Source organism: Candidatus Thiodiazotropha endolucinida (assembly GCF_001715975.1).
GTDB lineage: Bacteria > Pseudomonadota > Gammaproteobacteria > Chromatiales > Chromatiaceae > Thiodiazotropha > Thiodiazotropha endolucinida.
The window spans coordinates 57,672-173,014 of the sequence record NZ_MARB01000004.1 but is presented as its reverse complement, the minus strand read 5'-3'; the positions used below and the strand labels follow the sequence as shown (position 1 = coordinate 173,014).

Annotated in this window: 100 protein-coding genes, 2 other RNA genes and 2 pseudogenes (2 of these 104 cut by a window edge); 73 read left to right on the top strand and 31 right to left on the bottom strand. The window is 50.6% G+C overall.

Going from position 1 to position 115,343, the window contains the following annotated elements:
• Both CODIS_RS04600 and CODIS_RS04595 read right to left on the bottom strand, forming a co-directional pair.
• Positions 1–1,458: the 5' portion of a DUF1631 domain-containing protein gene (locus CODIS_RS04600; RefSeq protein ID WP_069121783.1), read on the bottom strand. Its footprint begins 894 nt before the window's first position; 1,458 of the gene's 2,352 nt are visible here — the first part of the coding sequence; the start codon lies at positions 1,456–1,458; its stop codon lies off the left edge, out of view.
• Between the two features lie 226 nt (positions 1,459–1,684).
• Positions 1,685–1,906 carry a decarboxylase gene (locus tag CODIS_RS04595; protein WP_069121704.1) on the bottom strand — a complete coding sequence of 74 codons (222 nt, stop codon included), beginning with the start codon at positions 1,904–1,906 and terminating at the stop codon, positions 1,685–1,687.
• Between the two features lie 207 nt (positions 1,907–2,113).
• Here CODIS_RS04595 and CODIS_RS04590 point away from each other — a divergent pair, with 207 nt between their 5' ends.
• From CODIS_RS04590 to sat, 5 genes are all read left to right on the top strand, one after another.
• Positions 2,114–2,986, top strand: coding sequence for an HDOD domain-containing protein (locus CODIS_RS04590; RefSeq protein WP_069121703.1), 873 nt, complete (start codon positions 2,114–2,116; stop codon positions 2,984–2,986).
• A 119-nt stretch (positions 2,987–3,105) separates the two neighbouring features.
• Positions 3,106–6,276, top strand: a complete 3,171-nt coding sequence (gene recC, locus CODIS_RS04585; protein WP_069121702.1) for an exodeoxyribonuclease V subunit gamma — start codon at positions 3,106–3,108, stop codon at positions 6,274–6,276.
• A complete protein-coding gene (gene recB / locus CODIS_RS04580; protein WP_069121701.1) occupies positions 6,273–9,842 on the top strand; it encodes an exodeoxyribonuclease V subunit beta in 3,570 nt (1,189 codons plus the stop codon). Before recC ends, recB begins: the two co-directional genes overlap by 4 nt.
• The gene (gene recD / locus CODIS_RS04575; RefSeq protein ID WP_069121700.1) at positions 9,829–11,661 is read left to right on the top strand and encodes an exodeoxyribonuclease V subunit alpha; all 1,833 of its coding nucleotides are present in this window, start codon (positions 9,829–9,831) and stop codon (positions 11,659–11,661) included. Before recB ends, recD begins: the two co-directional genes overlap by 14 nt.
• Positions 11,662–11,963: 302 nt before the next feature.
• Positions 11,964–13,151 (top strand): sulfate adenylyltransferase, encoded by a 1,188-nt coding sequence (sat, locus tag CODIS_RS04570; protein WP_069121699.1) that lies wholly within the window; start codon positions 11,964–11,966, stop codon positions 13,149–13,151.
• 137 nt (positions 13,152–13,288) lie between these two features.
• Here sat and CODIS_RS04565 read toward each other — a convergent pair whose 3' ends face one another.
• The 5 genes from CODIS_RS04565 to CODIS_RS04545 all read right to left on the bottom strand — a co-directional run bounded on the left by CODIS_RS04565 (position 13,289) and on the right by CODIS_RS04545 (position 21,050).
• Entirely contained in the window at positions 13,289–14,314 is a 1,026-nt protein-coding gene (locus CODIS_RS04565) for an NAD(P)H-dependent flavin oxidoreductase (RefSeq protein ID WP_069121698.1), read from the bottom strand.
• Complete coding sequence (locus CODIS_RS04560; protein ID WP_069121697.1) at positions 14,311–14,817, bottom strand: hotdog fold domain-containing protein; 507 nt, start codon at positions 14,815–14,817, stop codon at positions 14,311–14,313. The genes CODIS_RS04565 and CODIS_RS04560 overlap by 4 nt, the downstream gene beginning before the upstream one ends.
• Before the next feature lie 99 nt (positions 14,818–14,916).
• Positions 14,917–16,101, bottom strand: coding sequence for an acetyl-CoA C-acyltransferase (locus tag CODIS_RS04555; protein WP_069121696.1), 1,185 nt, complete (start codon positions 16,099–16,101; stop codon positions 14,917–14,919).
• Positions 16,102–16,115: 14 nt separating this feature from the next.
• Positions 16,116–18,533, bottom strand: coding sequence for a 3-hydroxyacyl-CoA dehydrogenase/enoyl-CoA hydratase family protein (locus tag CODIS_RS04550; protein WP_083220551.1), 2,418 nt, complete (start codon positions 18,531–18,533; stop codon positions 16,116–16,118).
• A gap of 42 nt (positions 18,534–18,575) precedes the next feature.
• Positions 18,576–21,050, bottom strand: coding sequence for an acyl-CoA dehydrogenase (locus CODIS_RS04545; RefSeq protein ID WP_083220550.1), 2,475 nt, complete (start codon positions 21,048–21,050; stop codon positions 18,576–18,578).
• Between the two features lie 364 nt (positions 21,051–21,414).
• Here CODIS_RS04545 and CODIS_RS04540 point away from each other — a divergent pair, with 364 nt between their 5' ends.
• The 10 genes from CODIS_RS04540 (at position 21,415) to CODIS_RS04495 (ending at position 30,446) form a co-directional block, all read left to right on the top strand.
• Positions 21,415–21,912 carry a TetR/AcrR family transcriptional regulator gene (locus tag CODIS_RS04540; RefSeq protein WP_154723006.1) on the top strand — a complete coding sequence of 166 codons (498 nt, stop codon included), beginning with the start codon at positions 21,415–21,417 and terminating at the stop codon, positions 21,910–21,912.
• A 339-nt stretch (positions 21,913–22,251) separates the two neighbouring features.
• Positions 22,252–22,950: a spondin domain-containing protein gene (locus tag CODIS_RS04535; RefSeq protein ID WP_069121694.1), complete on the top strand. Its 699-nt coding sequence runs from the start codon at positions 22,252–22,254 to the stop codon at positions 22,948–22,950.
• A gap of 10 nt (positions 22,951–22,960) precedes the next feature.
• Positions 22,961–23,668, top strand: a complete 708-nt coding sequence (locus tag CODIS_RS04530) for a spondin domain-containing protein (protein ID WP_201259007.1) — start codon at positions 22,961–22,963, stop codon at positions 23,666–23,668.
• Between the two features lie 157 nt (positions 23,669–23,825).
• Positions 23,826–24,626, top strand: a complete 801-nt coding sequence (locus CODIS_RS04525; protein ID WP_069121693.1) for a DUF547 domain-containing protein — start codon at positions 23,826–23,828, stop codon at positions 24,624–24,626.
• Between the two features lie 242 nt (positions 24,627–24,868).
• Positions 24,869–25,255: a hypothetical protein gene (locus CODIS_RS04520; protein ID WP_069121692.1), complete on the top strand. Its 387-nt coding sequence runs from the start codon at positions 24,869–24,871 to the stop codon at positions 25,253–25,255.
• A 23-nt stretch (positions 25,256–25,278) separates the two neighbouring features.
• Positions 25,279–25,803, top strand: a complete 525-nt coding sequence (locus tag CODIS_RS04515; protein WP_083220549.1) for a protein disulfide oxidoreductase — start codon at positions 25,279–25,281, stop codon at positions 25,801–25,803.
• Between the two features lie 223 nt (positions 25,804–26,026).
• The gene (locus CODIS_RS04510) at positions 26,027–27,286 is read left to right on the top strand and encodes an OmpA family protein (RefSeq protein WP_162420135.1); all 1,260 of its coding nucleotides are present in this window, start codon (positions 26,027–26,029) and stop codon (positions 27,284–27,286) included.
• Positions 27,279–29,012, top strand: coding sequence for a 2-oxoacid:acceptor oxidoreductase subunit alpha (locus tag CODIS_RS04505; protein ID WP_069121690.1), 1,734 nt, complete (start codon positions 27,279–27,281; stop codon positions 29,010–29,012). The genes CODIS_RS04510 and CODIS_RS04505 overlap by 8 nt, the downstream gene beginning before the upstream one ends.
• An 88-nt stretch (positions 29,013–29,100) precedes the next feature.
• Positions 29,101–29,928 carry a 2-oxoacid:ferredoxin oxidoreductase subunit beta gene (locus CODIS_RS04500; protein WP_069121689.1) on the top strand — a complete coding sequence of 276 codons (828 nt, stop codon included), beginning with the start codon at positions 29,101–29,103 and terminating at the stop codon, positions 29,926–29,928.
• Positions 29,925–30,446 (top strand): ferritin-like domain-containing protein, encoded by a 522-nt coding sequence (locus tag CODIS_RS04495; RefSeq protein ID WP_083220548.1) that lies wholly within the window; start codon positions 29,925–29,927, stop codon positions 30,444–30,446. The genes CODIS_RS04500 and CODIS_RS04495 overlap by 4 nt, the downstream gene beginning before the upstream one ends.
• Before the next feature lie 172 nt (positions 30,447–30,618).
• Here the strand turns inward: CODIS_RS04495 and CODIS_RS04490 are convergent, their stop codons facing one another.
• Positions 30,619–30,939, bottom strand: a complete 321-nt coding sequence (locus CODIS_RS04490) for a hypothetical protein (RefSeq protein WP_069121688.1) — start codon at positions 30,937–30,939, stop codon at positions 30,619–30,621.
• A gap of 296 nt (positions 30,940–31,235) precedes the next feature.
• On the opposite strand from CODIS_RS04490, the gene CODIS_RS04485 reads away from it, so the two are divergent.
• A complete protein-coding gene (locus tag CODIS_RS04485; RefSeq protein ID WP_069121687.1) occupies positions 31,236–31,706 on the top strand; it encodes a hypothetical protein in 471 nt (156 codons plus the stop codon).
• Positions 31,707–31,741: 35 nt separating this feature from the next.
• Here the strand turns inward: CODIS_RS04485 and CODIS_RS04480 are convergent, their stop codons facing one another.
• The gene (locus CODIS_RS04480; protein ID WP_069121686.1) at positions 31,742–34,231 is read right to left on the bottom strand and encodes an ABC transporter permease; all 2,490 of its coding nucleotides are present in this window, start codon (positions 34,229–34,231) and stop codon (positions 31,742–31,744) included.
• Positions 34,228–34,920 (bottom strand): ABC transporter ATP-binding protein, encoded by a 693-nt coding sequence (locus CODIS_RS04475; protein WP_069121685.1) that lies wholly within the window; start codon positions 34,918–34,920, stop codon positions 34,228–34,230. The genes CODIS_RS04480 and CODIS_RS04475 overlap by 4 nt, the downstream gene beginning before the upstream one ends.
• Between CODIS_RS04475 and CODIS_RS04470 the strand changes: the two genes are divergently transcribed.
• Positions 34,919–35,560, top strand: a complete 642-nt coding sequence (locus tag CODIS_RS04470) for an arylesterase (protein WP_069121684.1) — start codon at positions 34,919–34,921, stop codon at positions 35,558–35,560. The two genes, CODIS_RS04475 and CODIS_RS04470, sit on opposite strands and share 2 nt — an antisense overlap.
• A gap of 69 nt (positions 35,561–35,629) precedes the next feature.
• Positions 35,630–35,726, top strand: an RNA gene (ffs, locus tag CODIS_RS04465) — signal recognition particle sRNA small type.
• A 47-nt stretch (positions 35,727–35,773) separates the two neighbouring features.
• Here ffs and CODIS_RS04460 read toward each other — a convergent pair.
• Positions 35,774–36,481, bottom strand: coding sequence for a DUF3581 family protein (locus CODIS_RS04460; RefSeq protein ID WP_069121683.1), 708 nt, complete (start codon positions 36,479–36,481; stop codon positions 35,774–35,776).
• Positions 36,482–36,683: 202 nt separating this feature from the next.
• On the opposite strand from CODIS_RS04460, the gene hspQ reads away from it, so the two are divergent.
• From hspQ to CODIS_RS04390, 13 genes are all read left to right on the top strand, one after another.
• Positions 36,684–37,013 carry a heat shock protein HspQ gene (gene hspQ / locus CODIS_RS04455; protein WP_069121682.1) on the top strand — a complete coding sequence of 110 codons (330 nt, stop codon included), beginning with the start codon at positions 36,684–36,686 and terminating at the stop codon, positions 37,011–37,013.
• 20 nt (positions 37,014–37,033) lie between these two features.
• The gene (locus tag CODIS_RS04450) at positions 37,034–37,483 is read left to right on the top strand and encodes a DUF3465 domain-containing protein (protein WP_235615124.1); all 450 of its coding nucleotides are present in this window, start codon (positions 37,034–37,036) and stop codon (positions 37,481–37,483) included.
• A 216-nt stretch (positions 37,484–37,699) separates the two neighbouring features.
• Positions 37,700–38,206, top strand: a complete 507-nt coding sequence (locus CODIS_RS04440; protein ID WP_069121680.1) for a paraquat-inducible protein A — start codon at positions 37,700–37,702, stop codon at positions 38,204–38,206.
• Positions 38,203–38,670, top strand: coding sequence for a Cys-tRNA(Pro) deacylase (gene ybaK, locus CODIS_RS04435; protein ID WP_069121679.1), 468 nt, complete (start codon positions 38,203–38,205; stop codon positions 38,668–38,670). Before CODIS_RS04440 ends, ybaK begins: the two co-directional genes overlap by 4 nt.
• Before the next feature lie 184 nt (positions 38,671–38,854).
• Positions 38,855–39,928, top strand: a complete 1,074-nt coding sequence (locus CODIS_RS04430; protein ID WP_069121678.1) for a 3-deoxy-7-phosphoheptulonate synthase — start codon at positions 38,855–38,857, stop codon at positions 39,926–39,928.
• 95 nt (positions 39,929–40,023) lie between these two features.
• Positions 40,024–40,782: a hypothetical protein gene (locus CODIS_RS04425; RefSeq protein ID WP_069121677.1), complete on the top strand. Its 759-nt coding sequence runs from the start codon at positions 40,024–40,026 to the stop codon at positions 40,780–40,782.
• Positions 40,783–41,114: 332 nt separating this feature from the next.
• Positions 41,115–42,008: a hypothetical protein gene (locus CODIS_RS04420; RefSeq protein WP_069121676.1), complete on the top strand. Its 894-nt coding sequence runs from the start codon at positions 41,115–41,117 to the stop codon at positions 42,006–42,008.
• A 182-nt stretch (positions 42,009–42,190) separates the two neighbouring features.
• A complete protein-coding gene (locus CODIS_RS04415; protein ID WP_069121675.1) occupies positions 42,191–44,470 on the top strand; it encodes an NADP-dependent malic enzyme in 2,280 nt (759 codons plus the stop codon).
• Positions 44,471–44,593: 123 nt separating this feature from the next.
• Positions 44,594–44,974: a succinate dehydrogenase, cytochrome b556 subunit gene (sdhC, locus tag CODIS_RS04410; protein ID WP_069121674.1), complete on the top strand. Its 381-nt coding sequence runs from the start codon at positions 44,594–44,596 to the stop codon at positions 44,972–44,974.
• Positions 44,971–45,312 carry a succinate dehydrogenase, hydrophobic membrane anchor protein gene (sdhD, locus tag CODIS_RS04405; RefSeq protein WP_069121673.1) on the top strand — a complete coding sequence of 114 codons (342 nt, stop codon included), beginning with the start codon at positions 44,971–44,973 and terminating at the stop codon, positions 45,310–45,312. Before sdhC ends, sdhD begins: the two co-directional genes overlap by 4 nt.
• Before the next feature lie 19 nt (positions 45,313–45,331).
• Entirely contained in the window at positions 45,332–47,092 is a 1,761-nt protein-coding gene (gene sdhA, locus CODIS_RS04400) for a succinate dehydrogenase flavoprotein subunit (RefSeq protein WP_069121672.1), read from the top strand.
• 143 nt (positions 47,093–47,235) lie between these two features.
• Entirely contained in the window at positions 47,236–47,928 is a 693-nt protein-coding gene (locus tag CODIS_RS04395; RefSeq protein WP_069121671.1) for a succinate dehydrogenase iron-sulfur subunit, read from the top strand.
• Positions 47,929–47,952: 24 nt separating this feature from the next.
• Positions 47,953–48,216: an FAD assembly factor SdhE gene (locus tag CODIS_RS04390; protein ID WP_069121670.1), complete on the top strand. Its 264-nt coding sequence runs from the start codon at positions 47,953–47,955 to the stop codon at positions 48,214–48,216.
• A gap of 36 nt (positions 48,217–48,252) precedes the next feature.
• On the opposite strand, the gene CODIS_RS04385 is transcribed toward CODIS_RS04390, so the two are convergent.
• The 6 genes from CODIS_RS04385 to CODIS_RS04360 form a co-directional block, all read right to left on the bottom strand.
• Positions 48,253–48,612: a CZB domain-containing protein gene (locus CODIS_RS04385; protein ID WP_069121669.1), complete on the bottom strand. Its 360-nt coding sequence runs from the start codon at positions 48,610–48,612 to the stop codon at positions 48,253–48,255.
• 117 nt (positions 48,613–48,729) lie between these two features.
• Entirely contained in the window at positions 48,730–49,092 is a 363-nt protein-coding gene (locus tag CODIS_RS04380; protein ID WP_069121668.1) for a roadblock/LC7 domain-containing protein, read from the bottom strand.
• Positions 49,093–49,256: 164 nt separating this feature from the next.
• Entirely contained in the window at positions 49,257–49,907 is a 651-nt protein-coding gene (locus CODIS_RS04375) for a hypothetical protein (RefSeq protein WP_069121667.1), read from the bottom strand.
• Position 49,908: 1 nt separating this feature from the next.
• Positions 49,909–50,445: a GTP-binding protein gene (locus CODIS_RS04370; RefSeq protein ID WP_069121666.1), complete on the bottom strand. Its 537-nt coding sequence runs from the start codon at positions 50,443–50,445 to the stop codon at positions 49,909–49,911.
• Positions 50,438–51,631 carry a hypothetical protein gene (locus CODIS_RS04365; RefSeq protein ID WP_154723005.1) on the bottom strand — a complete coding sequence of 398 codons (1,194 nt, stop codon included), beginning with the start codon at positions 51,629–51,631 and terminating at the stop codon, positions 50,438–50,440. The genes CODIS_RS04370 and CODIS_RS04365 overlap by 8 nt, the downstream gene beginning before the upstream one ends.
• Complete coding sequence (locus CODIS_RS04360) at positions 51,597–52,358, bottom strand: type IV pilus assembly protein FimV (RefSeq protein WP_069121664.1); 762 nt, start codon at positions 52,356–52,358, stop codon at positions 51,597–51,599. Before CODIS_RS04360 ends, CODIS_RS04365 begins: the two co-directional genes overlap by 35 nt.
• Before the next feature lie 288 nt (positions 52,359–52,646).
• On the opposite strand from CODIS_RS04360, the gene dnaX reads away from it, so the two are divergent.
• The 6 genes from dnaX to CODIS_RS04330 all read left to right on the top strand — a co-directional run bounded on the left by dnaX (position 52,647) and on the right by CODIS_RS04330 (position 59,118).
• Positions 52,647–54,257 carry a DNA polymerase III subunit gamma/tau gene (dnaX, locus tag CODIS_RS04355; protein ID WP_069121663.1) on the top strand — a complete coding sequence of 537 codons (1,611 nt, stop codon included), beginning with the start codon at positions 52,647–52,649 and terminating at the stop codon, positions 54,255–54,257.
• A gap of 177 nt (positions 54,258–54,434) precedes the next feature.
• Positions 54,435–54,758 (top strand): YbaB/EbfC family nucleoid-associated protein, encoded by a 324-nt coding sequence (locus tag CODIS_RS04350; protein ID WP_069121662.1) that lies wholly within the window; start codon positions 54,435–54,437, stop codon positions 54,756–54,758.
• A 31-nt stretch (positions 54,759–54,789) separates the two neighbouring features.
• The gene (gene recR / locus CODIS_RS04345; RefSeq protein WP_069121661.1) at positions 54,790–55,386 is read left to right on the top strand and encodes a recombination mediator RecR; all 597 of its coding nucleotides are present in this window, start codon (positions 54,790–54,792) and stop codon (positions 55,384–55,386) included.
• Between the two features lie 9 nt (positions 55,387–55,395).
• The gene (locus CODIS_RS04340; RefSeq protein ID WP_069121660.1) at positions 55,396–55,740 is read left to right on the top strand and encodes a histidine triad nucleotide-binding protein; all 345 of its coding nucleotides are present in this window, start codon (positions 55,396–55,398) and stop codon (positions 55,738–55,740) included.
• A gap of 105 nt (positions 55,741–55,845) precedes the next feature.
• Entirely contained in the window at positions 55,846–58,773 is a 2,928-nt protein-coding gene (locus tag CODIS_RS04335; protein WP_162420133.1) for a heavy metal translocating P-type ATPase, read from the top strand.
• A 33-nt stretch (positions 58,774–58,806) separates the two neighbouring features.
• Positions 58,807–59,118, top strand: a complete 312-nt coding sequence (locus CODIS_RS04330; RefSeq protein WP_069121659.1) for a hypothetical protein — start codon at positions 58,807–58,809, stop codon at positions 59,116–59,118.
• A gap of 60 nt (positions 59,119–59,178) precedes the next feature.
• Here CODIS_RS04330 and CODIS_RS04325 read toward each other — a convergent pair whose 3' ends face one another.
• The 4 genes from CODIS_RS04325 to CODIS_RS04310 all read right to left on the bottom strand — a co-directional run bounded on the left by CODIS_RS04325 (position 59,179) and on the right by CODIS_RS04310 (position 63,227).
• On the bottom strand, positions 59,179–59,958 hold the full coding sequence (locus CODIS_RS04325; RefSeq protein ID WP_069121658.1) for a hypothetical protein: 780 nt from the start codon (positions 59,956–59,958) through the stop codon (positions 59,179–59,181).
• Positions 59,959–60,310: 352 nt separating this feature from the next.
• Positions 60,311–61,567: a diaminopimelate decarboxylase gene (gene lysA, locus CODIS_RS04320; protein WP_069121657.1), complete on the bottom strand. Its 1,257-nt coding sequence runs from the start codon at positions 61,565–61,567 to the stop codon at positions 60,311–60,313.
• Positions 61,567–62,787, bottom strand: a complete 1,221-nt coding sequence (locus CODIS_RS04315; protein ID WP_069121656.1) for an LL-diaminopimelate aminotransferase — start codon at positions 62,785–62,787, stop codon at positions 61,567–61,569. Before CODIS_RS04315 ends, lysA begins: the two co-directional genes overlap by 1 nt.
• A gap of 92 nt (positions 62,788–62,879) precedes the next feature.
• Positions 62,880–63,227: an ArsC family reductase gene (locus CODIS_RS04310; protein ID WP_320410397.1), complete on the bottom strand. Its 348-nt coding sequence runs from the start codon at positions 63,225–63,227 to the stop codon at positions 62,880–62,882.
• Positions 63,228–63,514: 287 nt separating this feature from the next.
• Here CODIS_RS04310 and CODIS_RS04305 point away from each other — a divergent pair, with 287 nt between their 5' ends.
• Complete coding sequence (locus CODIS_RS04305) at positions 63,515–63,748, top strand: hypothetical protein (RefSeq protein WP_069121655.1); 234 nt, start codon at positions 63,515–63,517, stop codon at positions 63,746–63,748.
• A 23-nt stretch (positions 63,749–63,771) separates the two neighbouring features.
• On the opposite strand, the gene CODIS_RS04300 is transcribed toward CODIS_RS04305, so the two are convergent.
• Positions 63,772–65,241, bottom strand: coding sequence for a lipase maturation factor family protein (locus CODIS_RS04300; RefSeq protein ID WP_069121654.1), 1,470 nt, complete (start codon positions 65,239–65,241; stop codon positions 63,772–63,774).
• A gap of 234 nt (positions 65,242–65,475) precedes the next feature.
• Between CODIS_RS04300 and CODIS_RS04295 the strand changes: the two genes are divergently transcribed.
• Positions 65,476–66,150 carry a YceH family protein gene (locus CODIS_RS04295; RefSeq protein WP_069121653.1) on the top strand — a complete coding sequence of 225 codons (675 nt, stop codon included), beginning with the start codon at positions 65,476–65,478 and terminating at the stop codon, positions 66,148–66,150.
• 181 nt (positions 66,151–66,331) lie between these two features.
• Here CODIS_RS04295 and CODIS_RS04290 read toward each other — a convergent pair whose 3' ends face one another.
• Entirely contained in the window at positions 66,332–66,898 is a 567-nt protein-coding gene (locus CODIS_RS04290) for an SDR family NAD(P)-dependent oxidoreductase (protein WP_320410396.1), read from the bottom strand.
• A 170-nt stretch (positions 66,899–67,068) separates the two neighbouring features.
• Between CODIS_RS04290 and CODIS_RS04285 the strand changes: the two genes are divergently transcribed.
• The 3 genes from CODIS_RS04285 to CODIS_RS04275 all read left to right on the top strand — a co-directional run bounded on the left by CODIS_RS04285 (position 67,069) and on the right by CODIS_RS04275 (position 71,525).
• A complete protein-coding gene (locus CODIS_RS04285; protein WP_069121652.1) occupies positions 67,069–67,404 on the top strand; it encodes a hypothetical protein in 336 nt (111 codons plus the stop codon).
• Between the two features lie 475 nt (positions 67,405–67,879).
• Complete coding sequence (locus CODIS_RS04280) at positions 67,880–68,824, top strand: hypothetical protein (RefSeq protein WP_069121651.1); 945 nt, start codon at positions 67,880–67,882, stop codon at positions 68,822–68,824.
• A 283-nt stretch (positions 68,825–69,107) separates the two neighbouring features.
• Entirely contained in the window at positions 69,108–71,525 is a 2,418-nt protein-coding gene (locus tag CODIS_RS04275) for an AAA family ATPase (RefSeq protein ID WP_069121650.1), read from the top strand.
• 81 nt (positions 71,526–71,606) lie between these two features.
• Here the strand turns inward: CODIS_RS04275 and cysC are convergent, their stop codons facing one another.
• Complete coding sequence (gene cysC / locus CODIS_RS04270) at positions 71,607–72,215, bottom strand: adenylyl-sulfate kinase (protein ID WP_069121649.1); 609 nt, start codon at positions 72,213–72,215, stop codon at positions 71,607–71,609.
• 60 nt (positions 72,216–72,275) lie between these two features.
• On the bottom strand, positions 72,276–73,691 hold the full coding sequence (locus CODIS_RS04265; RefSeq protein ID WP_069121648.1) for an undecaprenyl-phosphate glucose phosphotransferase: 1,416 nt from the start codon (positions 73,689–73,691) through the stop codon (positions 72,276–72,278).
• A gap of 1,158 nt (positions 73,692–74,849) precedes the next feature.
• On the opposite strand from CODIS_RS04265, the gene CODIS_RS04255 reads away from it, so the two are divergent.
• The 23 genes and pseudogenes from CODIS_RS04255 (at position 74,850) to CODIS_RS20845 (ending at position 102,723) form a co-directional block, all read left to right on the top strand.
• Positions 74,850–76,460, top strand: coding sequence for a hypothetical protein (locus tag CODIS_RS04255; protein ID WP_069121646.1), 1,611 nt, complete (start codon positions 74,850–74,852; stop codon positions 76,458–76,460).
• A gap of 87 nt (positions 76,461–76,547) precedes the next feature.
• Positions 76,548–77,366, top strand: coding sequence for a CpsD/CapB family tyrosine-protein kinase (locus CODIS_RS04250; protein WP_069121645.1), 819 nt, complete (start codon positions 76,548–76,550; stop codon positions 77,364–77,366).
• Between the two features lie 352 nt (positions 77,367–77,718).
• Positions 77,719–78,444 (top strand): glycosyltransferase family 2 protein, encoded by a 726-nt coding sequence (locus tag CODIS_RS04245; RefSeq protein ID WP_069121644.1) that lies wholly within the window; start codon positions 77,719–77,721, stop codon positions 78,442–78,444.
• Positions 78,445–78,520: 76 nt separating this feature from the next.
• Positions 78,521–79,864: an oligosaccharide flippase family protein gene (locus tag CODIS_RS04240; protein WP_083220547.1), complete on the top strand. Its 1,344-nt coding sequence runs from the start codon at positions 78,521–78,523 to the stop codon at positions 79,862–79,864.
• 88 nt (positions 79,865–79,952) lie between these two features.
• Entirely contained in the window at positions 79,953–80,927 is a 975-nt protein-coding gene (locus tag CODIS_RS04235; RefSeq protein WP_162420130.1) for a sulfotransferase family protein, read from the top strand.
• A gap of 133 nt (positions 80,928–81,060) precedes the next feature.
• Positions 81,061–82,092 carry a polysaccharide pyruvyl transferase family protein gene (locus tag CODIS_RS04230; RefSeq protein WP_083220545.1) on the top strand — a complete coding sequence of 344 codons (1,032 nt, stop codon included), beginning with the start codon at positions 81,061–81,063 and terminating at the stop codon, positions 82,090–82,092.
• Between the two features lie 26 nt (positions 82,093–82,118).
• The gene (locus CODIS_RS04225) at positions 82,119–83,702 is read left to right on the top strand and encodes a hypothetical protein (protein ID WP_069121640.1); all 1,584 of its coding nucleotides are present in this window, start codon (positions 82,119–82,121) and stop codon (positions 83,700–83,702) included.
• Between the two features lie 2 nt (positions 83,703–83,704).
• On the top strand, positions 83,705–84,550 hold the full coding sequence (locus CODIS_RS04220; protein WP_069121639.1) for a sulfotransferase domain-containing protein: 846 nt from the start codon (positions 83,705–83,707) through the stop codon (positions 84,548–84,550).
• 12 nt (positions 84,551–84,562) lie between these two features.
• On the top strand, positions 84,563–85,762 hold the full coding sequence (locus tag CODIS_RS04215) for an O-antigen ligase family protein (RefSeq protein ID WP_154723004.1): 1,200 nt from the start codon (positions 84,563–84,565) through the stop codon (positions 85,760–85,762).
• A 299-nt stretch (positions 85,763–86,061) separates the two neighbouring features.
• Positions 86,062–87,051, top strand: a complete 990-nt coding sequence (locus tag CODIS_RS04210) for a glycosyltransferase (RefSeq protein WP_320410399.1) — start codon at positions 86,062–86,064, stop codon at positions 87,049–87,051.
• Between the two features lie 227 nt (positions 87,052–87,278).
• Positions 87,279–87,899 (top strand): annotated as a pseudogene (locus CODIS_RS21295) (WecB/TagA/CpsF family glycosyltransferase).
• A 7-nt stretch (positions 87,900–87,906) separates the two neighbouring features.
• The gene (gene gmd / locus CODIS_RS04200) at positions 87,907–89,016 is read left to right on the top strand and encodes a GDP-mannose 4,6-dehydratase (RefSeq protein WP_069121637.1); all 1,110 of its coding nucleotides are present in this window, start codon (positions 87,907–87,909) and stop codon (positions 89,014–89,016) included.
• A 12-nt stretch (positions 89,017–89,028) separates the two neighbouring features.
• Positions 89,029–89,970, top strand: a complete 942-nt coding sequence (gene fcl / locus CODIS_RS04195) for a GDP-L-fucose synthase (protein ID WP_069121636.1) — start codon at positions 89,029–89,031, stop codon at positions 89,968–89,970.
• 261 nt (positions 89,971–90,231) lie between these two features.
• Positions 90,232–91,755 (top strand): VPLPA-CTERM-specific exosortase XrtD, encoded by a 1,524-nt coding sequence (xrtD, locus tag CODIS_RS04190; RefSeq protein WP_069121635.1) that lies wholly within the window; start codon positions 90,232–90,234, stop codon positions 91,753–91,755.
• 218 nt (positions 91,756–91,973) lie between these two features.
• Complete coding sequence (locus CODIS_RS04185) at positions 91,974–94,382, top strand: tetratricopeptide repeat protein (protein ID WP_069121634.1); 2,409 nt, start codon at positions 91,974–91,976, stop codon at positions 94,380–94,382.
• A gap of 154 nt (positions 94,383–94,536) precedes the next feature.
• Positions 94,537–95,592: pseudogene (rfbB, locus tag CODIS_RS04180) on the top strand (dTDP-glucose 4,6-dehydratase).
• Complete coding sequence (gene rfbA, locus CODIS_RS04175) at positions 95,592–96,482, top strand: glucose-1-phosphate thymidylyltransferase RfbA (RefSeq protein ID WP_069121633.1); 891 nt, start codon at positions 95,592–95,594, stop codon at positions 96,480–96,482. The pseudogene rfbB and the gene rfbA overlap by 1 nt, the downstream one beginning before the upstream one ends.
• Before the next feature lie 2 nt (positions 96,483–96,484).
• The gene (gene rfbC / locus CODIS_RS04170) at positions 96,485–97,063 is read left to right on the top strand and encodes a dTDP-4-dehydrorhamnose 3,5-epimerase (RefSeq protein WP_069121632.1); all 579 of its coding nucleotides are present in this window, start codon (positions 96,485–96,487) and stop codon (positions 97,061–97,063) included.
• Positions 97,060–97,959: a dTDP-4-dehydrorhamnose reductase gene (gene rfbD, locus CODIS_RS04165; protein WP_069121630.1), complete on the top strand. Its 900-nt coding sequence runs from the start codon at positions 97,060–97,062 to the stop codon at positions 97,957–97,959. Before rfbC ends, rfbD begins: the two co-directional genes overlap by 4 nt.
• A gap of 232 nt (positions 97,960–98,191) precedes the next feature.
• Positions 98,192–99,166, top strand: coding sequence for an ExeA family protein (locus CODIS_RS04160; protein ID WP_069121628.1), 975 nt, complete (start codon positions 98,192–98,194; stop codon positions 99,164–99,166).
• A 134-nt stretch (positions 99,167–99,300) separates the two neighbouring features.
• Positions 99,301–100,797 carry a phosphomannomutase gene (locus CODIS_RS04155; protein ID WP_069121626.1) on the top strand — a complete coding sequence of 499 codons (1,497 nt, stop codon included), beginning with the start codon at positions 99,301–99,303 and terminating at the stop codon, positions 100,795–100,797.
• Positions 100,794–102,215 (top strand): mannose-1-phosphate guanylyltransferase/mannose-6-phosphate isomerase, encoded by a 1,422-nt coding sequence (locus CODIS_RS04150; RefSeq protein ID WP_069121623.1) that lies wholly within the window; start codon positions 100,794–100,796, stop codon positions 102,213–102,215. The genes CODIS_RS04155 and CODIS_RS04150 overlap by 4 nt, the downstream gene beginning before the upstream one ends.
• A 334-nt stretch (positions 102,216–102,549) precedes the next feature.
• The gene (locus tag CODIS_RS20845; RefSeq protein WP_154723002.1) at positions 102,550–102,723 is read left to right on the top strand and encodes a hypothetical protein; all 174 of its coding nucleotides are present in this window, start codon (positions 102,550–102,552) and stop codon (positions 102,721–102,723) included.
• A 261-nt stretch (positions 102,724–102,984) separates the two neighbouring features.
• On the opposite strand, the gene CODIS_RS04145 is transcribed toward CODIS_RS20845, so the two are convergent.
• The 3 genes from CODIS_RS04145 to smpB form a co-directional block, all read right to left on the bottom strand.
• Positions 102,985–103,395: a YybH family protein gene (locus tag CODIS_RS04145; RefSeq protein ID WP_069121622.1), complete on the bottom strand. Its 411-nt coding sequence runs from the start codon at positions 103,393–103,395 to the stop codon at positions 102,985–102,987.
• Between the two features lie 434 nt (positions 103,396–103,829).
• Positions 103,830–104,195, bottom strand: a transfer-messenger RNA (tmRNA) gene (gene ssrA / locus CODIS_RS04140).
• A gap of 65 nt (positions 104,196–104,260) precedes the next feature.
• Positions 104,261–104,740: an SsrA-binding protein SmpB gene (gene smpB, locus CODIS_RS04135; protein WP_069121621.1), complete on the bottom strand. Its 480-nt coding sequence runs from the start codon at positions 104,738–104,740 to the stop codon at positions 104,261–104,263.
• Between the two features lie 138 nt (positions 104,741–104,878).
• Between smpB and CODIS_RS04130 the strand changes: the two genes are divergently transcribed.
• From CODIS_RS04130 to CODIS_RS04120, 3 genes are read left to right on the top strand one after another with little or no spacing between them, the layout of a single operon-like run.
• Positions 104,879–106,279 carry a sodium-dependent transporter gene (locus CODIS_RS04130; protein WP_069121619.1) on the top strand — a complete coding sequence of 467 codons (1,401 nt, stop codon included), beginning with the start codon at positions 104,879–104,881 and terminating at the stop codon, positions 106,277–106,279.
• A gap of 2 nt (positions 106,280–106,281) precedes the next feature.
• Positions 106,282–106,725: a type II toxin-antitoxin system RatA family toxin gene (locus CODIS_RS04125; RefSeq protein WP_069121616.1), complete on the top strand. Its 444-nt coding sequence runs from the start codon at positions 106,282–106,284 to the stop codon at positions 106,723–106,725.
• Positions 106,722–107,024, top strand: a complete 303-nt coding sequence (locus CODIS_RS04120; RefSeq protein WP_069121613.1) for an RnfH family protein — start codon at positions 106,722–106,724, stop codon at positions 107,022–107,024. The genes CODIS_RS04125 and CODIS_RS04120 overlap by 4 nt, the downstream gene beginning before the upstream one ends.
• Positions 107,025–107,142: 118 nt before the next feature.
• On the opposite strand, the gene CODIS_RS04115 is transcribed toward CODIS_RS04120, so the two are convergent.
• Positions 107,143–107,592 carry an outer membrane protein assembly factor BamE gene (locus CODIS_RS04115; protein WP_069121610.1) on the bottom strand — a complete coding sequence of 150 codons (450 nt, stop codon included), beginning with the start codon at positions 107,590–107,592 and terminating at the stop codon, positions 107,143–107,145.
• Between the two features lie 82 nt (positions 107,593–107,674).
• Between CODIS_RS04115 and fur the strand changes: the two genes are divergently transcribed.
• Entirely contained in the window at positions 107,675–108,094 is a 420-nt protein-coding gene (gene fur / locus CODIS_RS04110) for a ferric iron uptake transcriptional regulator (protein WP_069121607.1), read from the top strand.
• A 17-nt stretch (positions 108,095–108,111) separates the two neighbouring features.
• Here fur and recN read toward each other — a convergent pair whose 3' ends face one another.
• Positions 108,112–109,788, bottom strand: coding sequence for a DNA repair protein RecN (recN, locus tag CODIS_RS04105; protein WP_069121604.1), 1,677 nt, complete (start codon positions 109,786–109,788; stop codon positions 108,112–108,114).
• On the bottom strand, positions 109,782–110,687 hold the full coding sequence (locus CODIS_RS04100; RefSeq protein WP_069121598.1) for an NAD(+) kinase: 906 nt from the start codon (positions 110,685–110,687) through the stop codon (positions 109,782–109,784). The genes recN and CODIS_RS04100 overlap by 7 nt, the downstream gene beginning before the upstream one ends.
• Before the next feature lie 198 nt (positions 110,688–110,885).
• Here CODIS_RS04100 and hrcA point away from each other — a divergent pair, with 198 nt between their 5' ends.
• From hrcA to dnaJ, 4 genes are all read left to right on the top strand, one after another.
• Complete coding sequence (hrcA, locus tag CODIS_RS04095) at positions 110,886–111,941, top strand: heat-inducible transcriptional repressor HrcA (protein ID WP_069121595.1); 1,056 nt, start codon at positions 110,886–110,888, stop codon at positions 111,939–111,941.
• Positions 111,942–112,015: 74 nt separating this feature from the next.
• Complete coding sequence (grpE, locus tag CODIS_RS04090) at positions 112,016–112,630, top strand: nucleotide exchange factor GrpE (RefSeq protein ID WP_417903653.1); 615 nt, start codon at positions 112,016–112,018, stop codon at positions 112,628–112,630.
• Between the two features lie 83 nt (positions 112,631–112,713).
• The gene (gene dnaK, locus CODIS_RS04085) at positions 112,714–114,651 is read left to right on the top strand and encodes a molecular chaperone DnaK (protein ID WP_069121589.1); all 1,938 of its coding nucleotides are present in this window, start codon (positions 112,714–112,716) and stop codon (positions 114,649–114,651) included.
• A 170-nt stretch (positions 114,652–114,821) separates the two neighbouring features.
• Positions 114,822–115,343, top strand: the beginning of a protein-coding gene (dnaJ, locus tag CODIS_RS04080; protein WP_069121587.1) for a molecular chaperone DnaJ. 618 nt of this gene lie beyond the right edge of the window; only the first 522 of its 1,140 coding nucleotides appear in the window; its start codon is at positions 114,822–114,824; the stop codon falls past the right edge of the window.

Below are 115,343 nucleotides of genomic sequence, written 5' to 3'. Positions count from 1 at the left end.
TGCACGTTTTTCTAGAATGTCAGACTTGCGCCTGAACTCATCCATACGCTTCTTGAATGTCTCCAGCAGTGTGCCGAACAGACTGACATTATCGGAAAACTCTTTCAGCACCCGGTCTATGACATTCTGCATATCGGGGTAGATACCCCTTTTCAGATTGCGTTCGTCGATCCAGTGGCTGCCGGCTTCAACCAAGGAATCGAGCAGTTGTCGTGCTTCATGATTGCTGTCGGTCAGCAGTTTGCGATCAATGATCGCAACTTTCAGGTAGGGGGTGTGCAGATGACTGATCAAGGCCTTGGCTACGGCAGGGAGAACAGGATCATTCAACATATATTCGAACAGCATACCCACCAGGTCGATAGTATCCTCATCCGCGGCCTCGAGGCGGTCCGCACCAACCTCGTTATAGAGTTTATGGCGCTCTTCGGCCAGTGTGTGTTTCACCCGAATCAGGAACTGTTCATCGATCTCGATATTCGAGATCCCCGCACCGGGCGCGTTGACATCCGGTATCATATCGGAACGCTGAGCCGGTTGGATGTTGCTCAGAGCGGCGACCAGATTCTCTTGCGTGGCGGGTGGTGCGCTTCCGGGCTGCCGGCCGGCGGCCTTTGCAGACGCTTCCTTAGCGGCAAGTTTCTCCGGGGAGGTGCGGCGTCGGTTGGCCATCATATCCAGAATCGATCCGAACAGCTCCTCGCCCAACTCTTCCTGGGTTTGTTCCTGTTGCTGTTCAGGATGTTCCTTATCATCAGCCGACGGACCTCCCTTAGCATCCGGCGACTTCTGGATTGCCGGCCTTAAGTGAGGTAGAACGCCAGCCTCTTTCAGGCTGTTGTTAAAGTCATCGTAGATCGATCCCAGCTGTTTGAGTACGTATTTATCGAACAGGGCGAGGATTATGACCTTGATACGTGCTTCCAAACCCAATGCATCGATGGCTTCGCTGAAAGCATGGGCCAGATGATGGGGGCCGGAAGGGATCTGTTTGTGTTTAACGCTTCGCCCACCACTCACAACACTCAGTCTCTGACCGAGCGCATACAGCTGGGAACGATGGTGTCCCACCGTGCGGCTGATCATGTTTTCCAGTGCGGTGGAGACATCCATCGATTCATGATCGACGAGTTCCAGTTCCGTATCTTCATTTGAATCGGAAAAGCCGTCGATCTCGGGTTGGTCATGCCAGAACTTATCGAATCCCTCACTCAGCAGTTCCCGAAACTCGTGTTCGACCAGGCCATGTCTGTTACGGATCATTGCCATGGCCTCGAAAAAGCGATTTTGAATCTCGTTGGTCTCAGCCTTTTGCGCAAAACTGGTAAGTGCTTTATCGGAGTTGTTGAAAAGCTCTGTCAGGAGTGCGTTTATGTAGACAATTACCGTGTCCTTACAGCGATTCAGCACTGGCTGAAACTGACTCTGGTATTTGTTTCTTCTATCCTGTATTGACACGGCTAAAGGATCCTTAAGTGAATCAGCGGCGATACCCAAAAAGAGGTGGTATTGCTAAAACTTGATTTTTCTAAAGTTTGCTTCATTTACAATAGCTAAAGAGTAGCACGAAGAGTGCCTAAGATGAACAATCTGATGTCCCTCATAACACTGTGCCCCATGGTTTTATTACAAATCCTCACATTCCCGATACAGCCACCATCGGATCGCTACGTCCAGCAACATCTCAATCATCTCCAATGATTCGCTCACTCGATTCCGTCGGTGAGAGCAACAGTTCCCCCTGGCCAACGCTGTTGGCGAACACCATGCGGTAGCTGGTATCGTCACTCCGGACAAGTGCAGCACGTAGTTTATTCACCTTTTCCTTGGCGGCTTTGTACTTTTCCTCTTCGTCGAGGTATTCCAGGCTGTTGTCAGCTGAAACTTTGAAAATGTAGAAAGGCATGTTTACAGCTCCGTCCACGTCCGGTGGAGGTCAAGATTCCAATATAAATGTCGATAACAATGGATGTATACCATAGCCGACACTGTATACATGCCAGCATCATAGCTGAGTTCGACGTGGAAAAGTACAACAATACCCCTTGTATATCAGTGAATTATTACCTGACAGATAGGGATATTGAATGTGGCGCCCTGAGGTGAAAAAAACATGACTCCTCAACAACTTGTGATCGAGATAGAAAGCTTGGTTTCGCTGCCTGACGTTTGTGTCAAGGTGAATCGGTTGATCGATGCGCCGAACTACTCGGTTGCAACCCTGGGTGAAATTATTTCCCAAGACACGGATCTGTCTGCCCGCCTGTTGCGGCTTGTGAACAGTGCATTTTTTAATCTAAAGGTTCCGGTGGAGACTATCTCCAGGGCGATCACGATCATTGGTACGAACGAACTGCGAAATCTTGTCATGGCCACTACGGCAGCCCGGATTTTCACCGGTATCCCGGGCGATCTCGTAGACATGACCGAATATTGGCGTTACTCGATAACAGCCGGTGTAGTTGCGGGTGAGCTGGCCAAACGCTGTAACGTGCTGCACAGCGAACGCCTATTCGTGATGGGGGTGTTGCACGATATTGGCCGATTGGCGATCTATCTGAAAATGCCCCAAGAGTCGAGAGATATTCTTTTGATAACCGGCGGTGACGATACCCTGTTGCCGGATGCGGAGAATGATGTCCTCGGTTTTACTCATATGGATGTCGGAGAAGCCTTGCTGAGGAAGTGGAAATTGCCCGAGAGCATCGTTTCCGTTGTCGCACACCACCATCGACCGGCATCCACACAGGTTTTTCAGCTGGAGACCTCCTTGCTTTCCCTCGCTGCATTATTGGCATATGCCGAAATCAGCGGTGTCGAGTGGTACGAAACGGTCGAACTGGTGGACCCAGTGGTGTGGAAACAAACCGGTCTCGAGCCCGAGCATCTGGAGGCAGTAATGGAACAGATGCCACACAAGGTTGGTGAGATCATGGATGTGGTGTTAGGACCGAAAGTCAGACCGTTGAAAAGCCAACCCCATTAGCGACTCCGCATAATCCGCAGTTAACAGGCACCAGGCAATAAGGCGGTTTGCCTGTCGCGGTGATTTATTCAGGACACGGACTCAGTGATTGAGTCTCAATCAGGTTAGAATACGGCCTCATGTTGAGGCTCTACCAATCAAACCATCTTGAATCGCTTGCAACGCGCCTGTCTGGGCTGCTTGCTGAGCCGGCGGGTGAGGCTCTGCAGCAGGAGCAGGTGATCGTTCAACACCCGGGCATGGCCCGCTGGCTCTCATTGCGAATAGCCGGTCATCTGGGGATTTGCGCCAATCTCTCTTTTCCGCTGCCGGCGGCATTTATATGGCAGCTTTTCCACACCCTGTTGCCGGATGTGCCTGACTACGATCGTTATCAGCCAAAACGTCTGACGTGGCGTATCTACAGACTGCTCCGGGATGTCGATGAGAAATTGACGGATCCTTCGGTCACCGGCTATCTGGCTGGAGCGGACGATATTAAGCGCTTCCAGTTGGCGCAACAGCTGGCCATGCTGTTCGATCGATATCTGATCTATCGGCCAGACTGGATTCTCAAATGGCAGCAGGGAGAGGCGGCTACCGAAGGTGATGAATGGCAGGCCGGTCTTTGGCGCCATCTCACGGAGGAAGATGCGGTTCATTGGGTGAGCCTGCAACTTCAGTTGAGCGGGATGTCGACAACTTCTTTTCAGAAGATCCTGCCCCCGAGGGTGTTTATATTTGGTGTTCCCACCCTCTCCCCAGGCTACCTGGAGATCATTCGACACGTCGCATCGCTGATTGATGTTCATCTTTTTCTGCTAAATCCCTGTGAGGCCCACTGGGCTGACATCGTCTCACCCAGTGAGCAGGCACAGTTGGCCCTGCAGTCGCGGGAACAGGCGCTCTACCTGGAAGTGGGCAATCCTTTGCTTGCCACAATGGGTCGGCAGGGGCGGGACTTTTTCGCTGCCATCAACGAGATGGATCCGGGTGGGGAGGAGCTTTACCAAAGGCAACGTGACGATCTGTTGTTGCATCAAATACAGAATCAAATACTGACCTTGAGTGAACCGCAATCCGGGTGCTCAACGGATGGTTCCGTTACGCTCCATCGCTGCCACAGCCCAATGCGCGAGGTTGAGGTGCTCTACGATCAACTCCTGGCGCTGTTTGAGGATCTGCCGGATCTGACCGCGTCGGATATCTTGGTGATGACACCGGATATTGACCGCTATGGGCCTCTGATCAAGGCTCATTTCTCATCGCCGGGCAGCCGTCCGAAGATACCCTTCAGGATCAGCGGTGGCGGTCTGTTACAGGACAATCCACTGGCCACGGCTCTGCTGGAAATCGTTCAGCTCCCCGGATCCCGCTACCCGGTCGGCAGCGTGCTCAATCTGCTGGAATATCCGGCCATACGTCGTCGCTTCGGATTGGATGAAGAGGGAGTCGAACGGGTGACTCAATGGCTGAATCAGGCTGCTGTCCATTGGGGGCGTGATGGCGAGAGCAAGCATTCCCTTGGATTGCCGGCGGAACAGAGTAATACCTGGCGGTCAGGGTTGTGGCAACTCCTGCTGGGTTATGCAATGCAGGGAGATGCGGGAGAGCTTTGGCACCACCACTATCCATTGGATGCGGTGGAGGGGTCGGAGGGTCAATGGCTCGGTGGACTGCTGGCGTTTTGTGATGCCCTTTTCGCCCTGGAGGATCACCTCATGATCGATCGGTCATCACAGGCGTGGGTAAACTTCCTGATCGGGCTCACGGAACAGTTCTTTTCTTCCGATGAAGAGAGTGAAGCGCAACTCGAGTCGGTCAGGGAGGCGATTCATGCATTGGCCCAGGAGATGCAACAAGCGGGAATCGAGGAGCAGATCCCGATCGCACCGATCCGATATCGCCTACAGGAGCTGTTGAATATTTCAGTGGATCGGGGCTTTATGGGCGGTGGCGTTAATTTCTGTGCCCTCGCACCCATGCGAAGCCTGCCTTTTCGTGTGATCGCGTTAATCGGTATGAACGATGGAGCCTTTCCCCGTCAGCAGCCGGAGTTGGGGTTCGATCTGATGTCGAGTGCCTTCCGTCGAGGAGATCGGTCACGAAGAGCGGATGATCGCTACCTTTTCCTGGAGACGCTGATCTCTGCACGGGATCGTCTTTTAATCAGTTACGTCGGACGCAGTCAGCATGACAATACCCTGCTTCCACCCTCCGTAGTGGTGGATGAGCTGTGCGATTCTCTGCAGCTGATGGTGGCTGAGTCCGGTATGAAGGAGATCATTTTCGACCACCCTTTACAGCCCTTCTCGCGGGCCTATTTTCTTGCTGACAGTACCCTCTTCAGCTATTCAGCGGAGATGTACGAGGCGGCAATGCGGGTCGGCAATGGTGATCGCAATGAGCTTCCTCTGGTAGAAACACCCCTGGCCGAAACAGAGGGGGATGGGCTGATCGATTTGCAGCAGTTTCTCCACTTCTTCACCAATCCGCTGAAAGGATTTGCCGATATCCGCTTGAATCTCGACCTCGGGCAGGCGGAACAGCTTCCCGAGGAGCGGGAGCCATTCACCCTGGCGCATTTCGATAGGTTGGCGCTGGAACATGAACTGGTGGAGTCTATGCTGGCGGACCAGAGTCCCGAAGCATTGTATGAACAATTACGCGCTCGGGGACGCCTGCCGCACGGTATGGCCGGTGAACAGACGTTTGGGCAGATGCAGAGCCGTGCGGCGGCAATGGTTCAACGCATTCAGGCGCTCGATGGCGGTGATTTGCTGCAGCCCTTGGGGGTTGATCTTAAGTTCGATGAACACCATCTGGTCGGCCACCTTCACGGTGTCACAACAGGGGGACTGCTTATCTATAGTACGGATCGCCTCTACCCCTACCAGATGGTCAGGCATTGGATTAGACATCTGTTGTTGAATGCCCTCAATCCACCTGGGGTGACCCCAACGACATGTCTGCTGGAGGGGGACAGAACAGGTCACTACAGGTCCGTGGAGACGGCGAAGGTTCATCTTGAGACGCTGATCCGGCGCTATCGCCAGGGTCTGCGGTTGCCGTTGTCGTTCATCCCCGCAACCGCCTGGATCTATCAGGAAAAACTTGAGCAGGGTGGAGAGGAGGTGGCCCGCAAGGCGGCGCGACAGCGTTGGTTTGGCAACCGGTTTCAACCAGGTGACGTGGATAAACCCTATCATCGCCTGTTGCGGCCGGACCGGCCCGCCCTCGATCAGACATTCTTCGACACCAGCAGGGAGCTCCTGCAACCATTGATGGATCATCTGGAGTGGCAGGGATGAGTATGCGGATCGAATCGGTGGCCTTGCAGGGTTTCAATCTGGTGGAGGCAAGCGCCGGCACCGGGAAGACCCATACCTTGACCGGCCTCTATCTGCGGCTGCTGCTGGAACAGGACCATGGTCCGGAGAGGATACTGGTGGTGACCTATACCAAAGCGGCAACGGCAGAACTGAAGACACGGATTCGCCAGCGTCTGATCGATGCGCGGTCGCTGTCGGATGGCGGTGCAAGTGACGATCCCCTGCTGCATGCCATCCTCGACAACATAGCGGACAAAGCGCGGGCCCGCAGGCGTCTCGATCTGGCGATTGCCGGCTTCGACAGGGCTGCGATCCATACCATCCACGGCCTTTGCCAGCGCGTACTGACTGAGCAGGCATTCGAGACCGGGCAGGGATTTAATACCGATCTGGTAACAGATCAGGCTGATCGACTGCTGCAGATTGCTGACGATTACTGGCGACGTGAAATCAATCAGCTCCCCGGTCAGCTGCTTCAGGCCCTGCGTGACCGGATAGATACCCCCGAGGCATTACTCCAGCGCATGCGTCCCGCTCTGGGCAAGCCTTACCTGCAGGTCAGGGCTTGTGATTGGCCGGAAGGCATCGAGTCGCTGGAGCTGCAGGCCAATCAGCTCCAGTCCGAAGTCAGGTCGTTGTGGCAGGAGCAGCGCGATAGCATCCTCGCGCTACTCAGCGACACACAGGTGATGAAGGGTAATCTCTACCGCCGGGCATGGCTTGAGGGTTGGGGTGCGAAAATGGACCAATGGCTGCAGGCCACGGTCTATCAACGACCCTTCGACAAGGCCGAACGGTTTACGCCGGAGATTATCGAGGCTGCGATCAAACCTGGACAAGTGGCTCCTCGGCACCCCTTCTTCAACCAGTTTTCCCGTTATCTGGCCTGTGTCGAAGCATGCGCCGATGCCTTCGACAGGGCATTCGTGGCTATGCAAAAGTCTTTCTATGACTATCTTCTGGATGAGTTGCCGAGACGCCAGGCCGAGGCCAGGGAATGGTCTTACGACGACCTGTTGCTGCAGTTGCACGCCGCCTTGCTGGCGGACCGCGGTGGTCGTTTGGGTGGACTGTTGCGCCGGCGCTATCCTGCTGCATTGGTGGATGAGTTTCAGGATACCGATCCGGTGCAGTACAGGATTCTGAGTCAGATCTACCTCAACAGCCGTCAACCGGTATTTCTGGTAGGGGATCCAAAACAGGCGATCTACAGTTTTCGCGGTGCCGATCTGTTCGCCTATCTGCGCGCCAGAGACGAGACAGGTGCCAATCACCATACGCTGGATATCAACTGGCGTTCGACACCTGGGCTGTTGCAGGCTGTCAACACCCTGTTCGGCAGTTCCCATCGGCCATTCTTCGAGCCACGCATCGGTTTTGAAACGGTCGCGGCCGGTGACAGGGAGATGGCTTCCCTCACGATAGCGGGTGGCAGTGAGGCGCCATTTCAGATCTGGCATCTTACCTTTGGTGAGCAGACAGGGATCGAAGAGATCCGCCAGACTGTGGCCGATGCCACCGCCGGGGAGATTGCCCGTCTGTTGACACTCGCTTCGCAAGACAAGGCGCGCATAGGGGATAGGTCGCTATGCGGCGGCGATATTGCCGTACTGGTGCGGACCCATGAACAGGCCTCCCGTATTGCGCAGGCCTTGAGGGCGTATGGTATATCCAGTGTTCATAGTAATCAGCAGAGTGTCTACTGGAGTCAGGAGGCCGAGCAGTTGCAACGTCTGCTGCTCGCCCTGTTGGAGCCCTACAGGGGGCGTCTGGTGCGTGCCGCGCTGGCAACGCCGATGCTGGGCTGGGATGGCGCCGCCATTGATGAGATGAATCGTAAAGATGATTTGCAAAACGGATTGTTCAATCGTTTCTTTCATCATCATCGTGCTTGGCGGGACAACGGTTTCATCGTCATGATCAAGGCATTGGCCAATGAAATGGGGATAGAGAATCGATTGCTTGAGTTCTGCGACGGAGAGCGAAGGCTGACCAACTTTTACCATCTTCTGGAACTGCTGCAGCAATATGACGACACGGCACGCCCCGGTATGGAGGGATTGGTTAAATGGTTTGCCCGCCAGCGTCAGACCCTATCCCAGGATGATGAGCATCTGTTGCGCTTGGAGAGTGACGGCAAGTTGGTGCGGATCGATACCCTGCACCATAGCAAGGGGTTGGAGTACAATATCGTATTCTGTCCCTTTTTGTGGGACCAAAGTGAAGCCAGGAGCGACGACAAACCCTTTCTGTTTCACGATCCGCATGAAGACTATGCGGCGGTGCTCGAACTTGGCTCAGAAGATTTTGACGACAACCGGGCCTATTTCCATGAGGAGGTTTTTGCGGAAAATCTTCGCTTGCTGTATGTGGCTTTGACGCGGCCCCGTTATCGCTGTTACCTCCCATGGGGCTGGTTGAAGCAGAGCAGGCATTCAGCACTTGGCTGGGTATTGCATACGACGAATAGAGCCGATTGTCCGCAGACCCTGGCGCAGTGGCGACAACAGCTCAAGACCTTGAATCCCGAAAGAGATGAGCAGGTGTTGAGGACTTTGGCCACAGCCGCCCGGGGTAGCATCGATATCACACCTTTACCCCATGCTGCGGAGATGGCGCAGCTCACCCTGCCACTGCCGCAGGAACTGCAACCGCCAAGACGCTTTTCAGCATCCATTTCAGCAGTTGGCGGTGTGGCCAGTTTCTCCTCGCTGGTTGCGGGACAGCATGAGGATAGACCGGATTACGACATCCAGACGACAATTCTGAACCAGTCTCAGGATCCCCACCGGGGTTTCAGCGTGCATGGCTTTCCACGCGGCTCAAGACCCGGCAGTTGTCTGCATGCGATTCTGGAGGAGCTCGATTTCATGCAGCCCCATGGGCAGGCGGTCGAGCTGATGGTGGAGGAGAAACTCATGTTTCATGCCATCGACACCCGCTGGAAGGGTGTTGTTGTCCAGTGGATGAGAGAGGTTGTAGAGACGCCGCTCAATATCGATGGTTTAACCCTGAGTCGAATCGGGCCGGGGCAGCGGCTGAATGAGATGGAATTTTATTTCCCCGCGAAATCACTGCAGCCCAAGGCGATCATGGCGCTTGCACGGCATCACCGTTTCTCAGACGTTGATCGGCTGATTGACGGTCTGGCGAATCTCCATGCCAGTGTGGAGGATGGCTATGTGAAGGGTTATATCGATCTGGTCTTCGAGGTGGACGGATGTTTCTATCTGGCCGACTACAAGTCCAATTGGCTTGGCAACAGTTACAGTGACTACCACCCCCGGGCTCTGACGAATGCGATGATCGAGCACCACTATACCCTACAGTATCTGCTCTACTCGCTGGCCTTGCATCGTTATCTCAAGCTGCGCCTGCCCGACTATGTGTATGAGCATCATTTCGGTGGTGTCTACTATCTGTTTCTGCGCGGCATGCAGCCCCAGACCGGTGCTCGCCTGGGGGTGTTCGCAGAAAGACCCTCACAAGGCTTCATCGAGGCCCTGGACCGACTGATCGAGGCGCGTAGCGATGAGTCGTCCTGATAGCCTGTTACGCTCGCTCAACCGGCAGAATCTGCTCAACGATCTTGATCTGCATCTTGCCGAGTATCTGATGGCAGAGGCCGATACCCCCTCGCCATCCCTCGCCCTGGCGATTGCACTCACCAGTCGTGCCACCAGCGATGGACATGTCTGCCTCGATCTTGGCGAGGTTGCGGGAAGAGCGCTATTCGACGAAGCGGAGATGGTGGTTCAGGCCCCCGGCCTGGAAGAATGGAGAGTCGAATTACGACATAGCGGGATTATCGGTGGTCCCGGTGACTGGCAACCCTTGATTCTGGACGGCCGGAACCGGCTCTACCTGCATCGTTATTGGGCCTATGAGCGACGCTTGGGAGATGCGTTGTTGCAGCGTGCCAGAAGTGTCGATCAGGTGATTGACCGGGAGGGGGCGAAGAAGGCATTGGCAACACTGTTCCCGGTGCATGGCGCCGATGCTACCGATTGGCAGAAGGTTGCCGTTGCCACTGCGATCCTGCGGCCCCTCACCATCATCTCCGGTGGACCCGGCACCGGCAAGACGACAACCGTCCTTCGGTTGCTGGCACTGTTGCGACTGCAGCCGGGGGGAGATGCGTTGCGGATTGCCCTGACAGCACCCACAGGCATGGCTGCCGCACGTCTGCAACAGGCGATCCAGCAGGCCAAGGCATCGACGGCCCTCCCGAAAGAACAGCTGGCGACGATACCGGAGCAGGCATCGACCCTGCATCGTCTGCTCGGTATGAACCGCTCGGGTACAGGCTTTCGCCACCATCGAGACAATCCCCTGCTGTTTGATGTGGTGATAGTGGATGAGGCATCGATGGTCGATGTGGCATTGATGGCCAAGCTTCTGGATGCCTTGCCTCATGCCGCGCGACTGGTGTTGTTGGGTGATCGCGATCAACTGGCCTCGGTGGAGGCCGGTTCGGTCATGGGTGATTTGTGTATCGGATGCGATGGGCCGGATGATGAATTCGCACGGCAATTGAGCGAGATCACGATGCAACCGGTGGCCGCAGGGGAGGATTCCGCCAGTGAGCTGAAAAACAGTGTTATCGAACTGAGACAGAGCTACCGTTTCGATCCCGAGAGTCCGCTTGGACAGCTGGCCAAGGCTGTCAACAGGGGTGATGCGCAACAGGCGCGACAGCTGCTGCACAATGGAGGGGAAGTGCTGGGCCGTTTGGCTCCGGGCGGTGATGTGGCAAGACTGGTTGCAAGTCGTTTTGGAAAGCTGTTCAAGGCGGTCGGATCAGGGGCGCCGGTGGCGTCGCTGTTCGCGCTGTTGTACGAGTTTCGCTTGCTATGTGTGGTTCGCGAGGGGCCTTTTGGTGTCAATGCATTGAACGGTGCGATAACCCGGGAGCTGATTCGGGCGGGACAGATTGAGAATCACGACGATTGGTATCCGGGACGCCCGGTGATGCTGTCGCGCAATGACTATCAACTCGATCTCTACAACGGTGAAACCGGCATCGTGCTGCCACATCCTGAACGGAAGCATGAACTGGCGGTAGCCTTCCAGGGGAGTGACGGTCAGGTGCGTTGGATTTCACCATCGAGACTGCCTTATTGCGAAACGGTATATGCGGTGACGGTACACAAGAGCCAGGGTTCCGAATTTCAGGAGGTGATATTACAACTGCCGGATCAAAAGAGTGCCGTCTTGTGCCGTGAGCTGGTCTATACCGCGATTACCCGATCGAGGCAGAGATTCACCCTGATCGGGGATGATGCGATCTTCGATGCAGCTGTCACACACCCCATGCGACGCAGCAGCGGGCTCCCCGATCTCCTCACCGCTAATCCGGGGTAGGGCGCTGAGGTAACAATGCATTCGGGGAAGCAGATATTTTGCTGAGCACATAAAAAATTACTGGGGTTGGATAACTCCTCGTTGTGGTAGTGTATTGCCTGTTTGAAATATGCATTACATGAAATATCTCAAATATTATTAATAAAAACAGTTGGTTATTAATTTTCCTTTGAAACCTGCTTGAGGTTTTTCCGCCAAGGCGGATGAGATAACCGACTTAAAATGAAGGCTTAGGGCAGGCTTGGCAATTGCTGACTGGGCCGGTCAATTCATTAAGCGATCAACGAAGGAGACGAAAAGTCATGATCAACCCAGTCGGTTCCTCAGAACTACAACCTTTGTTTGTCTACGATCCCGAAACCCATCACAAGCTCTCACACGAGGCTGAATCCCTGCCGTCGGTAGTGATCAGTTCTCAGGCCGCCGGTAACGCGGTGATGATGGGAGCGGGGTATTTCAATCCGTTGAAAGGTTACATGACAGTGGCCGACGCCATGGGCGCAGCCGAAAAGATGACCCTCACCGACGGCAGTTTCTTTCCGGTGCCTGTGCTCTGCCTGCTGGAGAACACGGATGCGATCGGGGATGCCAAACGGATCGCTTTGAGAGATCCGAATATGGAGGGTAATCCGGTACTGGCCGTCATGGATATCGAGAATATTGAGGAAGTCAGTGACGAACAGATGGCGATTATGACCGACAAGGTCTATCGCACCGACGACAGTGACCATCCTGGTGTGGCGGCATTCAACGGCCAGGGCAGAGTGGCGATCTCCGGCCCTATCCAGGTCCTCAGCTTCTCCTATTTCCAGGCCGATTTCCCGGATACATTCCGTACTGCCGTCGAGATCCGCAACGAGATTCAGGAACGTGGCTGGAGCAAGATCGTTGCCTTCCAGACCCGCAATCCGATGCATCTGGCCCATGAGGAACTCTGTCACATGGCCATGGATCGTCTCGGCTGCGACGGCCTGGTGATTCACATGCTGCTGGGTAAGCTGAAACCTGGCGATATTCCTGCGCCGGTGCGCGATGCCGCGATCCGCAAGATGGTTGAGCTCTATTTCCCACCCAACAGCGCTATGGTGACCGGTTACGGTTTCGATATGCTCTACGCAGGGCCTCGTGAGGCGGTGCTGCACGCCTACTTCCGGCAAAACATGGGGGCCACCCATTTCATCATCGGCCGCGATCATGCCGGTGTGGGTGACTACTACGGTGCATTCGACGCCCAGACCATCTTCGAGGATGAGGTGCCTGCAGGCGCATTGGAAATCGAAATCTTCAAGGCCGACCACACCGCCTGGTCGAAGAAGCTGGACAAGGTGGTGATGATGTGCGAAGCCCCGGATCACGAGAAAGAGGACTTCGTACTCCTCTCCGGCACCAAGGTACGCGAGATGCTGGGCCAGGGTATCGCTCCGCCAAAGGAGTTCTCCCGTCCCGAGGTGGCGCAGATCCTGATCGACTACTATCAGTCAATCAATTAATCGACTGGCAAATGAAAAAAAAGCCCGCCATCGGCGGGTTTTTTTTCACCCTTCTTAAAGCAATTAATGTGCGGAAACGCTTAGGGTGTTTTCCTCGTTCCCTGCTCCTGCGTGGGAGGGCATACAACCCTATTGACTCACACAGATTTACGAGCTGTTGCCTCGTTGTTGATGCCTCCTCGCAAGATGGCTTCATATCTGCCGATAATTGCGGCTACAGGCTCGATTTGATGAATGCCCGCTACGCTTTTACCCGCCTGCCAGAACTCCGTTTCACCTTTCTCGTCGAGGGATGATTGACGCAGCTGGAAGGCGGAGCGCAGGGTATAGAACATGCGCATCCAGTGTTTGGTTCTGTTGCCTTTCATCATCCAGCGGGCGAAAGCCCCCGCCTTTGTGCCGATTTTTTCAATGTAGGGCGTCTTGATGATCGATACAGGAACCCCGGTGATTCGATTGCTGAGCACGATATCGCGTTCGTCGGCATCGAGTATGGCCTGCTTATAGGGCATTGCCGCATTGCACTCCTCAGTGGCGATAAAGCGTGTGCCCAATTGGCAACCTGCATAACCTTGACTGATCGCTTCGGCGAACTGTTGTTCGTTACCGATACCTCCAGCGCAGATGAGCGGCACACCCAGGTCACCCAGTTCATCCAACAGCTGCAAGTGGGAGAGGGCGCCGGCATGCCCGCCGGCCCGGTTGTTGACGGCTATCAGGCCGTCAACTCCGCCATCGAGTCCCTTCAAGGCCCACTTACGCTCAGTGACATCATGGTAGACGATGCCGTCATAGGCCTTCACCCGTTCGACCACCCAGCGCGGATTGCCCAGTGAGGTGATGAAGAAGCGCACGCCTTCGTCCAACGCAATCGAGACCCACTCCACCATCCTGTCGTGATACTTCCTGGAGGACTTCTCAATTAGTGCGTTCATGCCGATGGGTCTGTCGGTGAGGCGTTTAATCAGCCTGATCCCCTCGCGGAAATCGTGACCATGGACAAAGGTCATGGCGACCGGCTGGATGATACCGATACCGCCGGCCTCGGATGCGGCGGCAACGAGTTCGGGATTGGAACAGGGGTACATGGGGCCACAGATGATCGGTACCCGGATATCGGTATGTCGTGTAAATGGTGTCTCCTGAGGCGGACTGTCGCTCATGGCATGTCCCTGGGACGTAACTGCCAATGGGTGGTGAGGTTCGCAACGCTGTCTCCTTCCCGGTCCCAGATGGTTGCATGGGCCTGAAGAGTGGTGGATTCGCCTATTGTCTTCGGCACCTGTGCTTCACCGATAGCGGTGAGGTCGCCGCGGGCCTTCTTCAGATAATCGATCTCGAGCCGGGTAACGATACCTTTGGTCGATTCGGGCATGGACGCAATCAGAGCAAGACCGCTTGCCAGCTCGCCGACATTTGCCAGTGCAATGGCATGTATCGAATTGAGATGGTTGCGCAAAACTCGTCTGTCCCGCAGGGTAACCCTTGCTCGACCGGGTGATATCTCTTCGATAACGGGACGGATGGTGCCGGTATAGGGCACCAACCGTCCGAATAGCAGACTGTAGATACGTCGGCCCAAGGCATTGTTTCCAAAACGTCTCCAGAGCGACACGACACGCGCTTCCGGAGTTATGCCAGGTCTGCTTTGTGTCTCACCACTCATACAGCATTCTCCTGAAATAGGGATGCCTGATCACTGTCCATGGCAGCTGTTGTCGCATGATGACAGTCCCATCATTGCCAGCCGGACATGTGCTGTTTATCAACAGCGTTCGAACAGGCCGGCCGCTCCCATCCCCGTGCCGATACACATGGTTACCATGCCGTAGCGCATATTGGTACGCTGCATCCCGTGCAGCAGGGTAGCCGTGCGTATGGCGCCGGTCGCACCCAGTGGATGTCCAAGGGCGATGGCGCCGCCGAGTGGGTTGACCTTATCCGGATCCATATCCATCTCCCGCATCACGGCCAGGGCTTGCGCGGCAAAGGCTTCGTTGAGCTCGATCCAGTCGATCTGGTCGAGGCTGACGCCGGTCAGTTTCTCGAGCTTGGGTATCGCCTCCTTGGGGCCTATGCCCATGATCTCCGCGGGCACCCCGGCAACGCTGTAGCCCACAAAGCGCGCCAGCGGTTCGAGATTCAAGGTGCGCATTTTCCGTTCGCTCATCACCACCACGGCGCCTGCGCCGTCGCTCATCTGCGAGCTGTTACCGGCGGTGACGCTGCCTTTGGCGGCGAACACCGGGCGCAGTTTGGCCAGGCCTTCAAGGCTGGAGTCGGGACGGGGGCCCTCATCACTCTTTACAGGGCGCTCAAGGATTCTGATTGTGTTTCCCTCGTCCGGCAGGTGTTGTTTGGCCAGATAGGGGAGAATCTCCCGCTCGAAATGACCGGCATTGATAGCCGCCAGCGCACGCTGGTGACTCTGCAGGGCAAAGCTATCCTGATCTTCGCGGCTGACCTTCCAACGTTCGGCGACGTTTTCCGCGGTGACACCCATGCCGTAGGCGATAGCTACATTGTCATCCTCGAAAACCGCCGGATTTATGGCGACCTTGTTGCCCATCATCGGTACCATGCTCATGCTCTCGACACCGCCGGCGACGATGATGTCTGCCTCGCCGAGGCGAATTCTGTCCGCAGCCATAGCGATACTCTGCAGACCGGATGAGCAGAAACGGTTGATGGTGACGCCCGGTACGCTGTCCGGTAATCCGGCCAGCAGGCTGGATACACGGGCGACGTTCAGGCCCTGCTCAGCCTCCGGCATGGCGCAACCGATAATCACGTCCTCGATCAGCTCTGGCTGCAGGCCGGGGCAATCGCCAAGCACACCCTGAATCGCATGGGTGAGCAGATCGTCAGGGCGGGTTTGGCGGAATACGCCTCGTGGGGCCTTGCCGACGGGTGTACGTCTGGCTGCCACTATGTAGGCCTGTTCACTCATAGCACTCTCCTCGCTCAGTTCCGCAGGGGCTTGCCGGTATCCAGCATATGCTTGACCCGTGCATGTGTTTTGGGGCTTTTCAGCAGAGAGCGAAAACCCTCGCGCTCATATCGCAGATACCAGCTTTCTGGCAGTTCGGTACCGGCATCCACCGGGCCGCCACAGAGTGCATGGGCGACGAGCGTCCCGATCTTCATATCGTAGTCAGAGATGAAACCGCCGGCGTGCATATTGGTCATCGCCGCCTTGAAGTTTGCAATGGCGGCCCGACCCCCGGCCCTAATCGGTGATTCGATGGCCGGGCGGTAGTTGGCGGCACTCAGGGCACGAACCTGGGCAATGGCGGTATGCAGCACTTCATGACGATTCATGACCACAATATCGCTTTCACGCAGAAAGCCGAATGCCTTGGCCTGCTCGGCACTGGTGGCGACCTTGCCCATGGCGACGGTTTCAAAAATGTCCTTGAGTGCCTCGAATCTATCACCCCCCGCCGCCTTGATGGAGGCGCGCCTGGCCAGTTCCATGCAGCCGCTGCCGGCGGGTATGAGTCCGACACCCACTTCGACCAGACCGATGTAGCTCTCCAGTGCGGCGACCACCCGGTCACACTGCATCATCAGTTCGCAACCGCCGCCAAGCGCCAGTCCCTGGACCCCGGCAACCACCGGGATATTGGATTTACGCATGCGAATACAGCTGTGCTGGAACTTCTGCAGCAGGTTGTCCAGGGCATTGCTGCCCGGCAGTATGCTCTTCATGGCAACCGGCATGAATGACTTCAGGTCTGCGCCTGCGCTGAACGGCTCATCCGGTTGCCAAATCACCATGCCAGTTAGCTGTTGTTCCGCCAGATCTGCGGCCTGATTCAGGCTGTCCAGTACGCCGTCGTCGATGGTATGCATTTTGGTCTTGAAGCTGAGTACACCGATATCACCATCGATTAACCAGAAACGCGCCGAGTCGTTATCGAATAATACCTCATGCTGCGCAGCCTGTTCGCCAACCAGTCGTTCAGGCCGGCGCTGACGCTGGTAGACCGGAAGCCTGGAGCGGGGATGATAACTGTTGTCGGTAGGTGACCATGAGCCCTTTGACGTATGGACCGCCTCGATGTTATTGACCCATGCCGGCAGGGGTTCGCCGGTAAGGGTCTTGCCTGCATCGATATCCTGTTGGATTAAATCGGCGATACGCTGCCAACCGGCGTGCTGCCAGATCTCGAACGGACCCTGCTTCCAGCCGAAGCCCCAGCGAATCGCCATGTCAACCTCCCTGGCATTATCGGCGATCGTGTCCAGTAGATAGGCGGCATAGTGAAATACATCGCGCTGAGTCGACCAGAGGAATTCGGCATGGGGATCGTTGATGGCGCTTAGCTTTGCCAGGCGTTCGGGGTTCTTGTAATCCTTCAGTACCTTCTCCACCTTGCCGGGTATCTTTACCTTGCGCTTCCGGTAACTGTTGTCTGTAGGTTCGTATACCAGGATTTCACCGTCCTGTTTTTTATACACGCCTGCCTTGGTCTTGGTGCCGAGGGCACCGTTTTCAATCAGGGTGTCGAGCCAGTCCGGGATCCTGTAGATCGATACCCATGGATCATCACCAAGATGTTCGGCAGCGTTGCGTAAAACGTGCCGCATGGTATCGAGCCCCACCAGGTCGGCGGTGCGCAGGGTTGCGCTCTTTGGTCGTCCGATCGATTTTCCGGTCAGTGCGTCGACGGTTTCAAAATTCAATGAGAGCCTTTGCGCATGGTGAAAGGTCGACATCATGGAGAAAAGTCCGAGCCGGTTGGCGATGAAGTTAACCGTATCCCTGGCCCTCACCACCCCCTTACCAAGGGTGGCTACGCAAAAGCTCTCAACGGTATCGACAACTTCGGGTGACGTCTGTGGTTGCGCTATCAACTCAACCAGCGGCATATAGCGCGGTGGATTGAAGAAATGGATGCCGAGAAAACGGTTACGCAGATTGTCCGGCAGGCTTTCCGCCAGCTCTGTGATGGAGAGGCCCGAGGTGTTGCTGGCGAGTATCGCGTTATCACCGAGATAGGGTGAGATCTTGTGGTAAAGGTCGGACTTCCATTCCATTTTTTCCGCTATCGCTTCGATCACCAGATCGCAATCGGTGAGTTTTTCCAGGTCGTCGTCGTAGTTGCACGGGGTTATTCTGGAGGCGTTTGTCGCCATAGCCAACGGTTCCGGCTTCTGTTTCACCAGGCTCTTGATTGCCTTTTTTGCAATCGCGCTTTTGTCCATGCCCTCTTTGGGGAGATCGAACAACAGTGATGGAATACCGGCGTTGGTGAAATGAGCCGCTATCTGAGCCCCCATTACACCGGCTCCCAGTATGGCCACCCGTTTGAAAACCGGTATGCCGATGATTGCTTTATTTACTTCATCAATTGTTAGCTGAGCGGTTGATTTCATTGGCCTCTCTCCTCCGGCTGATCTCCTCTATACAAACGGAGGTCATCCAGTGATCTGCTGTTGATCATCTTGTCCGTATTTGTGGTATGGGGCGCGGATCAATTCCGATTCGTCAAAATCGTCAACATGAATGATCGCCATCAAATGGCGGTCAAACCGCCGCAGTTGCTCCGCCTCATGCTCGGTTATCATTGCCGCCTGAAGGGCTGCATCGGCAAGTTCCATATCTTCTGCTTTCTCCAATTCGCCTGTTCGCAATGCGCGGGTCAGCCGTTTGAGAATCGGTTGCAGATTTAGACTCTCGAGAAAAACCTGGTTGACCTCCGCCAATGGATTGTTCGCGGCAACCTCCAGGAACAGTCCGCTGGTCATCTTGATTCTGGTTGCACTGTCAACGGTGATCAGCTCGACAACCGACTTTTCCAGGCTGTCTTTCGGTGCTGGATAGCGGCGGCCGATCGGGAACGCGAGGCGTTTCAGTACTCCGGGTACCCATCGATTTGGCCAGTTTTCCATCAGCTGATCGAATGCGACCTGATATTGGTGGAGGAGATAGTCGAGAGCCCACTGCACCACCGGCCACTCCTCTTCCGGATGCTGACTCTCTTCATGCTGCTTGATCACCATGCTGCCGAGAAACAGCATGCTCAACAGATCTCCCAGGCGTGCCGAAAGCATCTCCTTGAATTTCAGCTTAGCATTCAGATTGAGCAAGGCCACATCGGTAATCATTGCAAACAGACTGCTGAGCCGGTTGAAATGGCGATAATAGGGAAGCAGGTGCAGGTTTCCGCTCGGCACCACCTCCCGCGACAAACCGAGGCCCATGGTCAGCGTACGCGCGAAATTGCTGATCGAATGGCCGATATGGGCCGTCAACGTGGTATCGAATCTTGCGATTGTTTCTTGGCTATCCTCGGCATGGGCCAATGTCATCTCCTGCATCACATAGGGGTGCGACCTGATCGCCCCCTGTCCAAAGATCATCAGGTTGCGTGTGAGGATGTTCGCGCCCTCCACGGTGATGGCCACAGGCATTGACTCATACATATCGGCAATATAGTTCTTCGGACCCTTGACTACTGCTTTACCTGCATGGATATCCATGGCGTCGATTACGCATTGCCTGGCCATCTCCGTGGTGTGGTACTTCAAAATTGCGGATGCCACACTCGGTTTGTTGCCCTCGACGATGGCCTGTATGGTCTGCAATCTGGCGGCATCGATGATGTAACTTAGACCGGCAATACGCGCCAAGGGTTTCTGAATACCCTCGAATTGCGCAATGGGGATGCCAAATTGTCGGCGCAGGCTGGCGTAGGCGCTGGTGCCGAGCAGCGAACGCTTGCTGACCGCCACGGCGGTGGTGGGCAGGGTGACTGCGCGTCCCACCGATAGACAATTCACCAGCATGCGCCAGCCTTTACCGGCCATCTCCGGACCGCCGATGATAAAACTCAGTGGAACGAAAACGTCTTGTCCCTGAATGGGGCCATTCAGGAAGGCATCGCCGATAGGCAGATGGCGCCGTCCGATCTGCATCCCTTGTGTATCGTGCGGGATCAGCGCGCAGGTGATTCCATAATCTTTCACGTCTCCGAGCAGGCCATCCGGATCCTTCAGCCTGAAGGCCAGTCCGACAAGTGTCGCGATGGATGAAAGCGTGATATAGCGTTTGGAAAAGTTGAGCCGCATTCCGATCACTTCCTCTCCCTGCCATTCACCCATACATACCGTGCCGGTATCGGGTATCGATGTGGCATCTGAGCCGGCGGTAGGACCGGTCAGGGCAAAGCAGGGTATCTCCTCACCGCTGGCGAGACGGGGGAGGTAGTGATCCTTTTGTGCTTCAGTACCGTATTTGATCAACAACTCACCCGGTCCGAGCGAGTTGGGTACACCGACCAGATAGCTGACACCACTGCCGGTATTACTCAGGCGCAACAGGATTTCGGATTGCGCAACCGGCGAGAATTCAAGGCCGCCGTAACGCTTTGGTATGATCATGCCGAGAAAGCCGTGCTCGCGAACATAGTTGATGATCGACTCGGGCAGCCGGTTCAACTCATGATTGATCTGCCACTTGTCGACCATGCGGCAAAGTTCGTTGACGGGGCCATCGAGGAAGGCCTGTTCACGGTCGCTCAATACCGGTTTGGAACCGGACAGCAGTCGACGCCAGTCCGGCTTGCCACTGAATAGTTCTCCGTCCCACCAGACGTTTCCCGCATCTATCGCTTCCTTTTCCGTATTTGAAAGCGGGGGCATCATGCGTCTCATGGTGATCAGTGTGGGCTTGGAAACAAATCGCAGGCGCAGCGAGGGAACTGTAAACAACAGGCATGCAAGGAATATGGCGGTGAACAGCCAGGTCAACAGGCCGAAACCTGTCACTGCGGCGGAGATCGCCGAGAGCGTGGCCATTGAGTAGGTTGCTGCGGCGATGCTGTATCCACGATAGGCCAGGAACAATAGCGTGGCTATTGCGATTGCGACTAAAACAAAGTTCGTCATCATTGCTACATCTCCAGCCGAATGTGTCTTTAAAAACTAGGGTCTCATATAGGTATTATGACTCAAAAAAAGAGCGAGCGTTCGTTTTTATTAATAAATTAGTTGTGCTACAATTTCGTGTCAAGAACTATTTTCACGTAAATGACCAATCAACCGTTCTATGACAATTGAGTTCGTTCCTGCGAGGGCGTTGACATTTTCAGATTTCAAAAAGTGCTTCGATTATGAAGAAGACAGGTTATATGCATTACTTTTTGAACGAAATCAGAGCCTTATAGGGATCAGGCGAGAGAAGTTCGCTGTCAGGAATCTGAAAAAAATCTTCCGTGCCACGTTTAAATTGGTGCCCAAGATCGGATTTCAGGCGATGTCCCTGCGAGACCTTCTGGCCGAGACCGGTCTGAGCATGGGGGGTGTCTATTTGACGATCACCAACAAGGACAATATCGCGATCATCGTCAAAGATGCGGTTACCCTTGTGTGTGAAGATATCGTTGATAAGGCCAGGGCTGAGACCGATCCCGTTGTTGCCCTGGAAGTGATGGTCAAAGGTTATCTATACGCATCTCTGCTGCTGCAACCCTGGTTCTATTTTCTCTATTTCGAAACCCGCAGTCTGCCAATCAAACACCAGGAAGATTCCAAAAACCTCGAACGATCCCAGGTAGCGGAGCTGGAGAGGCTGATTGTGCGTCTACAGCAGAAGCCAGAGCGGGGCTACCCGGCGGACTTTCTTGCTACCATGGTATTGACCATGGTTCAGGAACGCTATTTGAAGCCATGGAAATATAAACAACCGGCATCAACGATTGATGAGTATGCCGAAAATTGCCTGCGTTTGATCCATCGCTCAATTCACCATTAAAAAGCATGGATTGGATCAGCACTGGAACCGTATCGGATACCCGCGGCATACCCAGTTCCGTCAGGGGTTCCGCGGATATCCCTTTACCCGGAATCATGCACAAGCTCTAATTCACTTTAGACGGATCTTAAATACCTTTTCCAGCAAGCCGATTGCTGTATTTCGGTCGCGACATCACACGTCCGGATTCAGCCTGCTACAAACCCGGGTTTTTGTTTCATCAATGCAAGACTGAAATTGACACTTTCGTGATTAACACGAGATACACCCGTGAATTTATCACTCCATCATTAACCCGGCACAGACAATTGTATTACATGGTTACTGGAGGATAAGAGAATGCGCAACAAGTTAACAATACTGGCGCTCGCTGGAGCATTTGCCACTACACCGACGCTCGCACAGGATCTGACTATTTCGATTACCAATCTGACGCATGGCAGTTATTTTACACCGTTTTTGGTGGCGGCGCATGCAAGCGGTAATCATATCTTTCAGCTGGGAACGACTGCCAGCACGAACCTGCAGGCAATGGCTGAAGGTGGTGATATTTCCGGATTATCAGCCGACATGGCTGCGGTCAATGCGGACTCGGTTGCAAATCCAGCCGGCGGATTATTGGCGCCGGGGGCAACGACCACCTTCGATCTCACTCACTCCGCGACAAATGATCACCTTTCACTTACTGCGATGATTCTACCGACCAACGATGGCTTTGTCGGTGCGGACTCTCTATCTATTCCGACCGCTGCAGGCACTTACCGTTATCAGTTGAATGCCTACGATGCCGGTACGGAAGCCAATGACGAAATTATCAATGGCGGCGGTGCGCCGGGTGTTGCGGGTGTGCCTGCGGATCCAGGCGGTCAGAACGGCACCGGTGCAACCGGCGTTACGACGGCGGAGACGAATGCCCATGTTCATATCCATCGCGGCGTATTGGGCGACAGCGGTGAATCAGCAGGTGTCAGTGATCTCAACAGCAGTGTGCATCGTTGGTTGAATCCTGTCGCCCAATTAGTCATCACGGTGAATTAGGGAGGCTGCTATGGATATGCTGAAATCGGCAACCCTGGCCTTACTTGTAACCGGCCCCCTACTCCTCACAGGTTGTCACCATAATGATGATGACAGTGATGACGATGACACTGGCCGTGTCAGTTATGAGTTAAGGGTGACAAACTTGACGGTGGCACAACCGCTCTCTCCGTTGGCCGTTGTATTGCATGACAGTGCCTATTCCATGTGGAGCGTGGGTTCGAGTGCCGGCGATGGACTTGAACAACTGGCCGAGGGGGGAGATAACACGGAGTTGCTATCGGAGGCGGCGAGCAGTTCGGCAGCGACCATGAGCGGAGGGGGTGTTATCGCACCTGGACAAAACGAAAGTCTCATTATCGAGGCCGATGAGATGAATGGTTTGGCGCTCTCCTTCGCATCCATGCTGGTCAACACCAATGATGCATTTACCGGGATAAATGCGGTCGATGTGTCAGACATGATGGCGGGTTCCAGTAAACAACTGTTTATTGCCGCCTATGATGCGGGCACCGAGGGGAACTCTGAACTGGCATCCACAGTACCGGGTCCGGCGGCGGGTGGTGAGGGCTATAACCCGGCTCGCGATGACCGAGACAGTGTCGGCGGTCATCCGGGAGTGGTGACGCATGACGATGGTTTGAGCGGCTCTGCATTGAACGAGTCGCACCGTTTCGATAATCCGGTAGCGCATGTGACGATTACGCGTATGAAATGACAACTCGAGGGCGGCTTTATTGTAAGCCGCCCGTTTCGATGCCTTGCAGGACTATCCGAACTTTATCCGTTCAGTGAGTGACTAAATACTGTCCGGTTAGCAGTGCAAAGGGTGATAACACTATATCCTCTGATCAGAAGAGAGGCTGAATGAGGCAATGCGTAAAATAGTATCAGTCGTGATTTTCAGCTTGATGGTTATATCGGCAACGGATTCGTTTGCCTTCGATCATGGTATTTGGAACACATTGCTACAGCAGCATGTTGTGCCGCAAAGAGGTGGCGTGGCCACCGCGGTGGACTATCAGGGTTTGAGTTCCGAGCGTAAGCGGCTGAAACAATATTTAACATTATTGACTGAGGTTGATAAAGAGACATTCAAAACATGGCCTGCATCCGAACAACTGGCCTTTTTAATCAATGCGTACAATGCCTGGACAGTGGAATTGATCTTAACCGCTTATCCGAAGATTTCATCCATCAAGGATTTGGGAGGGCTGTTCAGTTCACCATGGAAGAAAGCGTTTATCCCGCTGTTCGGTGAAAACAGGTCACTCGATGACATCGAACATGGAATGATCCGTAAAAAGGATCGATATAACGATCCCAGAATTCATTTCGCAGTCAACTGCGCCAGCATAGGCTGTCCGGCATTGCGTGCAGAGGCCTATACCGGTGAACGGCTTGAGATGCAGCTGCGTGAGCAGACTTCGCTGTTTCTTGCAGATAAAACACGCAATCGTTTTAGCGATGATCGTCTCGAAGTGTCATCCATATTCAAGTGGTATCATGACGATTTTGAGCGGGGTTGGAAGGATTATCATTCGTTAAGCGGCTTTTTTGCGGAATATAGCCAACAACTCGGTTTGTCGGCCGAAGATGAACAACGCCTCCGCGCAGGCAAAATCGATATTTCATTCCTCGATTATGATTGGCGGCTGAATTCCGCCCTCCGTTAAATACCCCGTTCACACTAGAGGACATCACTGGGTGATATACTCAATGCGAGTCAATCATAGGTTGTGTCAAACTGCCGTTGCCTGACGATCCGTGAATTCTGCCGGCAAGGAGAGCCAAATCTTGATTGGCCGGATTGGCATTCATATTCCAGCCGATGTATGGTAGACAACGGCCTACTGAGCTACTGATCCAACTAATCCGAGTCTTTTTGTTAGGGCCTGTTAACACTAATCAACCCACTATGACCAGGCGAAAGAGATACAGGAAGAAAGCGGGTGCCGCCGTATCCGCTGTCAGGCTCGATCTTGACACCGATGGTTTTACCTATCGGAAATGGGGTGGAATGCAAAAGTGCAAGCCCGGGGATTGGTTGGTCGATAACGGGGGAGATATCTATACGGTGGATGTCGATACCTTTGCCAATACCTACACCGAGACCAGTCCTGGTCGCTTTGTAAAGACCGCTGAAGTCTGGGCGGAAATTGCTGAAGAGGATGGCGTTATAAAAACCCTGGAAGGGGAAACCCGATACTCGGCCGGTGATTATGTGGTGTATAACGATGAGCGGGGAATGGATGGCTATGCCGTTGACCGTAAAGCATTCGAGTCGATGTATGAGCCGTGTTGAACGGATGATCTGAATCCGAGTCCATGTCTGCATCTGAGAACAGACGCAACAATACAGGCAGGCGATTGGCATCACGAATCATAAGTGCTGCAACTCTGCTTCTTGGCCTATTTCTGATTCACCTTTGGCAGACGAGGGATCTTGCCGAAGGACCTGCACCTGCCCTTTCAGGGCATACCTTGCAAGGTGAGTGGTTGGATATTGGTAAATTCACGGAACGGCCTTTGTTGGTTCATTTCTGGGCCAGTTGGTGTCCGATATGCAAAGTCGAATCGGGGGGGATCGAATCCCTGTCGAAGGACTATCCCGTGGTCACTGTCGCTATGCAGTCCGGCAGTGAGAATGATGTCACAGAATTCCTTAGACAAAATCAACTTCGATTCCCAGTCATTAACGATCCCGATGGTAAGCTGGCGAGTGCCTGGCGGGTCACGGGTGTGCCGACCAGCTATATTATCGGCCGTGATGGCAGAGTCAGGTTCTCTAGTGTTGGTTATACCCTGCCGCTGACGCTTCGCATGCGTCTCTGGCTGGCTGAAATCTGGTAGACTATCAACTGCATGACGGGCAGCTGGAGCGGCTCAACAGGCCCTAGGGTGCCTGGTTAATAGATGCGCCTATTCTGAGGAGAAGTGAGTTATGGCGATAAGGCTGAGGTTGTTGTCTCTCATTTTGGTGAGTTTGTTCTATTCAGGTTGTGCTTCGACCCCGACCCTTTCCAGATCCCAGGTATTCGAAGAATATGAACGGATTTCATATCTCCAGAGACGTATGAACGAGGATAGGGTGAACGATTTGTTCGATCTTGCACCTGTGGGATTTGCCGCTGCGCAATCGAAGCTGGCGGAAGCGATTGTGCTGGGCCAGAAAAGGAACGATGCCGGGGTGGCGGAGAAGGTGGCCGAGGTGGATCAGCTTCTCGATAAGGCGGAGTCGGATGCAACCCGCTCCAAGCGACTGATGCGCGAAGTGCTTGAAGCACGCCAGTTGGCAATCGCTGCAGGCGCCGATACCATGCTGAAGGAGCGCTTCGAACTGCTCGATGAAAAATTGCGCAAAGCCTCCACCCTGGTTGAAAAGGGTGATATCGAGGATGCAAAGAAATGGCGGCCCGAAATGTTGCAGGGTTACTCGGATGTGGAACTGGATGCCCTGAAACAAGATGCCACAGAAAATGCCCGTCAGGATATTGCCCAGGCCACCGAAAGTGAAGCGGATGAATATTCACCAAAGACCCTGAAACGCGCCCTCGAGGAGTTGGCGCTCTCGGTTGCGGTCCTGGAGACCAACAGGACACAGAGAGAAAAGGCTAAAAATCACGCCTTGCAGGCCAGTCGATTGGCCAGACGCAGTGTCGAGATCACGGAAATGATCAAAGACTTCAAACGCCGTGAATACACCATGGAGGAGATCATTCTCTGGTACCAGAAACAGATCAGCCTGATTAGTGAACCGACCGGAGATGAATTGCACTTTGACCAGCCCAACCATGAGGTGGTCACAGCATTGCGAAACAAACTGGTCAATTATACAGAGATACAACAGGCTGAACTGGCGACAAGGATGGATTTACAGAGTCGGCTCGAGGCGGTGGAACGGGAGAATCGTGAAGCACAAGCGCGTTTCGACAAGATCCAGGATCTTTTTTCTTCATACGAGGCCAATGTCTACAGGCAGGGACACAATGTACTGCTTGAATTGCGCGCCTTTAACTTTCCCAGTGGTGGAAGTGATATCCAATCGGAGAATTTTGCCTTGCTTGACAAAATTGTAACCGCTGTAAAGTCCTTTCCGAATCCGGACGTTGTTGTCTCAGGACATACCGATTCAGTGGGTGGAGCGGATGTCAATCAACAACTTTCACAGCGACGTGCTGAAACAGTGGCATCATTCCTGGAAAAAGTAGGCGGTGTTGCCAGGAATCATATTACGGCAATCGGCTATGGCGAATCCCGCCCAGTGGCCAATAATGAGACTGAACGAGGACGGAAGAGCAATCGGCGAATCGAAGTGTTGATCATTAATGAATAACAATAACGAGGTATCTGAATCGAATAACAGTTATTCGGTTGCAATCACGGGTTCTGGTGGAAGTGGCGCGGTAACGGCCGGACGAATTGTCTTGGAGGCGGCGGCGCGCTGTGGTTATCTGGGCTTGATGACACGATCGGCCGGACCGCAGATTCGCGGCGGTGAGTCCGCGGCAATGGTTCGCTTCAGTCCCGATCCCGTGGAATGCATGGGGAATCACTTCGATCTCCTGGTTGCACTTGACTGGCTGAATATAGATCGTTTTGCCGATGAAATTCCGCTTACGGATAAAAGCCTGATTCTCTGTGATCCTGCCGCCGGGGATGTGCCTGCGCAATTACGCAGTAACGGCGCTGAAATCAGGGAGGTTCCATTCAAGGTTTTTGCCTCCGGTTTGCCTGAGGGTCGTATCAATATGGTTGCGTTGGGAGCGATGGCGATGATCTGCGGTTTGCAGCTCGAAGCCTTGGAGGCCAGCGTCAAACAGATATTGCAGAGAAAGGGCGGGGAGGTGGTGGAATCCGCATTAAGGGCCTTGAGTCTTGGCTACAATCATGACCGGCGTCCTGTAAAGGCGCCATTGCTGCCGGGTGAACGATACGATGTTTGGAGTATAACCGGCAACCAGGCTTGTGGCGTCGGTGCCCTGCGCGGTGGGGTGAGGTTCGTTGCGGCCTATCCAATCACACCGGCCAGCGAGATGCTTGAGTGGTTGGCGCCGCGATTGGAAAAACTGGGCGGCTCGCTGCTACAGGCGGAGGATGAACTGGCCTCCATCAATATGATTATCGGCGCCTCGTTTGGTGGCGTGCCTTCTCTCACCGCCACCTCGGGTCCCGGTTTAAGCCTGATGGTCGAGGGCTTGGGACTGGCGCTTGTCAGTGAGACCCCGGTGACGGTCGTCAATGTGATGAGAGGTGGACCCTCGACCGGCATACCCACCAAGTCGGAACAGGCCGATCTCGATATCGCGCTCTATGGTCTGCATGGCGATGCGCCACATCTGGTATTTGCCCCTCTTTCCATACACGATTGTGTCTTCACCACCCAATGGGCTGTGCAACTGGCGGAACATCTGCAGACTATTTCCGTGGTGCTCTCAGATCAATCCCTGGGACAGTCACAGGCGATTATCGAGATCCCTCCCGTACCGGATATGCCTTGGCGGCGTGCGATAGAGGAGGCGCCCGATGCCGACTATATGCGCTATCGCGTTACAGCGGACAGTATCTCCCCGATGACGCTTCCCGGCACGCCGGGGGGCATGTATACAGCCGATGGGCTGGAACACAATGAACACGGTACACCTTCGAGCATGGCCGTTGACCATCGAGAGCAACTCAACAAGCGCCTGAACAAGCTTGAGGAATTCGATTATGGCGATGATTGGGCGGAGATCGAGGGGCAAGGGGATGCGTGTATTATCACTTGGGGATCGAGCACAGGTGTGGTCAAGGAGGCAAGAAAAAAACTACGGTGGCAGAGCAGAGACATCAGGATCATTGCAATCCGTCTGCTTGCCCCGTTGCAGAAGCAGAAACTGAGCCGGGCCATAGGCGGGGCAGGCAGGATACTTGTGGTTGAACAGAATCACAGTGGCCAGCTGTTTCGCTATCTGCGTGCCCAGGGTGTGTTACCCAAGCAGGCAGAGTCCCTGGCGCAACCGGGGCCCTTGCCTCTCCGTTCTGGGCGGATCATCAGGTTGCTTACCGCTAAGGATGAGTGAGGATGCAATGGGCTTGTGTGAATCTCGATTGGGAAGCTGAGGAATGTGCTGAGCTTCCCTTAATCTGTAGCTACGAGGAGTGCGGAAGATGCCGGTACCAGCATTGAAGGCGAAGGACTACAAATCGGGCATTAAACCGGTATGGTGCCCTGGTTGCGGACATTTTGCCGTCTTGGCGGCCCTGACAAAGGCAATGGCCCATCTTGGGTTCGAAAAAGAGCGTGTGGCAGTCGTCTCGGGTATCGGCTGTTCCTCGCGTCTGCCCGCCTATATAGACAGTTATGGCTTTCATGGTATCCATGGCCGTGCACTGGCGGCGGCCTCGGGACTCAAGGCGGCAAGACCCGACTTGACCGTTGTGGTTGCCGGGGGTGACGGTGATGGCTTCTCAATTGGCGGTAATCACTTTCTGCATGCCTGCCGGCGCAATATGGATATGACCTACATCGTGATGGATAACGAGGTCTATGGCATGACCAAAGGCCAGGCATCCCCGACAACAAGACCGACATGGACCCAGAGTAAAATGACACCCCACGGTACGGGTATACCCCGTTTCAACCCGGCGGCCATCGCTTTGGCGGCCGGGGCCGGATTTATCGCCCGGGGCTACTCAGGCGAGCCGGCGGAAATGACCCGACTGTTGGTCGAAGCGATCGAGTATCCCGGGTTCGCATTCGTCCAGGTGTTGAGCGGTTGCGTGACCTTTCGTCCGGATCAACGGGGATGGAAAGAGGTCGTTCACCCCTTTATCAACGATGTGCCCACTGAAGACAGGATCAAGGCTGCGCAGATCATACAGGCGGACGAGGGCAAGGCGACAGGTATCATATACGCCTCTCCCTTTCCAGTCTGGCAGCCTGAAAATAAGCAGGTTACAGAACTGAATCTCTTCGAGGAGGAGTTTTGTATATGAGTGATAATCCAGAGATAGTGATTGAAACAGTGGGAGAGTTTCTGGTTCATGCCCTTGAGCTGGAAGAGGCTTCCAGCGACCATTATGATGAGCTGGCGGACAGCATGGAGATACACAACAATCTTAAGGTTGCCGAGCTGTTCAGGAAGCTGGGAGACTATAGCCGGCAGCACGCAAAAGAGGTGCATGAGCGTACAGCAGGCATCGAACTGCCGAAGATAACGCCGTGGGATTTCAAGTGGAAGTGCCCCTCTTCACCGGAATCGTTCTGTATGGAAGAGGCGAGCTATATGATGACCATTACCCAGGCGATGGAGATCGCGCTGTTCAATGAGACCCGTGGCAGGGATTTCTACCAGCAGGTTGCCGACAACACACCGAACGATGAGGTGCGAAGGATCGCATTGGAGATGGTCGAGGAGGAGGGTTGGCATGTGGAGATGCTGCGGGAGTGGCAAACCAGTCTGCAAGAGGAGCCGCCGCTGGACGATCTTGATCCGCCCAACATGCCAGAATGAGGTTTCACACTCTGCCTAAACAGATGTCATGTCACCGGCGATGTCTGCGATATACCTATGAAACTAAGCCAAACCGGCTGTCAGTCATATCTGCCAACGTCATATCAGAGGCCCCAACCTGTACCTGATGAAATGGGCTGGTGAATCCGTTCAACCTGTCCATCGTTGATGTCTAGCCGGCTTCCAAATGGGTGTCACTGACGGATTTGCTCTCCCTCTCTATCTTTTGCTGCTCTTCTTGCTCCAACAACCTCAAAAGTTGGCCGAAGTAATGGCTGAGATAGGTGGATGCATTCAATGTGAACCATATGAATGTAAAGATCGAGGCGTAGACTTTCACTTCGAACATGGCGCCTTCTCTATCCAGTTCCAAAAGCTTGGCGACATTTATCGGATCGATGAAGGTGAAAAATATAATGGTGAGTAGACCTGCGATGATGGCGCTGGTCCAGAGATATCCTATCAGGCACTTACATTTCAACAAACTGAGCATTCATATTCCTCCAGTTGGTCTTTGTATCTTCCCGGTGTTGCCAGGCTTATCGTTATAGTGTCTGTGCAAAGGTTAACAGGCAGACAGAGTGATATTACCATTTCTTAATTCAGGGAATCGGTGCCAGCTCTTTTTACAACGCTTTAAGCATGCCTTAAGTATCATTCGCTAGTATTTTAACGATTATGCATGGTATGGGTGGAGGTCTGCAATTGATCACTCGCTTCAATCTGTGGATGGTGGTGCAATGGAAGGTTTTTCCAGAATCATGCGATGACAAGGAGGATGTTGTTTAAATGTTTAATTTTTTTGAAAAAAATCTGGAGAAAAGACTCCTTTGCAACCATCTGCTTTCTGTCGGACTGGAGCTCAGTGAGATGCCGCCTGGACTTGCCAGGCAACTTCTGCAGATAGTGCATCAACAGGTGACATCGGTATCGAGAAAATATAAACAGCCTGTCCATATCGTCTCCGAGAGCATTATCTGTTCCGCCACCTGGGGTATCGCTTATTGTCTGTTGGGTCCAAGTAAACTGCTCGACGTCTACCCTGAATTCAAGGATAGGACGGAAGAGACTGAGATGGAGTTGTTGCTGTTTCAGGGCGGCAACAGTTCAGAAAACAATATCTATCAACAGATATTTAGGCTTCTGCTTGTTACACCGTACTGCCATCCTGAAGTTAAGACTCTGTGCGAACAGACACGCTTGGCATCAGTAAAGAGTATCCCAGGTGTGTTTGACAACAGCTTAATGTCGCTGCATTGATTGCTGAAATCAGTCAGCTGTGTAAAACCTCCAATTCACGCTTTTCTCATTGTCACCAGAGGCGGGGTGTTGAGCAGTGATCGGCTGGCCAGGGTACCCGCAATACCGACACATACCGCGCCTCCCAGCAAGGCGGCAAGCCACATCGAAATATTGAGTTCCCAGGGTAGATTGAATACCGCATTTGCCAGTGAATAACTGATCGCACTGGCCAATGCAGCTGATATCAGGCCCGCCAACCCACCGAGCAGAGCGAATTCCAGCAAGGTGGAGAGCAGCAGGATGCTACGTTTGACACCGAGTGTGCGTAATACGGCGGTTTCCTGTACCTTCAGTTCATGGCTTGCCTGAATGCCTGTGTAGAGTACGATCAGTCCGGCGGCAAGGGTAAACAGGAAAACCGACTCTACCGCCAGGGCGCCGCGATCCATAATGCTACGCACCTGCGTCATCAGTGCAGTGACGTCCAGTGCCGTGATACTGGGGAAACGTTGGATCAGACTGTGCAGGACCTGCCTCTTTTCAGCAGGCAGATAGAAGCTGGTGATGTAGGTGGCCGGTTGTTGGACCAGTAATCCCGGTGTACCGATAACAAAGAAATTAACATTGAAGGAGTCCCATTCCACCGAACGAAGGTTTTCTACACGGCCCATAACGCGGCTGCCGGCAACCTCGAACTCCAGCTCCGTGCCGAGGGGTATCCCCAGGGTCTCCGCCAATCCCAGCTCCACCGAGAACCAAGATTCATTCCGCTGCGATTCCGACCACCAACGGCCAGAGACGATTTTATTGTCGCGCTGGGGCTGAGTTGCATGGCTTATGTTGAAATCCCTGGTTGCAAGCCGCTGAGCCCTGGGATTGTCGTAATCGTCGCGACTGACAGGATCCCCATTAATACTGACCAGACGGCCGCGGATCATGGGAAACAGTCCATTCGTCATGATGCCGCCCTGGGCCAGCAGATCACGCACGGCTTCAACCTCATCGGGCTGGATATTGATCAGAAACTGGTTGGGGCTGTCGTCGGGAAGCGCGCCCTGCCAACTGGATAACAGATCGACCCTGACAATCGCCAGCAGCAATAACACTGTGAAACCCAAACCGAAACCGGTCAGCTGCATGGTGGTTGTGGCTGGATTGCGTGACAGGCTGGCCAGCCCATAGCGCCATGAACCGGCCGTAAGATGCCGTAACGGCGCCAGTACAAAGACCAGCAGGCGCGAAATCAAAAGCAGAATTGTCAGTCCGGCCAGGAGACCGGAAATCAGGCGCAAGGCCATCTCGTCATTGCCGATTTGCCATACCAGCAATATGCTCAATGAGAGCAGGGCAGCCATGAGAAACAGCCTGTAGCTGATGGGCGGTGCGTCCAGGTGACGTCTGAACACTCGCAATGGAGGCACTTCGCCGAGGCGAATGATAGAGGGTAGGGAGAAACCGATCAGCACCAGAATGCCGGTGATAAGACCCGATACCAGGGGCCAGGCCGTTGGCGCCGGGATCTGGCTGGTGAACCAGTGACCGATCAGTCGAATAAGCAGGGTCTGTACGCCTAATCCGGTGAATACGCCGATGAGGCTGGCGATCAGCCCAAGACTCAACAGGCGCAGAATGAATATCCGGGTGACTTGCCGGCGACTGGCGCCAAGGCATCTCAGCAGGGCACTGCTATCCGACTGCCGTTCCACAAAACGGCGGCTGGAGAGTGCTACGGCCACCATGCACAATAGGATGGCGGTGGCGGCGGCAAGGCGCAGAAAGCGCCCCCCCTGGTCCAGAGCACTACGCAGTTCCGGCCGGGCCGAGCGGATATCCTCAACCTGTAGACCACCGATATTCTGGTCTTCCACCCAATACCGGTAGTCGCTCATCTCAGAAGGGGGACCCGCTATCAGCAAGTAGTGCCTGACCCGGCTTGCGGGACCCAGCAAGCCGGTCTCCTCGATATCGCCGAGGGGGACCAGCAGCCGGGGTGCCAGTTGAAACAGATTGGCTGAACGGTCCGGTTCATAGACGATGATGCGACTGACCCGGAAACTGCGTTTCCCCACTTTGATCTGATCACCGATAGCGACACCCAGCAGGGGCAGCAGGCGTTCTTCCAGCCATGCCTCGCCCGAAGCCGGTACGGTATCGGCAACACGGTCCGCTCCTGTCACGCTGTCTCGAACCCGCATCTTTCCACGCAGTGGGTAGGTGTCGGAGACCCCTTTTACCTGGACCAGCTGGGTCGAGTCGCGATGCAGGATGACGCTGGGGAAGCTGAGGGTCGTGGCATGAGCGAGCTGTCTTCGTTCCGCTTCCTGAAGAAGAAACCCGGGCAGTGGCTGGTTGCTCTCGACCCTCAGATCGGCCGCCAGCACCTCGCTCGCCTGGCGTGCCATGGCGCGCTCAATGCGGTCGGTAAAGAAACCCACCGAAGTCACCGAGGCCACGGCGATCACCACTGCAATAGCCAATAACCTAAGCTCCCCGGCACGCCAATCCCGGCGCAGCAATCTCAATGCAAAACGGAGTGAGTTCAAGCTTCGCTCTCCAGCATGCCGTCGCGGAGATAGAGGCGACGATCACAGCGACCGGCCAGCATCTCGTCGTGGGTCACCAGAATCAGTACGGTTTGGCTCTGCTCCTGCAGTTTGAAAAGCAGATCGGCCACCCGTTCTCCGGTATGGGCATCCAGGTTGGCGGTCGGTTCGTCCGCAAACAGTATCCTGGGATCCGGGGCAAATGCGCGTGCCAACGCCACTCGCTGTTGTTCACCTCCAGAAAGTTGGGAAGGGTAGTGGTGCAGGCGCAGCGCCAGTCCGGCTTGTGACAGGGCGGCCTTGGCCGCCTGTTCGGGATCCTGATGCCCCGCCAGTTCGAGGGGTAACATGACATTCTCCAGGGCAGTCATGCCGGAGAGCAGTTGGAATGACTGGAAAACAAAGCCCACCTTGCCGGCACGCAGCGCGGCACGACCATCCTCATCCAATCCGCTCAAGGGGGTGTCGAACAGTCTGACCTCACCGGAGGAGGCCTGGTCCAAACCGGCCAGCAATCCCAGTAGCGTGGATTTACCCGAACCCGAGGCGCCGAGGATCGCCACTGCCTCGCCGGGTGATACCTCCAGGTCGATCCGCTGCAGGATATCTATCCGGCCTGCAGCTGTCTCGACGAACTTCACCAGGCCACTTGCGGTCACAGGGTGTTGATTGGATGATGGTTGCAACATGAAAAAAATCCTACAGCTGTTATTAATGTTCTCTCTGACTTGGCCGGTGGCGCTGATTGCGGCGATGCCCAAAATATTGGTTGTCGGTGACAGTTTGAGTGCCGGGTATGGTGTCACCACCGAGCGGCGATGGGTGACACTCCTGACAATGCGTCTCGAAAAGCATTGTGACTCCTTCAGCGTGGTCAATGCCAGTATCAGCGGTGATACGAGCAAGGGTGGGCTGAGCCGACTTCCGGCACTTCTGACCAATCACCGACCCGATATCGTCGTTATCGAACTTGGCGGCAATGACGGTTTACGTGGTATCGCCATCAAAACCATGCGGCACAATCTGCAACAGATGGTGCATCTTGCCAAACAGAGCAATGCCTCAGTGCTACTGTTGGGTGTCCGCCTGCCGGCGAACTATGGCGAGGATTTCGTCAATGCCTTCCACCAAGTCTATTATGATGTCGCCGAAGCGGAATCAGTTCCCCTGGTGCCTTTCTTTTTGCAGGATGTGGCCCTGGATAACCAGCTTATGCAAGCCGATGGCGTCCATCCCAATGACCGGGCCCAGCCTGTCCTGTTGGACAATGTTTGGCCGGAGCTACGCTCGATAATTATCGATAGAGGCCTGGTGGTTGGTTGTAATTGACAAATAATGGGATTCAAGCTTTTATGGCCCGGAATTATGGGTATAATCCCCAGCTCTTATGGCGGTAGGTATCGGTCCCCCCGCAACGAGAAGCTGTGAACCCCGTCAGGCCCGGAAGGGAGCAGCGGCAGCAGTGGCATCGTGTGCCGGGGTGTGGCTGGTACTTCCCGCCACCATCAACAGGACCGAATAGAAAGCGTCCCGCTCAAGCTTTCAATCTGCTGTGTAGGCCTGTTTGTAGTCGTTATACTCTGCAATCACATGTTGCATGACGTCATCCTGATAGGGCTGCAGTCCCCTTAAAGCCATATATTTAGCGCCGCGTCCAACCTCGATTCCCGCTTCCATAAACCGAAAGTCGAGGCGTACCGTACCCTTTTTTCCCTGTATGTCCAAATATGAGCCGGTGGATTCCAGCTTGGGATCACTTAGGTCGAGGCGGTCAAGATAGATCTCCATGCTCTGGTACATCACCAGAGGCCGTGCTGGGTTTATCATGACCCCCTCCGCGGCCATCAGCGGCACGAGTATGTGGGGAAACGCCTTGCCCGAGAAAGCGACATAACGGCTGGAGAGGCATCCGATCAGTTGCGGATCATGGGTGGTATCCCCTTCACGCTCGATTGAGAGGTACTGTTTGCCTTTTTCATCCACTACATCAATTTGTGATAGATCGCCGTCGGGGAAGATCACCATATTGTCTCTCACCATGCCGGAGAAGGTGAAATGCATATGCTGGCTCAGTCCGAGATAGTCGAGGGCAACTGAAAAGAGCAGGTCACCGGGCACGCAAAACATCTTTGCATCCGGATTATGTAACGGATTGAAATCGTTGGCAATTTCTTTCGCAAATCGACTGGCTTGGTCGCGCGTGAACTTGACCTGGTTACCCTTGGCAGTGAAATAGTTGGCCAACACCATGACAGCAATCCCATTATTTCAGACGTGCGCGATCATATCAGGAGCTGCTTGATCAGCATAGATGGAATCCGCATAACAGCGTGACGCAGATGGGTTTTTCTCAATCGATCGACCAAACCGGAGCCATTGAAATCATCTTCGATCGGGACGATGAATGGATGTGATAAAGTAGGCCTGTCTATCCACCGTGGAGTTGCCCCTGATGACTTTGGATTTAGAGACGACTAAGGCCAAGTTTAGTGTCGGCGAACTTGTCTACCATCGTTTATTCGACTATCGCGGAGTCATAGTGGATGTGGACGCAAAATTCATGCTGAGTGATGAGTGGTATGATCAGGTTGCCCGTACCCGGCCACCAAAGGATCAACCCTGGTATCGGGTGCTGGTCCACAGCGCAAATAACGAAACCTATGTGGCAGAACGCAATCTGACAACTGATATGAGTATAGAACCTGTCGATCACCCCTTGATAAAGGAGTTTTTTGACGACTTCATTGACGGACGATATGTCACCGGCAGGCGAGCTAACTGAAAACGGGTTGAGACATTTTGTTGCTGTTGAAAAAAATTGTCGCTGTTCTCCTTATCCTTCTCGCAGGCTATTTCGGACTGCTACAGCAAGCGGGAAACGCCCCGGTCGTACTTCCCGATGGATCGGAGCATTCAGTAGGCGATGATCAGATTACACGCGCCTTTCGGCAACGGGCAAAGGATCTACGGGTAAGGGGTGAAGGAGAGGTGATCAGACTGCTTGCGGATGACCTTGACGGCAGTAGACATCAACGGTTCATCATTCGCCTGGATTCCGGCCATACTGTATTGATTGCGCACAATATCGATCTTGCGCCGAGAGTGGATGCGCTCGATAAAGGCGACAGTATTGAGTTTTCCGGTATCTATGAGTGGAATGATAGGGGGGGTGTGGTGCACTGGACCCATCATGATCCTCAGGGCAGGCAGCAGGGAGGCTGGATAGAGCACCGGGGTAAACGCTACCGGTGATCATCACGGATATACCCCTGTTTGTTGCCCATTGCCATGTTGCAAAATTGCTATTTGGTTTTCGAACCTGTGCGAGCGTATGGAATGGTGTGTCAATGGGGCGGTATCCCCAGCGAGGTGTTCATGGTGAGGATTCCGGAACTCCGTCGGTGATGACTGATGTGAAGGGCATTGCCAGATTTCCTGAGGTTTCCATCTAGATGCGAGTCATGAAAAATGCAGGAGCGGGATGAGGCGATGCTTGCGGTGATTCCGCATCAGTCGGCCAGATGGCTGCGCTGGTTACTGATTCTTTCCACTTGTCTGCTGCTTGCGGGCCTCTATTTGCCCATGCTGACGTTGACCAAGTTTCTGTTTATCGCCAACTCGTTTTCAGTCATGTCGGGTATTCACGAGTTGCTGCAGCGGGGGCATTGGTTTCTGTTTGTCCTGGTGGGGGTGTTCAGCGTGGTACTGCCCGTCTTGAAAATTCTGTTGTTATTTCTGCTGCTGCAACTGCGTGAAGTCAACTCGACCCGATATATCCGAATCCTGAGGATGATGCACGATTACGGACGCTGGGGAATGTTGGATGTCATGGTGGTTGCAGTGATGATCGTTACGGTAAAATTGGACGTGATTGCTGAGATTGAACTGCATGCCGGGCTCTATCTGTTTGCCGCGGCGGTTTTACTGATCATGTATGTCACACATCGGGTTGCCGGTTTTGTACAATTAAAATGACACCAGCAGTCAATACCGCGAAGAAGGCAGGGATCAGGTTTCAGACCCATGCTTACGAACACGATTCGGCGCATCCATCCTATGGTATGGAAGCGGCTGAAAAGCTTGGTATTCCTCCTGAACGGGTATTCAAGACACTGGTGGTTAGGCTGGATGGCAGGGAATTGGCTGTGGCAGTAGTTCCAGTCTCGTCACAGCTTGATCTGAAGGCGTTCGCAAAAACGGTGAATGTGAAGAAAGTTGCCATGGCCGATGCCAAGCAAGTGGAGCGAAGCACCGGCTATGTCTTGGGTGGTGTCAGTCCATTGGGCCAGAAAAGGCGCCTGTTAACCCTGATAGATCGTTCCGCTATCGATTTCCCCACGCTCTTCGTAAGCGCCGGACGACGCGGCCTAGAGATCGAATTGGCCGCTGATGATCTGTTGAAATTGTTGAATGCGCGCCTGGCGGAGATTGCCAAATGAAAGCCCAGGTCAAGACAACCCGGCGGCAATCCCTCCGCAAACATATGCAGATTATGAATGTCCCGTTGCCGTGTTGTATTTTCCCTATGCAATCAACTAACCTGTCAATGTAAGCCATTAATAACTGAAACTTGACGCAAGTCCATTGCTAGAGTTTTGCAAGCAGCGCCCAAAGGTAATTGTGATGACGGTTGAGCGGCCGATAATTGATAGCCGGGTATCCAATATTCGGGTATCCAGCACCCACAGATTGATTCGTCCTCTCGATCTGTTACAGGAGATGCCAATTGGTGACACCCTCTATGAGCATGTGCTCGAGGTGCGCAATACCATTCATAACATCATAGCCGGCGATGACCAACGCCCATTGGTTATCGTCGGGCCCTGTTCGATACATGATCCGTCTGCGGCCATGGATTATGCCCAAAGACTCAAGCCATTGGCAGATGCGCTAAGTGACCGGTTGTATATTGTGATGCGAGTCTATTTTGAAAAGCCCCGCACAACAATCGGCTGGAAGGGCTTGATCAACGATCCGGAGATGAACGGATCATTCGACATGGCTAAGGGATTACACCTGGCCAGGAAACTGCTGCTTGATATCAATGGTCTCGGATTGGCTACGGCCACCGAGATACTCGAGCCGTTCACACCGCAATATATCGGTGATCTGCTCGGTTGGGTTGCGATTGGGGCACGCACCACAGAGAGCCAGACCCATCGCCAGATGGCATCAGGCCTGTCGGCGCCGGTAGGATTCAAAAATTCCACCGACGGTAACACCAAGGTTGCGGTTGATGCCATGTTGTCCGCCGCCAGCTCGCATACCTTTTTGGGCATCAACGAGCACGGTGAAACATCAATCGTTGAAACCACGGGCAATAGTGATACCCACCTGATCCTGCGGGGTGGCAGTCAAGGCGCGAATTATGATCAACAAGATGTGTTCAAGGCTGCGGAAATGCTGCGATCAAAGGCGCTCAATCCGAGATTGATGGTCGACTGTTCGCACGCCAATAGCGGAAAAAACTACACACGTCAGGTTATGGTTTGGGACAATCTCATAGCGCAGATCTGCCGGGCAAGAAGTGATGGTGAACCATCTTATATTCTTGGGGCGATGCTGGAGAGCCATATCAAAGCCGGTCGACAGGATATCAAAGGCGATCTGGACTATGGCGTATCGGTCACGGATGCCTGTATCGACTGGAAAACCACGGAACAGCTATTGCGGCGCGGCTATCAGGAGTTGGGTTGAGTGGCGATTGGCCATGTGACTGATGAGAGCAGTCGCTATAACGTTGCTCGTTTTTTAAAGATTGTTATTCCAGTCATCAATAGGAGGCATCAATAGTGCCGCAGACATTGGAGAGGGATTTGCAAACCCTGGCAGACGCAAGGGTTTTTTTTGGACATCAATCCGTTGGCAGAAACATTATCGCCGGTATAGAGGAACTGTCAGGGGATTATCAAGAGATCGATCTGAATATAACGGGGAATAGTGCTGAGGTCGGTGGAGCCTCCGGGTGTCTGCTGCATAGCACCGTGGGCAAGAATACCGATCCGCTAAGTAAATGTGTCGATTATGGCAGAATCCTCGATCGGGAGCTGACTGGAAAGATCGATTACGCGCTGTTGAAATTTTGCTATATCGATATTAACCGTGACTCTGATGTGACAAAGTTGTTCGAAGACTTCAAACGAATCATGGATAATTTTATAGACAGGCATCCCGAGATTACATTTATCCATGCCACGGTACCGCTCAGACACTCTCCCGGCGGACTGGGAGTCAGGATAAGAGAACTTCTGGGAAGGCCCAACAACAGTAAACTGGACAATATCAAGCGCAACCAATTTAATCACTTACTGCGCACCCACTATACTCAATCACACATCGTGGATATTGCGGCAAGCGAATCCACCTATCCCGATGGTAAAAGGGAGGCGTTCAAAATGGATGGCCAGACCTATTATTCGCTGATCGGGGAGTACACCGATGACGGCGGACACTTGAATGAAAATGGACGTCGCCGGGTAGCCTCTGCATTCGTCCATGAACTTGCGCAGATTATTCGCAACCATCCCAGGATAGATCGAGGCAGGGTCTAAAAACTTCCCTCCCGGTGCTGTCGATTTTGGCAATAGGCTGACAACATTCGATTGATGGCTTGCAGCGAAAATATTTCACACACAGCACGCGTTTCACGCTCTTGATCAGTGTTAACAGGCCCTAGTATTCGGAGAGGAGATTAATCTCTCTCCGGGTTTGGGAATCCAATCCCTGGACTGTTCAAGCAAGTCTGGCAGGTGCCGATATGCCTGAATGTGTGTGTCGATGGAGCGGAAGATCTTGATCGAGCAAAGAGTGTCGGCACGATAGAGTAAGCATCTCCCGGGTGGAGAAGGATAGATTGAGTGGCTCCCCGAGGTAACAACAAATTATGATACCTGATCACGATACTGATGCCATACAGGCCGATATCTCCTCTCTGGAAAGCAAGCGACAAATTCTCAAACAGATCGTCGATATCACCAAGGCGATCGAGAATATGCAGGATAGTCTCAATGCCGTGTTGGTACTTGGTGTCGATTCCAAGGATATACCGGAGGATGCACTCAACCTTTACAGCTCACTGAGCGACAACCTGCGCAACCTGCCGGTCAGCAGGATTAAGGAGTATTTCAACAATCTTGAGTTGATTGTTAAGGGGCAGTTGGACAAGATTCTGCGCTACTCCGGCCTCGATTTTTCCGATAATGAGGGTATCGAATTTATCTCACTTTCCAGTGACGGGAGCGAAATCAATCCCTTTGATCTGCTCGATGAATTCAAGCGCACGGCACAAACCGCGGTCTCTTTAAGGGTATTGCTGCGCAAGCGCGGGGCTGCCACACCCGGATTACCGGTTCCCGTCTCACCGGCAACCATAAAATCTCAACTTCAGCGCTTGGAAAATCAGGAGAACCAACAACGGTCCAAGGCCAGGGAGAAGATTCTCGAGATGCAGGAAGATGTGAAGGGAATGCTTGAAAATCCCAACTACCCCGATGGTATGAAACAGATGTTAAATGGCGTCGTTGCCAATCTGGATAGGGATGTCAAACTGCTGGAGAAGGGTGTATCCCTGAATAAACTCAGTTTTGTCATGAAGTCGGAAGATGTCGTGAGTGTGGAGGAGCCGAATATAGAACTTGAAGAGATAGAAGTAATCGAGATTGGCGGCGTTGAAGAGGATACGGCGGATATGAGCCTTTCCGCTGCAGCCAGCCGTTGGCTCAATAGCCCTTGGGATGTCACCTGGGGCGATGTTACCAATAACAAAAAGACGCGGTAGGTAATTACCCCTGCACCATTAAAACTGGACAATCCATCTCACTACTGGTTTAATGTTAATAAATTAATAGTACCGCCGTCTAGTATTTATCCAGTAAATACTTACTATAGTTTCAACTATTGTTTAACCCTCGGCTACACTCTACTGAATCACTGACCACCTGAATCGAGGACAATCACTTTATGCCTCAAGAGTTGAGACAGGCAGCGCTCGACTATCATCGCTTTCCCAAACCAGGCAAGCTTGAGATCAAGGCCACCAAACCGATGGCCAACCAGAGAGATTTGGCGCTCGCCTATTCACCTGGTGTAGCCGTCGCCTGTGAAGAGATTGAAGCGGATCCCAATAAAGCGGCGGACTATACCGCCCGGGGCAATCTGGTGGCTGTGGTCAGTAATGGTACGGCGGTTCTCGGTCTCGGCTCTATCGGCAGTCTAGCCTCCAAACCGGTGATGGAAGGCAAGGCGGTACTGTTCAAGCAGTTTGCCGATATCGATGTCTTCGATATCGAAATCGATGAACAGGATCCCCAACTCTTTATAGAAACGGTGGCTCGGCTGGAACCCAGCTTCGGTGGCATCAATCTGGAAGATATCAAGGCACCCGATTGCTTCATTATTGAGAAGGCGCTCAAGGAGCGCATGAATATCCCGGTGTTCCATGACGATCAACATGGCACTGCGATTGTGGTTTGTGCCGCTATCCTAAACGGTCTCAAGCTGGTGGGTAAGGCAATCGAAGAGGTCAGGCTGGTGACCGCAGGTGCGGGTGCAGCTGCGCTGGCATGCCTCGGATTGCTGATCGACATGGGGATGAAAAGGGAGCATATCATCGTCACCGATGTCGCCGGTGTGGTCTATAAAGGCAGGACCGGTGATATGGATCCCTACAAGAGCGCCTATGTCGCCGATACCCCCCATCGTACCTTGGAACAGGCCCTGGAAGGGGCCGATATTTTTTTGGGGCTATCCGCAGCCGGTGTGCTGAAAGCGGAATGGCTACCGAAGATGGCGGCCGATCCTCTCATCCTGGCGCTGGCAAATCCGACCCCGGAGGTAATGCCTGAAGAGGCGAAGGCAGTCCGGCCGGATGCGATCCTGGCGACTGGCCGTACTGACTATCCCAACCAGGTCAATAATGTTCTCTGTTTTCCATTCCTGTTTCGCGGAGCCCTCGACGTGGGGGCGAGCGAGATCAATCGTGATATGAAATTGGCCTGTGTACGCGCGATTGCCGAGATGGCTCACGTGGAGTCCTCCGATGTGGTGCGTTCCGCCTATGGCGGCCAACAATTACAGTTTGGTCCGGAGTATCTGATTCCGAAACCGTTTGATCCGCGTTTGATGGAAAACGTCCCCTATGCTGTTGCGGTTGCGGCAATGGAGTCAGGGGTTGCGCAACGACCGATAGCCGACCTGGATACCTATCGTAACCGCTTGCAGCAGAGGGTCTTTCGAACCAGCATCACCATGCGTCCGGTGTTTGAGCGGGCACGTGATGAGTTGCGGCGGGTGGTTTATGCCGAAGGTGAGGAGGAGCGTATCCTTGAGGTGGCTCAACAGGCGGTTGATCAGGGAATTGCCGTACCTGTCCTGATTGGCCGGCGTGAGATCATCAATAAACGTATCGCCTCCCTTGGCTTGAGGATGCGGGAAGGAACCGATTTCGAACTTCTCGACCCATTTGACAACCCCCGCTTCGAAAGTTATGCCGAGACCTTGTTTGATCAGGTTCAGCGACGGGGTTATTCACCCAAGGAGGCGCGCAATATACTACGGCAAAACTATACCGTACTGGCGTCCGTGGTGGTGGCATCAGGCGATGCCGATGCCATGATTTGCGGCACGGTAGGCCGGTATTGGACCCATATCGACCATGTGCGTGAGATTATCGGCACCGAAAACGGCATCAATAAACTCACCTCCATGAATGCCCTTGTATTACAGTCCGGTACGCTGTTCATGGCGGATGCCTATGTACAGGAGGATCCCTCGGCAGAGGATATTGCCGAAATCGTCTCGCTCTGTGTTGAAGAGGTATTGTGGTTCGGTATCGAGCCCAAGGTTGCGTTGGTTTCCCACTCAAACTTCGGTAGTCACGATTCGCCTTCAGCGGTTAAGATGCGTGAAGCATTGGCAATGGTTCGCAAAAGCATGCCCGATCTGGAAATCGAGGGTGAGATGCATGCCGATCTGGCATTGTCTGAACAGTTACGTTCTGCTCGCTTCCCGAAATCACGGCTCAGGGACCGGGCGAATCTGCTGATCATGCCTAATCAGGATGCAGCCAATGTGGCATTCAACATGTTGAAAGTGCTCGGTGATGGGATCGCTATCGGGCCGATTCTGGTAGGCTGTGCGAAATCGGCCCATGTGGTCACACCCAGTATCAGCGTACGCGGTTTATTGAACATGACTGCACTCGCTTCCGTACGCGCCAGTTGTATGATGCACAAGGACTGAATCGTAATGCGATATTATCTTGAGTGAATTGGTACAATCACATTGCAGTGCAGGTTATCTTCAGAGCCCTATGCAGTTCGACTCTGATCTCATTTAACATGAACAGTATTGGAAAAGAGAAACATGCAAGAGACGAATCCGAGACCGGTCTTTCTCAATCTTTTTAAGATACGATTACCCATGGCCGGTATCATGTCGATCATTCATCGCGTTACCGGCGTGGTGATGGTGCTGGCGATCCCCCTTCTTATCTATCTCCTTGATCTTTCGCTCAGCGGACCCGAAGGGTTTGTCGATGCCAAAGGGCTATTCGCCAGTGGTTTTGTGAAATTGATTCTGTTTCTCTTCCTATGGGGGCTGATGCATCATTTTCTTGCCGGTATCCGCTATCTGCTGATCGACATCGATATCGGCGTTGAAAAACCGCTGTTTCGTCAAACCGCATGGGCGGTGACACTGGCTGCACCCGTGTTGGCGCTGATTCTAATGGGAGGTCTGTCATGAGTCGTCATGCGACTGGCCTGAGGGCCTGGTTTCTTCAGCGTGCAACAGCAATCTATCTGTTGCTGTTCATCATCTATGTATTGCAGCACATGATCGCCAATCCGCCGCAGGATTATCACGCATGGCAGGGATGGATTGCGCAACCCTTGGTTGGACTGGGGATCCTGCTTTTTTTCACCTCCCTGTTGCTGCATGCCTGGGTCGGTTTCCGTGATGTATTGATCGACTATATCCACCCTACAGCAATCAGAGTGACAGTACTGACGCTGGTTGGTTTTGTCCTGGCCGGCTGTGCGATATGGGTTCTGCAAATTATCTTTACGGCGACTGCCGCCTGAGACAAAGGTTAACTATAAGATGGCACTGGAAAAGCAACGATTCGATACACTAATCATGGGAGCCGGCGGTGCGGGTTTGAATGCGGCCCTGCAACTTGCCAATGCAAACCTCAAGGTTGCGGTAGTCTCCAAGGTATTTCCCACACGCTCCCATACTGTCGCGGCACAAGGCGGGGTGAATGCCGCCTTGGCCAATGTCTTGCCGGATAACTGGCACTGGCACATGTTCGATACCGTGAAAGGATCGGACTATCTCGGTGATCAGGATGCTATTGAGTATATGTGCCGTGAGGCGATTCCCACGGTTTATGAACTGGAGCACAATGGCGTGCCGTTCTCACGCCTGACCAACGGCAAGATCTATCAGCGTGCATTTGGCGGCCAGAGTCAGAACTTCGGTGGTGAACAGGCTGCACGAACCTGCGCCGCTGCCGACCGAACCGGCCACGCGATCTTACACACGCTGTATCAGCAGAATATCCGCGCCAAGACCCATTTCTATGACGAGTATTTTGCAGTTGACCTGATCAGGGATGATGAGGGATATGTGTTGGGCGCCTTGGTGTTGAACATCGCAACCGGAGAGCCATTGTTGATCGAGTCCAAGACCGCACTGCTGGCAACAGGGGGTTGTGGGCAAGTCTTCAGGACCACCAGTAATGCACATATCAACACGGGTGATGGCATGGCGATGGCGTTACGGGCCGGCCTGCCTTTGATGGACATGGAATTTTTCCAGTTTCATCCCACCGGCATCGCCGGTAAGGGCATGTTGATCACCGAGGGTGTGAGAGGTGAGGGCGGTTATCTCATCAATAAAGATGGTGATCGTTTCATGGAAAAGTATGCCCCCAACGCAAAAGATCTCGCCAGTCGCGATGTGGTGGCACGATCCATCGTAACGGAAGTGCGTGAAGGCAATGGTGTCGGTCCGGAAGCAGATCATGTATTGCTTAAGGTCAACCATCTGGGCGAGGAAGTCATCGCCAAACGCTTGCCGGGTATCCGTGAGAGTTCCAAGATCTTTGCCGGTGTCGACCCGGTTAAAGATCCGATACCGGTATTTCCAACTGCCCACTACGTGATGGGCGGTATCCCCACCGACCGCTTCGGTCGGGTGATGCCCACTGCTGATGACGATGGTGACCATCTGCCTGGATTGTATGCGGCCGGCGAGTGTGCTTGTGCATCGGTGCACGGCGCCAATCGGCTTGGTGGCAATTCCCTGCTCGATATCCTGGTATTCGGGCGCCTGGCGGGGCACAACATCATCGAGTATGTGAAAGACAATACTGCCCATCGGCCACTTGACGAGGCGAGTGTGGAGAAGGCTGTGTCGCGGTTGCAGCGTTGGGATGCCAAGGGTGACGGTATCACGGTAAGTCAATTGCGCAACGAGTTTCGCAAGACCATGGAGGATCATGCCGGTGTATTCCGCGTCGAGGATATGATGGCGGACGGTGTCGAAAAGGTGAAACGGTTACGGGAAAAATTGAGTGAAGTCCGATTGACGGACCACTCCTCCACCTTCAACACCAATCGTACCGAGGCCTTGGAGCTGGAGAACCTGATCGATGTGGGACTGTCGATCGCTGTATCCGCTTTGCACCGCAAGGAGAGTCGTGGCGCCCATTCGCGTCCCGATTATCCGAAACGCGATGATGTGGATTGGATGAAACACACTCTCTACTGGAAGGAGAATGACAGGCTCGATTACAAAGGTGTTCGGGCTCAGCCTTTGACCGTTGAGAGTTTTCCGCCGAAAGAAAGAGTTTACTGAAGAGTTTTGAGTTATGAGTTTTTAGCTTTGAGTTGATGTGGTGCTCGGGTGCGGACAGTATCGACAAAGTCATCAGCTTAGCGAATACCACAACTCAAAACTTATCACTCAAAACTAAAAACTCGAAGCAACGAGGATTTGTAATGAAATTCAGTGTCTACCGATATAATCCTGAAACCGACAAAGAACCGTATATGCAGGATTTCGAGGTTGAGCAACGTCAGGGAATGATGTTGCGTGATGCCTTGTTGGCGATCCAGTCACAGGATGAGTCCTTTACCTTCAGGCACTCTTGTGGCGAGGGTGTTTGCGGTTCTGATGGCGTGAATGTCAACGGCAGCAACAAACTTGCCTGCATTGCACCATTGACGGAACTGAAGGAACCGGTGGTTGTCAGGCCCTTTCCCGGTCGTCCTGTGATTCGTGATCTGGTGGTGGACATGAGTCAGTTCTATGCCCAATACAAGCAGGTCGATCCCTGGCTGATTCGCAAGGATCCTTTGCCTGAACGGGAGATCCTCCAGTCTCCGGAAGAGAGAAATCAACTCGATGGTCTCTACGAGTGCATCATGTGCGGTTGTTGTTCCACATCCTGTCCTTCTTTCTGGTGGAACCCTGACAAATTCCTTGGGCCACAAGCATTATTGAGCGCATGCCGTTTTCTGGCCGATAGTCGTGACCAGGCTAAAGAGGAGCGACTCGACAAGCTTGAGGGACCCTATAAGCTGTTTCGCTGCCATACCATCATGAACTGTGTGGAGGCATGTCCGAAAGAACTGAATCCCACCAAGGCTATTGGTCATATCAAGGCCATCATGTTGAAGGATGCCATCTGAATCTGCATTCGATTGGTGAATAGCATGAATATTCAGGATAGTGACCTGTCGAACATAGACCGACTACGCTGGCAGTGCCGTCGGGGCATGCTTGAGTTGGATGTACTGTTGGAAGCCTTTCTGGAACAGCATTACTCCGAGCTCTCGCCACGATTGCAGCGGCTCTTCATACAGCTATTGGGTTTTCCCGATCCTGTCATCCACGCCTGGTGTGTCGGTGGCGAACCACCTGATGATGAAGAGTTCAGTGAGCTGATTGCCGCTATCAGGGAGACTAGCGCCTGTTAACACTAATCTGATCGGCGCCACAGAGAGACCGGCGGATCAGTGGCTCATTGTGTCGAGTTTCATCAATATGTCCACAAGTCTGGCGGATAGCTTGAACATCTCTGTCATTGCCTCCTCCATACCGCTCTTGTCACCGATCTTCTTGCAGTCCAGGGCGTGTTGGCTTGCTTGGTGAAATTGTTCATGTGGTTCAAGGATGGAGTCGAAAATACGACGGGCTTCTCCGCTGATAGCTGAAGATTGTGCCGGGCCGTCACTATCGAGCCATTGTCCGAGTTTGCATGAATGATGATCACTCCCCTGGAAGTCTCCCTTGTCTTCCAAGGTCGCCTTTAATTTACCCAAATACTGGATATGATCGTTCATGCGTCTAAGAAAGAAAGCGCTTTCACTCATGATCGCTATTCCCTGTTGATATCTAACGATGGATAGTCGTTTCCCCGTCCGTGTTAACTTTTTTGAGGGGCTACACTTTCCAGCAATTATGGTGGAATCCTGTACATTGCCCGCAGGTCAGATTAATTTTTCAATGCTCTCGGCAGCACGTTTGACATCGAGAAAGATCAAGCCCAATTTTGCATTGGTTTTTGCCAGCACCGTAACCACGGCCTCGGGGCCCGCATGGGCCATCAAAACATAGCCATCGCCACCCTTAACCAAGACCTGCTCCAATTCACCACGCGCCAACTCCTGAGCTGTGCGATCACCAAGCGAAAGCATGGCCGCGCTCATGGCGCCTACACGGTCTTCATCCAGGGACTGTGGTAACTGAGAGGCCATAATCAGGCCGTCAGTAGAGATGACCGCCGAGGCCTCGATATCCGCAGAGGTTCCATTAAGTTCACTGAGTATTGAGTTGAGCATATCTGCGCGCATGAGCATATCTCCTTGAAATGGTATGGCAAGTTAAATAGCTGCCTGCTATCCGGGTACAGCTGCGTACAGGCTGATCCGTTGGCGGCCTAAAAATCCTAACGACATGTATTTGTTTCTTTGACATGATGGATTCCGTTGCTTGGCGTCGTCCTCAAGCACCGGATTCATTGTGATTCCCCTTTATTGCTGGAATAACGCGTGTTTAGCGCCCATACCAGGGATGTGAATTCGGGTTTGTTGAAGTGGGGTATGCCCTGCAATGCCAGTACAAATCGCTGCTCATCGATATACAGAGGCCAAAATCCCAACTGGCTGTTTCCTGCGGCATCGACTAATGCCCATGCGCTGGTAGGAAGGCGCAGGTTATTATGAGTCAATGCCTTGTGTCGGCTGTCGAGAGAGGCGATATCGGCACTCAAAGCCGATAATTCGATTGCCGCTTCATGAGTAAATCCCGAAGCAGATACATGAAAGCCGTGGCTATCTGCCAGCAGTGCCTTGCCGCAATCGGATAATGGTGGCAGAAGGTTCGGGAGTAACTCCTCCAATGTGCCGGGTTGGGCAGAGTGAGGTTCCTTGTAGCCTTCTACCCAGCCAAGACTTTGTGCACGAAACAGCGCCTCTTGTGCATCTGCACCTGCCAGTCCCGTCCATTGCTCCAACGCCTGTTGTGTCAGCACCGGAGTAGCTTCATGTTGCAGTAGTGCACAAAGTAGAGCGTGTATAGGATCGCTGTTTTGTTGGGATGCTGCATGAAAGGCACCGGCTGGCGTGGGTAACGCGAAGCGATTATCGATGAGTCTGTATGTGGACATATCAACCTTCCAATCCGGGGTCGATTGAATAGAGCAACGCCTCCACCAACAGGGAGATGTCTCTCTTTACTCGCGCATCCACTTCGAATATTGGAACCTTCAAACCGCTGTCTTCAAGCTGCAGGTAATAATCCTCCAGTCGCGGTTTGTTTCTGAGATCCATCTGTGTCACCCCGATAACCACTTTGGTTGAACCAATGAACTGTTTGAAGGCATCCAGAAAAAAATGCATGTCGCTGAATGGGTCGGGTCTGTTATTACTGATCAGGAGTATCAAACCGATACCGCCCTGGGTCAGGATCTCCCACATAAAATTAAAGCGCTCTTGCCCGGGGGTACCATACAGATGGATGCGCTCCCGGTTGTCGAGAGATATCATGCCGTAGTCCATGGCGACGGTGGTGCCCGGTTTCTGGGTTTTCGTCATATCGCTGGCCTTCTCGTCGGTTATGACGGGTTCGATATCGCTGATCGATCCGATGGCCGTGGTTTTTCCGACGCCGACCGGGCCGCTGAAGATGATTTTATGGTCATTCATGGTCCTTTTTTCCTCCCCTGAGGCGGTCCAGCAGGCTTCCAAACAGCCCCCTGAGTTTTGACCTGCGGATTGCAGGGGGTGCGATCAGGGTATCCACAGCACGTCGTGTTTCACCTGCCAGTTGGACGGCGTTGGCGGCGCTGTAAAAGGCGAATACATAACGTTGCGGGATATTCAGTGCACTGGCCGTATCGAGCAGTGATCTTGGTTGTTCTGCCCAAAGGGCCGCGATGGGCATGGCATAGGGTGTGATGATCAGCCGGGTGAAATTGGGCCAGCGTCGCAAGTAGATGGGTTGGTGGATATTTGTACCAGCGGGTATCCGGCCTCTGGATGCCCATAGGGCAAGTTGCCAGATGAAAGACTGGAATGAATGCTCAGTCGCATCGACTGGAGGTGTCCAATCGGTCTTGACTGGATTTAGTTGTACCTCCAGCGTGGTATCGGGCATTGTGCTATATGGGCGAAGTTGTCTGTCGGAAGCCGATACCCAGATCTTATTGCTGACAATGTCCAGGGTGATCTCCGGCCAAGGACCCTGTATGTTGATATTTTGGTTATAGCGCACGGCCTGGTTCAACGCCTGTTGAGCCAAACCCTGCAGATAGTGCTCTGGCTTATAGAAAATTTTGTCTACATGATCTGGGTCTTCCGGATCGATATCGGGTGAGGTACCGACAAACACCTGTTCCTGGGATTCGCTCATGAGTAAGGCAGCCCGGCGAGTCGAGACAGCTTTTCTCCGTACCCGAACCTCACCTGGGATGGGTTTTATATCGTTGCAGTGAATATCTTCGATTGCCGGCTCACTATCCGTATCTACTGTGACCAGGTTGCGGCGATGGGTTTCAATCGCTGCAATCAGGCGTTCGACAGGAATCGGCTTTTGTACGAACAAAGTATGTCGGTCTGAAATTTCGAGGCTGTTGATCGATACCAGGATCAATGGCGAGTCCGGGTGGCGCTCACGGAACTCTTTCCACTTTTGATCACCGCCAAAGGAGTCCAGATCGAGGATACAGATCTCCGAGGAGGCCTCTTCCGTCAGTACATAGCGTTTGTTGCATCGGCTCGAAAAGATCATATGCAGAGCGTTGCGTTGACGCTGGTCCATCCCGATTGCGGCCAGTCGTGTCGGACCGAGTGACGGCTCAGCCAGGTTTGTCATGGTCTTTGTCGATTTCATGCAATAGTTCCTGCCATGCTTTTTGTGGTGGATTCGATACGGTTTCAAGACGCTGTAGAAAGTGTACGATCTGAGTTTTTATTCGGGAGTGGCGGTAGATTTCGAGTAAGGCATGATGCAGCTCCAATCGTTCCGGCGCGGCCAGAACTGCACTTTCCAAGGTCTCTCGCGCTAAATCGGTTTGTCCGAACGCAAGCTGTTCGGATGCGATTTGCAGAGGGTCAGTCTGGGCATCGTCTGCCGACTCCTCGAACCGGATGAGCTGCTCATGGCTGACACGGCCTGAACTGAGTACAGAGCCGTTTGAACTGAGGTTATCATGCGATCCATTTGCCAGCAGATGGTCCAACAATTGCCGAAAGGCCTCGCGCTGCAACAGGGGATAGGCCAACGCAAGCATACGTTTACACAAGGCAGCGCCTTTTCCATCGAGTACCAGAAAAAGATCGACGAGCGCGCCATGAATATCGGGATCCGCCATGCCTGCCAGTAAATTGATTCGTTGTACATGTAACCAGAGTGCCTTCGGTGTTCTGGCAACCGCATGTGCATAGAAGGTCTTGGCTTGGGATTCCCAGCCGCGGGCATCGATATGCAGAACCCCCCGATAGGCTATACGGAAGGCTGGCTCGAGAAAATGACAGACTATAGACCCACACTCCCCAGATTCCAGTGCAGGGGACGATTTGATCAGAGGCAGCGAAATTGGATCAGCTATCCGTGTCATTGCCGGTCCTTATGGCAGATATATTTAGCGCAGAGACTTGTTTGCCGAATCTGACTGCGCTCAAGGCCAGCAGACTGTTTATGTTCTACTGCTTGGCCGAATCCATGAAAATCCTAAATTAATTGTCGGTTTTTCATTCTTGAAGTTGTTTAGCGTTCACCCATATAGATACTTTAATCGTTTTGTTATTCAGATTTGCTCGTTGCCTTAGTCCGCAAACGGCAGTGATTCCGCTGATGATTCGGGTTAAACTGCCCATCTTGAGTCTGCGGATGACGAATCGTTTAAATGTCTTATCAGGTACTTGCACGTAAATGGCGGCCCCAGTTGTTCAGCCAATTGGTAGGTCAGCAACATGTGGTGAAAGCGCTTACCAATGCGTTGGAACGAGAACAACTGCATCACGCCTATCTGTTTACCGGAACACGCGGTGTGGGTAAGACAACCCTGGCAAGAATCTTTGCCAAATCATTGAATTGTGAAAAGGGGATCAGTGCAACTCCCTGTGGTGTGTGCGATGCCTGTCGTGAGATCGATGAAGGGCGGTTTGTCGATCTCCTTGAGGTTGATGCCGCATCGAGGACGAAGGTGGATCAAACCCGGGAGCTATTGGAAAATGTACCATACGCACCGGTACGGGGACGCTACAAAGTCTATCTGATTGATGAAGTCCACATGTTTTCGGCAAGTAGTTTCAATGCCTTACTGAAGACTCTTGAAGAGCCACCTCCACATGTGAAGTTCATTCTGGCCACCACCGATCCGCAAAAGGTGCCGGTGACTGTACTCTCACGCTGTCTCCAGTTTAACCTCAAGCGCCTCAGCAGGGAGCAGATCGAGTCACAGCTGCGCCACATACTGCAACAGGAAAAGATTCTCCACGATGAACTGTCCCTCTCCCTGCTCGCCAGAGGGGCCGATGGCAGCATGCGTGACGGGTTGAGCCTGCTCGACCAGGCCATCGCCTTCGGTGGTGGAGAGGTCAAGGGATCCGACGTCTCTGTTATGATCGGCACAATCGGTGCGGATCAGATCTATCTTTTGCTTGAGGCGCTGGCGAAATCGGATGGACAGGGTGTGATGTCCCTGGTAGCAGAGATGGCCGAACGAGCGGCCGACTTCAGCAATGCCCTGCAAGAGCTGCTGGCCATGCTGCATCAGATCGGGATGTTGCAGATCGTGACGCAGTATGAACCTGATGAGGCCTATGATCCACAGCGCCTGCGGGGGATTGCACAGGCGATTTCTCCGGAGGATGTGCAGCTCTATTATCAGATTGTGCTGTTGGGGCAGAAAGAGCTGGATCTGGCGCCCGATCCGCGCAGCGGTTTTGAGATGGTTCTACTCCGGCTGTTGGCGTTCAGGCCGGATCAGCCTGAAGCGGTACCCAGTGAATCAGGCGGTTCGCAAGCCAAGAGCCGTGGCATACCGAGCGACAATCCGGCTGACCGGAAGAGAGCGGACGTCAAAACCGCCGTGCAGCCCGCAAACAATCCATCTGCAACGGATCCCTCCGATTGGGGGGGCTTCGTCAATGCAATGGATTTGGGTGGTATCACCAGCCAACTTGCCCATAACTGTACCTTTGACAGTTGGGATGGGAAGACCCTGCGCCTGACCCTCGATGCCTCAATGAAGCAGCTACGGGTCGGTCAATCGGAAAAGCGCTTGTTGGAGAGCATTAAGCGGATCCTGGGAAGAGAGATGAAACTCCTGATCACGGAAGCGGTCCCCGAAAATGAGACACCGGCGATGCGTCAGAAACGGCAACGGCAGGAGCGTCAAAAAGAGGCTGAATCCGCGATGATGAATGATCCCCTGGTACGGGAGATGGAGGAGCGTTTTTCGGCGCGTCTCCTGACCGATTCCGTCAGGCCGGTGGATGATCCGGGGGGTTGAGGGCAAACAACACCGGCCAGGCTTTGGCGGTTTCTGAGAATATCAAATTAACACACTGATATTTATGGGTAATTATCTGTGTCTTAAAGTGGTTTCCAGGATCGTATTTGGTTGTTACACATCGAACCCCGGTACTGATGATGGGGGGCAATAAATGAATGAGATGAGGTTATATCCATGAAGGGCGGTTTAGGCAACTTAATGAAACAGGCGCAGAAGATGCAGGCTGAAATGCAGCAGGCGCAGGAGCGTTTGGCACAGGAAGAGGTTACCGGTGAGTCTGGCGGCGGACTGGTCAAGGTCACCATGAATGGCAAACATGAGGTGCGTCGGGTCGAAATAGACGACAGCCTGATGTCGGATGACAAGGAGATGCTGGAAGACCTGGTCGCTGCGGCACTGAACGACGCCTCACAAAGAGTCAGCCAGAAGATGCAGGAAAGCATGTCCGGATTGACGGCCGGCTTGGGATTGCCACCGGGGATGAAACTTCCGTTCTGAGGCGATATGAATTTTTTAAACGGGATTTGCCATGCCTAGTCCCTCACTGCTGCAGCAGTTGATCTCCGCCCTGAGATGTCTCCCCGGTGTGGGTGCGAAGAGTGCGCAGCGGATGGCCTATCATCTCTTGGAGAGGGATCGCGATGGAGGCAGGGAGCTGTCAAGGGTTCTAGCGCAAGCCATGGAGAGTATCGGACACTGTTCTCGCTGCCGTACCCTCAGTGAGTCCGGGCTGTGTCGGCTGTGTGCCAACCCGGAGCGAGACCCGACACAGCTCTGCATCGTTGAAACACCTGCCGACCAGGCCATGATCGAACAGGCCATCGACTACCGGGGCTGCTATTTTGTTTTAGGCGGCCATCTCTCGCCCCTGGACGGCATAGGCCCGAAGGAGATCGGACTTGATCATCTGGATGAGCGTTTTGCCGAGGGCGAGGTCAAAGAGATTATTCTTGCCACCAATCCGACAATTGAAGGTGAAGCGACTGCGCAATATATTCATGACATGGCAGAGACCCGCAAGATAAAAACTACCCGAATCGCCCAGGGTGTTCCCATGGGCGGGGAGTTGGAATATGTGGATGGTGCAACATTGGCGCACGCCTTTCGAGGGCGATCGGAATTTTGAGGAGAGAGTATGAGCGACTGCCTTTTCTGTAAGTTTGTCAATGGCGAGATTAAACCCGACAAGGTTTATGAAGATGATGAACTGCTTGCCTTCCGGGACATCAGTCCACAAGCCCCGATCCATATATTGGTCATCCCCAAACGGCATATCTCCACCCTCAACGATCTCGAATCCGATGATGAGGCGTTGATGGGCAAGCTCATCCTGGCAGCGCAGAGGGTGGCTAAAGAGGAAGGGATTGATGAGGTGGGTTACCGCACAGTCATCAACTGTAACGAGGACGCTGGGCAGTCGGTTTTCCATATCCATCTGCACCTGCTGGGTGGCCGCCATATGAAATGGCCTCCCGGCTAGAGTAAGGAGCAGGGGAATCAGTGGTGCACCAGGCCCCGAATTAATCAGTGCGCCATGTGATCCTCACTACCAACCATGCCTTCAGATCAGCCAGCTAAAACGGAAATGACGCCGCTAGCGGTTCCCTATCAACTGTCGATTACAGGCATGTCCTGTCAGCACTGCGTGGCTGCGGTGGAGAAGGCGGTTGCCAGCCTGCCGGATGTGGTGCAGGTGGAAGTCAGCCTGGCATCCAACAGCGCCAGGATCCTCGGGGGAAGTCCCGATCTGGCAATGGCTGCGATCAAGGAGGCCGGGTATGATGCACAATCGCTTGCCGACACCGCAACACATTGTCCGCTGCCAGCCACAGATCTTCAGAATCACAGCGACCCGGCGGCGCCGACGCTGACTGATGGCTACACCCTGACCATCGATGATATGACCTGCGCCAGCTGTGTCGCCGCGGTGGAGCGGGCCATCCTTTCGGTGGATGGCGTTTCGGAGGCGCAGGTCAACCTGGTGGAAAAACGTGCCCAGGTGATCGGCGGTGATCCGGAGAGGGTGGTCAACACGGTGATCGATCAGGGTTACAATGCCCGCCTTGACGTTACTCACCAGACACCAGATGAGTTGCTGTTAGCGATCACCGGTCTTGCCGAAGATGAACAGCAAGCCCGCTTATCGCAACTGTTTGAGGCACTTGACCCGAATGCCGGCCTGCATAGAGAGAAGGGTGTTTGGCGCATTCAGACCAGGCTACATCCCGCACAACTGATGATCCGGTTGGGTGAGGCGGGCATATCAGCAAGCCTGATGGAACCGTTCATCGACCCCTATGAGGAGGAGGCCGCTGTGGCGGCGGCTGAAGTCAGGCGTGCCTGGCAGCGGGCGCTGCTTGCCGGTGTTGCGGGCATCAGCCTGATGGCGGCTGAAATGACTGGTCATACTCCGCGGCTGAGTGAGTCCGGGGGTGAGAGTTTCTGGCTGGGTATCGCGATCCTGTGTCTGATCATCATGCGATTCAGCGGTGGCCACTACTATCTGGGTGCCTGGAAACAGGCCAGACATCTCTCTGCCAATATGGATACGCTGGTGGCATTGGGGACCGGAACGGCCTGGTTTGCCTCACTGCTTCTTGTGATTCAGCCGGAAGGGCTGCTGCGAACGGATAAGCTCTATTTCGACGCATCCGTATTGATTCTCGCGTTCCTCCAGTTTGGCCATGTGCTGGAGACGCGGGCCAAACGAACCACCAGTGAAGCGGTTGGCGCCCTTGTGGGACTGGCGCCGAAGATTGCACAGGTCATCCACCAAGGGAAGGAGGTGGCCGTCCCGGTTTCACTGCTGCGGGTGGGCGACCGGATTCAGGTGCGTCCTGGAGAGCGTATCCCCATCGATGGTGAGGTGATCGAGGGGACGTCGACGGTGGATGAGTCGATGCTGACCGGAGAATCGCTGCCGGTCAGCAAACAACCGGGGGATATCGTCACCGGGGGCACGATAAACCGCAACGGTAATCTGCGTTATCGGGTGACCCGGCTCGGAGAGGAGACAACGCTTGCCCATATCATCGCGATGGTGCGCAAGGCCCAGATGAGCAAACCCCCCATTGCCCGTCTTGTGGACAAGGTCTCCGCGATCTTTGTGCCTGTGGTTGTCATGATCGCCGTGATCACATTCTTCGTTTGGCTGATTCTGGCTCCGGTGCCGGCTCTGCCCTATGCCCTTACCGCCAGTATCGCGGTATTGGTTATCGCCTGTCCCTGTGCCCTGGGATTGGCGACACCCATTGCCATTATGGTGGGGACCAGTCGAGCCGCTCAGTTGAATATCCTGATCCGCAACAGCGAAGGGCTGCAGCGGGCAAGTGCGTTGACCCACCTGGTCGTCGATAAGACCGGCACGCTTACCCGGGGTGCTCCGACGGTGACCTCGCTCTATCCAGTCCCGGGTGTGGAGAGGAATGAACTCGTCACTCTCGCGGCCAGTGTTGAATCATATGCATCACACCCACTGGCGGAGGCGATTGTCGATTATGCACACCAGATCGGGATTGAACTGCTCCCCGTAGAGTCCTTTGACTCCCATCCAGGTCGGGGTGTGAAAGGGTCCATAGCCGGGTTGTCGGTGGAGTTGGGCGGGAATCAGCTCCTGAGCGTAAATCGTCTTACTCCCCCTTCGGATCTGCTGGGCCATGCCGAGCGGGAGGCCGATCAAGCGGGTACACCTGTATGGGTGATGCGCGATGGGATCTTCATGGGGCTGCTGATACTCAAGGATCCGTTGCGTCATGACAGTCTGGCGGCAGTGGAATCCCTCAGGAAGCAAGGGGTTGAGGTGGTTATCTGCAGCGGAGACAATCGCGCGACCGCGGAAGCGGTGGCCAGGGCATTAAGGATAGACGAGGTCCACAGTGAACTCCTGCCATCAGAGAAGCTCGAAGTAGTGAAGGAATTACAGCAACGGGGCTGTCGGGTTGGAATGGTGGGCGACGGTGTCAATGACGCCCCCGCGTTGGCGCAGGCGGATACCGGCTTTGCCATAGGCAGTGGTACCGATGTGGCCATAGAAAATGCCGATATCACCCTGGTCGGCGACTCATTGCTCAATGTTTCGACTGCAATTGCATTATCCAGATCAACATTAAAGAATATTAAACAGAACCTTTTTGGCGCATTTATCTATAATGTGATAGGCATTCCGATGGCAGCGGGTGTGCTCTATCCACTCACGGGTTGGTTGTTACCACCCATGTTCGCCAGTGCGGCGATGGCACTTTCGTCGGTAACCGTTGTCACCAATGCCAACAGATTACGTTTTTTTCAATCCTCGAAGGAGGCACCCTTGAGTATCACGCTGAAAGTTAACGGCATGACCTGTCCCCACTGTGTTATGAACGTCACCAAAGCCCTGCAGGCCCAACCTGGTGTAGTGAATGCGGAAGTCAGTCTGGAAGACGGTCAGGCCTTGGTTACCGGCACCGCGGATCAGACGGCCCTGGTCGATGCGGTCGTTGAAGCTGGTTACAGTGTGGAATCAGTCTCGAATTGAGGATGGCCGGCGGATTAGCTTTTTGAGCAAACAATGCAGATATCCCATTCTCTGACATTGCCATCCATGACCGTCTCGCTGGAACAGCAGCGGGAGAGCGCAGCGCGGATGACTCAAACGCTGCCGCTCGCTTCCCAAGTCGCTGAAATCGCGCCCACACTACACAGCCTGGAGCAAGTGAAACGGGCGGAACAGTTGTTACAACGTCAGCGATCGGGACCGACCTTCACTCAAGTCAGCGACGACCCTCGAAAACAGCGCGCACTCTCTTCATACCAGTCGGTGCAAACGGAACGGGAGAGAGACTATGTCAGTGAAGTCCTCGGTATCGATGTCTATGCATGATCGAAAGGGCCGATTGACATCCCTGTCAACGGATTAAGCAGCTTAAATAATCATTTCTATTCAGGAGGAAGCAGGCTGCATCGCCTCGCGAATCTTGGCATGTGTGACGATGCTGTCATCTTGTCTCAGCGTGTATTCGATGATGTGTTCGCCACTCATTGCGCGTGGATTGATTCCTGTCGCTTTCACCGCGTCATAGCTCTCAAAAAAGCGCTTCCAGGTGATTTTTCGAACTTGGTATTTCGCCCGCACTTCCGGATTATTGGTTTCGAGAAACAGTCGGTCGATCTGTTTCCACTCCCGGTACTGTTCCGGGCGCTCCATACCCAGCTTGTCGAGCCTGCTCTGGGCCTCAACATGGGTCATGCCGCTGATTAACTTCCCTTCCATAAACAGCAGGCCCTGGCGCACGGTGGTGGTGGGTGGACGGTTGTTCCACTCGGTAACCTTTGCCGGATCCTTGAACAGTTCCCGAATCAGATAGTAGGCCATGGTCTGATTCATCTTGAATGAGTAGGGGATATTGAAGTGTTTCAGGATATCAACCTGCCTGCCGTCGGGTGGCGTGAACAGACCGAGGATGTTCATGGCCTGGCCCTTGGTCAGTTTTTGATCCAACCAGATGCCCCGATCCGCCATCTCCTGGAGCATCGATTCGGTGGCAGGTTCATTTTGCCAATCCTCTTCCGAATCACGGGGCAGATTCAGGGCCGTTTCGATCTGTTCCTGGAAATTTTCGATATTGATCTTGTTGCTTTTGGCTGGGGTGAACAGCGTGTGCTTATATACTAAAAACAAGCCGATCAGTACGAAGGTGGTAACGACAGCAATTAACTCCATGGGTATTCTCCCGATTTGATTATTTTGACGACTCGATGCTATGTATGAGGACAGCGGTATTGGGTTTTGAACCTTGAGTATAGAAATGGTTTATCGCGCCAATTTGAGAACCACCACACAAATAACGGTTAATTGCAACATACGAGAATTAAAGGACTTTTTAGAAATATCAATGATCTGGAAACAATTAGGGATTGTTATTCGTGATTGCCGATCGTTGGTTTGTATCGTTCCCATCTCCTGCGTGGGAACGTAGTTGTCAGCGAGATAGCAGAGCAAGATATCGGTTCCCACGAAGGAGTGCGGGGAGCGAAGCGATCAAAAAGGATGACATGCCTGGGATTGCGGCTGCTCAACCGGGTATAAACCGGTCAGGCTCGAAGTTCAGTGTAGTGAAGATATCATCGATGGTCTCTTCACGACGAATCAGATCCACACTGCCGTCACTACGCAACAGTAGCTCTTTGGGCCGCGTCTTACCGTTATAATTGAAGCCCATCGCATGGCCATGGGCGCCGGCGTCGTGAATGATGAGGATATCGCCATCCTGGATAGCCGGCAATGGACGTTGAACGGCGAACTTATCATTGTTCTCACACAAAGACCCCACGACATCCACTGTCTCCTGTTCACCCTGCTTACCGAGCACCGAGATATGGTGATAGGCGCCATACATGCCCGGCCTCATCAATGATGACATGCAGGAGTCCACCCCTACATAGGTGCGATAGATCTCCTTGCGGTTGATGGCGCGGGTAATCAGTACGCCGTAGGGACCGGTGATGTAGCGCCCGCTTTCGAGAAAGAGCTTAGGTGCATAACCGTGATGTGCCTTGAAGGAGCGGAACAGATCTGCAATCTCACGTCCCATACTGACAATATCGAGAGGTTTTTCCTGGGGACGATAGGGAATTCCCAGACCGCCACCGATATTGATGAACTCAAATTGTATACCGAGTTTCTCAGAGAGCGAGACGACCCTGTCCAGCAGCATGCGCGCGGTTTCAACCATATAGGCGTGGTTGAGTTCGTTGGATGCCAGCATGGTGTGAAGTCCGAAGCGGCGGGCTCCCCGCTGCATGGCCTTTTGGTAGGCTTCAAGCAGCTGATCGTGAGCGACACCATATTTTGCTTCGATCGGATTGCCGATGATGCTGTTGCCACTACGCCGCTCTCCCGGGTTGTAGCGAAAACAGATCAGTTCCGGCATCCGGGGTACCTTGTCGATCAGTGAGATATCGTCAAGATTAAGCACGCAACCCCCATCCGCCTCCGCCACTGCGAACTCAGCCGCACTGGTGTTGTTGGATGTAAACATGATTTGTTCACCGCTGGCTCCGATCTGTCGGCTCAGTAATAGCTCAGCGATAGAGCTGCAATCGAAACCGAAACCGAGATCCTGCATGATCTTCATAATCGTAGGATTCGGCAGTGCCTTGACAGCAAAATACTCTCGAAAGGATTCAACCTCCTCAAACGCCCGGATGAGTGCTTCGCCGTTCTCTCTGATACCCTTTTCATCGTAGAGATGAAACGGAGTGCCAAAGTGTTCGACGATCTCCTCGAGCGACCCCGCGAGACGATTGGACAGTTCTGCTGAAATGGGCACTATAGGGCTCCACTGATTCTTTTCATGGCGTCCTGTACATTTTCAAAGCTGTTGAATGCACTGATGCGGATATAACCCTCCCCACATTTGCCGAAACCGGCACCCGGGGTACAGACCACACCGGCCTTATTGAGCAGCATATCGAAGAGGTCCCATGAGTCGCCCTGGGCGTCGATCCAGATATAGGGTGAGTTCTCACCGCCAATGCAGTTATAACCCAGACCCTCCATCTGATCACGGATAAATTTGGCATTATTGAGATAGTAGCCCACCAGCTCACTTATCTGCGTGCGTCCCTCTTCACTGTAGACAGCCTCGGCGGCACGTTGGACGGGGTAGGAGACGCTATTGAACTTGGTGGTATGGCGACGGTTCCAGAGATCCTGGATCGAGACCGCTTCTCCGGATGTTGTATATGCCTTGCAAGCCTTGGGAACAACGGTATAGGCACAGCGTGTTCCTGTGAACCCTGCGTTTTTGGAGAAACTGCGGAACTCCACAGCCACCTCATCGGCGCCCTCAATCTCGTAAATTGAGCGAGGAAGACGTTCATCCTGCACAAAGGCTTCGTAAGCGGCATCGAACAGGATCAGGGCCTTGTTGTTTTTGGCGTATTCGACCCACTGCTTCAACTGTTCCTTGGTTGCGGTTGCGCCTGTCGGATTGTTGGGGAAACAGAGATAGATCAGGTCAACCGGCGCACTGGGAAGATCGGGGATGAAACCGTTCTCCCGGGTGCCTTCCAGGTAGGTGAGACCCGTGTAGCGTCCCGCTTCGGCTTCCCCCGTCCGACCCGCCATCACGTTGGTGTCCACATAGACCGGATAGACAGGATCCGGAATAGCGACCCGAATGTCGTTGGCGAATATCTCCTGAAAATTGCCGGAGTCGCATTTGGCGCCATCGCTGACAAAGATCTCATCGGCTTCGATATTGCAGCCCCGGGATTGGAAATCCCCCTCGGCAATCGCCTTCCGCAGAAAGTCATAGCCCTGTTCAGGGCCATATCCATGGAATGTGGCGTCATTGGCCATTTCGTCAATGGCCGCATGAAAGGCTTTGATGCAGGCATCCGGCAGAGCGCGGGTGACGTCGCCTATACCCAGGCGGATTATGTGCTTGTCGGGATTGGCCTGCTGAAAAGCGGCAACACGTTTTGCAATGTCTGAGAACAGGTATGAAGCCTGGAGTTTCTTATAGTTCTCATTGATCTTGATCATGCTACACCTCAGGAAACCGAAAAACGGGCCATTATACAGAGATTATGGGTGAGTTGGAGAGTAGGTTACCGATACGGACAGGATTTCATCCCCTAACTGAATAGCTTGGAATAGGCCTCCTCCGTGAATCCCACATTCAGCGTTTTATCTGTCTCGAGTACCGGTCTTTTGATGATTGATGGCGTCTCCAACATGACGCGAATGGCGCTCTCTTCATTGATTTCAGCCTTCACGCTATCGTCCAGTCTACGCCACATCATACCGCGACGGTTGAGCAGGGCCTCCCAGCCAACCCTATCGACCCATTGGCGTAACAGTTTTTCATCAACCCCGACTTTTTTATAGTTGTGAAACTGATAGGTGATGCCGTGCTCACCCAGCCATCGAATGGCCTTTTTCATCGTATCGCAATTAGGTATGCCGTAAAGTTTTACCATCATGTTTTTCTCTTTGTGTCACTTGGATGCCAGGATATTGAATCAATCATTTCCAATGAAAACAGTGTATTGAATTGGGCTGCCTGGGAACTAAAGGCGTACGCCAGTATAAAATAGGTATATGCTATCAACCAATGGTATCTGGTAGGGTTTTATCATCCAGTCAGCTCATCTACTTTTTCCTACCGTTAAGCCGACAAACCGACGACTCCCTAGTCACAACCACCGTTTTTGGTGATAGTATCCAGCAGAACTAATATTTATGGTGTTTTCGAAAAAGGACGATTTCGATGGTTCAGATTGATCAAAATGATGGTTGGAATATCGATGCCGACCTTAGCCTGATAAGCCACAGCTGCGGCTTCGAAGCTGAATTCAAGGGTAATGAGGTCTATGGTATCAAGCAGTTTCCCATTGAGGCGACCATCCTCGATATCAGGCACATGGTCTCCAGGGCGGAAGAGATTCTCTCAGGCTCATACCATCACCAACTGAGGCGGGTAATTTCCAACCACCCTAATTAAGTACTTCAATTGAGTATAAGTCCCTAGGGTATCCTCGGCGCCACCTTTGGGAAGAACCCCTGATACTCCATATGCCACCAATTACCGCTTTGCCCCCGCTCTTCGACGGTAGTGAAGCGGTATTCGAAGCTGTCCACCCGAAGGTACCGTGGAGGGCCATCGGGGAAGGGATTATGCTCCAGTAGTGCTGTGACTGTCTCCGATCCCTGGTGCAACCGTTCTATAAAGCGGCCGAACCAGTTCATTTGCAACGGTTGTTGAGTGGGTACGAACCAGATCATCCAGTCGAGTCGTGGCTGATGAGGGATGATCATCCCGGGTGCCCGGGTTGGATCACCGGGTTTATATTTAAAGTCATAGGTCAGCCACGATTGACCGTCATTAGATCCTTGAATGACAAGCTCATGTCTCTCGGTTTGCATGGTGGGAAAGATATGGAAGATATGGCCGATACCGAACCGTTGCACGGTTTTACTAAAGTCCTGAATCACTGCTGGCACTGTCTGGGTCCGAACAAGATTAGCGCCAAAACTGATCAGGCTGGCTGGCACGATGAGTAGCGATGCGGTCACGATCAGAGCTGTCCGTAATCGTCCGGGTGATTGAACTGGCGTTTCAATCCGCTCTTGGAGCGAGGCAGGAAGCATCCGTTTCAACAACGGATCGTGCAGTAGAAACAGGCATAAAATGATAGTCAGCAGGTTGATGAAATTGTGATTGCTGGTCGCGATGATCAGTAGTTGCATCAGGATAGTGGTGCCTGCTGCAAGGTAACGGAAACGACGCGGAAAAAAGATCAGGAATGGTACCAGCAGCTCACTGAACAGGGTCAGAATCACACCGGCTTTGAGGATCAGTTCCGGCAGCTGATGGGCGTACCAGGCGCCAATATGTGGTAGTGGTTGTGTTTCAAAGTAGTGGTTAAGGGCTGTCAATCCTGACCAGGATGGATCGCCGCTGACCAATTTGAAGACACCGGACATGAAACGCAATCGAAACAACAACCAATCGAACAAGAATATCAGTAACAGATTTCCCCCGCCCACTAAGAAAATTGCGAGAAATCCTGTTTCCAACAACAGCGTGTCCCATTGAAAGTTGGTAAAAATCTGTCCGGCGTGATAAAGCGAGAGATAGAGCAAAAACAGCAGTATAAGTGTCAATCTTTGCCAACGACCAAACAGCAGGATCAATGAGAACAGAATTCCCAGCAGGCTCACGCTCTTTAGAGCCAGGTCACTGGTCCCTGTTATCCAGAAGATGGATGGAAACCATAACCGGGCTCTCTCCCCATAATGCTCCCCAGCCAGACTAAAATGTTCACTTAGCGGCAGGATACCCGATTCACCAACCAGGCCGGTGATCTGCACCGACAGAGAGGCAAAGGCCGCCAGATAGACAAGGGCCAGCAGACGCAGAAACAACCAGCTCACCAATCGCTGATCTGCGATAGGTTGAAACAGCCGGGACATGGTGGGCTTGAACTGATTCATAGGTTTATGAATAGGCGATCCTTCATTGTTGGAATTGTAACAATATGGTGCAACACGTTCGATGATACGAAGCAATGTGCAGTTACATTCGGCTTGTAAATGAAATTCATACTTGTCAGTAAGGTAAAGACTTTTGCAGAATTGAAATTCATGACATGATTCGTTCAATCGAACGGTCGCCCTGAATCCATTTAAAAAAGCATAAATTCGATCACATATCCGAATAACGGCAAAATGAAAGTAGAGATCACACCTTTAGAGGCGCGGGTAGTGGGTTGCCTGCTTGAAAAAGAGGTCACCACGCCTGACCAGTATCCACTCTCTCTTGCGGCTCTCACCAATGCCTGCAACCAGAAAAGTAGTCGTGATCCCGTGCTGCAGTTGCAAGAGTTAGAGGTTCAGAGTCTGCTCGATGAGTTGAAGAAAAAGCATCTTGTCAGCGATCGAACCGGGTTTGGCAGTCGCGTGGCTAAATATCAACATCGATTTTGCAACACCGGTTTTGGCGCGCTTGAATTCTCAACCCAGGAGTTGGGGCTTATCTGTGTGTTATTGCTGAGGGGCCCGCAGACACCTGGCGAGTTACGCAGCCGTACCAATCGATTGTGTCAATTCTCCGACGTACAAGAGGTAGAGTCGGTACTGAACGGATTGATGCAACGTGCGGATGGGCCTTTTGTGGTACGTCTTGCGCGTGAACCCGGCAGACGCGAATCGCGCTATGCACATCTGTTTTGCGGCGATGTGGAGGAAGATAGTGAATCGAACGAACCGGATCGCATGGAAAGGGGGCAGGAGGCAGATCAAGCAGCTCGAATCGAGCAGCTCGAAGCGGTACTGAATGAGATGCGCAGAGAGATCGAAAATCTCAGGGCACGGGTCGATGAATTGGAGTCACACCGCAATTGAGACATGGTCGCCGCCGCACCAGGTAACAGTCGGTCTACCATTCAATGGGTTTACCAAACCGGAAAAAACCTCCACTCGGCCCGTCATCCGCTAAAGTGGCCGCCCAGATTATACCTTCCACGCCTTCAGGAATAGACAGGGTTGCCTCTTTTCCTCCCATATCTGTCCGCACCCAACCGGGTCATATGGAATTGATTTTTATCTGCGTCTGCTTCAGTTCCTCGGAGAAAATCCGGGTCAATGCATTGAGCGCTGTCTTCGATAACCGATAGGATGGACAGCACCCCCCCATTTCACTGAGTTGCCCCATGCCGGATGAGACATTGACCACACACCCTTCTCCATCCATAAGCGGGATGAGTGCCTGGCAAAGCCGTAACGGACCAAGCGTATTCGTATCGAAGCCGTTGAGAACGTTCTCGATTTCGGCATTGAATATACTGCTTGCTGAATCCTCTGGGGAAGGGTCGGGAAATATACCTGCGTTATTGACCAAGATTTGCAGTCGTTTGTGATGTTGCCGGAAATGTTGCACCACAGCCAGTACAGAGGCTTCACTGCGAACATCCAACGGGTGGTAGGAGACATCCAGACCTTCATTTAACAGCATCTGTTGAGCGGCCTGTCCATCGACCTCATTTCGGCTGGTCATAAGGACATGGTGACCAAGCCTGGCCAATTGACGGCTGGTCTCCAATCCAAGCCCGCGGTTGGCACCAGTCACGATAGCAACGGATTTATCTGTCATGGTCTCTCTCAACAATTATTAATGGGATATGTCGGTCACAATCGGAATGATGATCAGTCTCTGATGCAGCTCAACTGAAAGATCGACAAAAATTGGGTTTAAACCTTTCAATATGAGGCATATAGGCGCAAAATTTATCATAGACGACAGACCATCTTCAGGAGTTTGGCATGATTCCGATTAACTACCAAGTCACAGGCGAAGAAGAGTACTCATTTCGTATAGAAATTGATGGAGATGGAAATTATACAGTCCATACAGGTACTTATGCGACACAGAAGCCCCGATTAGGAAAACTTACCACACATCAGGAATCTGAGCTTCAGCATGCGGTTAAATCCCTTAGGTCATTCAATGAGCACCCAAAACCGGGTGATGGACAGGCGTTTCAGGCAAAGCTGGTCGTCGGCGAAGGTGAGCAGCAGGTTGTCTATACATTCTGGGAAGGCGCCCTGGAGGAAGACGAGGAGTTGGCTTCACTGGTGAGGCAGCTGGAAGTGATCTGATCCTGAACACCAGCGGGTGATAAATAGCTGAGATTATACATTTTTGTGTCTGGCGAGTGGTTTTGATTCATCCCGGCCAGCGGGAAAAAATTGGACTTTTCAGAAATAACTGCTAGGACAATATTTATCCCCCTACAGCCATATTCTATGTGACAAAACTATGTATATAGGGTCAAAATTTCTCAGAGATGATGTTTGGGTCTGTTAACACTGATCCAAGTGGCTCTGTTGCAACTGAAATAGCGCCAAACAAGGCGTGAGGAGAGTAGTTGGGTGATTCCGGATGAACGGCTAGCAATGCGGACAGATATCATTTCAGGCATAACCCGCAGGGTCGGGGCTGATCTACCGTCCAGCGGCATTGCCATTCGCTCATATATCGCCACTGCACATCGCACATACTGCTTTACAGGATGTAAAAATTATTACCAGCAGGGCCGACTGGGTTAGTCTTATCAGGCGCTAGGACGTATTAATGCACAATCCAGACAACACACCCAACGGCACAATCCGGAATATCGACGGCAAGACCTGTATCTTCTATGACGGATACTGGATAAAGCACTACGTGCCGATGGAAAATAATCTGGAGACCAAAAAGCACTTAATCGAGGCGCTTACCCGTCGATTATTCAACCATGTCGAGCACGGTATCAACATGCCCGGTGACAGGCTGGAAGAGGCCAGAAAGGCATATGAAGAGGAGGATGACCCGGATCTAAAACGTGTGAAGGGTGCTATGTTGGCCGGAGCTCTGTTCAATCGCGGCACGGATATATTCAGAGACTTGGTAAAACTGAAGGATGAGAATATAAAGAGTGGTAGAGGCAGGGAAATGCTGCATGAGTGTGGTCAGTATCTGCTGGAGGCACTGGAGCTTGGCAATCTAGTTAAGCATCGCAGCGGCGATGAGGGCATTGATGAGCTTTGGGGGGAACCCTTCCGCGCATTCACAATTCCTATAGAATCGTTCTATGAAAGTCGGTATATAAAGATTGCGCAATCCATGCACGATATCGACAATATCTCGGAGGCGATGATCGAGGCATTCCAGGATAGTCATTTCTTCAAGGGTGTTGGAGAGTCCACACGACAATTTGCAGGGGCGGCAAAACTCAAGTGCGAAACCCTGCGCACCGACCCAATAATATTCGATGTCTGGCCCAGATTTGCGGTCGCCGGTGAAAAACTCATGCAAATCGGGCCGTTAGAGAGAAACAATGATTCTTGTCTGGCCTGTTGGGAAGCAGATGAGGGCCATCGGCTGATCAAGGATGGGGTGGATCTCATTACCCACATCGCCAGGGCCAGAGTTTCTATGCCGAAAAGCACCAGTGCATTTATTGACCGTTGCCACTCCTACCTGGCTTGTCGGGGGAGTGCGCCTGGACTCTCACGAGTCGAATTGAAATCCCTTTGAACGCCTATATTTATCAAGATTGCGGCGTCCGGAATTACCGTCTAACGATTCAATCGTATACTGAAGAGAGCAGTGGTATTGCCATATGCTTCCATGTCGATACTTGTCCATGATGGTATATTGGGCCATCTCCAGAGGCTATGGTTTGTAGTGATATACTGCGGCGGTTTTTCACCAATCAGGATAAGCGGACAGGTCGGTTATAAACTAAAACATGAGTGTATGCTGAATATCAGCAACTTTCTCCTTTGCGATCATGTTGTAAATTGAACATAGCTACTAAATGTTTGAATCGTATTACAAATTAGACGCAAATCCATTCCGGTTGAGTGCCGATGAGCGGTTCAGGTTTGCACATAAAAACTACCTGAAGGCGTGGTCCTATCTGGTATATGCCTTGGAGCAGGGTGAAGGTTTCATCATGGTCACCGGCAGGCCGGGTTCAGGCAAGACAACTCTGATTCGCGACATTTTGTCGGAAGTCGACAAATCGAAAGTTCTGGCAATCAACCTGGTTACCAATCAATTACAAGCTGAAGAACTGCTGCGAAAGGTGGCCTTGGAGTATGGGTTACCTGCTGAAAGCTTTAATAAGGCCACGCTGTTGACGAGTATCGAGGATTTTGTCACCAAAGAGTACCAGGCAGGCCGGCGGGCCGTCATCGTCATTGACGAGGCTCAGAATCTTACCCTGAATGGTCTTGAAGAGCTTCGTCTGCTCTCCAATCTTCAAACCGGGAGTCACCCGCTCTTCCAGATATTTCTCATCGGTCAGGATGATCTTCGGTCGCTTATTCTGAGCCCGGAAATGGAGCAGATTCGTCAGCGGATGATTGCTAGCTGTCAAATCGAAACCATGGATCTGCAACAGACAGAGGGCTATATCGAACATAGGCTCGGTATTGTCGGTTGGAATCAGGATCCAGCGTTCGATGAGGCGATTTTTCCGCTCATACACTATTTGTCTGATGGCATACCGAGAAAGATCAATCACATTGTCAGTCGATTACTCCTCTACGGCGCATTGGAGGAGAAGCATGAGTTGACAGAAGATGATGTATGGATTGTCGCCAGAGAGTTGTTTGATGAGGAGCGTCTGTCCATTCAGAGTGGTGACTCCTTTACCACATTCAAGAATAAATATGGCCAGCTGGAAAGCCCTCGGTCAGAGCCATCCGAACCTGACTCAGAGATAGAGAGTATTGAGCGTCCGCAGACTGTTGATAGTGAGAGTGCTGTCATTACCGAGCCCGATACTGGCTTGTTGGAGGAGAATGAGGCCAGGCTGGTGACTGAGCCTGATGCAGCGCCAGAGTCAGTGGTAGAGACGGTAGATGAATCTGAATCCAAGCTGGAAGCAGGCGTCGAGTCGAGTATCGAATCGGAGACAGAGGAGGTCAAAGATTCCGTGACAGAAACAGAGGATGCAGAGCATATATCGGAATTCTATCCCTATGGAGAGGATCTGGTCGACTCTGACTTCTCATCCGAAAAGGAGAAACTATCTTCAGATGAGTCTGATGTAGCGCTCTCAAATGATGAAGCAGAAAGTCTTGTCCAACCGATAATCACAGAGCAAGCATCCGTAACCTCCGCAAAGGCTTACGTCAATGAGTCTGATATGGATGCGTTGACATCGAAGTTACTCAAAGAGGGCGATATCAAAGTTGAAGATGCGTCTGTAGAGAACACTGAAACCAACCCAGAGGATATCCTCAATCTGCCATCCATGCAGGCAGAAAGACGTAAACACGAAATTGATGAAAAGGGGGGATTGATCAATACGGCTGAGACGCTTGAGGTTGATGATCTGTTTACCGGTACCTTTGGTAAATCGTTGCGCAATATATTCTTTCTTGTGTTGGCAGGCTTCTTCTTTTTAGCACTGTTTGTCATCAAACCTGAGCGCATTGAACAGGCCTGGAATGGGACAGTCGACAAGCTGCAGTCGATGATTAACCCGGCAGAAGATGGGCGTGAGAAAGATCTGCCCTCTGCTGGGAATGAGCAGCAGATACCTGATACAGCTGAAAGCAAGTCTTTTCAGGTCGATGCAGATTCCGGTATCGAGACTTCGGCAGAACCCGATGCCATCGAAACAGTGCCGGAGAAAGTCGAAACCAGTGCAGAGCTAGATCTTGCAATCGTTGATGCGGATACGGGTCAAACAGAACCGATATCAGATGTTGAGAGTGATGTTGAAACGAGCCCATCCTTGGAAAACATAGAGTCGACAATCGTGGCGGCGGATCCCGTTGAAAGGGCCAGCAAAGACTATATTGCAACCCAGTCGAGATACCAGAAAATTGAAATCGGTGAAGGCACAAAGGAAATAGTAGACACTATACCCACTACTCGGAGGTTTCAGATCTACTTCGAATTCGATAATCCATACATACCCGATCAGTTTAAGGATATGTTGAATGACCTCTATATCGTCCTCTCCCTCAATAAGACGTCCACAATGACCATTACCGGCTATACGGATGCAAGCGGCGATCCCATCTACAACATGAACCTGTCGGTAGAGCGAGCAAGTGCCGTATCCAACTACTTCACGGAAAGGGGTATCAGCTCAGAGCGTATTCAGGTCGAAGGCAGGGGCCCAGTACCGAAATCGACGACAGATGAACATGAAGAGCTGGATAAACGGTTCGGCAACAGGCGGGTAGAAATCGTATTACGCGAAGGCGGTGAATAGGGCAGGCGTTTACACCTCGCTCCCGCACGCCGGCTCAATACGTTCCCACGCTTCAGCGTAGGAATAAATGGCTTTCTTCAATCACACGACCATCGTAGGAATCACATCGAGAGATTCCAGCGAAACCAGCAGTGAATCGACACACTCATCGATTTCCCTGTTTTCCGTATCAATGACGATCTCCGGCTTCTCCGGTATCTCATAAGGTGAGGAGATGCCAGTGAAGTCGGGGATCTCACCTGCGCGCGCTTTTTTGTAGAGTCCTTTCACATCACGTGACTCACAGGTCTCGATCGATGCCTTGACATAGACTTCGATGAAATCATCCGCCTGAAATAACCGGCGCACGTTTTCCCTATCTCTACGTATGGGTGAGATAAAGGCTGTCAGTGCGATAACACCAGCGTCCACGAACAGCTTCGACATCTCGCCGATGCGCCGAATGTTTTCCGTGCGGTCCTCAATGCCAAAACCAAGGTCTCTGCAGAGGCCGTGTCTCACATTGTCGCCGTCAAAGACATAAGTCCGGCAACCGCGTTGATGAAGACGCTCTTCAAGGGCATGCGCCAGAGTGGATTTGCCGGCACCGGAGAGGCCTGTAAACCAGAGCAGTTTAGCCCTGTGGAGGTTCATCTTTTCCCGTCGCTCACGGGTGACGGTAGCATGATGCCAAAAGACATTATCATCCATGTTGGTAGTCCTTAATTCACTAAATTGAAATTGATTGTCATCAAGCGTGTCAAACCAGATTCAGTAGGCATTGTCATTTTTGAGATTGAATGGAGTCCTCAGTAAAATAGACAGATCAAGCCACAAAGACCAATTGTTGATGTACTCCAGGTCATATTTGACCCGTTTCTCCATCTGCTTAAGTTCCTTGGTCTCTCCTCGAAAACCCCGAATCTGAGCCAACCCGGTAATCCCCGGCTTGATACGGTGTCGTGCCAGATAGGCCTCGATCCGTTTTGAATATGCCAGATTGTGCTGGAGTGCATGAGGTCTGGGACCGACAAGCGACATCTGACCCGCCAAGACGTTAAACAGTTGAGGCAGTTCATCGATACTGGTGCGGCGTATGAAGCGGCCAATGCGGGTGATGCGGGGGTCATCCCGGGTGGCTTGTTTCACTATCCCATCCTTCTCGGTATGCAACCTCATGCTGCGGAATTTCCAGATCCTGAATTGCTTTCCATCCCAGCCGGTGCGTTCCTGCCTGAAAAAGATCGGTCCGGGGGATTCAACTTTTATCAGGATCGCGGTGATCAACATGATCGGGCTGGCTAGGATCAGGATCAACAACGCCAGTACCAGATCCTCGATCGCCTTAATTAGAAGGTGCGAGCCGATCAATGGGGTTTCCGACAAGGTTAGAATCGGTATGCCTGCCAACTCCTTTACGCTATGGTTGATCAGATTCAATGCAAAGATATTCGGCGCCCAGTGAATGTTGACATTCTCATTCAACAGCTCGAAATAGATCTGCTGGATCATCGGTGAACTATCCAGCGATACGGCGATATAGATGGTCTGGATATCGTAAACTCTGATCATCCGCTTGATATCTTCCAACCTGCCGACAACAGGCATGGCTGACTTGCTTGAATGATCGGCTGTATCGTCGCAGTCCGTGGCGGACACCGCACCGACGACCTCTTCAGGCATCCACGGATTGTTGTTGATGCGGTCGTACAAATGGTTTGCAAGTGCGCCGCTGCCAATGATCAACGCTTTGGTATTGGCCTCCTGCGAGACCATGTGCCGTTGTATCAACCTGAACCCGAAATGGAGGCTGACCTGGGCGAGGTAACCTAATACAAAGAGCAGCAGCACTACGGCCCTGGAGTAGGTTTCGGTATATTTAGTGACAAACGCCAACAAGAGCAGGAAGGCAAAGGCGCTACTCCATGCCTTCAAAAGCTTGAAGGCCTTTTTTGTCATCGTGCCATGATGACGGTAGATGTTCATCCGGTCATAAATCACCGACATGCTACCCAGCAGTGCCAGGGTTAGTATGATGTAGTGAGAGGTCAACTTGCCATGGAATAAGAGGGGCAGGGTGAGAATTAAAATCACGACAGCCAGGCCGTCGAGGAAGGCCTGAAGCGAAGTGGTCAGGTTATTGCGGCGCTGTAGCAGTGACCGATCAGTTTGTTTGACCTCGAGCAAATCCCTCTCCTCCTGAGCTGCTGCGATCAATACGATTTCGCAGTGGTGGATTATGGGCCAAAGAAGACCGCAAGAAAAGAGGTTGAATATAAGTTATGAAATAACGATATCAACTCTGCATTGTTCATACATATCATTGCATATCAGTCAGGTTTCGAACATATATAATTCTGCAAAGGGTATGAGAGTCATATTGAAAATTGTTAAAAAATGTGATCTGTCGCAAAAAGTCGCCTGAGCAATCACGCCGGACAGGGAAACTTTACCGCATAAAATATTTACCCTTTGCACAGAATGCGTGCAATAAAGTCGATCAGATCTGACAGATCGTAATGATTAACACCCAAGGATAATGGATTGTGCCCAATAATAGTCAACTGTGAAGCAGTGGTGGTCTCGATAAATAGCACTCTGAATCGATATTGCTATATTTTCTTAGATAATAAAAACCATGTATTATTTTTGCGCAATACCATAAGCGCGGGACTGGAGTGCATTTTTTATTAAGCAATGATCAATTAACTTTGCGAAGTCGGAGTATTCAACATTCATATCAGCGATACAGATCCTGGATACACAGTTGGCGGAACGTTCTCACTACACGGTGACACACTAAACAGTGTAACAATTGTTGACAATGAAATCGGATCAGGATTTGTTCCCATGCCCGATAATCTGGCATTTACATCATTAAAGATGGTTTTGGCACCACATTCGCTGAGTATAAAAACCTTGTTTTTTCACTTGGTACACTGAATACCGGTATCTACACCCTCATTCTCGATGAAACTATGAATGGTTTTCCCGGAGCGGCATATGATGTAAAAAACAGTGCAGTTCCACTGCCTGCGCCTGCGTGGTTGATCGGTACAATCCTGATCGGTTTTGCGGCCTTCAGCGTGCGCCGTTCGCTGTAGGAGGTTGAAAAGCGACTGATCCAGGGTGGCATTTGCTTTCCAAGCTCTGAGAATGCTCATCAGCCCTGAAAGGTACATGAGGATGCGGGATACGTGACACAGAGCTTAAATGACGGAATTGATATTCAATATAATATTTGAGCTGTTGGCAAACAGATACAGTTGAATATTAGCGTTATCTATTCAAGGTTGATTGTTATGATACAATTCCCGCTTCGGTAAATCGGAAGTGACAGGGACAATGGAAGAGGAAGAGTTACTGGGAATCGGCGACTATATAGCCATTCTTAAACGACGAAAAATGCAGCTGATCGTTCCGGCCGCAATCATTATGCTGTTGAGCATAGGCTTGGCACTCGGCCTGCCTTCTATCTACCGTGCCGAAGCCACGATCTTGATCGAACAACAGGAAATACCAAGCGAACTGGTTCGCTCAACCGTTACATCTTATGCCGGAGAACGTATCCAGGTGATCAGCCAGCGGGTAATGACCACTGAGAATCTGGGTAAGATCATCGATGATTACGGGCTCTATGCAGACGCAAGGGAAGACACCAGTATCACGTTGTTGGCAGAGGCTTTGCAGGAAGATATAGAACTGGAAATGATCAGCGCCGATGTGGTTGACCCGCGGAGCGGTCGCCCGACTACAGCGACCATCGCATTCACACTCGCATACAGCAATAAGGTACCGCGGGTTGCACAAAAGGTTACCAACGAACTCGTCTCGCTCTATCTCGGTGAAAATCTCAGGCAGCGTACACAGTCTGCTTTAGAAACCTCAAGCTTTCTAAGCGCAGAAGCTGGCCGGCTCAACCAGGAAATTACTGAACTGGAGGCATCTCTTGCAGAGTTTAAAGAGAAAAACGTCAACAATTTACCGGAACTCCAGCAGCTCAATATCCAACTCATGGAGCGCAATGAACGGGAATTGATTGAAACAATCCAGCAGATCCGAAACCTGGAAGAGCGGAAGATTTACCTCCAATCGGAACTGTCGCAGATAAGTCCTAAAACTGATATATACAACTCTAGCGGTAATAGAGTTATGGGTACGGAAGACCGTCTGAGGGCGCTACAAACAGAATATCTGGCGCTTGCAACACGTTATACGGACAACCATCCAACCTTAATCAAAATGAAGGGTGAGATCGAGGTGTTAGAAAGAGAACTCGATAGTGGGCATAGAAGTGAAAATAATATCACCCATTCCGATAATCCAGCCTACGTACAGCTAGAAACACAACTCCAAGCAGCGAATAGTGAATTGGCCTCACTCAAAGGTATGAGAGACGAGATCAAAGGTAAAATAAAGAATTTCGAAGACCGCCTGATGCAGAGTCCGCAGGTTGAAAGGGAATACCGAAATTTGACACGAAATTATGAAAATGCTTTAGACAAGTACCAAGAAGTCAAAGCCAAACAGCTTGAAGCTCAACTGGCAGAATCACTAGAACGTGAGCGTAAAGATGAAAGGTTCTTGCTCATTGAACCACCGCAGTTACCTGAAAAACCGGATAAACCGAATAGAATTGCAATTCTATTTCTGGGTTTTGTTTTCGGCTTTGCTGGCGGATTTGGTAATGTTGCTGTGAGAGAAAGTATGGATCAAACCGTTTATGGAAGTAGAGGTGTCACCGCTATTACCAAAGCGCCACCGTTGGCTGTGATTCCCTATATTGAATGTAGCGATGATCAACAACAACGAAAAAGGAATGGGGCGATAGTCATTTCGAGTCTATTTGCTACGATTGGTGTATTTTTGGTGTCCGTCCATATGTTTTATAAACCATTAGATGTGATTATATATATCGTATTACGTAAACTTGGTATAGAGCCGGGTGTGCATTGACATCTTTGGTGGCAGTAAAATCGATATCCCATTCTAGTGCGTATTGCCAAATGAGAAGAGTGCAGCAGGTTCAACAGTGAGAAGTGTATGGAAAAGATAAAGCAAGCGCTTGAGCGTGCACGTGATTTGCGTACATCGATGAAGAGAAGTGACAATAGCCATATTGCATCACAGCAGACTGCGGAACCTGAGTTTCCAACGAAAATAACCTATACCAAGACTAAATCAGTTGAGATCTCAAAAGATTTATTAAGGGCAAAACGGGTTATTGTAGGAGATACAAATGATTTGATTTCAGATCAATACAAAGTATTACGTACCCATGTGCTTCAGAGATTGAAGGCAAATCAGTGGAATTCGTTAGCTATCACCAGTCCTAACGAAGAATGTGGTAAAACAATCACCGCTATCAATTTGGCTATTAGCCTGGCGCGGGAAGTTAACCATACAGTGCTGCTAGTGGACTTAGATCTTAGGCGTCCTAGCATTCAGCAATACTTCTTCCAAGATGAGCAGCCTGGGATTAGCGACTATTTGACGGATGGCATGGAGCTGAGCGAAATTATGTTCAATCCTGGAGTGGAGAGATTGGTTATTTTACCAGGAAGTAAGCCATTTTCTAATTCATCGGAGATGCTATCTTCTCCAAAGATGGTAAAATTAGTGGAAGAAATAAAGCATCGCTATCCAAATCGTATCGTTCTATTCGATATGCCGCCTCTATTATCCTGTGACGACGTGATAGCGTTTTTACCATATGTTGATACGGCTATGATAATTGTTGCTGAAGGTGGTACGCGTAAGGTAGATCTTAAGCGTGCTAACGAACTACTAAGCAATATTGAAATAATAGGTACCGTGTTGAACAAGTCAAAGGATAACAATGCAGGATATAGTTACTATTAAGTAGTGGTGGGAAACCCTTTTCAAAAACTCACATGTTCGCATGGAAGTTGATGATTGTCGCATTTATACCTAAGTTCCGCCATCACTGAGTGGTTGTGTACTTTTAATACAAGAATATCCGAGGCAATGAATATTAGGTTTATGCTCTAAGAAAGTTGAATATAATAAGTCTAAAGTTGCCAGTTATGATGTGGCTGCACAAAATGGAATGAGCAATGAATGTTGAAGTAAAGAGTGGCTGATTTAACCTTGCTTTCGCTATTTTGTTACTGAGTAAGATTATTACCAAACACAATTCTTCAGATAAAATAGTAATCACTCAGACACTACACTTAAAAAATATAGATAGTAAATGAAAGTCAGTATCGTAACTCCAGTGTATAATGGCGAAAACAAAATCGCCAACTGTATTGAGTCTGTGCAATCGCAAGACTACGCGGATATTGAGCATATCATTATAGATGGAGGATCTACAGACAATACCTTAAATATTATAAAAAGTTATAGTGTGAAATATATATCGGAAAAAGATGCCGGAGTATATGATGCTTTTAATAAGGGAGTATCTCTATCGTCAGGTGAAGTTGTTCATATTTTGAACTCTGATGATGTTTATAGAGATTGCAATCGAGTGTCACTGGTTATTAGGGAGATGGCGGCTAATGATCTTGATGTATGCCACGGTTATGTCGAGTTGAGTAGTAGTGATCGCCAATATGTAAAGATAATTGGTAAAGATGTAAGTAAACTGGATTTGCTGAAAAAAATGCGTGTTGCCCATCCGAGTACATTTGTGAGACGGGAAGTGTATTCGGAATATGGTGGGTTTTCTGTTGGTTTTAAGGTGGCAGCAGATCATGAGTTTCTGCTGAGGATATGGAATAATGTCAATGTTGGGTTTATTCCAGAAATCATAGTCAATATGAGTGTTGGTGGTATTAGTACAAGTCAATATGAAAAAAGCTATGCAGAGTCATTTGCTGCAAGCTTGATAAATGGCTTCTCCCCATGGAAGGCGTTTTACTACTATAACTATGAAATGATTAAAAGAAGAATCATAGGTGTAATAAAACGCTGAAGTACTCTGTTTATTTATGATAGTAAACATTTACTAAATGCTGTGATAACTGAAAAATCATTGTGCTATCGATATCATGATTAACGTAAGTAATCGCTTGATAAGTGGAGGCGTTTGGATTGGTGTTCTTGCATTGTTAAATGCCATATCAACCTTGTTATTTAATGGTTTATTAGCACGGATACTAAGTCCGGAGGAAGTTGGCCAGTATTTTATAGCGATGGGTATTGCAATGCTTGTCGCTACTTTGTCCGTTGTAGGGACAGATAATTCCATTGTTCGATTAATATCCTCGTCATTATCAACAAAAAATAGATATATGGCAAAATCTTATCTTTTTTCATCCCTACTATTTTGCGTATTTTCTTCTTTCATTGTTATGGTTGGCTCTCTATTTTTGTACTTCAATATAGAGAAATATGTTAGTGCTTTTAGCTGGGACTCAAACATGATACTCATAGTTGGCGTCTGGGCTGTAGTGCTGATATTCAGAAATATTTTTACATCAATATTTAAAGGCTTGCATGAATTAGGCTTCGCATCACTTTTCAGTGGTTTTGTAACAACATTTGTAGCAATTATTGCTTTATTTATACTCTATTATTATGGAGATGAATATGGACTTTATGACATAGTCATAGTCGTCATTGTTTGTGCACTATTAGCTACTATAGCATCTGCAACAGTTCTATATAGAAAGATAAAGCATTTGTATTCTAGCTATGAATTTAGAATCATTGAATTATTAAGGTTGTCTGCGCCCTTAGTTTTTGCAACTGCAGGATTTCTTGTAATGCGTGAGGTTCATCTATGGATAGTAGGCGCAAAAGTATCTTCGTTAGAGGTGGCATTTTTAGGTGCAGCAATTTACTTAGTACAATTTATAACGGTCCCTTTAAGATTGACTAACACACTAATACAACCAGCAGCAGCCCATCTGTATGCAAGAGGGAAAGTAGATCGACTTCAGGTTCTTTTGCGTGGAACGGGAATGGTTATTGTCGTTTTCGGTATTGCAGCCTGCTTTTTGTTGTTGGCATTTGGTGAGGTCTTACTTTCAATAGTATATGGTGAAAAATACACCTATGCTGTAGATGGTTTGAATATTATTATACTAGGCCAGCTAATCAATGTTGCAGTTGGATCGCCAGGTGTTGTTCTTACAATGGCCGGCTATGAAAAGTTAGTTATGATTAGTAGCTTAAGCGCAGCAGGCATTGGCATTACTACGACTTATATTTTATCGGAATCGATGGGTTATTTAGGTGGGGCGATTGGTTTTGCCGTTACTTTTGCCAGTTATAATTTATTGATGTGGATTATTTGCCTAGTGCATCTCAAGATTATTACACATGCGGGGCAAAATGAATTATTAATTATGCTAAATGAGATGAAAACTAAAATAATGAATTCAATCTAAAAATTATTATGAATAAGAGAAGATACAGTAGCAACTAGTTATGTGTAATACAGCTGGTCTAATGAATTAACGAATGGAGTACAAGGCGTTGAGTGATATCAATCCAGTATTTATTATTTCTTTGCCTAGATCTGGTTCGACTTTACTTCAGAGAATTATAGCAACCAATCCAAGAGTTAGTACTGTATCTGAGTCTTGGCTGCTTTTGCCGTTACTTTCAATGCATACAAGTAGAGAATTATACTCTGAGTATGGTCAAAGGTTGGCTAAAATCGCAATAAATGAATTTACTGAAACCCTACCTGATGGCATCAACGATTTTAGGGATAGTCTGAGCTCATTTGTTTTGGAATTATATAGAAAATCTGCTGATAGCAGTAGTGTATATTTCATAGAAAAAACTCCAAGAAATGTGTTGGTAATTGAAGAATTATTTTCAACATTTCCAGATGCTAAGTATATTTATTTATGGAGGAATCCGGTTTCCATACTTAGTTCGATGTTAGAGAGTTTTTCAGAAGGTAAGTGGCGCCTTTATTCAAATTATGTTGATCTGTACAAAGGATATGAATTGATGTTTGAATCGTTCAATAAAAATAAAGACAAAGTTCTTTCTATTAATTACGAAGAGCTGGTAAATGATCAAGAAAAGATAGTGACTCAGCTGGAAAAATACTTAAGCATTGAAATCAGTCCTTATTTAGATGATTTATCAAATATTCCCCTTTATGGTTCTATGGGTGATAAGGTAAATCCAGGTGAGGATAGTGTGATTTCAAAAAACTCCATAAATAAATGGCGTTATAGCATATGTAATCAGTATAGAAAGGAATGGGCAAAAAAATATATAAAATGGGTTGGGGAAGATAGGCTGTCTAGGACTGGTTATGATTACAAAACAATACTCGAGGAACTAATAAGTATACGTCCAGGTGTCGAAAATTTATTGTCTGATCTATTGAGAGCTGGTTTTGGTTATTTTAGGCGGATATTGATTTTTGATATTATTAAAAGGCAATTAAATAAGCGTCAAGGCATGTCAAGACGTTATATATTGTATTGAAAGAGGCATGTACTTTTCAGTAATTGAGAGGTGAGCGTAATGTAATCTTCGGTTAATTGCAAATGCAGTGAGGCATTGAGCTAAAATAATTATAATGCATATAGCGTATATATTGTAGCTAATAGAGGGAAAAATGAGTCACACAATTATATTACATGATAGTAATAAGCCGTCGAATATAGGGAATGCATTTTTTACCACTGGCGTAAAATATATGCTAAAGACAGTCTGTAAAAAGAGCATCGTGCTATCTGGCCCATCTAAAACCTCAACAGGTTGGCCGGTAAGATTAAACTACAATATGAAAAATGATTTGGATTATATAAGTTATTCGGAGCCGGATTGGTTTGTTATAAGTGGTCCCATGCTTGATGCGAAATTTCCTTCAAAATATGAGAAAACATTTGAAAAAATATTTAATAACGGCATAACAAAACTTGTGATCTTGAGCGCTGGTGGTATTGAATACAGTGAGCAGGAAATAAGTATATGTAGGAGGTTCTTAAAAAAGTATCCTCCCTATATTATGTTTACACGTGATTATGAAACATATGAAAACTATGCTGATTTGGCGAAACACTCTCATAACGGCATTTGCAACGCATTCTTCGTATCAGATTATTTTCCTGGTTACCCCACGCCATCGCTAGAACCGTACATTATTGCAAGTTTCGACAATAGTAAAGAGCCCGAGATTGATTTAAATGGAATAGATAATATTGATCATTTTATTAGTCCTGATGCTCAATTTAAGCAAGTACATAGACTGCAAATGCTATTGAATGAAACAGTGCCTAAAAAAAGCGGTAAGTTTACTGTAGTGAGACCAAATCATAATGTAATGCGACTACCGGTAAATTTCCTTTTGCGAAAACCTAACACATTTATATCACAAAGCTATGAAGGTTATTTAAATATATATAAGAATTGCTCTTTGACTCTTACTGACAGAGTTCATGGTTGTGTTGCTGCTTTGTCATATGGGAATCCCGCAAGATTATATACAAACAGCAAGCGCGCATTTTTGCTAAATCGTGCAGGAGTGGAAAATGTTAAGAATACAATCGTAAAAGCAGATCTAGATAGATTGGGAGAAGAGAAAGACGTGATGAAAAAGTCCTTAGAAAATATATATAAAATTGAAATTAAAGACTATATAACGTGAATAAAATATCATGTAGGCACTATACTATGATGGATCGCAAAGGGTGTTTGATTTGTTTGGTCATATTAGCAACTAATAGCTCGGATATCTTTAGCGCAGATCACACTAACGAAGAGAGCTTGCAGCAAGAGTGCGCGGCATTCAATGCGAGAGATCTTTACACTAAGATTATTAATAAAACAGTTTCGGCAAAACTAGTGACGAACGATTTTTCAATTAAAAACGTATCATTTGGTTTTAACACATCATATACAATCTCTAAAAAAAAACTAGGCTATTATCCGCTAGTAGATATCAAAAAATACTCTGAACAATTTAATATAGATGCATTAAGATTTCCTGGAGGAACGGTTGCTAATTACTTTGATTGGAACTCTATGAGTTTAGAATATGAGTGGAATGCTTTTAAGCCAAAATATTCAGTTAAAAAATTATATAAGAAACACATTGCGTTATCAAAGGGAAAAGAAATACAAGCAAATATCACTTCATTTTTTTCGGCTATAAATGAGTTTAGTCTTAGGCCGTTCATAGTGCTTAATTTATACACACAGAATTTAAACGACACTATTTCTGCAATAGATAAGATAAAAGTAATTTATAATAAAAAAATTTATTGGGAACTTGGAAATGAGTTAGGCTATTATGATTACTCATTCAACTTGAATGGTAAGCATTGGGATGTAGAACTATATGCACATTATTCAACAGTCATCGCTAAGCATATAAAAGATAATTATCCTGAGGATGAAGTGGGAATAGTTGCAGGGGATATAATTCTTGAGAAATCACTTTTCGATTTTCAGGAAATTAAGAGTCATATTAGCCATAAAGAGCATTGGAATAAAAGAGTATCTGAAGTAAAGAATGTGGATGCTGTTATATATCATCCCTACTTAAGAACATTTAACAAAGACAAGTGGAGATATACTGATATATACAATAGGCTTGGTGAAAACTGTGTCGATTTTTTGAATTATATGTGGCTGTTAGCCGCTTCAGATTTGTATCCAAAGATCTATAAAAACATTTCGGAAAGTCATTTCTCTGGTAAGAAAGAATGGCTTACGGAGTTAGGGATAATTAGTCACAACAATAACTCTCAGTCTTTGCTGGGATTGCCGGGGATAAGAACACTACTCTTGATTAATTATTATATTTCTTGGTTAAAAACGTCTGATAATGTTGAGGCGATTCTTTACCATATATTAGGGAAAGGTAAAGGGCAGTCTGTTACGAATAAATTAAATGGTGCTATGAATGAGAATGGTGCAGCATTAAGTATCGTTAATGATTTTCTTGTGCAAGCCGATAGTGTTAAAAAATTGATTTTCGAAGATAGTGATATATTAAATGGCGTTGCTCGATTGAAAAATCACAGCTTCAAATCTTTAAATGGCATAATGATAAGAAGTAAAAATGACAAAAGTATCATACTAGTAATAAATCTCTCGACGACCACTGAGTATTCTATATCGGGATTAAAAGGTATGTATAGTAAAAAATTGTACCAATTGCAAACAAAAACATTCAAAGAAGTAAAAGAAGAAGATAAATCAAATAAAATAACTGTAGTACCACCAATGTCAATCTTCTATGCGCAGGTGTAACGATGGCGGCAATACAAAACAAAGGACTAGATGTGCTGTTCCGTCATATAAAGAAAAAACTCAGGATCACTTTAAAAAATATACAACATATAATACGGCGAGATGCACTAAGCAGGCACCCAGTTATCATTAATAGCATACCAAAATCAGGAACACATATGCTAGAAGATATGTTGGATGAAATACCAGGACTTAGGTATGTCGGGTGTAAGACGTTGTCGAGCTGGGATAATATTGAATCCAGGTATTTAAAAAAATTAGCTAAGCAAAAAAAAGGTACGGTATTATTGGGTCATTTAACTGCATTGCCCTCAGTAATTAATGAAATCAATAAAAATGAGACAAAGGTTATCTTATTAATTCGTGATCCAAGAGACGTAGTAGTCTCATTTGTAAATTACGTCATGTACATCGACAAAACGCATATGGCACACGAATACTTAAATTCATTCGATTCTGATAGTGAAAGAATTGATGCGGCAATAGAAGGAAATAAACCAGGTGTGCCAAATTTAAGGACCCTCCTCAATCAATATGAGGGATGGTCAAGTCTAGAGTCGGTTTTGGTTTGTAGATACGAGGATTTATTATCAGAGGCTCACGGTGGATCAGAGAGTAAACAAAAGGAAACTATTAAAAGAATTCTATCTCACCTGCAAATTAATGAATACCATGATGTAATTTCAAGCATGATAAAAAGGTTGGAGTATCAAAAGTCATCCACCTTTTTCAAGGGAGGGTCTGGTAAATGGATGGGTATACTTACTCCAGAGCAAAAAAATAAAATAAAGGAATATGCTGGTAGCTGGCTAATGAAATATGGATACGAAAATGATTTAGAGTGGTAAGTAATGCTCTTTATGAAACTAACGGACTATATGTATAGTATTTGGGTTCTATCACTCCCGTTTTATTCTCTTGGTGTTGTTGGTACATTATCTTTTGATAATTTACTGGCACCACTTGTTTTCATGCTGTCCGTATATAAGTTCAATTATTCAAGGAAGACAATAAATAAAAAATTCATTGTTTTTTTTCTGGTGGTAATGTTTCTCATATACACGATTGGCATAACAGTTTCAGTATTTGACAATCAAAATCATGTCAAGACAATGTTATTTTCCGCGATAAAATATTCACTGTATTTTTTTATACCGGTACTGTATATAAATGGGATTAAGGAAATAAAGACAACTCTATTGCTTATTTCGTTTATAGCAGTAATTGGGTGTATTAGCGTCTTTTTCGTGTCGATTGGTATCTTAGAATTGGAACGTATTAGACTATCGCCAAGCAGGTTGAGCTTTATAGATATTCCAAAAGCAACAGGCTTGATTAGCAATTACGGGGATCTGGCTATTGTTTCATCCATAGCAATACTAACAACATTTATCGCGAAAGATTTCATGGCAGGCATAACTGCAAAAATATATATATTAGTAATATATTTTGCAATATTATTTGGATATTTGGGAGCGCAATCACGGAGTATGGTTCTTTCCGCAATTGCATCAATTGTTGTCTATTGGTATGTAGAGAGAAAACAGAGAAACGTTACTTCTGTAATATTTTTAAATGTATTTTTTGTTATTATGGGTATTGGAACAATCGTATCTCTACTTTTGTTGTATGGTAGCAATATAACTGATTCGTTGGCTACATGGGGTGGCAGGCAAGCAGCAATAACAGCAGACGACCGAATAAGGCAGTATGCATTTTCATGGGAAATTGTCAAATCTTCACCTCTTGTGGGTGATGGTAAGCAGGTTATTGAATCCGGTATTATTATTCATAATCTATGGTTAAGTACCTTAGCTCAGGGTGGAATAGTTTCGGGTATCGCAGTTTTGTTGATCTTTGTAATAGCGTTTTATGTGAATCTTCAAAAGCAGACAAGTGACTTGCTAAAGAAAGTATCGGCTCTATCTGCTGGTGCAGTAGTCTCGATATTTGTTGCAGGAGAGTTTTATGGAGGCTTTACATATATATTTTTATTTTCTTTAGGTGTGGCGACTGTGTCGACATCTGTTCTGAGGAAAGACGCGTCAATAAATAAGTGAAGAAATTAATACCGAACAAGTCGATAGAATACAAAGAGATAAATATCTATTGGACTATGATCAGAAAATATATGACAAAATATAAATGCATAAACTTCAGTGCCATATATTTGGAGAAAATAGGACTTAATTGTAAATGAAATGAACGAGAAGTCTAAAGTTTTACTGGTACACAACCGATATCAACAACAGGGAGGAGAAGACTCAGTTGTTGATGAAGAAATGAAATTGCTTGAAAAAAATGGACATCATGTAAAATTATATACAAGAAATAATACTGATTAGACCGTTCAGATAGGATTTTACTGTTTTTAAATGCAATCTTGTCTAAAAGAACAATCAGAGATCTAGAGCAGTTAATATCTGTGGATAAACCAGATTTTATCCATGTCCATAATACATTTCCCTTGATATCTCCATCAGTTTACTGGGTGGCAAAAAAACATAATATACCAACAATTCAAACTATTCATAATTTTCGTCTTTCATGTATCCAAGCTATGTACATAAGGAATATGAAAGTATGTGAAGATTGTTTGAACAAGGGGCCATGGAGAGGAGTAATACGCAAATGCTATAGAGGCTCGATATTAGCTAGTGTAGTTTCAGCTGCGGTTATACAGTTTCATAGAATTATTGGAACTTATCAAAATAAAATCGATGCATATATCGCACTAAACGAGTTCTGTAAAAAAAAATTAATCGAAATGGGCCTACCTAGAGAAAAAATCAAAATAAAGCCAAATTTTGTGAATCTCCAACATAAAAAAAGGCAAACTAGAGATGGAAATCCACTTTACGTCGGCCGGTTATCAGAAGAAAAGGGTATATCAGTTCTGGTTAATGCAATTAAGTCATTTCCCGATCAGGTTTTTGATATAGTCGGAGACGGCCCACAGAAGGAAATATTGCGAGGGCTTTCTAATGTTAGGCTTCTTGGTAAATTAGATCAGGCGGGTGTCTACAAGTTAATGCAAAAAACGCCATTTCTGATTATGCCAAGTGTGTGGTATGAAAATATGCCGAGAACACTAGTTGAGTCTTATGGGAATGCTACGCCAATAATAGCAAGTCACATAGGCGCGCTTGGGGAGTTGATTACGCATATGCGAACTGGGTTATTATTTGAATGTGGCTCTGTAGACGATTTAATTAATTCAATATCATGGGCGCTACAGAATCCAGATGAAATGAATAAAATGGGCTTAGAGGCACATACTGACTTTATGATGAAGTATACGGATAAGGTTAATTATAGGTTATTGATGGAAATATATAATAACGTGTAAATACAGGTTTATTTTGCGAATTATCGAAGCATCTGCCTTTATCCAATACATGTAAGTCGACAAATGAATTACTAGTACACAGGGCTATTAGCTTGAATAACCAACTATGCTATAAATACATCCTCAAAATGCGTGTAAATTGAGTTTCGCTAGCTACTGTTATTGACATAATAAAAGATTGGTCGATACAAAGGGCGAGTCGATATATCTGTGTTTCAAACGTACACATGTGCATGGAAACATTCGATAATGAACAGTACAGGGAGGTCGTCAATACTGCGGACTTGGTTTTGGCGGATGGTAAGCCCCTTGCAATAGGACTAAAAATGCTAGGATGCGCAGAAAATGAGCATTTAAGGGGTGCAGATTTAACAAGAGCTATTCTTAAGGACTGTGACGAGCGAAGAGGGGTTGTAGGGCTATACGGTGCAACAGAGGAAACTATGAAAGGTATAGTATCTCTAATTGGTAACAACTATCCGAACATAAAAATAGGATGTGCAGTTTCTCCACCATTTCATCAATTAAGCGAAGAAGAAGACAACAAGCATGTGCAAATGATCAATGATGCCCACGTTCAAGTTCTGTTTGTGGGTTTAGGCTGCCCTAAACAAGAAAAGTAGATGGCAGAACATCAAGGAAAGGTAATGGCTGTTATGGTAGGTATAGGGGCTGTATTTGATTTTTTGGGAGGTACTAAAAACGAAGCCCCAAAATGGGTTCAACAAATAGGCTTGGAATGGTTATTCAGGCTATTAACTGAGCCACGTAGGCTTTGGAAAAGATACGCAATCTATAATCCAAGATTTGTATGGCATTTCACTAAACAATTAATGTTAAATCGATAGGGATGATATGAAGAAGGCTTTCATTACGGGAATCACTGGCCAAGACGGCGCATATCTTGCGGAGTTTTTGCTAAAAAAAGGCTATGAAGTACATGGGTTGAAGCGGAGGGCATCCTCATTTAATACAGACAGGATTGACCACCTTTTTCAAGATCCTCATACAGAGAATAGAGACTTTATTCTCCATTATGGTGATTTGACAGATTCAACCAATTTGATTCGTGTCATCCAGGAAATCCAACCTGACGAGATCTATAATTTGGCGGCTCAAAGCCATGTTGCAGTTTCATTCGAAACACCTGAATACACTGCAAATGCTGACGCAATTGGAACATTGCGACTACTTGAGGCGATGCGTATTCTCGGACTAGAGAAAAAAACACGTTTCTACCAGGCTTCGACATCTGAGTTGTTTGGTGACGTACGTGAAATACCACAGAAGGAGTCAACGCCATTTTATCCTCGGTCTCCTTACGCTTGTGCGAAGCTCTACTCATATTGGATAACTGTTAACTATCGTGAGGCTTATGGTATGTATGCCTGTAACGGTATACTGTTCAACCACGAGTCACCAATTCGTGGTGAAACATTTGTCACACGCAAGATTACACGTGCAATGGCTAGGATAAGATTAGGATTGCAGAGTTGTCTATATCTTGGAAATATGAATGCACTCCGTGATTGGGGACATGCGCACGATTATGTGAAAATGCAATGGTTGATGCTGCAACAGGACAAACCTGACGATTTTGCTATAGGTACAGGTATGCAGCATTCAGTGCGTGAATTCGTTGATGCAGCAGCCAATGAATTAGGAATTACTTTGCGATGGCATGGGGAAGATGAAAATGAAGAGGGTATTATTGAAGCTAATACCAATGATACCGGCCCCAGACCTGGCGATATAGTGGTTAAGGTCGATCCACGCTATTTCAGACCCACAGAGGTAGAAACGCTGTTGTGTGATCCAACCAAGGCAAAAGAAAAATTGGGCTGGGTGCCCGAAATCTCATTTAAGGATCTGGTGGCTGAAATGGCAAGAGAGGATCTGGCACTTGCCCAAAAGGATGTGGTTATTGAAAATGCCGGATTCCGCTCTTATCGCTACTTTGAGTGATAGGAGGCATCAATGGAAATGGATGCAAGGATTTATATTGCAGGTCACCGCGGCCTTGTGGGTGACGCTATCGTGCAGTCTCTTAAGAAGGGTGGCTGGAACAACCTCTTATTGAGAAACCATGCCGAGTTGGATTTATCCGACAAGCGACAAGTCGATGATTTCTTCGCGTGGGAGAAACCTGAGTATGTCTTTCTTGCCGCTGCGAAGGTGGGTGGTATACATGCAAACAATACTTACCCAGTAGATTTTATCGTCGACAACCTTGCAATAGAGCTTAATGTCATATCTGCTGCCCATGCTCATGGTGTAAAGCGATTGATGTTTTTGGGCAGTTCTTGCATATACCCCAAGCGTTGCCCCCAACCAATGCGAGAGGAGTATTTGCTAACCGGCTCGCTCGAACCCACGAACGAGCCCTATGCGGTCGCCAAAATAGCGGGAATCAAGATGTGTGAAGCCTATAACCGTCAGTATGGAACAGACTATGTCTCAGTCATGCCGACAAACTTGTATGGGCCAAACGATAATTTTGATCTGCAGAATTCCCACGTATTACCGGCCCTGATCAGGAAATTTCACGAAGCGAGGGAGCAGGACAGAGACAAGGTCATCATATGGGGGACTGGAAATCCGCGTAGGGAATTTCTCTACGTGGATGACATGGCTGATGCTTGCGTCTATGTTATGAATCGAGATGGTTTCACGGATATGGTCAATATCGGCGTCGGGGATGACATCACTATCGCTGGCCTCGCTAAGCTGGTAGGTGATGTTATCGGCTTCGAGGGTGCACTAGAATTCGATACGGAAAAGCCTGATGGTACACCACAGAAATTGTTGGATGTGAGTCGTTTAACCTCTCTTGGCTGGCAGGCGAAAACTTCTTTAAAAAAGGGTATCCAACTGACGTATAAGTGGTTTTTAGATAACCAGGAGACATTGAGAACCTGAATTAGTCTGGGTGTATATTGGACTTGGATAGTATTTGTATATCAAAATACAGCGACATAACGATGACCTGTGACAGGATCTACGGGTAGATCTTTAGAGAGTGGATCGACAAGTAACCGCCTGTGCCGGGTTTTTGCTATACCAGGAACAGAAGGTATCTCACTTTCTGATGCTGCATCTCACAAAATGGATTGATTACAAGGGATCATATTGACATCGAGTATTCCTACAGGCTGGCGTAACTCCCAAATGATATGGGGAATGTTCGGTATCATCGCCATCCTCTTAGTCTACGGCTTTTGGGACGGCATTACCGATATGCTCGATCGCTGGGGTCTCAAAGAGGAGTACGGTTACGCCTATTTTCTCCCCTTCATTTCTGCATACCTGATCTGGCAGCGGCGGGATCGGTTGGTTGAAGCTGAGTTTCGACCATCCTGGATCGGTGTAGTAGTCGTGCTGATGGCAGGCTTTCTCTTCTTTATGGGGATGATTGCAACGACTTTTACACTTGTCCAGTATGCCCTCGTCCTAACGGTTATTGGCATGGCCTATGCGCTCTTGGGATGGCAGGCATTCAAGATAGTCGCCGGTCCTCTGTTCCTGCTTTTTTTCATCGTTCCCCTTCCGCCTTTTATTTACAACTCACTCTCGGGAAAACTGCAACTTGTCTCTTCGCAGATTGGTGTCGAGGTGATTCGCTGGTTCGGTATAAGTGTTTATCTGGAAGGGAATGTTATCGATCTGGGCAACTACAAGCTCCAGGTGGTCGAGGCCTGCAACGGGTTGCGCTATCTCTTTCCTTTGGTGAGTTTGGCGTTTCTTGCCGCCTATCTCTATCGGGTCGAGATGTGGAAACGGGTGGTGGTTTTTCTCTCCAGTATCCCTATCACCGTGCTGATGAACAGTTTCCGCATCGGCGTGATTGGTGTGTTGGTGGATAACTGGGGTCAGGAACAGGCCGACGGCTTTCTGCACTATTTCGAGGGCTGGGTTATTTTTATGGCCTGCCTCTTGATTCTGCTGTTGGAGATGGTTCTGCTGGCCAGGATAGGCAGGACCAAACGACGCCTCAGGGATGTATTCGGGTTGGAAATACCGAAGGCGTTACCCCAAGGCATAGAGTATCAAACCCGTCCTGTCACCCCTGTCCATTATGCCATTCTCGCATCGGTTGTTTTGATTGCGGTGAGTTCCTTTTATGTGCAGTCACAGCAGGCAATACTGCCTGAGCGTCAGGACTTCAATGGTTTTCCCATGCAAATCGAAAATTGGCGGGGGAACGAGAACCGGCTGGAGGATATCTATCTGAAATCGCTTAAGCTGGATGACTACCTGATCGGTAACTATGCAGATTCAATGGGATCGGTGGTCAACTTCTACATCGCCTACTACGCCTCGCAGCAGGCCGGATCCGCTGCACACAGTCCCCGTTCCTGCATCCCCGGCGGAGGCTGGGAGATTGAGCGGGTAACTCAGGTAGATCTGGCCGATATACAGGTCAACGGTGAGGCCCTGAATGTCAACCGGCTGGTCATCAAGCGGGGTGAATACAAGCAATTGGTCTACTACTGGTTTCAGCAGCGCGGGCGCGTGATGACCAATGAATGGCTGGTGAAATGGTATCTGTTTCTCGATGGGTTGACCAAGCGCAGAACGGACGGTGCCCTGGTCAGGCTGACCACATCGATCGGGGCGGGAGAGGAGTGGACCGATGGAGACAAGCGTCTGGCGGATTTCAGCGGGAAGGTCGTACCGCTTTTGGATCAGTATATTCCTGACTGATGTCTGGTCGCCCAGCCATTTGGGCCTGGAAAACCAGTGCATATTGGGTTGTCAGAATTCGTAAACACTGGATTGTCAGCATGGACAGCTAAATGTAAACCTTATGTTAAGGGCTTCACAAATAACCCATTAATCAATGGATTTGGTGGAAACAACCCGGTTAGCCTGCTGATGAGACGAGGTGGCAGGACTGATGTGAAATAATTAGGTATGTGTAGATGAAAACGAATCTGCGAGTTCTATTCCCAAGCAAAAAAAACATCTCTTGGGTTCTCGTTGGCCTGTGCCTGTTCCTTGTCACCGCCTGTGCGAACAAGGAGGAAAGGAAGCAGAAATATTATGATCGCGGTATGACGCTGTACAATCAGGGTAATTACACCAAGGCGCGTCTGGAATTCAAGAACGTGCTACAAATCGATCCCAAAGATGCCAATGCCTACTATATGTTCGGGCGAATCGAGGAGAAGGATGAGAATTGGACCAAGGCCTATGCACTCTACTTAAGGGCCACAGAACTCGATCCCACACACGTCGATGCTCAGGTGCATCTTGGAACTATTTTTGCGCTTGCCGGTGAAAACGAAAAGGCCCTCGCTGCTGTAGACGCCGCAATGAACGTTAAACCGGATGACCCTTCAGCAATGGTGCTCAAGGGCTTTGTCAGGGCGAAGATGGGAGAGACGGATGCCGCCATCGATGATGTCCTCGCTGTTATCGAAACTGATCCGGCGAATGTCGAGGCGGCTTCTTTATTGGCATCACTCTACGCGGATCAGGGCGAATTGGCTCGAGCAATCCGTATTGCGAAGGATTCACTGGCGCAGCATACCGACCGGGCAGCCTCTTACCTCTTGCTTGCCCGTATCTACGCACAGGCAGATAAGCATGATGAAGTTGTTAGGGTCCTCTCCGACTTGATCAGGACTAAGCCGGATGATTTGGAAAACCGTTTGCATCTGGTCACTTATTTTCAAAAGCAGGGTGAAAATGACCAGGCTATAGAGGTACTGCAGCAGGCGATTGCTGATCTGCCCGAGAGTCTGAACGCTAAACTTGCGCTGACCGCACTCTATAAAAGCCAGGGAGCGATGGATCAAGCGGTGGCGATACTGGAACAGTATGCCGGCGAAGCGTCTGAGAATACCAAACTGAAACTCGAGCTGGCGAGACACTATCTGGCCGACGGACGCAAGGTCGAGGCCGATAAAACCCTCTCCCAGGTTATTGAGCTGGCCGATAGATCGGCGGACGGGCTCGCTGCCAGAACCATGAAGGCGGGCGCGATGATCAAGGAGCGAGCCCTGGATGATGCCGCGGTCCTATTGGAGGAGGTCCTGGAAGCCGATCCTAAATACAAGGATGCACTTTTCGTCAGAGCTGGTCTGGCGTTGGTGAGTGACGATCCCGATAAGGGGATTGCGGACCTGCGCACCCTGTTGCGGGAGGATCCCAGTTACGTCAAGGCTTATCGCCTGAAGGCACGGGCCCACCTCAAGAAGGGTGAGACGGCGTTGGCAAAACAGAGTCTAGAGGATGCGATCAAGATCCGGCCCGAAGAGGCGGCTGCCAATTTCGAACTGGTGCAATTGTTGATCAATACCCGGGAATTCGATGGGGCCGTTGGAATTCTGCAGAAGATGCGTCGCTTCGCGCCTGACGATATCAAGGTATTGCAATCATTGGCATTGGTTCAGGAGAAAAACAAGCGCTGGGACGAAGTGGCTAATCTAGCCGAACTCTTGATTTCGAAACACCCGGAGAGTCCTGTTGGCTACTACTACAGGGGGGTATCCCAACTGAATCGCAACATGGCATCCTCGAGCATCACGGATTTTGAAAAGGTGCTTGAGATGAAGCCCAACTCCATCGAGGCCCTGATTGGCTTGGCAAAAGGCTTGTTTGTTTTGAAGAAGCCGGTTGATGCCTTGCAGCGGATCGAGAAGGTTGTGGAAGCCAATCCCGAACATTTCGTAGCCCTGAATCTCAAGGGCGAGGTGCTCCTTTCGCAGAAACATTGGGATTTCGCTGAGGAGGCCTTCAAAAAGGCTCTGATACTGCGTCCGGAGTGGTCGGTTCCCTATCGGAACCTGGTCAATCTCACTACTCTCAAAGGCGACCAGGAGGGCGTTCTGGGGTTGTTGGAGGAGGGCTTCGAAAAGACGGGTGATCCGGTATTAGGCGTCGATCTGGCGAATCATTACTCCCGCATCGATCGCAGGCAGGACGCAATCAAGGTCTATGAAGGGATCCTGGAAAAGTATCCCAAGCACCTGCTGGCCTCAAACAATCTGGCCATGCTTTTGCTCGAGGATGATACAAACCAGGATGGGATGGATAAGGCGTTGCAGTTGGTCGAGGGCTTCGGGCTCTCGGAAAACCCTATCATTCTGGATACCCTGGGATGGGTGCGCATCCGACGAGGCGAGATTGACAAGGCGATACCTGTTCTGCAGCGGGCGGCCAGGAAAGGCTCCGGACTCCCGGATATCGATTATCATCTCGGAGTGGCCTATTACCAGCGGGGTGAAATAGAGAACGCCAAGCGACATATCAAGGCTGCCTTGTCAGCAGAGAAATCTTTTGAAGGTATCGAAGAGGCGAAAGCGCTCTTGAATAAGATTCAATAAGTAACCTGATCGCGCCTGATGCGGGCACTATTCCGATACTTAATAATAATTATCAAAAAAAACATTATGTTAGGAATACCAGCACTCTGTATAATGCCACATTTGATACACTAGGCGCTTAGCCTAATTCATTGTTTATATTGGCAAAATTAGAATGCAGACGATCATTGTGACCGGCGGAGCCGGTTTCATCGGCGGAAATTTTGTGCATCACCTTTTGAGCAAACAGGACGTTCAGGTGGTAAATCTCGATGCACTCACCTATGCGGGCAACCTGGATACGCTCCAGGCAATCATGAAGGATCCCCGTCACCATTTCATTCAGGGAAAGATACAGGACAGGGAGTTGGTCACAGGTCTGTTCGAACGCTTCAAACCTGTTGCAATTGTCAACTTCGCGGCCGAAAGTCATGTGGATCGCTCCATTGACGGACCGGAGGAATTTATCGATACCAACATTGGCGGTACCTTTAACCTGCTGGAGTGCGCACGCACCTATTGGGCTGGTTTGGCGCCTGACGAGGCCGAGGCATTTCGCTTCCTGCATGTCTCCACTGACGAGGTATATGGTTCTCTGGGCGATGAAGGGAAATTTACTGAAACCACTTCCTATGCGCCGAACTCTCCCTACTCAGCCTCCAAGGCGGCGTCGGATCATCTGGTGCGTGCTTGGTACCACACCTATGGCATGCCGGTGCTTACGACTAACTGTTCCAACAATTACGGTCCCTATCAATTCCCAGAAAAATTGATCCCGCTTTTTATCCAAAAGGCGCTGGCGGGGGAGGATCTGCCGATCTATGGGGATGGCAGTAATGTGCGGGATTGGCTCTATGTGGAGGATCACTGCAGGGCGATCTGGCGGGTGCTTGAGGCGGGCAAGCCAGGTGAGGTCTATAACGTGGGCGGTAACAACGAGATGAGTAACCTTGAAGTGATTGAGATGCTCTGCGCACTGTTGGATGAACTGGTGCCCGATTCACCCTTCAGGCCCCACACTCAATTGAAAAAATTTGTCAAAGACCGACCGGGACACGACCAACGCTATGCCATCGATGCGACAAAACTGCATCATGAGCTGGGATGGACGCCGGATGAGACCTTTGCAACAGGTCTGAAAAAGACAGTCTCCTAGTATCTCAACAATGAGACTTGGTGTCAAAGGGTAATGGACGGCAGTTACCGCGGCGAGCGCTTGGGGCAGGGATAATGTCGGATAAACAGGTTAAAAAGGGTATTATTCTGGCCGGTGGTTCGGGAACCCGTCTTCATCCACTCACCCTGACTATCTCGAAACAGCTGTTGCCTGTCTATGACAAGCCGATGATCTACTACCCGCTTACGACATTGATGTTGGCGGGAATCAGAGAGATTCTTATCATCACCACGCCACAGGATGCCACCTTGTTCAAGGGGCTGCTGGGTGATGGAAGTCAGTGGGGTATAACCATCCAGTATGCGGTACAACCAGAGCCCGGAGGATTGGCCCAGGCCTTTATCATTGGAAGGGATTTCGTCGCCGGCGAGCCTTGTTGTTTGATTCTTGGCGACAACATTTACTATGGACAAGGCTTGGTGGATTCACTGAAACGTGCTGCTGCAATGACCACTGGGGCAACAGTTTTTGGTTATTGGGTCAAGGATCCGGAACGCTATGGCGTGGTTGAGTTTGGTCAGGATGGCCAGGTAATCGGCATCGAAGAGAAACCGGCTGATCCTAAATCCAATTATGCGGTTACCGGACTCTATTTCTATGATGAGCAGGTCACCGAACTGGCGGCTTCACTGAAACCATCCAAACGAGGTGAACTGGAGATCACAGACCTCAACAAACGCTATCTAGAGCAGGGTTCGCTGCAGTTGGAGAAGATGGGACGTGGTATCGCCTGGCTCGATACCGGGACCCATGAGAGTCTCATTCAAGCCAGTAATTTTATCGAGACCATTGAGTTAAGGCAGGGATTGAAGATAGCCTGTCCGGAAGAGATTGCATTCAGTCAGGATTGGATCGACATCACGGCGCTAAAGCGTATGGGTGATGCGCTGAGTAAGAATGGTTATGGGCAATATCTGCTCAGTTTATGTGAGAGAAAGATGTAGCTATGGATGTGACACCGACAAAGATCCCTGAAGTAGTGCTGCTGAACCCCCAGCGTTTTGGCGATCAACGGGGATGGTTTATGGAGAGCTGGCAGGCTGAACGTTATGAACAACTGGGTGTGCCCAGGGGGTTTGTGCAGGATAATCAGGCCTATTCCCAAAAGGGCGTATTACGCGGCCTGCATATCCAGAATCCCTATGGCCAGGGCAAGCTGGTGCAGGTTATCCGGGGCGAGGTGTTCGATGTGGCTGTGGATGTGCGTCAGGGATCGCCCTGGTTCGGTCAATGGGTCGGCGTACACCTGTCGGAAACAAACCACCATCAGCTCTACGTACCTGTTGGATTTGCTCATGGCTATCTGGTATTGAGTGAGGATGCGATCTTCACCTATAAATGCACTGACTACTATCATCCTGAAACACAGTTTTCCATACGTTGGGATGACCCGCAGATCGGCATCGAGTGGCCAGGGACGTTAAGCCCGGTGCTGGCTGAAAAGGACCGTAGTGCCCCGTTATTGAGTGAGATCCCCGAGGAGCAGCTGCCGCATTATCAACTTGACAGGCAATCAACAGCATGATTGACAACAAACCGAAGGTACTTCTTCTGGGTAGCGATGGTCAGGTAGGCTGGGAGCTGCAGCGCGCGCTGGGTGTGATAAGCGAGGTTGTCAATACAACCCTCTCCGGACAGGGTGGCTTGCAGTTGGATCTGCTGGATGCCAAGGCCGTTAGGGAAACTGTCGGACAGATTGAGCCCGATTACATCATCAATGCAGCGGCCCATACGGCGGTGGACACGGCTGAAACCGAGGTCGATCTCTCCCGCCGGTTGAATGCTGATGCGCCTGAATTGCTTGGCCAACTGGCCGCGGAACTGGGCGCCAAAGTAATCCACTACTCGACCGATTTTGTCTTTTCAGGTACCAGCGACAAGCCATACAGGGAAGAGGATGCGGCAACACCACTCAGTGTCTATGGCCAGACCAAGTTGGAGGGTGAGCAACGACTTCTGGCGACAGGTGCCGATGCCCTGGTGTTGCGCACCAGCTGGGTATACGGCAATTATGGTCATAATTTCATGCTGACCATGATGCGCCTGTTCAGGGAAAAGGGGCAGCTTTCAGTGGTGGATGATCAGATCGGCGCACCAACCTGGAGCCGGATGATTGCTGAAGCCACCGCGCAGATCGTGCATCAACTGCGAATGTCTGCTGAAGGGACAGCCCCGCAACTGGGTCTCTATCACATGACCGCGGCAGGTGAAACCAGTTGGTTTGGCTTTGCACAGAGCATTTTGGAATTGATGGATGTCTCGTGCAACGTGCAGCCGACCTCGACGGAGAACTATCCGACACCCGCGAAACGTCCTGCCTATTCTGTGCTCGACAACAGCAAACTTAATCAGGCGTTTGGTCTGCAGCTGCCCGATTGGCATGATTCGTTACAGCAGTGCATGGCTGATCGATTAACCTGACTGGTCAACGAGCTCAAGGCCAGGCGGGGTAGTCAGGCTTGATTGTGGGGTTGGTGGTAGGCTTATGCATTCTTTCCCCAGGTCATATGTTGAATGGCTGAATACTCATAAAATCAAAGCTTTACTCTGGTTTTTTGGTGCCGGACAAGGCATTGCTCGATCTTATGATGGCATGAGACAATAGGCGGACACCCATTGATGGAAAAATGTAAGCCCAGGGATTATAGAACGGATGTATGAAAAGTTTTATGGATTAACCGAGAAGCCATTCAGCCTGCTCCCGGATCCCGAATTTTTGGTATTAGGTAAAAAGCATGGCGCCGCTTATACCGCATTGGAGTATGGCCTGGTCAGCCAGGCGGGCTTTACCGTGGTTACAGGCGAGGTCGGTAGTGGCAAGACTACCCTGATTCGTCACTTGCTCAATCAGCTTGATGAAGACATTACCGTTGGACTCGTCAGCAGCAGTCATCACGACATGGGGGAGTTGCTGCAATGGTTGCTTTTTGCCTTTAACCTCGATTACAGGGAAACACAAAAAGTCGGCCTGTACGATCTCTTCACCCAGTTTCTTATCGACCAGTACGCCAACAATAAAAGAACCGTGCTGATCATAGACGAGGCGCAGAATCTTCAACCTGATGTGCTGGAGGAGCTGCGACTGCTATCCAATATCAATGCGGACAAGCACCAGGTACTACAGATAATCCTGGTGGGGCAACCGCAGCTTCGGTCGCTGCTCAAACATAGGGATCTGCTCCAGTTTCAGCAGCGTATTTCGGTGGATTACCATCTTCAAGCACTGAATGAAGATGAGACGCGATACTATATCTTTCAGCGTCTCAAGTTTGCCGGGCGTAACAAGCCGTTGTTCACCCGCAATGCGATAAATCTTATCTATAAGACCAGTCATGGCATCCCGCGTATCATCAATACTCTTTGCGATACCTCGCTTGTGTATGGGTTCGCCGATCAGAAACTGCTGTTGGATAGCGCCCTGGTCGCCAAAGTACTGAAGGATAAGCATGCTGCCGTAGAACAGCCTGACGAGACGCCTGCGGCTCAAGGCACGCATCCATTCAATCAACAACCATCCGTTGCATCGGAACATCAACAGTCAGCTGCCGATATCAACGATCACAGAATCACCAGCTTCAATCGTAAGTCTGCAAAACTGCTTTTTAAAAAATACTACAACAAGAAATAGCATCCACTGCAGGCTGTGATATGCTGCAGATTGTCTATATCGGTCTATGGCCTGCACCATATCCCTGAAAATCGCCTAATATTGCTTACTCATGATCTCAATTTTTCAATCAGACTGAGTAATTATCGATAGATATGAATAATAAGAACCTCTCTATCGCCACGCTGATGGAACAATCGGGTGTGAAGTTTGGCACCAGCGGCGCCCGCGGTCTGGTGGATGCAATGACGGATCGGATCTGTTTTGCTTACACCTGCGCCTTTCTCAATTATCTGAATGCCGAGGGCATGATCTCAACGGGTGATTCCGTGGCTTTTGCAGGTGATCTTCGTTCAAGCACACCACGAATCATGGCGGCGGTTTGCAAGGCGGCCATCGAGTGCGGATACAAACCGGTCAATTGCGGTTTTATACCTTCACCGGCGATTGCGTTGTACGGTCTGCATCAGGGCATAGCGACCATCATGGTGACCGGTAGCCATATCCCTGATGACCGTAACGGAATCAAATTCAACAGGCCGGATGGCGAGATTCTGAAACAGGATGAAGCGGGGATTCGGCAACAGCTGATCGTGCTTGATGAATCCCTGTTTGCTGGGGATCGGTTTGTACAATCACCACAGCTACCTGAGGTGGATGATTCGGCCAGTGAGTTCTATGTACAACGGTATCTGAACTGCATCGGGCATGATGCGCTATCAGGCCTGTATGTGGGTGTGTATGAACATTCCGGTGTGGCCCGTTCCCTGTTGGTGCGGATCCTTGAGGGGTTGGGGGCCAGGGTTATCCGTTTAGGGTTTTCCAATACCTTTGTACCGGTCGACACGGAAGCCATCAGATCAGAGGATGTAGCGCTGGCACAACGATGGTCCAAGGAACATGCCCTCGATACTATCGTTTCCACCGATGGTGATGGTGATCGACCCCTGATAAGCGATGAACATGGTCAATGGCTGCGTGGTGACATTGCCGGTATTCTCTGTGCCGACTATCTGAAAGCCAACTGGGTCGTGACCCCTGTCAGCAGTAACAGTGCGCTTGAGTTATCGGATAAATTCGCCGGTGTAAAACGTACCCGAATAGGCTCGCCTTTTGTTATCGAGGCGATGCAGTCCCTGTTGCGGCAAGGCAGGAAAGCGGTGGTTGGCTATGAGGCCAACGGCGGATTTCTCACTGCCGACAGCCTGCTGCTTAATGGTGGTGAACTTGAACCGTTGCCTACCCGCGATGCCATGATTGTTATCCTGACCATACTGCTGCATGCGAAACAACAAGGTTTGAGGGTATCGGGATTAGTCCGGCAACTGCCGCCTCGTTATACCTACAGTGATCGGTTAAAGGCATTTCCCACCGAGCTCAGCCAGCGTATGTTGGCGCGTTTTCGAACAGGTGAGCCCGCCGCCGATAAACAGACTGTTGAGGATGAGTTCAAGAACACATTCGGCGGCGTTTCAACAATAGATCATACCGATGGTGTGCGTATTACCTTTTTCGATGGTGATATCGTGCACATAAGGCCATCAGGGAACGCGCCTGAAATGCGTTGTTATACTGAATCTGTCAGCGAGGCGCGAGCACAAGAAATGAATAAAATCTGCATAAACCTTCTCGAAGGTTGGAGAACACGATGATTATCCCTGTCATTTTATCAGGTGGATCGGGAACCCGGCTGTGGCCCCTCTCAAGAAGCGCCTATCCCAAGCAGTTTATTCCGCTCACCGATGAAAAATCCCTCTTTCAGCAGACGTTGGAGCGTATGTCAGGCATATCTGGTGCAGGGGATGCGCTAATTGTCTGCAATGAGGAGCATCGGTTTATGGTTGCGGAACAGATGCGCCAACTCAATATAACGTCGCTTGGTATTATGTTGGAACCGATCGGTAGAAATACTGCACCTGCCATCGCCTGTGCCGCACATTACGCCTTATCAAAGGACAAGGATGCAGTGTTGGTGGTAACGCCTTCCGACCATGTAATTCGAGATAATAGGCAATTCGTGGCGGCGATGTCGCAAGGCTTAGAGCGTGTGGATGACGGTAGCCTGGTAACATTCGGGATTGTGCCCGATAAACCTGAAACCGGTTACGGCTATATCCGCAAGCAGGATACATCCTTATCTTCCGGGGCCTTCCCGGTTGCAGAGTTTGTTGAGAAACCCGATCTGGAAACGGCGAAAGGCTATCTGGCCTCGGGTGATTTCTATTGGAACAGCGGGATGTTCGTGTTCCGTGCCGATGCCTATCTGCAGGAGCTTGAACAGTTCCATCCTGATATCCTGCAGGCTACCATCCGGGCATGCGAGCTGATAAAAACCGACTTGGACTTTCTACGTCTCGACAAGGAGGCCTTTAACGCCTGTCCCGCGAAATCGATTGATTACGCGGTGATGGAGAAGACGGCGAAATCTGTAGTCGTTCCCATGGATGCCGGTTGGAGCGATGTAGGGTCTTGGTCGGCTTTGGCGGATGTCTCGGTGGAGGAGGGAAACAATGGCAATGTGCTTCAGGGCGATGTGCTGATAAAAGGGGTCAGCAACAGCTATTTGCGCAGCGAGAACCGGATGATCGCCGGTATTGGCCTTGATAATGTGATCGTCGTTGAAACCGCTGATGCGGTCCTGGTAGCGGATAAATCTCATGTCCAGGATGTAAAAGGGATTGTGGAGGAGTTGAAGGCCTCAGGCAGATGCGAGTACATCAGTCATGTCAGGGTTTATCGGCCGTGGGGAAACTACGAGACGGTGGATGAGTGCGATCGATTCAAGGTCAAACGCATTGTCGTCAATCCAGGCGCCAGTCTCTCACTGCAGCAACACCATCATCGGGCAGAGCATTGGGTGGTCGTCAAGGGTACGGCGCAAATCACTAAAGGGGAGAAGGAGATCTTACTGACAGAGGATCAGTCGGTTTATATCCCGTTAGGCACCAAACATCGATTGACCAATCCCGGTTTGATCCCGCTTGAGATCGTCGAGGTACAGACCGGCAGTTATCTGGGCGAGGACGATATTGTCAGATTTTCGGATGAGTATGGCAGGGACAACTGCTGATGCAATCGCCCATGGCATGTGATCATTGCAAATTGAGGATATTACCTTATTATAAGTTACTTATATCCCGATCTGCCCATATGCCATGAAGACCGCTTTTCTGACTAAAAAAGTGGCCATTCACCTGTAAAAGGGAAGAGAAAATCGGTTTGATTAGGACACTGCACGCTAGCCGTTTGCTTTAGTCAGGGTGAGGTGTGCGTTAGTGTGTGAAATTAATCACAAAGTTACTTTTTTGCCCCAATATTGACATTTGATCTTCAGCAAGTCTTAAGATTTGTTTAGTAGTTTCAATCCCGCCTAATGTACGAGAAAAGACTACCTGGAGGCGAATATGAACTACGTGAAACTCTTCGCTATCTCGTCCGATGATCGACGTGACTACTATGAAAAAAAGATCTCTGAGCACACGCCGCCGATTAACGAACACGACAGGGAAATGATTCGTATGTATCAGCGTTTTCTGGATGTGAACAAATTGGAGAATGTACTGATCAGCCATCACTAACTTTTTTCAAACGCATGATGGCATGATTGTCGATCGTCCTATATCGTGCTGATTGCGACGGATTGAATGGTAGGCTAGAGTCTGACCAAGCGGGCAAGTGTGATACTCGGAATTTGTGCGGCAGTTGGCGGAATATCCGATTGATGGGCCACGGGTATTCCAGTCATTCCGCCTCATCGTTGACGAAACTACAATGCGGTTGTTTATACCAACCGTACAAGTAAGGCCGGCATGGATCCCTGGATACCCTGGATTGATAGATTATTGAAGGGTATGTTGAGATCGTCCCACCTGGACCATAGAAGCATGATGCTGGACCATCAACCAGCCACCCTCGAACTTTTGATAGACATTGGTGGCCAATATCAATGCGTATGCCTCATCACCGGTTGAAATCTCCTCGGTCACAAGGTGTACCGCCAGGTCGCCCGAGAGCGCAGTTTTAACCACTTTGTATCTTATATCTGGACGCTGTGCACCACTAAAGATATTCGACCAGCTATGCACTATCTTTTCATGGCCGACAATTGCGCCGGCGCCGGGATGGATGCAGACCACGTCCCCATCGGCCCACAGTGCCGCCATCAATTGCTGATCACAACGCATAAAGGCCTCGTAATAGATGATCTCAGCCTCATCCGGCGTTCTCAGTTCCAGTTTATTGCCTATCATGTTCTTCCTGTTTATGTGCTGTATACATTCGAACAATCAAAGAAGTTGCGTTCGATAGAACTCGTTACTTTCTGCAAACCGCATGGGCAACCCGACAAGTAGCTACTGGATAATTGCAAACAGGCTGCTGACATGCTGAAATCGCTGACGGTTTAATCGAGCCACTGTCGGCGAGTCATCTGTATAGAGAGCTGTATGTGGTGGCATTCAAATTATTATCCGATTTCCCCTTACAGATAATCACACCCATCCTGTGAGCACGAGTGTCTTACCCCAAAAATGCCGCTGACATTTGCTGAGGTGACAATGAAACTACACTGTAATGTGTAAACTATGGGGCAGTTTCAATGGACTGTGTAGCATAAAATATAGAAACAAAAAAACCCGCTTTGTACGGGGGTATGACCATTATCGATTATAGTTAGATGGTGATTTGGTGGAGGCGGGCGGATTTGAACCGCCGTCCGTGAGTCCTCTGCCCAGAGTTCTACATGCTTAGCCCTGTCTATTGTATTTAACCGGTCACTACCCGATGGGCAGGGTATGTGACAAGCGATCCCGGTAAGGTTTTAACATCTCCGCCCCGGACAAGCTTCGATGCGATCCTATGAGATATGACGCCTGAAAAGCTGGACGCATAGGCACGGCTCCAGTCAGACGGCACCCTACTGGGTATTAAGCAGCGAGTGCGTAGTTGTCGTCGTTGGCAACTATAAGTTTGCAGTTGGATTTACGAGGTACTCTGCACCTCGGCATGCACTTTAGGTTTTGCAACCCCCGTCGAAGCCTACGTCGCCCCCATACGGTAAGTGGATAGACATTATAAGTGAGTGGTTAGTTCCTTGTATACCATAGAGACAGAATCCTAACCTTTCTTGAACAGGCGCTCTTTTTCCCGTTTCCAGTCACGATCTTTTTCCGTGGTGCGCTTATCGTGCATTTTCTTGCCCTTGGCAAGACCGATCTCCAGCTTCGCCAAGCCCTTTTTCCAATACATGGCTGTGGGTACCAGGGTGTAGCCTTTTCGCTCAACCAGACCGATAAGCTTGTTCAACTCACTGCGGTGGAGTAGTAGTTTCCTGGTGCGGGTCGGGTCCGGGTGGATGTGGGTGGATGCAGTGCTCAGTGGGACGATATGGGCGCCAAACAGGAAGGCCTCACCCTCTTTGATGGTGATATAGCTCTCCTTGATCTGTACCCGACCCTCGCGCAGGCTTTTCACCTCCCAACCCTGCAAGGCAATACCCGCCTCATAGCGCTCTTCGATGAAAAAGTCATGGTTGGCTTTTTTGTTCAGCGCGATCGTGGCGCCACCGGAATTTTTCTTTTTCGCTTTTTTAGCCATGCGGTCATTTTAATCGTGACGGGAGGTTCTCACCAGAGGCGGCTTGTTAAACGATGGTATTTTACGGAAAATGGTGCACTTTCATGCGTATAGCATGGTGTTGATTGTGCGTTATATGCGATAGGCAAGGCGGGTTTCATGGCTGAAAGACAATCCATCCACGGTCAATGGTCCTCAAGACTGATCTTTATTCTTGCTGCAACCGGTTCGGCCGTTGGGCTGGGTAATGTCTGGAAGTTCCCTTATATAACAGGTGAAAACGGCGGTGGCGCATTTGTCATCATCTACCTGCTCTGTATCGCTGTGGTGGGCATTCCGATAATGATGGCGGAAGTCATGCTGGGTCGACGGGGCAGGCAGAGCCCGATCAACACCATGACCACCCTCAGTGCGGAAGAGGGTGCCAGCAGGGAGTGGTCTCTGGTCGGATGGAGCGGTGTGCTGGCCGGTTTTTTGATCCTTTCATACTACAGCGTGATAGCCGGATGGGCACTCGCTTATGTCGTCAGGGCGGCCACTGGGGGATTCGGCGGGGTTGATGCAAGTGGCGTTCAGAGCCTGTTCAACGATTTGGTGGGGGATCCCGAGCGCCTCATGGCCTGGCACACGCTGTTTATGCTGATGACCATGTTCGTAGTGGCCAAAGGAGTCAAGGCGGGCCTGGAAAAGGCTGTGACCTATCTGATGCCCGCACTCTTTATCTTGCTGGTTGTGTTGGTCGGTTATGCCATGAATACTGGCTTTTTCACCCAGGGACTCGATTTTCTCTTCACTCCCGATTTCTATAAATTGCTGCACAGCTGTCAGGTTGTGGATGGTGTGGAGCAGTGTGAGGTAAGCGGCAGTCCCATATTGGTCGCCATGGGGCATGCCTTTTTCACCCTCAGTCTGGGCATGGGGGCCATCATGGTTTATGGTTCATATATGCCGAAAAAGGCTTCGATTGCCGGTTCGGCCATCTTGATTGGTCTGCTCGACACCCTGGTGGCATTGGTGGCCGGAATGGCCATATTCCCAATCGTATTTGCCAACGGTCTGGAGCCGGGGGCCGGCCCCGGCTTGATCTTCCAGACCCTGCCTATCGCATTCGGCGCCATGCCCGGCGGGCAGTTTTTTGGCACACTCTTCTTTGTGCTGCTTGTGTTTGCGGCCTGGAGTTCGGCTATCTCGCTGATTGAGCCTGCCGTCGCCTGGCTGGTCGAGAACCGCAATATGACCCGGATCAGGGCGGCTGTATGGTTGGGCTTGGTGACATGGGTTCTGGGTCTTGGAACGGTATTCTCATTCAATATCTGGTCAGATGTTAAATTTTTCGATAAGACCTTCTTTGACCTGCTCGACTACCTGACGGCCAACATTATGCTGCCTCTGGGCGGTTTGCTGATAGCGATATTCAGCGGTTGGCTGATGAAAAAGGAATCCAGCCGCGATGAGTTTGCCATGCGGCCCGCCGGGTATAGTATCTGGTGGACGCTTATTCGATACATTTCACCCCTGGCGGTGATCGTGGTCTTTCTCAACGCCATAGGAATACTCTGAAGGTGCCGGTTGTCAGTAAGAGCGCGTTGGTGCTTCACTCCGCACAACAGATGTATGATTTGGTCTGTGACTTCGAGGCATACCCGGATTTCCTTCCCTGGTGCAGCGACAGCCGGTTGATCTCCCGTACGGCGGAAAAGCTGTGTGGTGAGCTCGAGGTCTCGCGGGTTGGGATACGACAGCGTTTTGCCACCTGTAATTATTTGGTGGAAAACGAAAAGATGGATATTGAGTTATTGGAAGGTCCGTTTCGCAAGCTGCATGGCGGTTGGCAGTTTACCGAGCTCCAGCCCGGGGCCTGTAAAGTGGAGCTGTTGCTGGAATTTGAGTTTGCCGGAAAATTGATCGATGCCGCATTCGGCCGTGTTTTCAGTCAGGTTGCCAATTCCCTGGTAGATGCTTTCTGCAAACGTGCCGATGAGGTCTACGGAAACGGTGTGAAATGATATTTGAAGTTGCATACGGCAAGCTTGATGAACAGGCGTTATTATCGATCGAATCGGCAGAGCCGTTAACGGCTGAACAGGCCATTGAAGCCTCAGGAATCCTGCAGATGTTTCCAGAGATCGATCTCAAGGCAAACAAGATTGGGATCTTCGGCAAGGCAGCAAAACTCGATACGGTCTTGAGTGAAGGTGATCGTGTGGAGATCTACCGTCCACTGATCGCCGACCCGAAAGAGGCCCGCAAGAAACGCGCGGCGGAAGGGAAAGTGATGCGCAAAGGTAGTGGGCAGAAAAAGTAGAGCCTCGGCATTGTGACTGGCTGTTAGTGAACACCAATCACCAATGATAACCGTATACTGGCATTCATGTTTTTTCGAGCCCGAGCCCTATCGGATTTGGCGATCGCCAGGGCCGGATCTACTCATCTTTGCCGAAACCCAGCGAGTGCCAGAGTCTTTCCAATATACCCAGATCACCATCGTAATCGGGTACATTGACAAGCAGCTCCTTTTTCTCCAGATTGGAATCGCTGTCACTGGCGGGTTCGATATCTCCACCGAAACGAGACAGCCGGTCACCCTCGAAGTAGAGGCTGTAATGTTTGATCTCCATGGGTTCGTTACGTCGCTTGACGGTGAACAGATAGTCCCAGCGTTGTTGATGAAAGACATCGATCAACATCGGTGTGCCGAGGGCGTATCGCACCTGGCGTTTACTCATTCCGGGTTCCAGTAAGGCAACCATCTCAGGCGTGATGATGTTCCCTTGCTCGATGTCCGGCGAGTGGACCAGAGAGAACTCCTCCCAGGAGCTGCAGCCTGTGAGCATGGGCAGGAGTGAGAAAATGATGATGAGAATCTTTTTCATTACGAGTACAATCCGAAAGCAGCCACAATATTAACGCATTCACAGCGAATCAGCAGCCCTGTTTTTTGGCTGGAGAACTTGGATGGATAACCAGGATATACGTAAAGCCGGTCTCAAAGTCACGCTCCCCAGGGTCAAGATCCTGGAGCTGCTTGAAAACTGCGATCAGCGCCATGTCAGTGCTGAAGATGTCTATAAGCTACTCCTGGACAATGGAGAGGAGATCGGCCTGGCTACTGTCTATAGGGTTTTGACCCAATTCGAGAGCGCAGGCTTGGTCACACGTCACAATTTCGAGGGCGGCCATGCGGTGTTCGAGCTCGAGCGGGGCGGCCATCATGATCACATGGTCTGCGTGGTCTGTGGCAAAGTGGAGGAGTTTATCGACCCCACCATCGAGAAGAGACAGCACGAAATCGCCAAAAAACATGGCTTCGAGATGGTGGATCACTCACTGATCATCTATGGCCACTGCGGCAATCCCAAATGTAATGTGGGTTGAGTGCTGACCGGCTTCAGTTAATTTGGGCCGGATGCCATGTTTATCATCTCCTGGGCATGTGCCAGGGTCTGTTCCGTGATCTGAACACCGCCAAGCATCCGTGCGATCTCCTGAATCCGCTCTTCCTCCCGGAGTTTGGCAATCGCAGTCCAGGTGGTCTTTTTTTGGGTCGTCTTCAGCACCTGGAAATGGTGCATGGCCTGGGCGGCAACCTGTGGCAGATGGGTAACACAGAGGATTTGCCGATTGTCGGCAAGGGTACGTAACATCTGACCGACGATTTCGGCCACTCCACCACCGATACCCACATCCACCTCATCGAACACCAGGGTGGGGGTTGAGCCACAGCGGATGGTGGCAACCTGAATGGCGAGACTGATGCGTGAAAGCTCACCGCCTGATGCGACTTTGCTCAACGGCTGAAGAGGCATGCCCGGATTGGCGGATACCATAAACTCCACCTGTTCGAAGCCGTTGGCGGTGGCCTGGTCTTGCTGCAGTTCACGCAGCAAGACCTTAAACTTACCCCCAGGCATCCCCAGTTTTTGCATCGCCTGTGAGATCTCGCCGCTGAGGCGTTGCGCCACATCTTTGCGTTTTACGCTGAGTTCTCTCCCCAGTTCCAGATAGGCATCGCGTTGTTGTTCCACAATCCGCGTCAGTTCCGCCAATTCAACCTCACTGTTTTCCAGTGATTTCAGGTCCTCCTCGATATGGGACAGTTTATCTGTCAACTGTTGCGGTTTGACACGATATTTTCGCGCCATGTCGTGAATCGCGCTCAATCGTTCCTCCAGCTGCTGCAGGCCTGCGGAATCGAGCTCCAAATCATTCAGATAATTTCGCAGTGACGCCAGGGTCTCATCCACCTGGATCAAGGCACTGTCAAGCAACTGTTGCGGTTCACTGAGGGTCTCGTCGAGCTGCGCCGCTTCGGAGAGACGTTCCACATAGCTGGAGAGTCTGCTGCGCATGGCCTGCTGCTCATCATCCAATCCGTTGATGATTGCCCTGCAGGTATCAGCCAATTGCTCTTGATGGCTCAGTCGTCTGTGCTCGTGTTCCAGGTTGAGCCATTCGTCGAGTGAGAGATTGAGACTGTTCAATTCATTGGCCTGATATCTCAGCAGATCCAGGCGGGAAGCCCGCTCCTCAGCCGCGTCGGTCAGGCTCTCTAACCTGTTCAATTCCGATTGATAGCGCCGATACTGCTGTGCGAGCTGTTGTGCCAGTTCGAGCAGCCCACCATAGGCATCCAGCAATCTGCGCTGATGGCTGTTCTTGAGCAGGGATTGGTGGGCGTGCTGTCCATGTATCTCCACCAAATGGGAACCCAGTTCCTGTAACTGTTGCAGGGGAACATTGCGGCCGTTGATGTAAGCCCTGGAGCGACCCTGCCGATTGAGGCTACGCCGCAAGATACACTCATCCGCCTCGTCAAGCTCCTGATGCTTCAGCCATTCCGAAGCCTCCGGAAGATTTTTCAAGTCGAAGACGGCGGTGACTTCAGTGCGATCGCTGTCGGCCCTGATCAGGCTGTTGTCGGCGCGTTCGCCAAGCGCCAGCCCCAATGCATCGATTAATATGGATTTTCCTGCCCCCGTCTCGCCGGTAAGCGCAGTCAAGCCACCCAGCAGTTCCAGCTCCATACTGGATACTATCGCCAGATTGCGGACCTGTATCTCAATCAGCATCGATTGTTTTTCGGGTTTTCCGACCAGCCCAATTTGGCGCGCAGAATACTGTAATAGTCATAGCCCTGTGGATGAATCAGACGCACCTGGTGCACGGCCTTGCGGATCTTGATCACCTCTCCGGGCATTGCAGGGAAGGTAGCCTGACCGTCACAGGTAATCTGCACATCCTCAGTGTGAGCCGGGTGGAGATGAATTTCAATCGTACTGTCACCATCCACCACAATCGGGCGATTACTCAAGGTGTGGGGACAGATGGGTACCATCACTACGGCATTCAGTGTGGGATAGAGCAGGGGACCGCCACCGGAGAGGGCATAGGCCGTGGATCCGGTCGGGGTGGAAACGATCAGTCCGTCGGAGCGCTGGTCATTGACCAGTTGATCATCCACGTAGGTCTCGAATTCGATCATACGGGCAATATTCCATTTGTGCAGTACCACATCATTGAACGCGAGGATATTTTGATGGGGTGAGGATTCATCGCCCATGCTGACTTCCAGCAGGAAGCGGCACTCCTGCTCATATTGACCGTTAAGAATCTCCTCAAGCTTGGCTGTCATCTGGTCGGGTGACAAATCAACCAAAAAACCGAGCCGGCCCAGATTGATGCCCAGGATAGGAATATTCTGACTGGCGAGCACCCGGGCTGCATGCAGCAGCGTACCGTCACCACCGACTACGATGACCAGATCACTGTGGCTTGCCAGTTCAATTTGAGGGACGCTGGTGAGCGGTTTCCCCTTCAGAAGGCGGCAGGTGGCCTCTTCGAATATAACCTCCTTGTTCTGGGATAGCAGAAACTCATACAGCGTAAGCAGCGTCTCTTTGACCGTGGGGTCGCCATGCTTGCCGATTAATCCAATTTTTTGGAAGCGTGTGTATCTGCTATCTGACATCGAATTAAAATCGTGTAAGGCTTGACCGGTACGGATTAGGCATAGGGATACGCAACGTTAGCATGCCGATAGGGGCAATCCAAGCATCCCATATCCAGCATCGCAATGCTTGACTACCCAGATGTGAGTTGCTAATTTCCTTATCAATTGGCACTCATTTGGATAGAGTGCTAACAACGGTTCCGGAGATTCCCATAGGTGGCAAACAAATCGGTCAGTGATAGCGTTGTCAACGAGCGTGCCCAGCACTTCCTCAAGGCGCTGATCGAGCGCTATATCCGCGATGGCCAGCCTGTGGGTTCCCGTACCCTGGCGAAAGATACCGGCCTTGATCTCAGTCCCGCCACAATCCGCAATGTGATGGCCGATCTGGAAGATTTGGGTCTGGTCTCATCTCCCCACACCTCTGCAGGCAGGGTACCCACAATAACCGGATACCGGATGTTCATCGACTCGTTGTTGACGGTGCAAAATCTTAATAATCAGGAGGTTGAGAGGATACGAAAGGAACTTATGGTAGGGGGGGAGGAGAGTAGTGATGTCTTGAAATCCGCCTCCAAACTCCTCTCCGGTGTCACCCATATGGCGGGCGTGGTGACCCTGATCCGTAAGGACAAGAACAACTTTCGCCAGATTGAGTTTCTTCCTCTCTCCGATCGCCGGGTACTTGCCATTCTTGTCACCGAAGACGGTGAGGTACACAACCGGATTCTGCATACTCACCGTGACTTCACACGCGCAGAACTCGATCAGGCCGCCAATTTCCTTAACAAATCCTTCGCCGGATACGAGATGCAACTGGTGCGTCAGCGGGTATTACAGCAACTTAACGATGCTCGAGACCATTTTGACCAGGTCATGACCCAGGCACTGACCATGGCGGGTGAGATGGTCAATGCCAGCGAAACCAAAGAGGACTGCGTCATCGCCGGCCAGACAAACTTGATGGAGTTTGCCGAACTATCCGGTCTCGAGCAGCTTCGGAAGCTGTTCGATGCCTTTACAGAAAAGAGAGAGATTTTACATCTGCTGGACCAGTTCCTGGATGCCGAAGGAGTGCAGATCTTCATCGGCGAAGAGTCGGGGTATCAACTGCTCAATGGGTGTTCAGTGGTCACCGCTCCCTACCAAGTCAATGAAGAGGTGGTCGGTGTATTGGGTGTCATCGGGCCTACCCGCATGAATTACGAACGTGTCATTCCGGTGGTGGATATCACGGCAAAAATTCTCGGCGCCGTATTGAAAAAACACTGATCATCCCCATTTACAGAGGATTGTACGCCGTAGGGCGTAATCCTGTTCCATCCATATAGAGGTCAAACGAAGTGATTGAAAAGGATCAAGCGCAAAATCAAGCAGAAGCCGTAGATGAGACGGAAGCAGCTGAAGCTGGACCGGAAAGCGAGCATGAGACAACCGAAGAGGTAGATAATTTTCAAGAGGATCAACAAGAGCTGACCAAACTGCTGGAAGATGCGCGGGCCAAGGCGGATGATCACTGGGATCAGCTGATGAGAACCCGTGCGGAACTGGAAAACTTCCGCAAGCGTAACCAACGGGACCTGGAAAATGCGCATAAATTTGCGCTGGAGAAATTCTCCATGGATCTACTTCAGGTGTGGGACAGTCTTGAGTTGGGCCATCAAGCCGCCCAGGATGAGCTGGTCGACGTGGACAAACTTCGTGAAGGCACCGAACTGACCCTGAAACTCCTGGTTGATGTCATGCAAAAGCATGGTATCGAGCAGGTTGATCCCGATGGTGAGCCGTTCAATCCGGAATTTCATCAGGCGATGTCGATACAGGAGCGCGATGATGTTGCACCCAATACCGTCGTGGCCGTCGTACAAAAAGGCTATCTGCTGAACAGCCGTTTGCTGCGTCCGGCGATGGTGATGGTCTCCAAAGCCGGATCCGGGGCGGCGATAGACGAAGAGGCTTGAATCGCGGCTACTTGACCCCACATTAGGGACAGTCAGCAAAGAATTACATATTTTCAATACAAGATTTCGGAGACACAAACATCATGGGTAAGATCATCGGTATCGATCTGGGAACCACCAACTCCTGCGTAGCAGTGATGGAGGGGAGTTCCACGAAAGTGATTGAAAACAGCGAGGGTGACCGCACCACGCCTTCCATTATTGCCTATGCCAATGATGGTGAGATCCTGGTCGGTCAGTCCGCCAAGCGTCAGGCTGTGACTAATCCGCAAAATACCCTGTTTGCCATTAAGCGTCTGATTGGAAGGATGTTTAACGATGATGTGGTGCAGCGCGATGTGGACATGGTGCCCTACAAAATCGTCAAAGCGGACAATGGTGACGCCTGGGTTGAGGTGAATGGCAAGAAGATGGCACCGCCGGAGATCTCCGCCAAGATCCTGCAGAAGATGAAAAAGACCGCTGAAGACTACCTGGGCGAAGAGGTGAAAGAGGCGGTTATCACTGTGCCGGCCTATTTCAACGATTCCCAGCGTCAGGCGACCAAGGACGCCGGTCGTATCGCCGGCCTGGATGTGAAACGCATAATCAATGAACCGACAGCCGCGGCGCTGGCTTACGGCATGGACAAAAAGCGGGGTGATCAGACCCTGGCGGTCTATGACCTGGGCGGCGGCACCTTCGATATCTCTATCATTGAAATCGCAGAAATCGATGGCGAGCATCAATTCGAGGTACTCTCCACCAATGGTGACACTTTCCTCGGTGGTGAAGATTTCGATATGCGTGTCATCGACTACTTGGTGGATGAGTTCAAGAAGGATCAGGGTTTTGATCTGCGGAACGATCCCCTGGCACTGCAGCGCCTGAAAGAGGCGGCTGAGAAGGCCAAGATCGAGCTGTCATCCAGCCAGCAGACCGATATCAACCTGCCCTATATCACGGCAGATGCGAGTGGTCCCAAGCATCTGAACATTAAGCTGAACCGCTCAAAGTTGGAATCCCTGGTGGAAGATCTGGTGACACGCACCATCGAACCCTGCAAGATTGCCCTGAAGGATGCCGGGATTACAGCCTCCAAGATTGATGAGGTGATCCTGGTCGGTGGTCAGACCCGGATGCCTAAGGTACAAGAGGCGGTGAAGGAGTTCTTTGATAAAGAACCTCGCAAGGATGTCAACCCGGATGAGGCTGTCGCCATTGGCGCCGCGATCCAAGGCGGTGTACTGGGCGGTGATGTCAAAGATGTACTGCTTCTCGATGTGACCCCGCTCTCCCTCGGTATCGAAACCCTGGGTGGCGTGATGACCAGGCTGATTGAGAAGAATACCACCATTCCCACCAGCGCCTCGCAGGTATTCTCCACGGCGGACGACAATCAGACGGCGGTAACCGTGCATGTATTGCAGGGTGAACGCGAACAGGCGGGGGCCAATAAATCCCTGGGACGCTTCGATCTGAGCGATATCCCGCCTGCGCCGAGAGGGGTACCGCAGATCGAAGTCAGCTTCGACATCGATGCCAACGGCATTCTTAATGTCTCCGCCAAGGACAAGGCGACCGGCAAGGAACAGTCGATCGTCATCAAGGCCTCTTCCGGACTGAGTGACGATGAAGTCGATCGTATGGTCAAGGATGCTGAAGCCCACGCGGATGAGGACCGAAAGTTCCACGAACTGATCGGCGCCCGCAACCAGGCTGATACCATGATTCACGCCACCAAGAAATCGATGGAAGAGTTGGGCGAGGATAAGCTTGAAGCCGGTGAAAAGGAGGCGATCGAGGGTGCAATCAAGGATCTCGAAGAGGTTATGAAAGGCGACGACAAGGATGCCATCGAAGCAAAGACCAAGGTGCTGGCGGAGGCCTCCGGTAAGATGGCGGAGCGGCTCTACGCGCAGAAGGGTGCAGAGGGAGAGGCCGCTGACGCGGGTGCGTCTGGGGCGGAAGCATCCTCTGATGCTGCCGGGGATGATGTTGTCGACGCTGAGTTCGAAGAGGTTAAGGACAACAAAAACTAATCAAGGATTCCAGTCCTGCAAACCGTGCATCGGCAGCCCTGCCGATGTGCGGTTTTGGCGTTATACGGGCATGAAACTAGCGCCTGTTGAATGAGTGTTGACAGGCTCTATTCAGACAGCTGGACGAATGATGTATCTCAACAAATAACAGTAGTAAAAGATAAAAAACCATGGCTAAACGTGATTATTACGAAGTTTTAGGCGTCAACAAGAATGCCAGTGAGGCCGATATCAAAAAGGCCTATAGACGCCTTGCCATGAAATATCATCCGGACAGGAACACCGGGGATGCCGCTGTCGAAGCAGAAGAGAAATTCAAAGAGGCCAAGGAAGCCTACGAAGTATTGACCGATGCGCAAAAGCGGGCGACCTACGACCAGTTCGGACACGCCGGTGTCGATCCCAGTATGGGTGGTGGCTTTGGTGGCGGCAGTGCCAATTTCTCAGATATCTTCGGTGATGTATTCGGCGATATCTTTGGCGGGGGACGTGGCGGCGGTGGCGGCTCCCGCGCGCATCGTGGCGCCGATCTACGCTACAACCTGCAACTTTCACTGGAAGACGCAGTCGCTGGAACAACGGTCAAGATTAGGGTGCCGACTCTGGTGAAGTGTGATGTGTGCGCCGGCAGCGGTGCCCGGAAAGGGACTACCCCAAAGACCTGCGATACTTGCGGCGGCCATGGTCAGGTA

What these genes read in the sequence shown, in the direction of transcription:
- CODIS_RS04595 (WP_069121704.1), bottom strand. Translation starts at nt 1,906, where the DNA reads ATGCCTTTCTACATTTTCAAAGTTTCAGCTGACAACAGCCTGGAATAC.
- CODIS_RS04590 (WP_069121703.1), top strand. Translation starts at nt 2,114, where the DNA reads ATGACTCCTCAACAACTTGTGATCGAGATAGAAAGCTTGGTTTCGCTG.
- recC (WP_069121702.1), top strand. Translation starts at nt 3,106, where the DNA reads ATGTTGAGGCTCTACCAATCAAACCATCTTGAATCGCTTGCAACGCGC.
- recB (WP_069121701.1), top strand. Translation starts at nt 6,273, where the DNA reads ATGAGTATGCGGATCGAATCGGTGGCCTTGCAGGGTTTCAATCTGGTG.
- recD (WP_069121700.1), top strand. Translation starts at nt 9,829, where the DNA reads ATGAGTCGTCCTGATAGCCTGTTACGCTCGCTCAACCGGCAGAATCTG.
- sat (WP_069121699.1), top strand. Translation starts at nt 11,964, where the DNA reads ATGATCAACCCAGTCGGTTCCTCAGAACTACAACCTTTGTTTGTCTAC.
- CODIS_RS04565 (WP_069121698.1), bottom strand. Translation starts at nt 14,314, where the DNA reads ATGAGCGACAGTCCGCCTCAGGAGACACCATTTACACGACATACCGAT.
- CODIS_RS04560 (WP_069121697.1), bottom strand. Translation starts at nt 14,817, where the DNA reads ATGAGTGGTGAGACACAAAGCAGACCTGGCATAACTCCGGAAGCGCGT.
- CODIS_RS04555 (WP_069121696.1), bottom strand. Translation starts at nt 16,101, where the DNA reads ATGAGTGAACAGGCCTACATAGTGGCAGCCAGACGTACACCCGTCGGC.
- CODIS_RS04550 (WP_083220551.1), bottom strand. Translation starts at nt 18,533, where the DNA reads ATGAAATCAACCGCTCAGCTAACAATTGATGAAGTAAATAAAGCAATC.
- CODIS_RS04545 (WP_083220550.1), bottom strand. Translation starts at nt 21,050, where the DNA reads ATGATGACGAACTTTGTTTTAGTCGCAATCGCAATAGCCACGCTATTG.
- CODIS_RS04540 (WP_154723006.1), top strand. Translation starts at nt 21,415, where the DNA reads ATGTCCCTGCGAGACCTTCTGGCCGAGACCGGTCTGAGCATGGGGGGT.
- CODIS_RS04535 (WP_069121694.1), top strand. Translation starts at nt 22,252, where the DNA reads ATGCGCAACAAGTTAACAATACTGGCGCTCGCTGGAGCATTTGCCACT.
- CODIS_RS04530 (WP_201259007.1), top strand. Translation starts at nt 22,961, where the DNA reads ATGGATATGCTGAAATCGGCAACCCTGGCCTTACTTGTAACCGGCCCC.
- CODIS_RS04525 (WP_069121693.1), top strand. Translation starts at nt 23,826, where the DNA reads ATGCGTAAAATAGTATCAGTCGTGATTTTCAGCTTGATGGTTATATCG.
- CODIS_RS04520 (WP_069121692.1), top strand. Translation starts at nt 24,869, where the DNA reads ATGACCAGGCGAAAGAGATACAGGAAGAAAGCGGGTGCCGCCGTATCC.
- CODIS_RS04515 (WP_083220549.1), top strand. Translation starts at nt 25,279, where the DNA reads ATGTCTGCATCTGAGAACAGACGCAACAATACAGGCAGGCGATTGGCA.
- CODIS_RS04510 (WP_162420135.1), top strand. Translation starts at nt 26,027, where the DNA reads ATGAACGAGGATAGGGTGAACGATTTGTTCGATCTTGCACCTGTGGGA.
- CODIS_RS04505 (WP_069121690.1), top strand. Translation starts at nt 27,279, where the DNA reads ATGAATAACAATAACGAGGTATCTGAATCGAATAACAGTTATTCGGTT.
- CODIS_RS04500 (WP_069121689.1), top strand. Translation starts at nt 29,101, where the DNA reads ATGCCGGTACCAGCATTGAAGGCGAAGGACTACAAATCGGGCATTAAA.
- CODIS_RS04495 (WP_083220548.1), top strand. Translation starts at nt 29,925, where the DNA reads ATGAGTGATAATCCAGAGATAGTGATTGAAACAGTGGGAGAGTTTCTG.
- CODIS_RS04490 (WP_069121688.1), bottom strand. Translation starts at nt 30,939, where the DNA reads ATGCTCAGTTTGTTGAAATGTAAGTGCCTGATAGGATATCTCTGGACC.
- CODIS_RS04485 (WP_069121687.1), top strand. Translation starts at nt 31,236, where the DNA reads ATGTTTAATTTTTTTGAAAAAAATCTGGAGAAAAGACTCCTTTGCAAC.
- CODIS_RS04470 (WP_069121684.1), top strand. Translation starts at nt 34,919, where the DNA reads ATGAAAAAAATCCTACAGCTGTTATTAATGTTCTCTCTGACTTGGCCG.
- CODIS_RS04475 (WP_069121685.1), bottom strand. Translation starts at nt 34,920, where the DNA reads ATGTTGCAACCATCATCCAATCAACACCCTGTGACCGCAAGTGGCCTG.
- CODIS_RS04460 (WP_069121683.1), bottom strand. Translation starts at nt 36,481, where the DNA reads ATGGTGTTGGCCAACTATTTCACTGCCAAGGGTAACCAGGTCAAGTTC.
- hspQ (WP_069121682.1), top strand. Translation starts at nt 36,684, where the DNA reads ATGACTTTGGATTTAGAGACGACTAAGGCCAAGTTTAGTGTCGGCGAA.
- CODIS_RS04440 (WP_069121680.1), top strand. Translation starts at nt 37,700, where the DNA reads ATGCAGGAGCGGGATGAGGCGATGCTTGCGGTGATTCCGCATCAGTCG.
- ybaK (WP_069121679.1), top strand. Translation starts at nt 38,203, where the DNA reads ATGACACCAGCAGTCAATACCGCGAAGAAGGCAGGGATCAGGTTTCAG.
- CODIS_RS04430 (WP_069121678.1), top strand. Translation starts at nt 38,855, where the DNA reads ATGACGGTTGAGCGGCCGATAATTGATAGCCGGGTATCCAATATTCGG.
- CODIS_RS04420 (WP_069121676.1), top strand. Translation starts at nt 41,115, where the DNA reads ATGATACCTGATCACGATACTGATGCCATACAGGCCGATATCTCCTCT.
- CODIS_RS04415 (WP_069121675.1), top strand. Translation starts at nt 42,191, where the DNA reads ATGCCTCAAGAGTTGAGACAGGCAGCGCTCGACTATCATCGCTTTCCC.
- sdhC (WP_069121674.1), top strand. Translation starts at nt 44,594, where the DNA reads ATGCAAGAGACGAATCCGAGACCGGTCTTTCTCAATCTTTTTAAGATA.
- sdhD (WP_069121673.1), top strand. Translation starts at nt 44,971, where the DNA reads ATGAGTCGTCATGCGACTGGCCTGAGGGCCTGGTTTCTTCAGCGTGCA.
- sdhA (WP_069121672.1), top strand. Translation starts at nt 45,332, where the DNA reads ATGGCACTGGAAAAGCAACGATTCGATACACTAATCATGGGAGCCGGC.
- CODIS_RS04395 (WP_069121671.1), top strand. Translation starts at nt 47,236, where the DNA reads ATGAAATTCAGTGTCTACCGATATAATCCTGAAACCGACAAAGAACCG.
- CODIS_RS04390 (WP_069121670.1), top strand. Translation starts at nt 47,953, where the DNA reads ATGAATATTCAGGATAGTGACCTGTCGAACATAGACCGACTACGCTGG.
- CODIS_RS04385 (WP_069121669.1), bottom strand. Translation starts at nt 48,612, where the DNA reads ATGAGTGAAAGCGCTTTCTTTCTTAGACGCATGAACGATCATATCCAG.
- CODIS_RS04380 (WP_069121668.1), bottom strand. Translation starts at nt 49,092, where the DNA reads ATGCGCGCAGATATGCTCAACTCAATACTCAGTGAACTTAATGGAACC.
- CODIS_RS04375 (WP_069121667.1), bottom strand. Translation starts at nt 49,907, where the DNA reads ATGTCCACATACAGACTCATCGATAATCGCTTCGCGTTACCCACGCCA.
- CODIS_RS04370 (WP_069121666.1), bottom strand. Translation starts at nt 50,445, where the DNA reads ATGAATGACCATAAAATCATCTTCAGCGGCCCGGTCGGCGTCGGAAAA.
- CODIS_RS04365 (WP_154723005.1), bottom strand. Translation starts at nt 51,631, where the DNA reads ATGAAATCGACAAAGACCATGACAAACCTGGCTGAGCCGTCACTCGGT.
- CODIS_RS04360 (WP_069121664.1), bottom strand. Translation starts at nt 52,358, where the DNA reads ATGACACGGATAGCTGATCCAATTTCGCTGCCTCTGATCAAATCGTCC.
- dnaX (WP_069121663.1), top strand. Translation starts at nt 52,647, where the DNA reads ATGTCTTATCAGGTACTTGCACGTAAATGGCGGCCCCAGTTGTTCAGC.
- CODIS_RS04350 (WP_069121662.1), top strand. Translation starts at nt 54,435, where the DNA reads ATGAAGGGCGGTTTAGGCAACTTAATGAAACAGGCGCAGAAGATGCAG.
- recR (WP_069121661.1), top strand. Translation starts at nt 54,790, where the DNA reads ATGCCTAGTCCCTCACTGCTGCAGCAGTTGATCTCCGCCCTGAGATGT.
- CODIS_RS04340 (WP_069121660.1), top strand. Translation starts at nt 55,396, where the DNA reads ATGAGCGACTGCCTTTTCTGTAAGTTTGTCAATGGCGAGATTAAACCC.
- CODIS_RS04335 (WP_162420133.1), top strand. Translation starts at nt 55,846, where the DNA reads ATGACGCCGCTAGCGGTTCCCTATCAACTGTCGATTACAGGCATGTCC.
- CODIS_RS04330 (WP_069121659.1), top strand. Translation starts at nt 58,807, where the DNA reads ATGCAGATATCCCATTCTCTGACATTGCCATCCATGACCGTCTCGCTG.
- CODIS_RS04325 (WP_069121658.1), bottom strand. Translation starts at nt 59,958, where the DNA reads ATGGAGTTAATTGCTGTCGTTACCACCTTCGTACTGATCGGCTTGTTT.
- CODIS_RS04315 (WP_069121656.1), bottom strand. Translation starts at nt 62,787, where the DNA reads ATGATCAAGATCAATGAGAACTATAAGAAACTCCAGGCTTCATACCTG.
- CODIS_RS04310 (WP_320410397.1), bottom strand. Translation starts at nt 63,227, where the DNA reads ATGATGGTAAAACTTTACGGCATACCTAATTGCGATACGATGAAAAAG.
- CODIS_RS04305 (WP_069121655.1), top strand. Translation starts at nt 63,515, where the DNA reads ATGGTTCAGATTGATCAAAATGATGGTTGGAATATCGATGCCGACCTT.
- CODIS_RS04300 (WP_069121654.1), bottom strand. Translation starts at nt 65,241, where the DNA reads ATGAATCAGTTCAAGCCCACCATGTCCCGGCTGTTTCAACCTATCGCA.
- CODIS_RS04295 (WP_069121653.1), top strand. Translation starts at nt 65,476, where the DNA reads ATGAAAGTAGAGATCACACCTTTAGAGGCGCGGGTAGTGGGTTGCCTG.
- CODIS_RS04290 (WP_320410396.1), bottom strand. Translation starts at nt 66,898, where the DNA reads ATGACAGATAAATCCGTTGCTATCGTGACTGGTGCCAACCGCGGGCTT.
- CODIS_RS04285 (WP_069121652.1), top strand. Translation starts at nt 67,069, where the DNA reads ATGATTCCGATTAACTACCAAGTCACAGGCGAAGAAGAGTACTCATTT.
- CODIS_RS04280 (WP_069121651.1), top strand. Translation starts at nt 67,880, where the DNA reads ATGCACAATCCAGACAACACACCCAACGGCACAATCCGGAATATCGAC.
- CODIS_RS04275 (WP_069121650.1), top strand. Translation starts at nt 69,108, where the DNA reads ATGTTTGAATCGTATTACAAATTAGACGCAAATCCATTCCGGTTGAGT.
- cysC (WP_069121649.1), bottom strand. Translation starts at nt 72,215, where the DNA reads ATGGATGATAATGTCTTTTGGCATCATGCTACCGTCACCCGTGAGCGA.
- CODIS_RS04255 (WP_069121646.1), top strand. Translation starts at nt 74,850, where the DNA reads ATGGAAGAGGAAGAGTTACTGGGAATCGGCGACTATATAGCCATTCTT.
- CODIS_RS04250 (WP_069121645.1), top strand. Translation starts at nt 76,548, where the DNA reads ATGGAAAAGATAAAGCAAGCGCTTGAGCGTGCACGTGATTTGCGTACA.
- CODIS_RS04245 (WP_069121644.1), top strand. Translation starts at nt 77,719, where the DNA reads ATGAAAGTCAGTATCGTAACTCCAGTGTATAATGGCGAAAACAAAATC.
- CODIS_RS04240 (WP_083220547.1), top strand. Translation starts at nt 78,521, where the DNA reads ATGATTAACGTAAGTAATCGCTTGATAAGTGGAGGCGTTTGGATTGGT.
- CODIS_RS04230 (WP_083220545.1), top strand. Translation starts at nt 81,061, where the DNA reads ATGAGTCACACAATTATATTACATGATAGTAATAAGCCGTCGAATATA.
- CODIS_RS04225 (WP_069121640.1), top strand. Translation starts at nt 82,119, where the DNA reads ATGATGGATCGCAAAGGGTGTTTGATTTGTTTGGTCATATTAGCAACT.
- CODIS_RS04220 (WP_069121639.1), top strand. Translation starts at nt 83,705, where the DNA reads ATGGCGGCAATACAAAACAAAGGACTAGATGTGCTGTTCCGTCATATA.
- CODIS_RS04215 (WP_154723004.1), top strand. Translation starts at nt 84,563, where the DNA reads ATGAAACTAACGGACTATATGTATAGTATTTGGGTTCTATCACTCCCG.
- gmd (WP_069121637.1), top strand. Translation starts at nt 87,907, where the DNA reads ATGAAGAAGGCTTTCATTACGGGAATCACTGGCCAAGACGGCGCATAT.
- fcl (WP_069121636.1), top strand. Translation starts at nt 89,029, where the DNA reads ATGGAAATGGATGCAAGGATTTATATTGCAGGTCACCGCGGCCTTGTG.
- xrtD (WP_069121635.1), top strand. Translation starts at nt 90,232, where the DNA reads ATGTTCGGTATCATCGCCATCCTCTTAGTCTACGGCTTTTGGGACGGC.
- CODIS_RS04185 (WP_069121634.1), top strand. Translation starts at nt 91,974, where the DNA reads ATGAAAACGAATCTGCGAGTTCTATTCCCAAGCAAAAAAAACATCTCT.
- rfbA (WP_069121633.1), top strand. Translation starts at nt 95,592, where the DNA reads ATGTCGGATAAACAGGTTAAAAAGGGTATTATTCTGGCCGGTGGTTCG.
- rfbC (WP_069121632.1), top strand. Translation starts at nt 96,485, where the DNA reads ATGGATGTGACACCGACAAAGATCCCTGAAGTAGTGCTGCTGAACCCC.
- rfbD (WP_069121630.1), top strand. Translation starts at nt 97,060, where the DNA reads ATGATTGACAACAAACCGAAGGTACTTCTTCTGGGTAGCGATGGTCAG.
- CODIS_RS04160 (WP_069121628.1), top strand. Translation starts at nt 98,192, where the DNA reads ATGTATGAAAAGTTTTATGGATTAACCGAGAAGCCATTCAGCCTGCTC.
- CODIS_RS04155 (WP_069121626.1), top strand. Translation starts at nt 99,301, where the DNA reads ATGAATAATAAGAACCTCTCTATCGCCACGCTGATGGAACAATCGGGT.
- CODIS_RS04150 (WP_069121623.1), top strand. Translation starts at nt 100,794, where the DNA reads ATGATTATCCCTGTCATTTTATCAGGTGGATCGGGAACCCGGCTGTGG.
- CODIS_RS20845 (WP_154723002.1), top strand. Translation starts at nt 102,550, where the DNA reads ATGAACTACGTGAAACTCTTCGCTATCTCGTCCGATGATCGACGTGAC.
- CODIS_RS04145 (WP_069121622.1), bottom strand. Translation starts at nt 103,395, where the DNA reads ATGATAGGCAATAAACTGGAACTGAGAACGCCGGATGAGGCTGAGATC.
- smpB (WP_069121621.1), bottom strand. Translation starts at nt 104,740, where the DNA reads ATGGCTAAAAAAGCGAAAAAGAAAAATTCCGGTGGCGCCACGATCGCG.
- CODIS_RS04130 (WP_069121619.1), top strand. Translation starts at nt 104,879, where the DNA reads ATGGCTGAAAGACAATCCATCCACGGTCAATGGTCCTCAAGACTGATC.
- CODIS_RS04120 (WP_069121613.1), top strand. Translation starts at nt 106,722, where the DNA reads ATGATATTTGAAGTTGCATACGGCAAGCTTGATGAACAGGCGTTATTA.
- CODIS_RS04115 (WP_069121610.1), bottom strand. Translation starts at nt 107,592, where the DNA reads ATGAAAAAGATTCTCATCATCATTTTCTCACTCCTGCCCATGCTCACA.
- fur (WP_069121607.1), top strand. Translation starts at nt 107,675, where the DNA reads ATGGATAACCAGGATATACGTAAAGCCGGTCTCAAAGTCACGCTCCCC.
- recN (WP_069121604.1), bottom strand. Translation starts at nt 109,788, where the DNA reads ATGCTGATTGAGATACAGGTCCGCAATCTGGCGATAGTATCCAGTATG.
- CODIS_RS04100 (WP_069121598.1), bottom strand. Translation starts at nt 110,687, where the DNA reads ATGTCAGATAGCAGATACACACGCTTCCAAAAAATTGGATTAATCGGC.
- dnaK (WP_069121589.1), top strand. Translation starts at nt 112,714, where the DNA reads ATGGGTAAGATCATCGGTATCGATCTGGGAACCACCAACTCCTGCGTA.